Annotated in this window: 101 protein-coding genes and 1 tRNA gene (2 of these 102 running past the window's edge); 63 read left to right on the top strand and 39 right to left on the bottom strand. The window is 55.6% G+C overall.

Going from position 1 to position 115,343, the window contains the following annotated elements:
• Positions 1-1,531, top strand: partial view of a protein translocase subunit SecD gene (secD, locus tag BLV81_RS05695; protein WP_092353293.1) — the 3' portion only. 335 nt of this gene lie to the left of the window's left edge; 1,531 of the gene's 1,866 nt are visible here — the last part of the coding sequence; the start codon falls outside the window, past its left edge; it ends in the stop codon at positions 1,529-1,531.
• Between the two features lie 123 nt (positions 1,532-1,654).
• Positions 1,655-2,599 carry a protein translocase subunit SecF gene (gene secF / locus BLV81_RS05690; RefSeq protein WP_092353291.1) on the top strand — a complete coding sequence of 315 codons (945 nt, stop codon included), beginning with the start codon at positions 1,655-1,657 and terminating at the stop codon, positions 2,597-2,599.
• A gap of 77 nt (positions 2,600-2,676) precedes the next feature.
• Here secF and purB read toward each other — a convergent pair whose 3' ends face one another.
• Positions 2,677-4,044 carry an adenylosuccinate lyase gene (gene purB / locus BLV81_RS05685; RefSeq protein ID WP_092353289.1) on the bottom strand — a complete coding sequence of 456 codons (1,368 nt, stop codon included), beginning with the start codon at positions 4,042-4,044 and terminating at the stop codon, positions 2,677-2,679.
• Between the two features lie 275 nt (positions 4,045-4,319).
• On the opposite strand from purB, the gene BLV81_RS05680 reads away from it, so the two are divergent.
• Entirely contained in the window at positions 4,320-4,928 is a 609-nt protein-coding gene (locus BLV81_RS05680; protein WP_092353288.1) for a glutathione S-transferase C-terminal domain-containing protein, read from the top strand.
• Between the two features lie 22 nt (positions 4,929-4,950).
• Here BLV81_RS05680 and BLV81_RS05675 read toward each other — a convergent pair whose 3' ends face one another.
• Complete coding sequence (locus tag BLV81_RS05675; RefSeq protein ID WP_092353286.1) at positions 4,951-5,766, bottom strand: AraC family transcriptional regulator; 816 nt, start codon at positions 5,764-5,766, stop codon at positions 4,951-4,953.
• Positions 5,767-5,943: 177 nt separating this feature from the next.
• Here BLV81_RS05675 and BLV81_RS05670 point away from each other — a divergent pair, with 177 nt between their 5' ends.
• Entirely contained in the window at positions 5,944-7,179 is a 1,236-nt protein-coding gene (locus tag BLV81_RS05670; RefSeq protein WP_092353284.1) for an MFS transporter, read from the top strand.
• A gap of 71 nt (positions 7,180-7,250) precedes the next feature.
• Here the strand turns inward: BLV81_RS05670 and BLV81_RS05665 are convergent, their stop codons facing one another.
• The 10 genes from BLV81_RS05665 to BLV81_RS05620 form a co-directional block, all read right to left on the bottom strand.
• Positions 7,251-7,790, bottom strand: a complete 540-nt coding sequence (locus BLV81_RS05665) for a peroxiredoxin (protein WP_092353282.1) — start codon at positions 7,788-7,790, stop codon at positions 7,251-7,253.
• A 90-nt stretch (positions 7,791-7,880) separates the two neighbouring features.
• On the bottom strand, positions 7,881-8,132 hold the full coding sequence (locus BLV81_RS05660; RefSeq protein WP_143036287.1) for a hypothetical protein: 252 nt from the start codon (positions 8,130-8,132) through the stop codon (positions 7,881-7,883).
• Positions 8,133-8,336: 204 nt separating this feature from the next.
• Positions 8,337-9,269 carry a carbohydrate kinase family protein gene (locus BLV81_RS05655; protein WP_092353278.1) on the bottom strand — a complete coding sequence of 311 codons (933 nt, stop codon included), beginning with the start codon at positions 9,267-9,269 and terminating at the stop codon, positions 8,337-8,339.
• Between the two features lie 111 nt (positions 9,270-9,380).
• The gene (locus tag BLV81_RS05650) at positions 9,381-10,820 is read right to left on the bottom strand and encodes a DUF3426 domain-containing protein (protein WP_092353276.1); all 1,440 of its coding nucleotides are present in this window, start codon (positions 10,818-10,820) and stop codon (positions 9,381-9,383) included.
• A gap of 10 nt (positions 10,821-10,830) precedes the next feature.
• Positions 10,831-11,739: a 50S ribosomal protein L11 methyltransferase gene (gene prmA, locus BLV81_RS05645; RefSeq protein WP_092353274.1), complete on the bottom strand. Its 909-nt coding sequence runs from the start codon at positions 11,737-11,739 to the stop codon at positions 10,831-10,833.
• 42 nt (positions 11,740-11,781) lie between these two features.
• Positions 11,782-13,170 (bottom strand): acetyl-CoA carboxylase biotin carboxylase subunit, encoded by a 1,389-nt coding sequence (gene accC, locus BLV81_RS05640; protein WP_092353272.1) that lies wholly within the window; start codon positions 13,168-13,170, stop codon positions 11,782-11,784.
• A gap of 171 nt (positions 13,171-13,341) precedes the next feature.
• On the bottom strand, positions 13,342-13,797 hold the full coding sequence (gene accB, locus BLV81_RS05635) for an acetyl-CoA carboxylase biotin carboxyl carrier protein (RefSeq protein WP_092353270.1): 456 nt from the start codon (positions 13,795-13,797) through the stop codon (positions 13,342-13,344).
• A 109-nt stretch (positions 13,798-13,906) separates the two neighbouring features.
• A complete protein-coding gene (aroQ, locus tag BLV81_RS05630) occupies positions 13,907-14,344 on the bottom strand; it encodes a type II 3-dehydroquinate dehydratase (protein WP_092353268.1) in 438 nt (145 codons plus the stop codon).
• Between the two features lie 141 nt (positions 14,345-14,485).
• Complete coding sequence (locus tag BLV81_RS05625) at positions 14,486-15,007, bottom strand: TlpA family protein disulfide reductase (protein ID WP_092353266.1); 522 nt, start codon at positions 15,005-15,007, stop codon at positions 14,486-14,488.
• Positions 15,007-15,660 (bottom strand): hypothetical protein, encoded by a 654-nt coding sequence (locus BLV81_RS05620; protein WP_092353264.1) that lies wholly within the window; start codon positions 15,658-15,660, stop codon positions 15,007-15,009. The genes BLV81_RS05625 and BLV81_RS05620 overlap by 1 nt, the downstream gene beginning before the upstream one ends.
• 123 nt (positions 15,661-15,783) lie before the next feature.
• Here BLV81_RS05620 and mpl point away from each other — a divergent pair, with 123 nt between their 5' ends.
• From mpl to mtgA, 7 genes are all read left to right on the top strand, one after another.
• Complete coding sequence (mpl, locus tag BLV81_RS05615; RefSeq protein WP_092353262.1) at positions 15,784-17,202, top strand: UDP-N-acetylmuramate:L-alanyl-gamma-D-glutamyl-meso-diaminopimelate ligase; 1,419 nt, start codon at positions 15,784-15,786, stop codon at positions 17,200-17,202.
• On the top strand, positions 17,199-17,795 hold the full coding sequence (locus BLV81_RS05610; RefSeq protein WP_092353260.1) for a YqiA/YcfP family alpha/beta fold hydrolase: 597 nt from the start codon (positions 17,199-17,201) through the stop codon (positions 17,793-17,795). The genes mpl and BLV81_RS05610 overlap by 4 nt, the downstream gene beginning before the upstream one ends.
• Positions 17,795-18,457 carry a chorismate--pyruvate lyase family protein gene (locus BLV81_RS05605; protein WP_092353420.1) on the top strand — a complete coding sequence of 221 codons (663 nt, stop codon included), beginning with the start codon at positions 17,795-17,797 and terminating at the stop codon, positions 18,455-18,457. Before BLV81_RS05610 ends, BLV81_RS05605 begins: the two co-directional genes overlap by 1 nt.
• Positions 18,458-18,508: 51 nt before the next feature.
• Positions 18,509-20,602, top strand: a complete 2,094-nt coding sequence (locus tag BLV81_RS05600) for a ribonuclease catalytic domain-containing protein (protein ID WP_255364982.1) — start codon at positions 18,509-18,511, stop codon at positions 20,600-20,602.
• A gap of 108 nt (positions 20,603-20,710) precedes the next feature.
• Positions 20,711-21,610, top strand: coding sequence for a TonB C-terminal domain-containing protein (locus BLV81_RS05595; protein WP_092353259.1), 900 nt, complete (start codon positions 20,711-20,713; stop codon positions 21,608-21,610).
• Positions 21,607-22,470, top strand: coding sequence for a shikimate dehydrogenase (gene aroE, locus BLV81_RS05590; RefSeq protein WP_255364981.1), 864 nt, complete (start codon positions 21,607-21,609; stop codon positions 22,468-22,470). Before BLV81_RS05595 ends, aroE begins: the two co-directional genes overlap by 4 nt.
• Before the next feature lie 35 nt (positions 22,471-22,505).
• On the top strand, positions 22,506-23,201 hold the full coding sequence (gene mtgA / locus BLV81_RS05585) for a monofunctional biosynthetic peptidoglycan transglycosylase (RefSeq protein ID WP_092353258.1): 696 nt from the start codon (positions 22,506-22,508) through the stop codon (positions 23,199-23,201).
• 83 nt (positions 23,202-23,284) lie between these two features.
• Here the strand turns inward: mtgA and hemL are convergent, their stop codons facing one another.
• Positions 23,285-24,568: a glutamate-1-semialdehyde 2,1-aminomutase gene (gene hemL / locus BLV81_RS05580; protein WP_092353256.1), complete on the bottom strand. Its 1,284-nt coding sequence runs from the start codon at positions 24,566-24,568 to the stop codon at positions 23,285-23,287.
• A 58-nt stretch (positions 24,569-24,626) separates the two neighbouring features.
• Positions 24,627-25,478: a bifunctional hydroxymethylpyrimidine kinase/phosphomethylpyrimidine kinase gene (locus BLV81_RS05575; RefSeq protein ID WP_092353254.1), complete on the bottom strand. Its 852-nt coding sequence runs from the start codon at positions 25,476-25,478 to the stop codon at positions 24,627-24,629.
• A gap of 98 nt (positions 25,479-25,576) precedes the next feature.
• Between BLV81_RS05575 and BLV81_RS05570 the strand changes: the two genes are divergently transcribed.
• The 12 genes from BLV81_RS05570 to BLV81_RS05515 all read left to right on the top strand — a co-directional run bounded on the left by BLV81_RS05570 (position 25,577) and on the right by BLV81_RS05515 (position 40,931).
• Positions 25,577-25,729 carry a rubredoxin gene (locus BLV81_RS05570; protein WP_038495022.1) on the top strand — a complete coding sequence of 51 codons (153 nt, stop codon included), beginning with the start codon at positions 25,577-25,579 and terminating at the stop codon, positions 25,727-25,729.
• 162 nt (positions 25,730-25,891) lie between these two features.
• Entirely contained in the window at positions 25,892-26,308 is a 417-nt protein-coding gene (locus BLV81_RS05565; protein ID WP_092353252.1) for a response regulator, read from the top strand.
• Between the two features lie 70 nt (positions 26,309-26,378).
• On the top strand, positions 26,379-26,744 hold the full coding sequence (locus BLV81_RS05560; protein ID WP_092353250.1) for a response regulator: 366 nt from the start codon (positions 26,379-26,381) through the stop codon (positions 26,742-26,744).
• Between the two features lie 112 nt (positions 26,745-26,856).
• Positions 26,857-27,447, top strand: coding sequence for a chemotaxis protein CheW (locus BLV81_RS05555; RefSeq protein ID WP_092353248.1), 591 nt, complete (start codon positions 26,857-26,859; stop codon positions 27,445-27,447).
• 79 nt (positions 27,448-27,526) lie between these two features.
• Entirely contained in the window at positions 27,527-29,932 is a 2,406-nt protein-coding gene (locus BLV81_RS05550; RefSeq protein WP_255364980.1) for a methyl-accepting chemotaxis protein, read from the top strand.
• A 143-nt stretch (positions 29,933-30,075) separates the two neighbouring features.
• A complete protein-coding gene (locus BLV81_RS05545; protein ID WP_092353245.1) occupies positions 30,076-36,054 on the top strand; it encodes a hybrid sensor histidine kinase/response regulator in 5,979 nt (1,992 codons plus the stop codon).
• Positions 36,055-36,166: 112 nt separating this feature from the next.
• Positions 36,167-36,829, top strand: a complete 663-nt coding sequence (locus tag BLV81_RS05540; protein WP_369823808.1) for a YqgE/AlgH family protein — start codon at positions 36,167-36,169, stop codon at positions 36,827-36,829.
• A gap of 57 nt (positions 36,830-36,886) precedes the next feature.
• Positions 36,887-37,285 (top strand): Holliday junction resolvase RuvX, encoded by a 399-nt coding sequence (ruvX, locus tag BLV81_RS05535; RefSeq protein WP_092353241.1) that lies wholly within the window; start codon positions 36,887-36,889, stop codon positions 37,283-37,285.
• Between the two features lie 62 nt (positions 37,286-37,347).
• Entirely contained in the window at positions 37,348-37,869 is a 522-nt protein-coding gene (gene pyrR / locus BLV81_RS05530) for a bifunctional pyr operon transcriptional regulator/uracil phosphoribosyltransferase PyrR (RefSeq protein WP_092353239.1), read from the top strand.
• Positions 37,862-38,821 carry an aspartate carbamoyltransferase catalytic subunit gene (locus BLV81_RS05525; protein WP_092353237.1) on the top strand — a complete coding sequence of 320 codons (960 nt, stop codon included), beginning with the start codon at positions 37,862-37,864 and terminating at the stop codon, positions 38,819-38,821. Before pyrR ends, BLV81_RS05525 begins: the two co-directional genes overlap by 8 nt.
• A gap of 74 nt (positions 38,822-38,895) precedes the next feature.
• Entirely contained in the window at positions 38,896-40,185 is a 1,290-nt protein-coding gene (locus BLV81_RS05520; protein WP_092353235.1) for a dihydroorotase, read from the top strand.
• Positions 40,182-40,931, top strand: coding sequence for a lysophospholipid acyltransferase family protein (locus BLV81_RS05515; protein ID WP_092353233.1), 750 nt, complete (start codon positions 40,182-40,184; stop codon positions 40,929-40,931). Before BLV81_RS05520 ends, BLV81_RS05515 begins: the two co-directional genes overlap by 4 nt.
• A 21-nt stretch (positions 40,932-40,952) precedes the next feature.
• On the opposite strand, the gene BLV81_RS05510 is transcribed toward BLV81_RS05515, so the two are convergent.
• A complete protein-coding gene (locus BLV81_RS05510; RefSeq protein WP_092353231.1) occupies positions 40,953-41,786 on the bottom strand; it encodes a symmetrical bis(5'-nucleosyl)-tetraphosphatase in 834 nt (277 codons plus the stop codon).
• Between the two features lie 391 nt (positions 41,787-42,177).
• Here BLV81_RS05510 and rfbB point away from each other — a divergent pair, with 391 nt between their 5' ends.
• From rfbB to waaC, 15 genes are all read left to right on the top strand, one after another.
• Positions 42,178-43,257, top strand: coding sequence for a dTDP-glucose 4,6-dehydratase (rfbB, locus tag BLV81_RS05505; RefSeq protein ID WP_092353229.1), 1,080 nt, complete (start codon positions 42,178-42,180; stop codon positions 43,255-43,257).
• Entirely contained in the window at positions 43,257-44,159 is a 903-nt protein-coding gene (gene rfbA, locus BLV81_RS05500; protein ID WP_092353227.1) for a glucose-1-phosphate thymidylyltransferase RfbA, read from the top strand. The genes rfbB and rfbA overlap by 1 nt, the downstream gene beginning before the upstream one ends.
• 2 nt (positions 44,160-44,161) lie before the next feature.
• Complete coding sequence (gene rfbC / locus BLV81_RS05495; RefSeq protein ID WP_092353225.1) at positions 44,162-44,707, top strand: dTDP-4-dehydrorhamnose 3,5-epimerase; 546 nt, start codon at positions 44,162-44,164, stop codon at positions 44,705-44,707.
• Positions 44,704-45,573 (top strand): dTDP-4-dehydrorhamnose reductase, encoded by an 870-nt coding sequence (rfbD, locus tag BLV81_RS05490; RefSeq protein WP_092353223.1) that lies wholly within the window; start codon positions 44,704-44,706, stop codon positions 45,571-45,573. The genes rfbC and rfbD overlap by 4 nt, the downstream gene beginning before the upstream one ends.
• Before the next feature lie 108 nt (positions 45,574-45,681).
• Positions 45,682-47,022, top strand: a complete 1,341-nt coding sequence (locus tag BLV81_RS05485; RefSeq protein ID WP_092353221.1) for a flippase — start codon at positions 45,682-45,684, stop codon at positions 47,020-47,022.
• A 134-nt stretch (positions 47,023-47,156) separates the two neighbouring features.
• Positions 47,157-48,344, top strand: coding sequence for an O-antigen polymerase (locus tag BLV81_RS05480; RefSeq protein ID WP_092353219.1), 1,188 nt, complete (start codon positions 47,157-47,159; stop codon positions 48,342-48,344).
• A gap of 142 nt (positions 48,345-48,486) precedes the next feature.
• Positions 48,487-49,410 (top strand): glycosyltransferase family 2 protein, encoded by a 924-nt coding sequence (locus BLV81_RS05475; RefSeq protein ID WP_092353217.1) that lies wholly within the window; start codon positions 48,487-48,489, stop codon positions 49,408-49,410.
• Between the two features lie 5 nt (positions 49,411-49,415).
• Entirely contained in the window at positions 49,416-50,537 is a 1,122-nt protein-coding gene (locus tag BLV81_RS05470) for an NAD-dependent epimerase/dehydratase family protein (RefSeq protein WP_255364978.1), read from the top strand.
• The gene (locus tag BLV81_RS05465) at positions 50,534-51,076 is read left to right on the top strand and encodes a serine O-acetyltransferase (RefSeq protein WP_092353213.1); all 543 of its coding nucleotides are present in this window, start codon (positions 50,534-50,536) and stop codon (positions 51,074-51,076) included. The genes BLV81_RS05470 and BLV81_RS05465 overlap by 4 nt, the downstream gene beginning before the upstream one ends.
• Positions 51,077-51,081: 5 nt before the next feature.
• A complete protein-coding gene (locus tag BLV81_RS05460) occupies positions 51,082-52,089 on the top strand; it encodes a WaaS/CpsH family glycosyltransferase (RefSeq protein ID WP_143036286.1) in 1,008 nt (335 codons plus the stop codon).
• Positions 52,090-52,104: 15 nt separating this feature from the next.
• Positions 52,105-52,665, top strand: a complete 561-nt coding sequence (locus BLV81_RS05455; protein ID WP_092353209.1) for a sugar transferase — start codon at positions 52,105-52,107, stop codon at positions 52,663-52,665.
• 75 nt (positions 52,666-52,740) lie between these two features.
• Positions 52,741-54,675 (top strand): polysaccharide biosynthesis protein, encoded by a 1,935-nt coding sequence (locus BLV81_RS05450; RefSeq protein ID WP_092353207.1) that lies wholly within the window; start codon positions 52,741-52,743, stop codon positions 54,673-54,675.
• Between the two features lie 44 nt (positions 54,676-54,719).
• The gene (locus BLV81_RS05445; protein ID WP_092353205.1) at positions 54,720-55,040 is read left to right on the top strand and encodes an H-NS histone family protein; all 321 of its coding nucleotides are present in this window, start codon (positions 54,720-54,722) and stop codon (positions 55,038-55,040) included.
• A gap of 197 nt (positions 55,041-55,237) precedes the next feature.
• The gene (locus tag BLV81_RS05440; RefSeq protein WP_092353203.1) at positions 55,238-56,626 is read left to right on the top strand and encodes a phosphomannomutase/phosphoglucomutase; all 1,389 of its coding nucleotides are present in this window, start codon (positions 55,238-55,240) and stop codon (positions 56,624-56,626) included.
• A 24-nt stretch (positions 56,627-56,650) separates the two neighbouring features.
• Positions 56,651-57,637, top strand: coding sequence for a lipopolysaccharide heptosyltransferase I (gene waaC / locus BLV81_RS05435; protein WP_092353201.1), 987 nt, complete (start codon positions 56,651-56,653; stop codon positions 57,635-57,637).
• A gap of 6 nt (positions 57,638-57,643) precedes the next feature.
• Here waaC and BLV81_RS05430 read toward each other — a convergent pair.
• The 14 genes from BLV81_RS05430 to BLV81_RS05360 all read right to left on the bottom strand — a co-directional run bounded on the left by BLV81_RS05430 (position 57,644) and on the right by BLV81_RS05360 (position 74,161).
• Positions 57,644-57,739, bottom strand: a tRNA-Sec gene (locus BLV81_RS05430).
• Between the two features lie 40 nt (positions 57,740-57,779).
• Positions 57,780-59,720 carry a selenocysteine-specific translation elongation factor gene (gene selB / locus BLV81_RS05425; RefSeq protein WP_092353199.1) on the bottom strand — a complete coding sequence of 647 codons (1,941 nt, stop codon included), beginning with the start codon at positions 59,718-59,720 and terminating at the stop codon, positions 57,780-57,782.
• The gene (gene selA / locus BLV81_RS05420) at positions 59,717-61,165 is read right to left on the bottom strand and encodes an L-seryl-tRNA(Sec) selenium transferase (RefSeq protein ID WP_092353197.1); all 1,449 of its coding nucleotides are present in this window, start codon (positions 61,163-61,165) and stop codon (positions 59,717-59,719) included. Before selA ends, selB begins: the two co-directional genes overlap by 4 nt.
• Positions 61,166-62,101, bottom strand: a complete 936-nt coding sequence (gene fdhE / locus BLV81_RS05415; RefSeq protein ID WP_092353195.1) for a formate dehydrogenase accessory protein FdhE — start codon at positions 62,099-62,101, stop codon at positions 61,166-61,168.
• A gap of 10 nt (positions 62,102-62,111) precedes the next feature.
• Entirely contained in the window at positions 62,112-62,753 is a 642-nt protein-coding gene (locus BLV81_RS05410; RefSeq protein WP_092353193.1) for a formate dehydrogenase subunit gamma, read from the bottom strand.
• On the bottom strand, positions 62,750-63,733 hold the full coding sequence (gene fdxH, locus BLV81_RS05405) for a formate dehydrogenase subunit beta (RefSeq protein WP_092353191.1): 984 nt from the start codon (positions 63,731-63,733) through the stop codon (positions 62,750-62,752). Before fdxH ends, BLV81_RS05410 begins: the two co-directional genes overlap by 4 nt.
• 8 nt (positions 63,734-63,741) lie before the next feature.
• The gene (gene fdnG / locus BLV81_RS05400; protein ID WP_143036285.1) at positions 63,742-66,810 is read right to left on the bottom strand and encodes a formate dehydrogenase-N subunit alpha; all 3,069 of its coding nucleotides are present in this window, start codon (positions 66,808-66,810) and stop codon (positions 63,742-63,744) included.
• Positions 66,811-67,099: 289 nt separating this feature from the next.
• Entirely contained in the window at positions 67,100-67,873 is a 774-nt protein-coding gene (locus BLV81_RS05390) for a class I SAM-dependent methyltransferase (protein WP_092353185.1), read from the bottom strand.
• Between the two features lie 48 nt (positions 67,874-67,921).
• Positions 67,922-68,872 carry a lysylphosphatidylglycerol synthase domain-containing protein gene (locus BLV81_RS05385; RefSeq protein WP_092353183.1) on the bottom strand — a complete coding sequence of 317 codons (951 nt, stop codon included), beginning with the start codon at positions 68,870-68,872 and terminating at the stop codon, positions 67,922-67,924.
• A complete protein-coding gene (locus BLV81_RS05380) occupies positions 68,866-69,666 on the bottom strand; it encodes a class I SAM-dependent methyltransferase (RefSeq protein WP_092353181.1) in 801 nt (266 codons plus the stop codon). Before BLV81_RS05380 ends, BLV81_RS05385 begins: the two co-directional genes overlap by 7 nt.
• Positions 69,656-70,801, bottom strand: a complete 1,146-nt coding sequence (locus BLV81_RS05375) for a glycosyltransferase (RefSeq protein WP_092353179.1) — start codon at positions 70,799-70,801, stop codon at positions 69,656-69,658. The genes BLV81_RS05380 and BLV81_RS05375 overlap by 11 nt, the downstream gene beginning before the upstream one ends.
• 9 nt (positions 70,802-70,810) lie before the next feature.
• Entirely contained in the window at positions 70,811-71,818 is a 1,008-nt protein-coding gene (locus tag BLV81_RS05370; RefSeq protein ID WP_092353177.1) for a glycosyltransferase family 2 protein, read from the bottom strand.
• Positions 71,819-71,876: 58 nt separating this feature from the next.
• Positions 71,877-72,533: a hypothetical protein gene (locus BLV81_RS05365; protein ID WP_092353175.1), complete on the bottom strand. Its 657-nt coding sequence runs from the start codon at positions 72,531-72,533 to the stop codon at positions 71,877-71,879.
• On the bottom strand, positions 72,530-74,161 hold the full coding sequence (locus BLV81_RS05360) for a glycosyltransferase family 39 protein (protein ID WP_092353173.1): 1,632 nt from the start codon (positions 74,159-74,161) through the stop codon (positions 72,530-72,532). Before BLV81_RS05360 ends, BLV81_RS05365 begins: the two co-directional genes overlap by 4 nt.
• A 407-nt stretch (positions 74,162-74,568) precedes the next feature.
• On the opposite strand from BLV81_RS05360, the gene BLV81_RS05355 reads away from it, so the two are divergent.
• The 5 genes from BLV81_RS05355 to BLV81_RS05335 all read left to right on the top strand — a co-directional run bounded on the left by BLV81_RS05355 (position 74,569) and on the right by BLV81_RS05335 (position 80,172).
• Positions 74,569-75,450 (top strand): Kdo hydroxylase family protein, encoded by an 882-nt coding sequence (locus BLV81_RS05355; protein WP_092353171.1) that lies wholly within the window; start codon positions 74,569-74,571, stop codon positions 75,448-75,450.
• On the top strand, positions 75,447-76,784 hold the full coding sequence (waaA, locus tag BLV81_RS05350) for a lipid IV(A) 3-deoxy-D-manno-octulosonic acid transferase (protein WP_255364975.1): 1,338 nt from the start codon (positions 75,447-75,449) through the stop codon (positions 76,782-76,784). Before BLV81_RS05355 ends, waaA begins: the two co-directional genes overlap by 4 nt.
• A 10-nt stretch (positions 76,785-76,794) precedes the next feature.
• Entirely contained in the window at positions 76,795-77,529 is a 735-nt protein-coding gene (locus tag BLV81_RS05345) for a YdcF family protein (protein WP_092353169.1), read from the top strand.
• A gap of 277 nt (positions 77,530-77,806) precedes the next feature.
• Positions 77,807-78,811 carry a glycosyltransferase family 8 protein gene (locus tag BLV81_RS05340; protein ID WP_255364973.1) on the top strand — a complete coding sequence of 335 codons (1,005 nt, stop codon included), beginning with the start codon at positions 77,807-77,809 and terminating at the stop codon, positions 78,809-78,811.
• Positions 78,812-78,927: 116 nt separating this feature from the next.
• Entirely contained in the window at positions 78,928-80,172 is a 1,245-nt protein-coding gene (locus BLV81_RS05335) for an O-antigen ligase family protein (RefSeq protein WP_255364991.1), read from the top strand.
• A gap of 53 nt (positions 80,173-80,225) precedes the next feature.
• Here the strand turns inward: BLV81_RS05335 and galE are convergent, their stop codons facing one another.
• From galE to BLV81_RS05315, 4 genes are all read right to left on the bottom strand, one after another.
• Positions 80,226-81,248, bottom strand: coding sequence for a UDP-glucose 4-epimerase GalE (gene galE, locus BLV81_RS05330; protein ID WP_092353166.1), 1,023 nt, complete (start codon positions 81,246-81,248; stop codon positions 80,226-80,228).
• 145 nt (positions 81,249-81,393) lie between these two features.
• A complete protein-coding gene (locus BLV81_RS05325) occupies positions 81,394-82,833 on the bottom strand; it encodes an efflux transporter outer membrane subunit (protein ID WP_092353164.1) in 1,440 nt (479 codons plus the stop codon).
• Positions 82,826-85,978, bottom strand: coding sequence for an efflux RND transporter permease subunit (locus tag BLV81_RS05320; protein WP_092353162.1), 3,153 nt, complete (start codon positions 85,976-85,978; stop codon positions 82,826-82,828). Before BLV81_RS05320 ends, BLV81_RS05325 begins: the two co-directional genes overlap by 8 nt.
• Before the next feature lie 11 nt (positions 85,979-85,989).
• Entirely contained in the window at positions 85,990-87,186 is a 1,197-nt protein-coding gene (locus BLV81_RS05315; protein WP_092353160.1) for an efflux RND transporter periplasmic adaptor subunit, read from the bottom strand.
• 275 nt (positions 87,187-87,461) lie between these two features.
• Between BLV81_RS05315 and BLV81_RS05310 the strand changes: the two genes are divergently transcribed.
• Positions 87,462-88,097, top strand: coding sequence for a TetR family transcriptional regulator (locus tag BLV81_RS05310; protein WP_092353158.1), 636 nt, complete (start codon positions 87,462-87,464; stop codon positions 88,095-88,097).
• Between the two features lie 54 nt (positions 88,098-88,151).
• Here the strand turns inward: BLV81_RS05310 and BLV81_RS05305 are convergent, their stop codons facing one another.
• The 4 genes from BLV81_RS05305 to BLV81_RS05290 form a co-directional block, all read right to left on the bottom strand.
• Positions 88,152-89,453: a TolC family outer membrane protein gene (locus BLV81_RS05305; protein WP_092353156.1), complete on the bottom strand. Its 1,302-nt coding sequence runs from the start codon at positions 89,451-89,453 to the stop codon at positions 88,152-88,154.
• A 61-nt stretch (positions 89,454-89,514) separates the two neighbouring features.
• Positions 89,515-89,838 carry a rhodanese-like domain-containing protein gene (locus BLV81_RS05300; RefSeq protein WP_092353154.1) on the bottom strand — a complete coding sequence of 108 codons (324 nt, stop codon included), beginning with the start codon at positions 89,836-89,838 and terminating at the stop codon, positions 89,515-89,517.
• Positions 89,839-89,846: 8 nt separating this feature from the next.
• Entirely contained in the window at positions 89,847-90,506 is a 660-nt protein-coding gene (locus tag BLV81_RS05295) for a protein-L-isoaspartate O-methyltransferase family protein (RefSeq protein WP_092353152.1), read from the bottom strand.
• 136 nt (positions 90,507-90,642) lie between these two features.
• Positions 90,643-91,302 (bottom strand): TetR/AcrR family transcriptional regulator, encoded by a 660-nt coding sequence (locus BLV81_RS05290; protein WP_092353150.1) that lies wholly within the window; start codon positions 91,300-91,302, stop codon positions 90,643-90,645.
• A gap of 238 nt (positions 91,303-91,540) precedes the next feature.
• Here BLV81_RS05290 and BLV81_RS05285 point away from each other — a divergent pair, with 238 nt between their 5' ends.
• From BLV81_RS05285 to recQ, 4 genes are all read left to right on the top strand, one after another.
• Complete coding sequence (locus tag BLV81_RS05285; RefSeq protein WP_092353412.1) at positions 91,541-91,795, top strand: YkgJ family cysteine cluster protein; 255 nt, start codon at positions 91,541-91,543, stop codon at positions 91,793-91,795.
• Positions 91,796-91,840: 45 nt separating this feature from the next.
• Positions 91,841-92,419: a DUF1439 domain-containing protein gene (locus BLV81_RS05280; protein WP_092353148.1), complete on the top strand. Its 579-nt coding sequence runs from the start codon at positions 91,841-91,843 to the stop codon at positions 92,417-92,419.
• A 451-nt stretch (positions 92,420-92,870) separates the two neighbouring features.
• Complete coding sequence (locus tag BLV81_RS05275; protein ID WP_092353410.1) at positions 92,871-93,743, top strand: undecaprenyl-diphosphate phosphatase; 873 nt, start codon at positions 92,871-92,873, stop codon at positions 93,741-93,743.
• 168 nt (positions 93,744-93,911) lie between these two features.
• Positions 93,912-95,759 carry a DNA helicase RecQ gene (gene recQ, locus BLV81_RS05270; RefSeq protein WP_092353146.1) on the top strand — a complete coding sequence of 616 codons (1,848 nt, stop codon included), beginning with the start codon at positions 93,912-93,914 and terminating at the stop codon, positions 95,757-95,759.
• A gap of 50 nt (positions 95,760-95,809) precedes the next feature.
• Here the strand turns inward: recQ and BLV81_RS05265 are convergent, their stop codons facing one another.
• Positions 95,810-96,988: an FAD-dependent oxidoreductase gene (locus BLV81_RS05265; protein WP_092353144.1), complete on the bottom strand. Its 1,179-nt coding sequence runs from the start codon at positions 96,986-96,988 to the stop codon at positions 95,810-95,812.
• A 15-nt stretch (positions 96,989-97,003) separates the two neighbouring features.
• Between BLV81_RS05265 and BLV81_RS05260 the strand changes: the two genes are divergently transcribed.
• The 3 genes from BLV81_RS05260 (at position 97,004) to BLV81_RS05250 (ending at position 101,511) form a co-directional block, all read left to right on the top strand.
• Positions 97,004-97,204: a hypothetical protein gene (locus tag BLV81_RS05260; RefSeq protein ID WP_092353142.1), complete on the top strand. Its 201-nt coding sequence runs from the start codon at positions 97,004-97,006 to the stop codon at positions 97,202-97,204.
• A gap of 160 nt (positions 97,205-97,364) precedes the next feature.
• Positions 97,365-99,677 carry an NADP-dependent malic enzyme gene (locus tag BLV81_RS05255; protein ID WP_092353140.1) on the top strand — a complete coding sequence of 771 codons (2,313 nt, stop codon included), beginning with the start codon at positions 97,365-97,367 and terminating at the stop codon, positions 99,675-99,677.
• A 181-nt stretch (positions 99,678-99,858) separates the two neighbouring features.
• Positions 99,859-101,511, top strand: a complete 1,653-nt coding sequence (locus BLV81_RS05250; RefSeq protein WP_092353138.1) for a 3-(methylthio)propionyl-CoA ligase — start codon at positions 99,859-99,861, stop codon at positions 101,509-101,511.
• Positions 101,512-101,536: 25 nt separating this feature from the next.
• On the opposite strand, the gene BLV81_RS05245 is transcribed toward BLV81_RS05250, so the two are convergent.
• A complete protein-coding gene (locus BLV81_RS05245; protein ID WP_092353136.1) occupies positions 101,537-102,451 on the bottom strand; it encodes a 5'-nucleotidase in 915 nt (304 codons plus the stop codon).
• Between the two features lie 368 nt (positions 102,452-102,819).
• Between BLV81_RS05245 and BLV81_RS05240 the strand changes: the two genes are divergently transcribed.
• From BLV81_RS05240 to BLV81_RS05185, 12 genes are all read left to right on the top strand, one after another.
• A complete protein-coding gene (locus BLV81_RS05240; protein ID WP_092353134.1) occupies positions 102,820-104,118 on the top strand; it encodes a collagen-like triple helix repeat-containing protein in 1,299 nt (432 codons plus the stop codon).
• 161 nt (positions 104,119-104,279) lie between these two features.
• Positions 104,280-105,998 (top strand): ShlB/FhaC/HecB family hemolysin secretion/activation protein, encoded by a 1,719-nt coding sequence (locus BLV81_RS05235; protein ID WP_255364972.1) that lies wholly within the window; start codon positions 104,280-104,282, stop codon positions 105,996-105,998.
• Positions 105,999-106,472: 474 nt separating this feature from the next.
• Positions 106,473-106,670, top strand: coding sequence for a Flp family type IVb pilin (locus BLV81_RS05230; RefSeq protein WP_092353409.1), 198 nt, complete (start codon positions 106,473-106,475; stop codon positions 106,668-106,670).
• A gap of 90 nt (positions 106,671-106,760) precedes the next feature.
• Entirely contained in the window at positions 106,761-107,303 is a 543-nt protein-coding gene (locus tag BLV81_RS05225) for an A24 family peptidase (RefSeq protein WP_092353130.1), read from the top strand.
• 115 nt (positions 107,304-107,418) lie between these two features.
• Entirely contained in the window at positions 107,419-107,844 is a 426-nt protein-coding gene (locus BLV81_RS05220) for a TadE/TadG family type IV pilus assembly protein (RefSeq protein WP_092353407.1), read from the top strand.
• A gap of 162 nt (positions 107,845-108,006) precedes the next feature.
• Complete coding sequence (gene cpaB, locus BLV81_RS05215) at positions 108,007-109,023, top strand: Flp pilus assembly protein CpaB (protein ID WP_092353129.1); 1,017 nt, start codon at positions 108,007-108,009, stop codon at positions 109,021-109,023.
• A 56-nt stretch (positions 109,024-109,079) separates the two neighbouring features.
• The gene (locus tag BLV81_RS05210; RefSeq protein WP_092353127.1) at positions 109,080-110,396 is read left to right on the top strand and encodes a type II and III secretion system protein family protein; all 1,317 of its coding nucleotides are present in this window, start codon (positions 109,080-109,082) and stop codon (positions 110,394-110,396) included.
• 20 nt (positions 110,397-110,416) lie between these two features.
• Positions 110,417-111,721 carry an AAA family ATPase gene (locus BLV81_RS05205; RefSeq protein ID WP_176992757.1) on the top strand — a complete coding sequence of 435 codons (1,305 nt, stop codon included), beginning with the start codon at positions 110,417-110,419 and terminating at the stop codon, positions 111,719-111,721.
• A gap of 117 nt (positions 111,722-111,838) precedes the next feature.
• Complete coding sequence (locus BLV81_RS05200) at positions 111,839-113,194, top strand: CpaF family protein (protein WP_092353405.1); 1,356 nt, start codon at positions 111,839-111,841, stop codon at positions 113,192-113,194.
• A 2-nt stretch (positions 113,195-113,196) separates the two neighbouring features.
• Positions 113,197-114,126, top strand: a complete 930-nt coding sequence (locus tag BLV81_RS05195) for a type II secretion system F family protein (RefSeq protein WP_092353123.1) — start codon at positions 113,197-113,199, stop codon at positions 114,124-114,126.
• Positions 114,127-114,167: 41 nt separating this feature from the next.
• Positions 114,168-115,124 (top strand): type II secretion system F family protein, encoded by a 957-nt coding sequence (locus tag BLV81_RS05190; RefSeq protein WP_092353121.1) that lies wholly within the window; start codon positions 114,168-114,170, stop codon positions 115,122-115,124.
• On the top strand, positions 115,121-115,343 hold the 5' portion of the coding sequence (locus tag BLV81_RS05185; protein WP_176992756.1) for a tetratricopeptide repeat protein. Its footprint extends 680 nt past the window's final position; the window shows 223 of its 903 coding nt (coding positions 1-223); its start codon is at positions 115,121-115,123; its stop codon lies beyond the right edge, outside the window. Before BLV81_RS05190 ends, BLV81_RS05185 begins: the two co-directional genes overlap by 4 nt.

The raw sequence follows: 115,343 nt of genomic DNA, 5'->3' as shown, positions 1-115,343 counted from the left end.
CAACCTGGTGCCGAATACGCCGCACTGGCTGCAAGCCATCCACGCGTTCCCGATGTATCTGGGCCTCGATTTGCGCGGCGGCGTGCACTTCCTGATGCAGGTCGATACCAAGGCGGTCATCAACAAGCGCTTGCAAGGTTTGCAAGCCAGCGCCCGCAGCGAATTGCGCGACAAGGATATCCGCTACAGCGGCATCAACCGCAATGGCGATGCGATCGAAATCAGCTTCCGCGACCAGGATACGCTGGAAAAGGCGCGCAACATACTGGCGCCGCAACTGTCTGAAATGCTGATCCAGGTGGCGCCGGCGGTTGCCGGTTCCGACCCGATGCTGACGGCGTCGCTGAAGCCTGAAGCGCTCAAGCAGATCGTCGATAACGGCGTCACGCAAAACATCACGACCTTGTCGAAACGGGTCAATGAACTGGGCGTCAGCGAGCCGATCATCCAGCGCCAGGGTGCTGACCGCATCGTGGTGCAAATGCCCGGCGTGCAAGACGTCTCGCGCGCCAAGGACATCATCGGCCGCACAGCCACGCTGGAAGTGCGCATGGTGGACGAGTCGGTCACCCGCGGCACGGAAGCCACCGCTGCCGTACCTTTCGGTTCCGAGCTGTTCAAGGTCGGCAAGAATGCGCCGGTGGTGCTGTACAAGGATCCGGTGCTGACTGGCGACTATATCTCCAGCGCGGCAGTCAGCTTCGACCAGAACCAGCAACCGGCAGTCAGCATTGACCTCAACGGCGACGGCGGCCGCAAGATGCGCGACGCTACCCGCGGCAAGGTCGGCAAGGCGATGGCGATCGTGCTGTTTGAAAAAGGCAAGGGCGAAGTCCTGACGGTGGCGACGATTCAAAGCGAATTGGGTTCGCGCTTCCAGATCACCGGCATGGGTTCGCCGGAAGCGGCGGCCGACCTGGCGCTGCTGCTGCGCGCCGGCTCGCTGGCGGCGCCGATGACGATCATCGAAGAACGCACCATCGGCCCGCAACTGGGCGCCGAGAATATCAAGAAGGGTTTCGACTCGACCATGTACGGTTTCGCCGTCATCGCGGTGTTCATGATCATCTACTACATGTTGTTCGGCCTGTTCAGCGTACTGGCCCTGTCGGTCAACCTGTTGCTGCTGATCGCGGTGCTGTCGACTTTGCAGGCAACCCTGACCTTGCCGGGTATCGCCGCGATTGCGCTGACCCTCGGTATTGCGATCGACGCCAACGTGCTGGTGAACGAACGTATCCGCGAAGAACTGCGCAACGGCAATTCACCGCAGGCAGCGATTGCCATCGGTTTCGACCGCGCCTGGGCCACCATTCTCGACTCGAACGTGACGACATTGATTGCCGGCCTGGCATTGCTGATTTTCGGTTCGGGTGCGATTCGCGGTTTTGCAGTGGTGCATTGCCTCGGTATCCTGACTTCGATTTTCTCAGCGGTCTTCGTGTCGCGTGGTTTCGCCAATCTCTGGTACGGCCGCAAGAAGAAACTGACGAGCTTGTCGATAGGCCAGATCTGGAAGCCGAACGCTTGAGTTGCAACTAAGCTGCTGCAACCAAGCCGTAAGCCGATATTGAATAACGTTGTGGCCGCATTGGCATCCGGGGATGCGCGGCCACACAGGTAAGAACCAGTGGTGTGAACCAAAAGGAATGTGATGGAACTTTTCCGTATCAAAAAAGATATTCCGTTCATGCGCCATGCATTGATATTCAATGCGATCTCGGCGCTGACGTTTGTATTCGCCGTATTCTTCCTGTTCTCGAAAGGCCTGCATCTGTCGATCGAGTTTACCGGCGGTACGGTAATCGAAGTCGCCTATAGCAAGCCGGCCAATATCGAGGGCATACGCAAGACCGTTGAGGGCCTTGGTTACACCGATAACCAGGTCACCAATTTCGGCACTGCGCAAGACGTGATGATTCGCCTGCCGGCAAAAAAGGGTGAAAATTCCAATGCGCAGAGCGCGACCGTACTGAAAGCCTTGCAGCAGCAGGACGCCGATGTCCAGTTGAAACGCACAGAGTTTGTCGGGCCGCAGGTGGGTGACGAACTGGCGCATGACGGCTTGATGGCGCTGCTGTTTGTGGTGATCGGCATCATGATTTACCTGGCCATCCGCTTCGAATGGAAATATGCGGTGGCAGCGATTATCGCCAACTTGCATGACGTGGTGATCATTCTCGGCTTCTTCGCATTCTTCCAATGGGAATTCTCGCTGACGGTATTGGCGGCGATCCTGGCGGTATTGGGTTATTCGGTGAATGAATCGGTGGTGGTGTTCGACCGGGTGCGCGAAACTTTCCGCGATCGCCGCTTCGGCAAAATGGCGGTTGCGGATGTCATGAACCATGCGATCACCAGCACGATTTCCCGTACCATCATCACGCACGGCAGTACTGAAATCATGGTGTTGTCGATGTTCGTGTTCGGCGGCCCTGCATTGCATTACTTCGCGCTGGCGCTGACTATCGGTATTCTGTTCGGTATCTACTCTTCGGTGTTCGTGGCGGCGGCGGTGGCGATGTGGCTGGGCGTCAAACGTGAAGACATGATCAAGCCGATCAAGGAAAAAGACGAGACTGACGGCGCCGTGGTGTAAGGCGTTGCGGTTATAAAAAAACCAGCCTTCGGGCTGGTTTTTTTTGGTCTGACGGAATCAATGTCGGGCGCCGTGCTTTAGATTTTCTTCGCCAGCAATGCCGCATGTCCAATGTAGTTGGACGGCGTCATGGCCAGCAGATGGTCTTTGGCTTCCTGCGGAATTTCCAGCTTGAGGATGAACTCGCGCAGGGCTTCTTTGGAGATGCCTTTGCCGCGCGTCAGCTCCTTCAGCTGCTCGTACGGGTTCTCGATGCCGTAGCGGCGCATCACGGTTTGCACCGGCTCGGCCAGCACTTCCCAGGTTGCGTCCAGATCGTCCGCCAGGCGGCCCGGATTGACTTCCAGCTTGTTCAAGCCGCGCAGGCAGCTATCGTAAGCCAGTATCGCGTAACCGAGGCCGACGCCGATGTTGCGCAATACGGTGGAATCGGTCAGGTCGCGCTGCCAGCGCGACAGCGGCAGCTTTTCCGACATGTGCTTGAGCACGGCGTTGGCCATGCCCAGGTTGCCTTCGGAGTTCTCGAAATCGATAGGGTTGACCTTGTGCGGCATGGTCGACGAACCGATTTCGCCGGCCTTGGTGCGTTGCTTGAAAAAGCCGAGCGAAATGTAACCCCAGATATCGCGATTCAAATCGAGCAGAATGGTGTTGCTGCGGCTGATTGCATCGAACAGTTCAGCCATGTAGTCATGCGGCTCGATCTGGATCGTATAGGGATTGAACACCAGGCCCAGGCGCTGCTCGATCACGTTCTTCGAGAAATTTTCCCAATCGAAGTCGGGGTAGGCTGACAGGTGGGCATTGTAGTTGCCGACTGCGCCGTTCATCTTGCCCAGGATTTCCACGGCAGCGATGCGTTGCACCGCACGTTGCAGGCGCGCCACGACGTTGGCCATTTCCTTGCCGAGCGTAGTCGGGCTGGCCGGCTGGCCGTGGGTGCGCGACATCATCGGCAAATCAGCATTGGTGTGCGCCAGCTCAGTGAGTTTGGCGATCACTTGTTGCAAGGCTGGCAGCAGCACGGTATCGCGCGCCGCTTTCAGCATCATGCCGTGGGAAGTGTTGTTGATGTCTTCCGAGGTGCAGGCGAAGTGGATGAATTCAGATGCCGCGACCAGTTCCGGCACATCCTTGACTTGTTCCTTGAGCCAGTATTCGACCGCCTTGACGTCGTGGTTGGTGACGGCTTCGATGGCCTTGATGCGTTCGGCATCAGCTTCAGTGAAATCGCTTGCCAGTTTGTCGAGCAGTGCGTTGGCGCTGGCGGAGAACGGTTTGATCTCGGCAAAACCGGCACTCGACAGCGCTTGCAGCCAGGCGATTTCAACCTTGACCCGGTGGTGCATGAAACCGGCCTCAGACAGAATCGGGCGCAGCTTATCGGTTTTGGCGGCGTAGCGGCCATCCAGCGGGGACAGGGCGGAAAGCGTGGTAAGAGACATGATAGTGATGACTATAGAGGTGAATGAAGATAGGGCTGGCGCGCCAGTTGTTTCTGTTTTGCAACTGCACAGCGTCGCTGTAGGTGCGTAAGAAACCAAACTGAAATTTTAGCAACAACGTCTGGCGACAACGCAAGGCAAAAACAAGATAAACCGAATTTTACCATCGGCACCGTGGTAAATATGCCGCTTTGCACACAGGCGGGGTTGGTGAAGAACAAAGTGGCCGGGGGCGAATGCTATAATCAGCCAACATTTTTTACAATAAGTGACATATGAAGCTAATCGGTTCCCTGGGTAGTCCTTTTGTTCGCAAAGTTCGTGTTGTCATGGCGGAAAAGAAGCTTGATTACGCATTTGTGCTGGACGATGTCTGGGCTGCTGACACCAAGATCCAGGTTTCCAATCCGCTGGGCAAGGTACCTTGCCTGGTGATGGAAGACGGCGGCGCCATGTTCGATTCGCACGTGATCGTCGAATATCTTGATACCTTGACACCGGTTGGCAAATTAATCCCGATTAACAGCCGCGAGCGCTCCGAAGTGAAATGCTGGGAAGCGCTGGCCGATGGCGTGCTGGATGCGGGCGTGCTGATCCGCCTGGAAAACAAGCTGCGCCCTGAAGAACAGCGCAGCCAGGCCTGGATCGACCGCCAGCAACGCAAGATCGACGCCGGCCTGAAAGCGATGGCGGCAGGCTTGGCGGAAAAGCCATTCTGCTCCGGCACGCATTATTCGCTGGCCGATGTTGCGGTGGGTTGCGCGCTGGGCTGGCTCAGCTTCCGCTTCCCGGAAATTACCTGGCGCGAAGACTATCCGACTTTGGCCAAGCTGTTCGAGAAATTGTCTGAACGCCAGTCGTTCAAAGATACCGTTCCCCAGTAAGCCGCCATCCCAGCGGCCATTACTAATTCTGCTGATTGGCCGCCGGGTTAATTTTTTTCGGTGCGAAGAAAGTCGACGGCGACTGCCCGAAGGTTTTCCGGAACATGGCGGAAAAAGCCGATTGGCTGGCGTAGCCCAGTTCGGCCGCCACCCGCGACAGCGGCATGCCGCGCGCGATCATCGGCGCCGCATGCGCCAGCCTGATCTGCTGCCGCCATTGACCGAAAGTCATGCCCAGGTCGCGTTCGAACAGGCGCGCCAGGGTTCTCTCCGAGGCGCCAACCTGCTCTGACCAATCCGCCAGCGTCCTGCTTGAGTCGGGCGCTTCCAGCAGCGCCTGGCAGATCGCTTGCAGACGTTTTTCGGTCGGCAGCGCAATGCGTATGCCGGGCGTTCTTGCCTCGGCCAGTTCATCCAGTATCAATTGGCTCAGCAGCGACTCGCGCAGGCTGTCGTCGTCGGCTTGCGACAGCGCGACGATCAGTTCACGCAACAAGCTCGACACTTCCAGCACGATGCATTCCTGGCCGTGGAACGGCGCCGCATCGGGATGGACGTACAAGGCACGCAACTGCGATTTTTCGATGGTCGCCATTTCATGCTCCGCGTACGGCGGAATCCAGATGGCCCGCAGCGGCGGCACGATCCAGGTGCTGTTGCCCACGCTCACCCGTAATACGCCTTCCGGCGCATAGGTGACCTGGCCCCAGGGATGAGAGTGGGCGCTCAGCAATTCGGCGGCGGCAAGGTCGCGGGCGCGCAGGCGCACCGGGTGCTGAGCATCCGGCACGACATCCAGCAAGCCTATCCTGGTATGGGTAAGTATTTGTACGGGCATAGTGACGCGATGACAGAATGGCAGAAATACGACAAATTATGTCTTTCTATCTTAAAACAGTCTCGATTTTTTTGCTTACACTGATGTCTTGCAAATGAGGAAGAGTCATTGCAAGGCCTGACCAGGCTGTTTTTCATCTCATTTGCGCCCTATTCCAACTAGCCATCCTCCCTTACCATGCAAACCGCTGCCAAGCAGATTTCCCCCGCGCTGGGGTCGCACGACGCCGAAAAAACCGGTTTCCGCGTATTGGGCGCCATCAGTTTTGCCCATTTCCTGAATGACATGATCCAGTCGCTGATCTTGTCGATCTATCCGCTGCTGAAAGGGAATTTCAATCTCAGCTTTGCGCAGATCGGCCTGATTACCCTGACTTATCAAATTACCGCATCGATCTTGCAGCCGCTGGTGGGGCTGTACACCGATAAACATCCTAAGCCGTATTCGCTGGCATTGGGCATGGGCTTTACCTTGGTGGGTTTGCTGATCTTGTCGGTTGCGCCCAGCTACGGCATCTTGCTGTTTGCCGCGGCCCTGGTCGGCACCGGATCATCCATCTTCCATCCCGAGTCGTCGCGCGTGGCGCGCATGGCTTCCGGCGGCCGGCACGGTCTGGCGCAATCGATATTCCAGGTCGGCGGCAATGCCGGCAGTTCCATGGGGCCGTTGCTGGCGGCATGGATTGTGATCCCGCACGGACAGACCAGCATCGCCTGGTTTTCGGCGGCGGCGTTGCTGGCAATTGTGGTGCTGTGGCAGATCGGCAACTGGTACAAGCGCAAGCGCCTGGAGGCCAAAGGCAAGCCGGCCAAGGCAAAGCAGCATTATGTGGCGCTGCCGCCCAGGAAGGTCATGTTCTCGATAGCTATCTTGCTGATGCTGGTTTTCTCGAAATATTTTTACATGGCCAGCCTGAGCAGCTACTTCACGTTTTATCTGATCGATAAATTCCAGTTGTCGGTGCAGTCGGCACAGCTGCATTTGTTTGTATTCCTGTTCGCGGTGGCTGCCGGTACCGTGCTGGGTGGCCCGATCGGCGACAAGGTTGGCCGCAAGCTGGTGATATGGGTATCGATTCTGGGCGTTGCGCCGTTTACCCTCATGCTGCCGTATGCCAATCTGTTCTGGACCGGCGTGCTGACGGTGGTGATCGGCGTGATACTGGCTTCTGCATTCTCGGCAATTCTGGTATTCGCGCAAGAGCTGGTGCCTGGTAAAGTCGGCACCGTGTCAGGATTGTTTTTCGGTTTTGCTTTCGGGATGGGCGGTATCGGTGCTGCGGCCCTGGGTCAGCTGGCTGACATGACGAGCATCCGTTTTGTCTATCAGGTCTGCTCTTTCCTGCCCTTGATCGGCTTGCTGGCGGCGTTCCTGCCGAATCTTGAAGCGCATCGGCGAAAAGCCGCCGGCTGATTGAAAATTGCCGTAAAAAAAAGCGCGCTGTCATCAGCGCGCTTTTTCCTATCTGCCCCAGCATTGCGGCATTACTTCTTTTGTTTGGCCAGCCACTGTTCCAGCGCTTGCAGCGTGTTGCCGACATGCTTGTCCGGATCCATGCTGCTGTATTCGTAGATGATGCTGCCGTTGGGGGCGATGACATACGATACCCGGTCGGCGTAGTTGGTTTTGTAGAGCAGCACGGAATCGTAGGATTTCATGATGCTCTGGTCCTGATCGGCGGCAACCGGGAATTTGCTGCGGCATTCGCTGACGGAAAATTTATTGAGAGTATCGATGTTGTCGGCGGAAACCCCGATCACGGTAGCGCCGAGCGCCTTGTACTTGTCGACTGCGTCGGCAAACATGTGGGCCTCAATGGTGCAACCCTTGGTGAAGGCGGCGGGATAAAAGTACAGCACCACCGGGCCTTTTTTGAGCTCGTCGGCCAGCGAGTAGCTGAATACCTTGCCACCGATAGAGGCTTGCGTGGTAAACGCAGGCGCTTGCTGACCGGCCTTGAGAGCGGCAAAGGCCGGTGCTGCGACAGAACTGCAAACCAATACAGCGGCAATCAATCGTTTCATGAAGACTCCTGGTTAAAGATAGGTAGCATCATGCGTCGAGATCGCAGCGTTGTCCAATCACGTGTTCAGCCTGTGCGGGTGACAAGCTGCTTAGTGACCGCCATGCCAGCCGCCGCCACCGCCCCAGCCTCTGCCGCCCCAGCCACGCGAGTAGCTAAAGCCGATACCAACGCTAGGTGCTACGTAGACTGGTGCGGGAGCATAATAGCCATAGCCACCGCCGTAGTAACCGCCGCCATAGTATGGATCACCAGCGTATGCGCCGTATGGATAGGCCACACAGCCGCCCAGCAACAAGGTTGCGCCAACTAATGCCATGCCGGTTAAAAGTCGTTTTTTCATGATGCCCTCCGTCCATCGCTCTAATGCCAGTTGGATATGAGCCTAGCAGATAAGTTCAGCTTGGGAAGGGGGGTATGTATCACGCCAGAATCGGAAATTGTGGGGGTATGTCGAAATCGCTCATGGAAACACGGGAGAGATTGGCGGTTTTTTTCTATACCCCGCCCAGTATCAGTGCGGAGCATAGGAATTGACTTACTACTTTTACAATCGGTAACCAAATTCACGATGAAATCGATTATCGATTTCGGCGCGGCTAGGTGTGTGATTCTGCGGGCCTTGATGGGCAATCTTGATGCTGCCCATCAAACTGGAGAGACGGCCGGTGGTAGCCCAGTCCATGCCGTTGTTCAGGCCGTACAGCATGCCGGCGCGGAAGGCGTCGCCGCAGCCGGTAGGATCCAGAACCTGCTCCGCCTTGACGCAAGGAATGTCGATTTTTCCGCCGCCGGTAAATATCTCCGCGCCGAGTTCGCCGCGGGTGACTATCAGCGCCGATACCCGCTCGGCGATTTGCGGCAGCGACAAGCCGGTGCGTGAAGCCAGCATCTCGGCTTCGTAATCATTCATGGCGATGTAGGTTGCGAGTTCGATGAACTGCTTCAGTTCGTCGCCGTTGAACATCGGCATGCCCTGGCCCGGATCGAAGATCAGCGGGATGCCTTGCGCCACGCAGTCGGCGGCATGTTGCAGCATGCCGTCGCGGCCGTCCGGAGCCACGATCGCCAGTTTGACCGGACCGGCATCGGCCACTTTATTTTCGTGCGAGTGGGTCATCGCGCCTGGATGGAAGGCGGTGATCTGGTTATTGTCGGAGTCGGTGGTGATGAAACATTGCGCAGTGTAGATCGACTCGATGATGCGTACGGTTTTGCGCGAAATGCCTTGGCTATCCAGTCTCTCAAGGTAGTCGCCGCCATCGTGGCCGATGGTGGCCATGATCTGCGGATCGCCACCCAGCAGCTTCAGGTTGTAGGCGATATTGCCGGCACAGCCGCCAAAGTCGCGGCGCATGGTCGGCACCAGGAACGAGACGCTGATCTTGTGCAGCTGATCCGCCAGCAGCGAATCCGAGAAACGTCCCGGAAATTGCATGATGACGTCGAAAGCCAATGAACCGCAGATGAGAGAGGACATAATATATTTTTTGGGACAAAGTTTACATCGCAGTCGCGCGTAGGCACTGCGTGCCCACCCTACGATAAAACGGTTAAATTGCGAAGAAGAATAACGATACGGAGTTTAGCATTACGGATAATACAGATATACCCGGTAACCCGATGCCTTCAGCTGCAATAACTCAAACCCCAGCTTCACAGGCTGTTCCTGGTCGCTGCCGAAGCCCTGGGCCGGACTGAGCGATGCGTTCAAATAATCGTGAGGCGCAAATACGCGCCGCACTATCGCCTTCTCGTTCGCATCGTTCAAGGTCAGTTCGATGTTGGGCCAGGCTTGCACGGTGTCGCTGCGATTGCGCAGCAACAGGTTGAGTGAATACAGATTGCGCGCAGGATCCAGCGCTTGCAGTTCATTGGACTCGATCGAAATACTGTCGATTTTCATAGGCAGGCCAACCGTACAGCCGATTTTCGCGCAGGCGCTGATCAGCGTCGGCTTGAGCTGCGGCATGCGTGCCGCCAGCTGGTCGCGGAAAAAATAGGTCGACTGCGCAAGCAGTCCGATCAACAATAGTGCGCCTATGCCCCACATGGCTCCGCGCAGCGGGCCGCCGAGGCGCTGTCTGCGGCGTGCGCTCAGGACGAAGTCGGGTTCATCGCTGGCATCCAGCTCGGGTTCGGCAGTTTTCTCGCGGCTTTTCCTTTTGCTGCCGTTTTCGCTGCCGTCGGCCGCGCTCAAGGAAGCTGCCGCTGCGGTGTTCTTTTCGCCGCGCCATGGCTTGCGTTGAAGCTCGTCGATGATGCGGTCGAGCTCGTCATCGTCGGCGTGTGCGGCGCCATCTTTCGCGTCGGTTTTTGCCGTCAGCGGGTAATCGTCTTGCCCGGCGACGTGCATCAAGGTCATGCGCGCCATCTGATTGTCTTCGTCATCGCTATCGTCTACATGACGATGCCAGACATTCGGCGCCGGCGAACTGCTCGTCGGCTGGTCCGGATCGATGGGGGCGGACGGCTTGATCAAGCCGAATGGCGTGTGATGCACATCGGCTGGCGCCGATTGGCTGGTTTCTTCAGCGATGCGTAAATCTTCTTCGAGACCATCAATCGCAGCTTCTACCCGATCCGAAGCCGAGGTTTTCGTTTCGGCGGCGTTGATGATGACGGCTGCGCTGATGCTTGTCGCCGGTAGCGGGCGATCGGTAGCCACCATGGCTGCCGCTTCGGCGGCCGGCAACCGAGGCGGCAACTGCTCCGGCTGCTGTTCAGAAAACGGTTGCGGTGCGATGTGCACCGCGTGTGCGGCAGCGGGCTGTGATTCGCCATGCTGCGGTTCCGTCCGGGCTGCCTTATCGGCGGCGACAGCATGAGTTTGGGCGCTGCTGATTTCTTGCTCTGGCACCGCTGCAGGTGTCGCCACCGGCGCTGCCACGTCAGGCCGCACCAGGTGTTCGATACCGTTGAAGACTTCGCGGCAGCTGCCGCAGCGGACCAGGCCGCCGCGCAGCTTCAGCTGGTCATTGGCGACCCGGAAGGTGGTCTGACAATGCGGACATTGGGTCGCGAGCGCCATGATGTGCTGCTTACTTCAGGCTTCCGGACAGCGCTACCCAGCCGTCCTGCTCTGCCCAGACGGTCAATGGAATCCATTGGGCGTAGGCGGCAATGACATCATCCGCCTGCTCTGCCAGCACGCCGGACAGGGTCAGGCTGCCGCCGGCCGCGATGCGGCTGCACAGCATCGGCGCCATCAGCTTGAGCGGGCCGGACAGGATGTTGGCCACCACGATATCGAATACCTGCAGCGGGCTCTGGGTGCTGAAATCTTCCGGCAGATAATAGGCGACGTCGCAATGATTGCGTTCGCTGTTGTAACGCGCCGCATTAATCGCATGCGGGTCGATATCGACGCCGATGACCGTGCTGCTGCCGAGTTTCTTGGCGACCATGGCCAGGATGCCCGAGCCGCAACCGTAATCGAGCACCGATTGCGGTTTTTGCAGCGGGACTTGGATTTCCAGCCATTCCATGCAGAGGCGGGTGGTGGGATGGCTGCCGGTGCCGAAAGCCAGGCCCGGATCGAGTTCCAGGATCAGGCCGTTGGCGTCGGGTGCATCGTGCCAGCTAGGCACTACCCAGATATTCTTGCCGATATGGATAGGTTCAAATTGAGATTGCGTCAGGCGCACCCAGTCCTGTGCCGCGACCGGGCGCAAAGAGTAGGGCGGGACCGCTACGCCGCAAGCTTTGGCGGCGTTGCTGACTATAGCTTCATGATCGGCATCGACCTCGGCCAGAGCCACCACCCGGCTACGTTGCCAGGCAGCTTCCTTGGGCTCCATGCCGGGTTCGCCGAACAAGGGTTGTTCGGCGGCGGTTCCCAGGTCAGCATCTTCTACCGAAACCGACAAGGCGCCAGCATCCATCAACGCATCAGACAGCGCCTCGGCGTCGCTCAATGCAACTTCAATAACAATCTCGGTCCAGCTCATCAGATGCCTTACTGTGTGTTGTGGATCATCACCCGAAGGTGCTTATCCTTGTTTCTTTACCGCTTTATCTGTCTCTTTCGCCACCACCGGCCGTTCGGCCAGCTTGTGCTCCAGATAGTGGATGTTGGTGCCGCCTTCGATGAAACGGGCGTCAATCATCAGCTCGCGATGCAGCTGGATGTTGGTTTGTATGCCTTCCACTACCATTTCCGACAGAGCAATCTGCATCCGCTTGATAGCTTGCTCGCGGGTGGCGCCGTAAGAAATCACCTTGCCCACCATCGAATCGTAATGCGGCGGCACGAAATAGCCTGCATATGCATGCGAATCAACCCGGATGCCAGGGCCGCCAGGCGCATGCCATGACAGGATTTTGCCAGGAGATGGCGTGAATTTGAACGGGTCTTCGGCGTTGATGCGGCACTCGATCGCATGGCCGGACAGCTGGATATCGCGTTGGCGGAAACGCAGCTTTTCGCCGGCCGCAATACGAATCTGTTCCTGCACGATATCGATGCCGGTGATCATTTCGGTGATCGGATGCTCAACCTGAACCCGGGTATTCATTTCGATGAAGTAGAACTCGCCGTTTTCATACAGGAATTCAAAAGTGCCGGCGCCGCGGTAATCCATCTTGCGGCAAGCTTCGGCGCAACGATCGCCGATTTTTTCGATGACCTTGCGCGGGATGCCTGGCGCCGGCGCTTCTTCGATGACCTTCTGGTGGCGGCGTTGCATCGAGCAATCGCGTTCGCCCAGCCAGACGGCGTTCTTGAACTGGTCGGCCAGGATCTGGATTTCCACGTGACGCGGATTTTCCAGATACTTCTCCATATACACTTCCGGATTGCCGAACGCGGCGCCGGCTTCAGTCTTGGTCATGGTTACCGCGTTGGCCAGCGCCGCTTCAGTGTGCACCACGCGCATGCCGCGTCCGCCGCCGCCGCCGGCCGCCTTGATGATGACCGGGTAGCCGATCTTGCGGGCAATCTTGACGACTTCCTTCGTATCGTCCGGCAACGCGCCTTCAGAGCCCGGAACACAGGGCACGCCGGCACGGATCATGGCTTGTTTGGCGGATACTTTATCGCCCATCAGGCGGATATTCGCCGGCCGCGGGCCGATGAAGACAAAGCCTGATTGCTCGACGCGTTCAGCGAAATCGGCATTTTCGGACAAGAAGCCGTAGCCAGGGTGAATCGCCTCGGCATCGGTGACTTCTGCGGCGCTGATGATGGCCGGCATGTTGAGATAGCTCAGGCTGGACGGCGCAGGGCCGATACAGACCGATTCATCCGCCAGTTTCACATACTTGGCGTCACGATCAGCCTCGGAATGGACCATCACGGTTTTGATGCCCATCTCACGGCAGGCGCGTTGGATGCGCAAGGCGATTTCGCCGCGGTTGGCGATAAGGATTTTTTCAAACATAGTAATTGGTATATGCGTCGCTAAAAGTTAAGCGTTATCAAGCATTGGATTGGCAACACAGGCCCCGCATGAAGCCGGAAAAAGGCGCTGCATCAACAACCAGAACGGCGAGATCCGTATGACGCGGATGCCGCCGTGCAGACTACTGGGTGGAGCCGTATCAGCCAACAATCAGCCGATAATAAACAATGGCTGGCCGAATTCGACCGGCTGGCCGTTTTCCACCAGGATCTTCTTCACTACGCCAGAAGCGTCGGCTTCGATTTCATTCAGCAATTTCATGGCTTCGATGATGCACAGGGTGGCGCCTTCCTTGACTTCCGAACCGACTTCGACAAACGCTGGCGAGCCGGGAGCCGAAGAACGGTAGAAGGTGCCGACCATTGGCGATTTGACAATGTGGCCTTCCGATACCGGTTCTACCGGTGCTGCGACAGCCACTGGGGCCGGCGCCGCTACCTGGTATTGGGCCGGGTGTTGTTGCGGTTGCATCATGACAACCTGGTTTTGCTGGGATGCAGACGACTTGACGATACGGACCTTGCTTTCGCCTTCGGTCACTTCAAGTTCTTCGATGTCTGACTCCGCGACCAGGTCGATCAGCGTTTTGAGTTTTCTCAAATCCATATGCAATCCTTCAGAATATATTAATGAAAAGCTATTTTCGTTTTTTTGGCAGACAGCTCAGCGCAGTTGCAAGGAATCAGCAAAGACTCCGTAGCGACAGGGCTATCAACTAGAGTTTCTTAATGACAAAATCAACTGCTGCGCGATAACCGTCCACGCCCAAACCGCAAATGACGCCCACCGCGACATCCGATAAATAGGAATGATGTCGAAATGCTTCTCGCTGGTGGATGTTCGAGATGTGGACTTCGACAAAACGGATTGCCACTCCCGTCAATGCGTCGCGTAAGGCGACGCTGGTATGCGTAAGCCCACCGGGGTTGATCACAATGGCGTCGACGCCTTCTGTTTTGGCCGCGTGGATGCGGTCTATCAGTGCGCCTTCGTGATTGCTTTGGAAGTGCTCAAGCCGAGCCCCGGCGGCGGCTGCCTGGACCCGTGCTGCTTGCTCGACGTCGCTCAGCGTAGTCGAACCGTAGACTTCTGGCTCTCTTGTACCCAGTAAATTCAGGTTGGGTCCGTTGAGTAGAAGTATATTTTTTGCCATGGAGATGGTGCTCCGTTTGACGATGATGGCCGCATTTTGCCGTCAAATGACGTTGACTGGCAAGGGAAAATTTGTTTCTGTTAAATTTCAGCGGAGCAATGCTAATTATTTTCCCGGGGGCTAGGGCGTGTTGACCTAAGGCTACAGCAATCCCAGATCTTGCCGTAACTCGTCGAATTTAAGGCTACCCAGGTACATTTTTTTCACCTGGCCATCGCGGCCTATCAAGACGGTGAAGGGCAGGCCGCCGCTCTGGTTGCCGAACTGCCGCAGCAGCGCAGTGGCGCCAGCGCCAGCTACATACAAGGGATAAGAGATTTTGTATTTTTCTGCAAATTTAGCGATGTTATCGGCGGAATCGATGCCGATGCCGACGATTTGTATATTCTTGGCCGCTATCTCAGCTTGCAGGGCATTCAGTTCCGGCATCTCTGCCACGCAGGGCGCACACCAGGTTGCCCAGAAGTTGACGACCAGGGGTTTGCCCTTCCATTGCGCCAATGCACTGGCCTTGCCGCTGGCGTCAGGCATTTCCTGGGCTAGCAGACTGGCTGTCGCCATGCTTTCCGGAGATGCGGGCGTATGGCGTTGGACGCCAAAATAAACGCCGATCACGCAAAATAGAATGGCAATCGGCGCAAATATGAATATATTTCTTTTCATTAATCTTCTTTTTGCTTGTCTTCTTGATGGATCAGCGCAAGTACCGCATTGAGATCGGCCCGCTCGGCCCGTTTACCGGATGCGGCCCTGATACTACCGCGCAAATCGTCAGTTTCATATAGGGTGAGATGCAGCCCTTCTTTTTTATACATGAAACTCACAGTTTCCACCGGGTCGTTATTACCACTAGTTTTAAGGGGAGGGCTGGTAGACAGCTCAAACTGTACATTTTTATTAAAAAGGAAAATTTCGACGTCTTTGGGGCTGTCGACAAACAAGTGTAAATGGATGTCCGAGTGTGCTCCGGCAGTGCCATTGAGGACAGCACCTGTAAGATAAGGCCTAAATTGCCTTAGCTCACCCATGATTTCGGCGGCGATCCGGCGCAAATGCAAGAGCCGCGCCGGTTGCGTATCGGCAAAGAATAGTTCGTTATATATGCGCACTTCTTCTTCGATCTGGGCGTTATCAGGCAAGTACTCGCCGCGAATTTTGCCGCCGCCTCGTTTACTGCCGACGCACAGTTCGACCGCTTTGCGCTTCGCAGTGCCGTAATCGGCGCCGTCCTCGGCAATCATGCGGGCCGCCGCCGCCGCAATTTCCGCGCGCAGCTGCTCCAGTTCAGGTGAGAGATTGGATGTCATGACAGGCATGATAAATCGATTTGACGGCAGCCGTCCCGCTGCATTTCACTTTTTCCAAGCCCTGTTAGCGGGTGCGGCGGCCGCTCAGGTAAAATCACGGTATTCCTCTTTTCAGCATAGTGAAACTCAAGAATGCATATTCATATCCTTGGTATCTGCGGCACCTTTATGGGTGGTTTGGCGGTGCTGGCCAAACAGGCCGGGCATAAAGTCACCGGCTGCGATGCCAATGTGTACCCGCCGATGAGCACCCAGCTCGAAGAGCAGGGAATTACCTTGATTCAGGGCTTCGGCGTTGAACAAACTGCCTTGCAGCCCGATTTGTACGTCATCGGCAATGTTGTGGTGCGGGGCAATCCGCTGATGGAAGAAATCCTGAATCGCGGCTTGCCTTATATCTCGGGCCCGCAATGGATAGGCGAGCATATTCTGCGCGACAAGTGGGTACTGGCGGTGGCCGGCACCCACGGCAAGACCACGACTTCGGCGATGCTGGCCTGGATTCTGGAAGACGCCGGCTACGATCCGGGTTTTCTGATCGGCGGCGTGCCGATGAATTTCGGCATATCGGCGCGTCTGTCGGGTAAGGCTCAGGCAGGCGCAAACGCAGCGCCATCGTCGTTCTTTGTCATCGAAGCCGATGAATACGATACGGCATTTTTCGATAAGCGCAGTAAATTCGTCCATTACCACGCCAAGACCGCGATTCTGAATAACCTCGAATACGATCATGCCGACATCTTTCCCGATCTGGCGGCGATCGAAACCCAATTCCATCACCTGGTCCGCACCATCCCCGGCGTCGGCCGGCTGATCGTCAATCGCCGCGAACCGGCATTGCAGCGTGTGCTGGACCGCGGTTGCTGGAGCGAAAAGGAATTTTTCGGCGGCGATCACGACCAGCCGGGCTGGTCGCTGCGCACGCAAGACAATGGCCACTTTGAAGTAGGCTTCAATGGCGAACCGCAGGGCACGGTGCAGTGGGAATTGAGCGGCGAGCATAACCGCATGAACGCCCTGGCCGCGATTGCCGCCGCCCGCCATGTCGGCGTGCCGCCGGCGCAGGCCATCGGCGCCTTGTCCCGCTTTGAGAATGTTAAACGGCGCATGGAATTGCGCGGCAGCGTCCGCCAGATCGCGGTGTATGACGATTTTGCCCACCATCCAACCGCAATCGCCACCACGGTCGCCGGTTTGCGCAAAAAAGTAGGCGCGGCACGGATCCTGGCGGTGCTGGAACCACGCTCGAACACGATGAAGCTGGGCGCCATGAAAGAAGCGCTGCCGGGCAGCCTGAGCGAGGCCGACCTGGTGTTCGGCTATGGCGCCAAGGGCGCCGGCAAGGATGCGCTGGACTGGAACCTGGCCGTAGCGCTGCAGCCGCTTGGCGGCAAAGCGAGTACTTACGACCAGCTCGACCAGCTGGTGGCGGCGATCGTCAAGGCGGCCCAACCGGGGGACCAGGTACTGGTGATGAGCAACGGCGGTTTCGGCGGCGTCCATCAAAAGATTCTGGCGGCACTTTCCTTACCTTTGCCTGGATTGCAATGATCTTGTATCTGCACGGTTTTCGCTCTTCGCCGCAATCGTTCAAGGCGCGTCTGCTGGCCGAGCGCATGCAGCGGCTGGGGCGAGCTGCCGAATACCTCTGCCCACAGCTGCCAGCCTCACCCGCTGCCGCGATAGCTGTGGCGCGCGCCTGTATCCAGGCTTGCGATCCAGCCGGCCTGACCCTGATCGGTTCCTCGCTGGGCGGCTATTACGCCACCTGGCTGGCCGAGCAGCTCGGCTGCCGTGCGGTGCTGCTGAATCCGGCAGTCAAGCCGCCGCGCGACCTGGAAAAATATATCGGCGTCAGCACGCAATATCACTCTGACGAACCATTTGAGTTCAAGCGCGAGTACATCGAGCAATTGCAGGCCTTGCAGATCGGACCGATCACCCGGCCGGAGCGTTATTTCCTGATTGCCGCCACCGGCGACGAAGTGCTCGACTGGCAAGAAATGGTAGGCCATTACCGGCAAGCGAGGCAGCAGGTGATACAAGGCAGCGATCATGGCATCAGCGAATTTGCCGAATATGCCGACGCGGTGCTGGCATTTTGCGGGATTGCATGCGGCCCCGCAGCGACGGCGGGGGCTTGATGTCGCGTTCCCATACCTGCGCTCAATGGCATGATCATGCCAACGGCGTCGATCCTTCCGCTAATTTGCGCGATTGGCTGACCGATCGGGTCTCGCTGACCTATAAGCTGATGGCGCATTGCCAACAGTTTCGTGTCCAGCGCCTGCGCCAGCAGCGCGCCATGTGCCTGGCTGAGGAATGGCAGGCGATCGGCTTGCCGCGCCGCCTTCAGGTGCAGGAGCGGGATGTCTTGCTGCGTTGCGACGACCGTCCCATGGTGCTGGGGCACACGGTGCTGGCGCTGGACGCGACGACCGCCGAATGGCCTTTTTTCGGCTCCCTCGGTGAGCGTTCACTCGGCACCACGCTGTTCGGCGATCCGCTGGTGCGGCGCGGGCAGCTGCAATTTGCCCGCCTGTACGGCGATCATCCGTTGGTGCGGCGCATGTGCGCTGCCAGCGGCAAGGACAGTTTTCCTTACCCTTTGTGGGCCAGGCGTTCGGCCTTCCGCCGCAAAACCGGCGTCATGCTGGTGACGGAAGTATTTTTTCCCGAGATCGAGGAGTTGCGGCGCGCGCGTCCAGACATCAAAGTGCTGTCCCCCGATTTTTCCGTTTCCTCTGATCTGTCCCGGCATATTCATCCGGCCCATCAATTATTATCATTTGGCGCTGCAAGATAAGCACAAGGTGCTGGCAGCGGTATCATCAGAAATCCACACGTAAAGCATGCAATGAATCTATTTTTTGAAGAGTCCGGCGACTTTAAAGCAGGTGTCGTACTGTCGCAGCAAGGCGAGGCCTATCAGGTCGAACTGCAGTCGGGCAAACGCAGCAAGGTCAAATCCAAGGACGTGCTGTTGCAATTCACCACGCCGACACCGCAGCAATTATTGGAAGACGCGCAACACATAGCACAACAGATCGAGCTCGATTTCCTGTGGGAAGTCGCGGGCCAGGAAGAGTTCGGATTCGCCGAACTGGGCGCAGAGTATTTCGGCCATGCGCCGCTGCCGGCGGAAGCAGCGGGTTTGCTGTTAAGCCTGCATACGGCGCCGATCTATTTTTACAAGAAGGGCAAGGGCCGTTACAAGGCCGCGCCGGAAGCCTCGCTGAAAGCAGCCCAGGCCGGCATCGAAAAGAAAAAGCAACAAGCTTTGGTCCAGGCCGGATACGTCGAACAGCTGAAGGCGGGGCAATTGCCGGATGTGATGAAGCCGCTGGCGCTGCAGCTCTTGTTCAAGCCTGACAAGAACAGCCTCGAATACAAGGCGCTGGAAGCCGCTTGCAATGAATTGCAAACTTCACCGCAGCGTCTGATGCTGACGGTCGGCGGCGTCGCCTCGCCGAAGCAGTTGCATCTCTCCAAATTCTTGCTGGAATTTTTCCCGAAAGGTTCGGGATTTCCGAAAATTGTGATTCCGGCGGTGGCGGATCTGCCGCTGGCGCCGGTGCAGGCATTTTCTATCGATGACGTGACCACAACGGAAATCGACGATGCCTTGTCGGTGCAGACGCTGGCGGACGGCAAGGTGCGGATCGGAATTCATATCGCCGCCCCGGGTCTGGGCATCAAGCGCGGCGACGCGCTGGACGCGATTGCACGCCAGCGCATGTCGACCGTGTATATGCCAGGCGACAAGATCACCATGCTGCCGGACGAGCTGGTAGAAGCTTTCACCCTGGCCGAAGGAAAAAACTGCCCGGCGCTGTCGCTGTACGCTACTCTCGATCCTGCCGACTGGAGCGTGGTCAGCACGGAAACCAAGGCTGAACTGGTGCCGATTTCAGCCAACCTGCGTCACAACACGCTCGACGAATTGGTGACAGAAGAAAATCTCGCCAGCGACGCCGGCGACTATCCGCACAAGGCCGACATTGCGGTGTTGTGGAAATGGATACAAGTGTTGGAGCAAGGCCGCATGGCCAAGCGCGAAAGTTTCGGCTTGCGGCCGGAGCAAAACAACCGGGTCGATTTCAACTTCTATGTGGAAGACGAGGTGGTCACCATCGCGCGCCGCAAGCGCGGTGCGCCGCTGGACAAGATCGTCGCCGAACTGATGATCTTTGCCAACAGCAGCTGGGGCAAGCTGATGGCCGATCACGGCGTGCCTGGCATCTACCGTGCACAGGGCGGCGGCAGCGGCGGCTGGGCTGCCAAGATGCAGGTGCGCATGGTCACCCATGCCGCCCCGCATCAAGGACTGGGGGTCGATCAGTACGCCTGGAGCACCTCGCCCTTGCGTCGTTATACCGATCTGGTCAACCAGTGGCAGATCCTGGCCTGCGTCGAAGGCGGCGTCGCTGCGCCGCTGGTAGCGCCATTCAAACCGCGCGATGCCGATCTGTTTGCGATCGTCTCCGGCTTCGACGCCGCGTATGCAGGTTATGGCGATTTCCAGTCGACTATGGAACGCTATTGGTGCCTGCGTTGGCTGCAGCAGGAGCAAGCGCGCCAGGTTGAAGCGGCTGTGCTGAAAGATGAAATCCTGCGCCTGGCCGAGATTCCCTTGATTATCAAATTGCCAGGCATGCAACAGCTGGCGCGCGGCACCCAGGTCAAGCTGGACATCATCCGCTGGGACGAGGTCGATTTGACGGTCGAGGCGCGCTTGCTGGAAGTCTGCGCAGCGCCAGGCGCCGATGCCTTGCAGCAGGAACCGGATGAGGATGAAATTTCGGAAGAGCTGGATGCCGCCATGGACATGCCGCATGAAGTGGTTGAGACAGCGGCCGAGGTAGCGCCGGCGGATCAGGCCGATCGCGAAGGCGCTCCGCTCGTCGAACTTGAGGGCGCCATCCAGGACACCAAGCCACTGGCAGAATGAACTCTCACTGCAATCGCACGACGGGCGCAGAAAGCAACGGTAAATTTCCCGTAGGCATCTCGCTTTGTCGTAGAATCCCTCTCTTTTATAGCGACATTTAGCTCACGCGTGAAATCCTTTTTCCAAAATCGAATCCTGGTCGGCGCCATCGCAGCGTCGGTACTGGCGCATGCGGCGTTGCTGGCGGTGCGGTTTGCGGCGCCGGAAGCGTTCAAGCTGAAGCCCACCGATCCTGCGCTGGAAGTGATCCTGGTGAACGCCAAGCACAATACCAAGCCGGTCAAGCCGGAGGCGCTGGCGCAAGCCAATCTGGATGGCGGCGGCAATGCCGATGCCGGCCGCGCCAAGTCGCCGCTGCCCGATATGCGCAAGTCGGAAGATGGCGACAATGTGCAGGCCACCAAGCGCCGGATCGAGCAGCTGGAACAGCAGCAGCAGCAAATGCTGGCGCAAATGCGCAAGGAAACGCCGTTGAAGATGCCGGCCATGGATCTGCACGACAAGGCCAGCGAGAATACGCCGCAGCCTACCGGCAGCGATCTGGTTGAGAGCGCCAAGGCGATCGCCCGCAAGGAAGCGGAAATCGCCAAGAATATCGACGATTACAATAAACGGCCGAAAAAGACGCAGATCACCCCGAGCACACGCGCAGTTGGCTACGCCGCCTATTACAAGTCGTTCCAGGACAAGGTCGAAAAACTGGGCACCTTGAACTTCCCGAAAAAGAACGGCAGGAATTTGTACGGCAGACTGGTGGTGTACATTCCTATTTACCAGGACGGCTCGCTGTACACGAGAGAGGGCGGTCCAAGAATCGAGCGCGGTTCCGGCAATCCGGACCTGGATCGCGCAACCCTGAAAATTATTGAGCGCTCGGCGCCGTTCGGGCGCTTCCCGGAGAATATGCGCAGCAGCGGCAAGGACGATGTGTGGGAAGTGATTTCCACTTTCGAATTTACCCGTGAGGGCCTGCTCGAAGCGCAGCTGATGGGCGGGATCAATCAATGACCGCTGCAGCGACCGATATAATGGCCGATGTACCTCCGTTCGCCGCCTACGTTGTGATCGGCAATCCGATTGCGCATAGCAAGTCGCCCGACATCCATGCGCGCTTTGCTGCCGATACCGGTCAAGACATGAGGTATGCGCGCTTGCTGGCGCCGCTCGACGGCTTTGCCGCGGCGGTGCGGGAATTCGTCGCGCAGGGCGGCCGCGGCGCCAATGTCACTGTGCCGTTCAAGCTGGAAGCGTATGCGCTTGCCGGCAGGCTGACGGCCCGGGCCAAGGCCGCCGGCGCGGTGAATACCTTGAAATTCGATGGCGGCGAAATATTGGGCGATAACACCGATGGCGTCGGCCTGGTCAACGATATCGTGCGGAATGCCGGTTTCGACCTGGCGCATAAAAAAATCCTGTTGCTGGGCGCCGGCGGCGCCGCGCGCGGCGTCTTGCTGCCGCTGCTGGAATGCCGGCCGGCGCAGCTGACGATTGCCAATCGCACCGCCGCCAAGGCGCTCGAGCTGGTGCAGCAGTTCCAGCAATATAGTGGTGACGATTGCACATTGAGCGCCTGCGGTTTTGCCGAAGTGCAGCAGCAATACGATCTGGTGATCAATGCCACCTCCGCCAGTTTGCAGGCAAAGTTGCCGCCAATCGCAGCCGGCGCATTCGGCCCGGCGACGCTGGCCTACGACATGATGTACGGCGCGCAGCCAACCATATTCATGCAGTTTGCGGCAAGCCATGGCGCACAGGTGCGCGACGGTCTGGGCATGCTGGTGGAGCAGGCGGCAGAATCGTTTTTTGTCTGGCGTGGCGTGCGGCCGCATACCGACGCAGTATTTGCCGCCTTGCGCGCGCAGCTGTAATTGTTTGTTCCGTTAATTATTTGCAGGGAATCAAGATGAAGTCAGCCGGCAAGATTTTCCTGCGCTTATGCATGCTGCTGATCGCCGCAGTTCTGCTGCTGCAGGTTTATTTTTTCGTACAGATCTGGTGGTGGGTCGATCACAATCCCGGCTCTACCAGTTTCATGCGGCATCGCTTGTCGGAGTTGCAGGAAACCGTGCCTGATGCGCAGTTGCAATTCAAATGGGTGCCCTACGCACGCATCTCGACCAATCTGAAGCGGGCGATCATCGCCTCTGAAGATGCCAATTTCTCCGAACATGACGGCGTCGACTGGGATGCCCTGCAACTGGCCTACGAGAAAAATACCAAGAAGGGCAAGGTGGTGCGCGGCGGCTCCACCATCACCCAGCAACTGGCGAAAAACCTGTTCTTGTCCGGTGAACGCAGTTATCTGCGCAAGGGACAGGAACTGATCATCACCTACATGCTTGAGTTCTGGATGGACAAGGAACGCATATTCGAAATTTACCTGAACGTGGTGGAGTGGGGCAACGGCGTTTTCGGCGCCGAGGCGGCGGCCCAGCATTACTTTAAAACCTCTGCCAGCAATCTTGGCGCCAGCCAGGCAGCGCGACTCGCAGTGATGCTGCCGAAGCCGCGTTTTTACGATAAGAATCGCGGCTCGGCTTATTTGTCGCAACGTACCGGGCTGATTTTGCGGCGCATGGGATCGGCTGAATTGCCTTAGGACCTGCCGAAAAGTTGTTTAATCTGGATGTACTGAGTTCAGATGCAGGGCAGCGGATTGCCGCCGCCCTGCAAGGCTATGCTTTAAGCCAGTTGCGCAAACGCGCCGCGCGCCGCCTCGATGGTGGCGGCTATCACCGCATCGTCATGCTGCGCCGATACAAAGCCCGCCTCGAATGCCGACGGCGCCAGATACACGCCGGCGTCCAGCATCGCATGGAAGAATCTGTTGAACAAATCCTTGTTGGACGCCATCACCGCAGCGTAGCTGCCAGGCACCGTTGCCGCAAAATACAAGCCGAACATGCCGCCGATCGCATCGCCGCAGAAAGTCACGCCGGCTTCCTTGGCGGCCTGGCTCAGGCCGTTGACCAGTTTGCTGGTTTGCGCTGTCAGATTGGTATAAAAACCCGGCTCCTGGATCAGCTTGAGCGTGCTCATGCCAGCCGCTACCGCCACTGGATTGCCGGACAAGGTGCCGGCTTGATAGACCGGACCCAGCGGCGCCATATGGCCCATCAAATCGGCGCGTCCGCCGAACGCCGCCACCGGCAAACCGCCGCCTATCACCTTGCCCAGGGCGGTGATGTCGGGTTTGATGCCATACAGCGCTTGGGCGCCGCCCAGCGCCACCCGGAAGCCGCACATGACTTCATCGAAAATCAATACGGTGCCGTACTGTGTGCACAGGCGCCGCATGGTTTGCAGGAACTCCGGCGTGGCGCGCACCAGGTTCATGTTGCCGGCAACCGGCTCGACGATCACGCAGGCGATCTGGTCGCCCATGTCCTTGAACGCATCTTCCAGTTGCTGGGTATTGTTGTAATCGAGCACCAGCGTGTGCTTGACGAAATCTTCCGGCACGCCGGCCGAGGTCGGATTGCCGAAGGTCAGCAAGCCGCTGCCGGCCTTGACCAGCAGTGAATCGGCGTGGCCGTGGTAGCAGCCTTCGAACTTGACGATCTTGTCGCGGCCGGTGGCGCCGCGCGCCAGGCGCAGTGCGCTCATGGTGGCTTCGGTGCCGCTGGAAACCAGGCGCACTTGTTCTATCGACGGCACCAGCTTGCAGATCTCTTCGGCGATTTCAATTTCACCCTGGGTCGGCGCGCCAAAACTCAGGCCGCGTGCGGCTGCGTCCTGCACGGCCTTGACCACGGTCGGGTGGGCATGGCCGACGATTGCCGGGCCCCAGGAACCGATGTAATCGATGTAGCGGCGGTCGTCGGCATCCCAGAAATAGGGGCCTTCGGCGCGGGTGATGAAACGTGGCGTGCCGCCCACTGAACGGAAGGCGCGCACCGGCGAATTGACGCCGCCTGGTGTGGTTAGCTGGGCGCGGGCAAACAGGGTGTCGTTATTGGATGTCATGTATTTTATCGTCGAAAATAAATGTGAAAACTATTGCGCGCGGTGCGCAGGCAGAAAATCAGGAAGCGTCGCCGGCATCCTCGTCACGCCGTTCCAGGCCCTCTTCGCGAGCCCAGAAATACCGGTCCGGGATCAGTTTTCCCATCCCCAGCCGTTGCGCGGCAGTGACTGCCGCCAGGGTGAATTCCTGCGCTTCGGAAACCGCTTCGGGGACGTCCAGGCCGTTTGCCAGCATCGCCGCAATCGCCGCCGACAAAGTGGTGCCGGCGCCGCTGAACGAGCCGGAAACGCGCGGCCAGGAGTCTTGCCTGACCACGCCCGATTCATTGAACAGGGTGTTGCCGATTTCGGCGGCCGCGGTTGGCGTGCCGGTCACGAACAAGTATTCGCAGCCGAGTTCGATGATGCGCATCGCATCGACGCTCATCATGTCGTCGGACGAAGGTTCGCGCCAGGTTTCCGCCAGGCGCGACAACTCGACCGCCGATACCAGCATCACCGTGGTTTGCGGAATCAGCAGTTCGCGGATCGCAGTCAGCAAGTCTTCGCTGTCTTGCCCCTGATCCGGCATGGCTGACAAAAAAGGGTCTAGAATCAGCGGGATTTCAGGATAATCCGAGACAATCTCGGCGATCACCGATACGCTTTCGATGCTGCCGACGGCGCCTACCTTGAAGGCGGCGACCGGCATGTCCTCAAGCAGCACGCGCGCCTGGTCGGCTACCCAGTCGGCGTCGATTTGCTGGGTATCTTCGATGCGGGCGGTGTCGCCGATCAGGATAGACGTGATGACGGAAAGGCCGTGGCAGCCCATGGCGGAAAAAGTGGCCAGATCGGCCTGAATTCCGGCAGCGCCGACGGGGTCGGCAACGCCGAAGGTCAATATAAGAGGAGAAGTTTGGTTTTGCACGGCGGGTAGATTAAGATATCCGACTTTGCATTTTACTTGATTGAAGGGTCGCCGCTGTGAGCAATAACGAAACTACCAAAACTGAGTTCAAAACCTGGATGTGCCTGATTTGCGGCTGGGTCTATGATGAAGAAGCCGGTTTGCCGGAAGAAGGCATTGCGCCCGGCACGTTGTGGGACGATGTGCCGATGAATTGGACCTGTCCGGAATGCGGCGCGCGCAAAGAAGACTTTGAAATGGTTGCCATTTAAGCCAAATCCCCCGTTTTCATTGCAGAAATATCAAGTTATCGTCTCAAGTTACAAAATAAATTGAACTTTATCGGCTACCCGTGAGAAACATTGTTCTAAGGAATGTCTTTCTTTGTTACAGTGACGCCGTAGATTTATTTGGATTGAATGAGACAATTTTTCATGACAACATCACTTGGCAGCGTCAACCTGAAGGTAATGGTGATTGACGATAGCAGCACAATCCGGCGTTCTGCGGAGATTTTCCTGAGCCAGGCTGGTTATCAGGTCGTACTTGCCGAAGATGGTTTCGATGCTTTGGCGAAAGTGAACGATCACAAGCCTGCGCTGATTTTCTGCGATATCCTGATGCCGCGCCTGGACGGCTATCAAACCTGCGCCCTGATCAAGAAAAGCGCCAAATTCCATGCTACGCCGGTGATCATGCTGTCGTCCAAGGATGGCCTGTTTGATCGCGCGCGCGGCGCCATGGTCGGTTCTGACGAATATCTCACCAAACCGTTTACCAAAGACAGTCTGCTGAAGGCGGTGCGCCAGCATACCCAGACGGCGGACGGTGCTACCCCGGTTACTGCTTGAGCTACGTGATTGCTTAAGACCGGCTGACTGATTTACATAATTTGAAGTACGAAGCAAATAAAGGTTGAACATGGCCATACAGAAAATTCTCATCGTCGACGACTCGCCAACCGAGCGTTATTTCCTGACCGATATCCTGGCGAAGGCCGGCTATTCGGTGTCGACTTCCGAAAACGGCGAAGGCATCCTGGACAAGATCAAGGCGGACAAGCCGCAGCTGATCCTGATGGATGTGGTGATGCCCGGCCAGAACGGCTTTCAGGTGACGCGCTCGATTACGCGCGACGAAGACACCAAGGATATTCCTATCATCATCTGCAGCAGCAAGGGTTTGGAAACCGACCGTATCTGGGGCTTGCGCCAGGGCGCGCGCGATTACCTGGTGAAACCTATCGATCCCAAGGAGCTGCTGGCGAAAATCGCAGCGCTGGGTTGATAGAGCGCTGCAGCACGCTGCGAACGCCGAATTTAACGTTGCTGAATTTAATGTCGGCTGAATTTAAAGTCGAATTTAAGCTGAATTCACGCCAAATGAGCGCCCAATCAATATGACTCAATCAAGCTCGCATCTGACGGCAGAAACATCGCCTTCGTCGCTGCCCGTCAACAAGGTGGCGCTTGACGCCGACTCGCGCCGCAGCCGCCTGCGCGAATTCCAAACGCACTTGCTGGAGCGGATGCAAGCCGCGCGCAGCGGTACCGAGGCGCAGGAAAATCAGCTTGGTTTGTTGATCGGGCAGACGCGCTGGCTGTTGAATTTGCAAGAGGCGGGCGAAATCGTCGCCGTCGAGCAGATCTCGCGGGTGCCGTTGACCCACGACTGGTACCTGGGACTGAGCAATGTGCGCGGTACGCTGATCAGCGTGATCGATTTTGCGCGTTTTCAGGGCCATGGCGTGACGCAAATTGACAAGGAATGCCGGATTGTTGCTTTTGCACCGGCATTTTCGTTCAACAGCGGCTTGCTGGTGTCCCGTGTTTTGGGCCTGCGCAACGTCGCCCAAATGACCTTGCAGGCCGCGGATGCGCTGGATCAGGCAGGCGCCAGGCGCTATCTCGATAGCGACGCGCAGGTCTGGACCGAGCTGAGCATGGCCCAAATCTTGCACGACCCTCGTTTTTTACAAGTAGGTTTATGAGTCCCAGGTACTGTTGCAGCGGCGATTGCAACAGCAGCAGTATCCGGTGGCAGCGAATTTGCAATTAGGAGATTCTGTAATGGCATTCAAACTACCGTCTTTATCCAAGGCGGCCAAGGAAGAGCAGGGCGAAGCAGGCGATCGTTTCATGCAAGATGCATTGATGCATGATCCGGAACAGACTGTCATGGAAGAGCGTTTCATTCCTGAACCGTCGCCGGCGCCGATACTGACGCCGGTCGCTGCACCGCAGCCGACTCCCGCGCCGGCGCCGGCATTCACCGCCGCTCCTCAGGACGCTGTCAAAGAATCCGCTGCTACGGCAACTGCGGCTGCCGGGGTTGCCAAGGCTGCTTTTGCCGGCGCAGCTGCCAGCATCGCCAGCCCTGATTCCTCGCCGCTGCCGTTGATCGGCAAGTTGCCGCAACAAAAACAGATCCGTCTTCTGGTGACGGTGCTGGTCGGCGCTTTGCTGCTGACTATCTTGTTCCTGTGGCTGAGCGCCAAGAGTTCCACGATGAGCTCGACCCAGACCCAGATCGCCGGTGACGCGCTGATGCACTCGCAGCGTATCGGTAAGGCGACGCCGAATGCGATTCAGGGTAATCCTGAAGCGTTTAAGCAGTTGGCCGACAGCCGCAAGGAATTCAACCAGGATTTGGGCATCCTGTTGAAGGGCGGCGACTACAAGGGCCACAACATCGGCACGCCTAGCGCATCGATGAATTCCAAGCTGGCCGAAGTCAACAAGGTCTGGTCGAATACCGACAAGGCGGCGGACACTATCCTCAAGCTGCAAAAGGAATTGACCAGCTTCGGCGTGACGCTGCAAAAACTGAACGGCATCTCGCCGAACCTGCTCGATCTGTCGGAACAGATCGCGACACTGAAAACCCAAACCGGCGCCACTCCGCGCGAAATCGCTGCCTCGTCGCAGCTGGTCATGCTGACCCAGCGTCTCGGCCGCAGCGCCAATGAATTCCTGACCTCGGAAGGCGTGAACCCGGAAACGGCGTTCTTGCTGGGTAAAGACACCAATACTTTCCGCGACATCGTCAGCGGCTTCCTGAACGGCAGCGACGTACTGCGCCTGCCGGCCAGCAAGAACGAAGAAGAGCGCAGCAAGCTGACCGAACTGGAAAAGAGCTTTGCCGAGTATCAGGAATCGGTGGCATCGATTCTGGGCAACATGCAGAATTTCGTCTCTGCCAAACAATCGGAACAATTGGTCTTTACCGAGAACGAAAACCTCAAGCAACGCCTGGGCGCCTTGCAAGATACCTATCGCGATGCACAGGATACGCAAAGCATCTGGTTCTGGCTGATGTTGCTGGCCGCACTGACTACTCTGCTGGCCGCCGCAGGGATTGCCTGGGTCCAGGTGCAGGACGGACGTCACCGTACCCACGAAGCTGAGGTACGCCGGATGGAAGCGGAAGAACAGCGTCTGCAAGCGATCCGGCAGGAAGAGGATGCAAGTAACGCCAACGATCAGAACCAGGCCGCGATTTTGCGCCTGATGAATGAATTGCAGGAAGTGGCGGACGGTGACTTGACGGTGCAGGCGACGGTGTCGGAAGACATTACCGGCGCGATTGCCGACTCGGTCAACTACACGGTGGAAGAGTTGCGCGGACTGGTCGGCCGGGTTACCGCAACCGCACAGCAGGTGACGGTTGCGTCGGATCAGGCGCAAAGCATTTCGATCGAACTGCTGGCTGCGTCGCAACGGCAGTCGCGCGATATTCAAGAAACCACGCAAGCGGTTCTCGATATGGCGACCCAGATTACCGACGTTTCCAAATCGGCTAGCGAATCAGCCGAGGTGGCGCGGCAGTCGGTTAGTGCGGCGGAAGAAGGCTCCAAGGCGGTGGAAAACGCGATTTCCGGCATGAACGAAATTCGCGAACACATCCAGGAAACATCCAAGCGCATCAAGCGGCTGGGTGAGTCGTCACAGGAAATTGGTGAAATCACCGAACTGATTTCAGACATTACCGAACAGACCAACGTGCTGGCGCTGAACGCGGCGATCCAGGCCGCTTCGGCGGGCGAAGCCGGGCGCGGATTCTCGGTGGTTGCAGAAGAAGTTCAGCGCCTGGCGGAACGTTCCGGTGCGGCGACCAAGCAGATTGGCGCGCTGGTGCGTACCATTCAGACCGACACCCACGACGCGGTGGTGGCGATGGAGCGTTCGACGCAAGGGGTGGTCGAAGGAGCCAAGCTGTCAGATGCGGCCGGTGCGGCGCTGTCGGATATCCGGCGCGTTTCGAACCGCTTGGCGGAACTGATTCAAAGCATTTCTTCCACTACCGAGCAGCAGGCCAACTCCGCAAACGGCGTGGCTACCAACATTCAAAACATTCTCTCGGTGACTGAAAAGACGCGAGAAGGTACACGACAGACGGCCTTGTCGATTCGTGAACTGTCGAAGCTGGCAGAAGATTTGAAGAGCTCGGTATCGCGTTTCCGCGTGACCAATTAATGTGTAGCACCGTGCTTGCGGTCCGTCAATCGGACCGGCAAGCGCGGTATCCTTGCCCAGGCTTACGCGCGGTTGCGCTCCTGGGCAATGGATATGCATAGTGGTCGATCCGCTTGGCCACTCCCTGAACCCACGAGGCAGTCATGACCACCGATTTTTCCAGTACCGCTGACTCTGCGCGAACGCATCTTGATACCGGACCATTGTCATGGGTGATGAGCGAAATTCGCGAGGCGCTGAATCAGTCCGGTAACGCCTTGTCCCAAGCGACTGGCGCTGCCAGCGACGAGCGCTCCACAGCAATCCGCCATGCCAAAACCTATTTGCACCAGGCGCACGGCGCCCTGCAGATGGTTGACATCGACGGCGTCATCATCATCACCGAAACCGTTGAAGACATAATCGAGCGCGCCGAGTCGGGCCAAGCCGAACTGAACCAGCAGCATGTGCAGATCATCGGCAACGCCTATCAGGCATTGATCGAATACCTGGACGAAATATTGGCCGGCGGCAGCCATCAGCCGGTGCGTTTGTTTCCCTACTATCAGGCGCTGCTGGAAATCCGCGGCGCCGAGAGAATCCACCCGGCCGACCTGTTTTTTCCCGACCTGACCATCCGCCCGCATTTTCCCGTGGCGGAGCAGGTTGCGGCAGTCGAGGCCGAAGTTTATCTGCCATTGCGCAAGCGCTTCGAACGTGCGCTGCTGCCATTCCTGAAAAGCGCCGACAAGGCAGTGGAACTGGAAAACGCTGCAGCCATGCAAGTGGTGGTGACAGAAGTTGAGCAAATGCAGCGCAACCAGCAAGCGCGCGCATTCTGGTGGGTAATGCATGGCTTCTCGGAAGCGGTTGCCAACGCGCAGGTATCCAACGAACTCTACGTCAAACAATTATTTGCCCGTATTAACCTGCAGTTGCGGCGCTTGAGCCAAGGCTCGTCGAGTATCTCCGAACGGCTGTTGCGCGATGCCTTGTTTTTTATCGCCGGCATTGAGAAAACATCCAAGCTGGCAACCCAGATTCGCACCGCCTATCGTTTGAACGGCCTGGTGCCGGCCGACTACAATATCCGCCACTACGGTCAGATCAGCCTGGACGCATTGGGCAGCGCCAAAGATCGCCTGAATCAGGCCAAGAATATGTGGGACCGCCTCGCCAGCGGCGATGCCGGCCCGGCAGCTGCCTTCGAACAGGAAATGCAAGGTTTGAGCGAAGCCGGCAGCCAGCTCAACGCGCCTTCATTGTCGAAGCTGCTGCGCGAACTTAACGGCATAGCGCGTCACGCCGCACATTCGCGGCCAGGCGATGCGATCTGCATGGAAATCGCCACCAGCCTGTTGTTCATTGAAAATACGCTGAACCACATCAGCCGCCTGCCGGAGAATTTTTCCGAACGCGCCGATGCGATGACCGCGCGCTTGTTGTCAGTGGTGTCCGGCGAGAAGCTGGGCAAGCCGGCGCAATGGATTGACGACATCTACCGTGAAGCGCAGCAGCGCCAGACCGTCAAGATGCTGGCCTCTGAAATGTTGTCCAGCTTGCGCCAGGTCGAAAAAATGCTGGACGAATTTTTCAACGATCCGGAGCGGCGCGAGGTATTGGCCCAGATCGAACAGGTGCTGCATCAGATTCAAGGCGCACTGGCGATCCAGGAGCAGAGCGACGCCATGCGCGTGGTCGAACATACGCGCAGTACTCTGCAGCGTTTTGCGGCAGAAGGCAGCGATGTCGTGCCGGAACAAAAAGAGTTCGAACAGATTGCGCAAAACATCGGCGCGCTCAGCTTCTTTATCGAAACTTTGCAGCATCAGTCGGACACGCAAAACAATCATTTTACGTTTGATGAGGAAGCGGGCGTGTTCCGCATCAACCTGCTGGAACGGCGTGCCGTGGTCGCGGCTCCTTTGCCTGATCCGGTGGTGCCTTCATCTGCCGGCGACAGCCGTGCGATTGCGGCAGACACGGTGCTTGGCGACAGCTTGCCGTCCTTGCCCGAGTTGGCAACCGTGGAAGATGAGCTGCTGCAGCATCAGCAGCAATCTGCGGAACTGGCGCTGTCGTTGACCGCGCAGCCGCATGATCCGGAACTGCAGGAAAGATTGAAAGAATCGTTGGTGCAAATGCGGGTCGACGCTGCATTGAGCGACAATCCCGAAGCTACCGATCGGGCCCAGGCCGCCATCGATATCCTGGATCATCCGGATTTCTCCGGGTCGCAGCAATCGATGGCGGAAATTGTCACCACCATCGTGCCGCTGCACACGGCAGAAGCCGCAGCGCCGGTGGCCGCGATAGCAGTAAGCGACGAGGAGGCTGATGCCGAACTGCGTGAGATTTTTTTGTCCGAAGCGGACGAGGTCCTGACGAACGCCAGGATTACCTTGCCGCTGCTGCACGACGCGCCCCATAAGCAAGAGCCGTTAACCATACTGCGCCGTGCTTTTCATACCCTCAAGGGTAGTGGCCGCATGATCGGCCTGAACGCTTTCGGCGAAGCCGCCTGGAGCATCGAACAGGTATTGAATTTGTGGCTGTCCGAAGCGCGCGCAGTGAGCGACGATCTGAATGCCTTGCTGGACCACGCTGTGACCCAGCTGGATGGCTGGGTGAAAGAGATCCAGCAGCACGGGCAGTCGCAGCAGACGCCGGATGCATTGGCTGAAGCCGCTGCAAGAGTGCGCGAAGGCGGGCCGTTTGCGGAAACTGCATCGGCTCCGACTGTTGTCGCCGCGCCAGAGGAATTGTACGAGTTCGGTGAGTTACCGGAGCAGCCGCTTCAAGCCGAGGAAATCCAGCTGAGCGACGACGATCTGGCTTTTTTCAGCGACGCAAATGCCGCCAAGTCAGTTGACCCTGAGCAGGCGCAATCGCCGGAGAGTCTGTCTGAAGAGCATTTGGAAGCAATTGCAGATCCCGCGCTTATCGAGACGGCGCCGGAAAATCCGGTCGCGCCGGTCAGCGCCGAGGTGATCGCTTTTCCCGGCATGCAGGAAATTCGCCATGACGACAGCACCAAGCAAATTGGCGATTTGACTATCAGCCTGCCGCTCTACAATATTTATCTGGCCGAGACCGACCAGCTGGTACGTCACCTGTCTCACGATTTTGCCGAATGGCGGCATGAGCCGGAGCGGCCGGTGCTGACACAATCGGTGCATGCTGCGCATTCGCTGGGCGGCAGTTCCGCCACGGTGGGTTTCAAGCCTTTGCAGGAAGTGGCGCATGCGCTGGAGATGGCGCTGCAACGGATGGCGCTGCAACCAGGCAGCTTGCACGGATCAGACTACGACATCCTCCAGCTCAGCGTCGAGCGAGCCAAATGGATGTTGCAGCAGTTTACGCAAGGCGACATGCCGTATTGCGAACCGGCCCTGGTCAGCAGCCTGGACAGCCTGTGGCAAGGTCAGGAGTCGCGTGGCGTCGGCGCAGAGACAATCGCGAATCTCGATGTGGCGGAGGCGCCGCAAGTAACTGCTGCACCTGAGTTTGAACCCGCTGCTGAAACGCAAGCTGGCGCAGAACCGGTAGCCGACCACCAGTTCCAGTCGCGCGCGGCTATTGCGGAAAATACCGGCGTTCAGGCCGAGGCAGGCAATGGGCAACCGGTACACCCGATGGCGGTTGCGCCGGTGGCCTCTGTTGCGCCTGCTACGCCGCACCATCCTGCTGCGATAGTGCCCCATTTGTTCGATGCCGCGACGGAAGAGATTGATCCTGCGCTAGTGGTCCGAGATGAGCTCGATCCCGACTTGTTGCCGGTGTTCCTGGAAGAAGGCAGCGACATGCTGCCGCAAATCGGCAGCGCCTTGCGCAGCTGGCAGCAGAGTCCGTCCGACGTCAAGCCGTCGCAAGCAATCCTGCGCCATCTGCACACCATCAAGGGCAGCGCCCGCATGGCTGGCGCGATGGTGCTGGGCCAGCATATGCACGAGATGGAAAGCCATATCGAATTGATTCTGCAGTCGGGTGCATCTTCCAGCCAGACCATCGATGAATTGTTGAGTCATTATGACCGCGGCGCACAGATGTTCGAGAATCTGCGCAATCCGCAAGCGCAGCAGCCCGCCGCGCCCAATGCACCAGCGGCGCCAGCCGCCCCCGTTGCGCCTGCTGCGACGCCAGGCGCCCATGCGGCTGTCAATTTGCCGAGCGTGATGCCGGCGCTGGCCGCCGGCGTGGCGCCGGTGCCTGCAGTAACCAGCGCCACCGGGCTGGTGTCGCAGGTGCGTGTCAACGCCGAAGTGCTGGACCGGCTGGTGAATCAGGCCGGTGAAGTGTCGATTACACGTTCGCGGCTTGAATCCGGTATCGGTACCTTGCAGATGTCTTTGTCGGAACTGACGGAAAACGTCGATCGCTTGCGCAGCCAGTTGCGGGAAATCGAAATCCAGGCGGAAGCGCAGATCAGTTCGCGCATGACGCTGGCCGGCGAGCGCGAATTCGATCCGCTTGAATTCGATCGTTTTACCCGCTTGCAGGAATTGACCCGGATGATGGCGGAGAGCGTCAATGACGTCGCCTCGCTGCAAAAGAATCTGACCAGTACGGTAGATGGCGCCAACGCCGACTTGCTGACCCAGCGCCGCCTGACACGCGATCTGCAACAGGATCTGATGCATGTGCGTATGGTGCAGTTTGCGAGTGTGGCCGAGCGTTTGTATCGATTGACGCGCCAGGTCGCCAAAGAACTGGACAAGCGCGTCAACCTGGATATCCGTGGCAGCAACGTTGAAATCGATCGCAGCGTGCTGGAAAAAATGATCGGTCCGTTCGAGCATTTGCTGCGTAATGCGATCGTCCACGGGATTGAATCGCGTGAAGCGCGGCGCGCAGCCGGCAAGAACGAAACCGGTGAGTTGAAGCTGGAAATCCGTCAGGACGGCAATGAAATCCTGATTCAGTTATCGGATGACGGCCAGGGTTTGAATCTGTCGCGCATCCGCGACAAGGCGCGCACCATCGGCTTGCTGGAAAGCGATCAGCAGATAAGCGACCTGGAAACCACCGACCTGATTTTCCGCCCCGGGTTTTCGACCGCGGCGGATGTCACGGAACTGGCCGGCCGCGGTGTCGGCATGGATGTGGTGCGTTCGGAAGCGGCCTCCCTGGGCGGCCGCGTTGCCGTCAGCAGCGACGCCGGCCAGGGTACGCATTTCACGATTCATCTGCCATTGACGCTGGCGGTTACCCAGGTGGTTCTGTTGACCACCGGCGGCCATACCTATGCCGTGCCGTCTGCGCTGGTCGAACAGGTGCAGCAATTGAAATCGAAGGCGCTGGCCGCGGCTTACAACGATGGCTCGCTGGTTTGGCAGGGCCATAAAGTGCCGCTCCAGTATTTGTCGGCCTTGCTGGGCGATGCCGATATGGTGCCGGTGGCGCAGCAGTATTCACCCGTCATCATTTTGCGTAGCGGTAATGACCGGGTCGCGCTGCATGTGGATGAAATCGTCGGCAACCGAGAAGTCGTGGTCAAGAATATCGGCCCGCAGCTGTCGCGGATGATAGGGATAGCCGGCGCTACCGTGCTGGGCTCGGGCGACATCGTGCTGATCTTGAACCCGGTGCCGCTGGCGCAGCGGCAGTTGCAACATGCATCGCATGAACTGCGGGCGCCGCGGCAATCGGAACTGGCTACCCATGACGTGATGGGCGCCGTGGCCGAAATGAACGGCAGCGTCGAAGCCGGGCAGCTGCCGACAGCGCAGATAGCCCAGGCCGTGCAGGGTTTGCGCAGCCAGAGCGTGGTGATGGTCGTCGACGATTCTCTGACCGTGCGCCGGGTGACCCAGCGTCTGCTGTCACGCGAAGGTTACCAGGTGGTGCTGGCGAAGGATGGCGTCGACGCGCTGGAGCAACTGCAAGCGATTACGCCTGATGTGATGCTGGTGGATATTGAAATGCCGCGTATGGATGGTTTCGATCTGAGCCGCAATATCCGTAACGATGAACGCACCCGTCATATCCCTATCATCATGATTACTTCACGCACTGCCGCCAAGCATCGCAGCTATGCGATGGAACTGGGCGTCAACGAGTATCTGGGCAAACCGTATCAGGAAGATGAATTGATCAGCACCATCAAGTCATACATCAGCAAAGAAGCCAACACCCTGCAATAACTCTTTGTGCGCGTGTGTGGAGGACAGGTTTTCCACGCACGCGCATAATTCCTTGGGCGGGCACCAGCGCCCAGCCTGTCAAAGCGGCTTTAGCGCATTCAAAACTGATAAAATGCGTCCTATGGCTAAGCTCGATACAACTCCGGAAGATTCTCCCTCGCGCAAGAGCGGTGCGGAGGTGGATTCGCCGTCCCTGAATCTGACAAATCATTTCCTTATTGCAATGCCTTCCATGCTGGACCCCGTTTTTGGCGGGACCGTGGTCTATTTGTGTGAGCATAATGCCAATGGTGCGCTAGGCGTTGTGATCAACAAACCGACCGATATGACCATGCAGGTGTTATTCGACCGTATCGATCTGAAGCTTGAAATCAGTCCCGGACCGGGCGAACTGGAATTCGGCGATCCGATGGCAGAGCGGCCCGTGATGTTTGGCGGTCCGGTCCAGGTCGAGCGCGGTTTTGTGCTGCATACGCCGGTCAAACAGTATTCATCGACACTGAAAGTGACGGATCAGATCGCCATGACCACCTCCAAAGATGTGCTGGAGGAGGTCGCCCACGGCAACGGGCCGCAGCGGATCCTGGTCAGCCTGGGATGTTCCGGCTGGAGCGCCGGCCAGCTGGAAAGTGAGATTGTCCACAACGGCTGGCTGACCGTGGCTGCCGATCCCGCCATCATTTTTGAATTGCCGATTGCCGAGCGGTTTGCCGCAGCAGTCAATCTGCTGGGCATTTCACCCTATATGCTGACTGCGGAATCCGGACGTGCGTGAGTTGCCGGAGTGGCACGAGTTGCCGGAATGGCAAATTGACCTGCGCGGGAGCCTGGCATGACCAGTTTGACCGGCACTGTGCTGGGTTTCGATTTCGGCCTGAAGCGTATCGGCGTAGCCGTTGGCAATACCTTGCTGAAACAGGCGCAACCGTTGCAGGTGATCAGTGCCGCCACCAATGACGGCAAGTTTGCCGAAATCGCGGCGCTGATCAAGGAATGGCAGCCGGTCCTGTGCGTAGTAGGCTTGCCCCTGCATCCCGATGGCGCAACACATGAAATGAGTATCCGCTGCCAGCGCTTCGCCAATCAGTTGCATGGCCGCTATGCTGTCGCCACGGTGCTGGTAGATGAACGCTACTCGTCAGCCGTGATCAGGCAGCAGCGCGGTGAAGTGATTGACGACCAGGCCGCAGCGATTATTCTGCAGCAGTATTTTGATGATCTGTCAGAATGATTTGGTTCTGATTTGGTTCTGATTTGGTTCTGATTTTGTTCTGATTTTGCGATGAAGATGCAATGACTACAACCACTCCCCAATTCGATGCCGAAGCACTGTATCAGGTGCTTGAGGCGAAAGTAAAAGCAGCGTTGGCGCAGGTCGACAATGTCGCCATAGTCGGTATTTATTCAGGCGGCGCATGGATCGCCGAACGTCTGGTCGCGGCCCTGCAATTGCCTCCGGACGAACGCCTCGGCTTTATCGACGTATCGTTCTATCGCGACGACTATTCTGAAAAGGGCTTGCGTAGCGACGTCAAGCCGACCCAGATCCCGTTCGATGTCAACGGCGCCACCATCCTGCTGGTGGACGACGTGCTGTACACCGGGCGCACCACGCGCGCGGCGATCAACGAATTGTTCGACTACGGCCGCCCTGCAAAAATCATGCTGGCGGCAATGATCGATCGCGGCGAGCGGGATCTGCCGGTGGCAGCCGATTTTGTCGCCGATGCGGTCACGCTGCAGCCAGGCCAATCCCTACAACTTCAACGCGCCGACGACGGCAGCTTTTCCCTGATGGTGCACTCTAATGCTTAATCCCCAACTGAATAAAAACGGCGAACTGCAACATCTGTTGACCATAGAAGGATTGCCGACTTCGGTGGTGACCCATATCCTGGATACCGCATCTTCATTTGTCGGCGTCAGCGACCGCGATGTAAAAAAAGTACCGCTGATGCGCGGCAAAAGCGTATTCAATCTGTTTTTCGAAAACTCGACCCGCACCCGCACCACTTTCGAGATCGCCTCCAAGCGCTTGTCGGCCGACGTCATCAACCTGAATATTTCCGCCTCCAGCGCCAGCAAGGGCGAATCGCTGCTGGATACGATCGACAATCTGTCGGCGATGCACGCCGACATGTTCGTGGTGCGTCACGCCCAATCCGGCGCGCCTTACCTGATCGCCAAGCACCTCACCGATACCGGGCAGCACCATGTCCACGTGGTGAATGCAGGCGATGGCCGCCATGCGCATCCGACCCAGGGCTTGCTGGACATGTACACGATCCGGCATTACAAAAAGGATTTCAGCAATCTGACGGTAGCGATTGTCGGCGACATCCTGCATAGCCGGGTTGCGCGCTCGGACATCCACGGATTGACGACCTTGGGCGTGCCGGAAGTGCGCGCCATCGGACCGCGCACTTTGCTGCCGAGCGGCCTCGAGCAAATGGGCGTGCGCGTATTCACCGACATGAACGAAGGTTTGAAAGGCGTCGACGTGATCATCATGCTGCGCTTGCAGAATGAGCGCATGAGCGGCGCGCTGCTGCCGTCGGCGCAAGAATTTTTCAAGAGCTACGGCCTGACGCCCGAACGCCTGGCGCTGGCCAAGCCGGATGCCATTGTGATGCATCCGGGGCCGATGAACCGTGGCGTGGAAATCGATTCCGCCGTTGCCGACGGTGCGCAGGCGGTGATTTTGCCGCAGGTGACATTCGGCATCGCGGTGCGGATGGCGGTAATGAGCATTCTGGCCGGGAACTGAGTGGATGCCGAGCTGACACTGAGTTGCAGCCTTGATCCAGACAATTATTTATTGAATCGCCCTAACATTTACAGATGAAACTTCACATCAAAAACGGCCGTCTGATCGACCCCGCAAACAATATCGACGCGCAACAGGATCTGTTTATTGCCGCCGGCAAGATCGTCGGCGTTGGCGCCGCCCCCGCCGATTTTTCCGCCAACAAGACGATTGATGCCAGCGGCCTGGTTGTGACGCCGGGCCTGGTCGATCTGAGTGCGCGGCTGCGTGAGCCCGGTTACGAATACAAAGCTACGCTGGAATCGGAAATGCAGGCCGCCATGCAAGGCGGCGTCACCAGCCTGGTATGTCCGCCGGACACCGATCCGGTGCTGGATGAGCCGGGCCTGGTGGAAATGCTGAAGCACCGCGCCAAGAGCTTGAACCAGGCGCACGTCTACCCGCTCGGCGCCTTGACGGTCGGGCTCAAGGGCAAGGAGCTGACGGAAATGGCGGAACTGACCGATGCCGGCTGTATCGGTTTCGCCCAGGCCGAAGAGCCGATTCTGGACACCACCGTGCTGCTGCGCGCCTTGCAGTACGCGCGGACCTTTGACTACACTGTCTGGCTGCGTCCGCAAGATCCTCATCTGGGGCATGGCGGGATTGCCCATAGCGGCGCGGTTGCTTCGCGACTCGGGCTGTCGGGCGTGCCTACCATGGCCGAAACGATACGCCTGCATACCATTTTTGAACTGGTGCGCGCGACCGGCGCCCGCGTGCATTTATGCCGGATTTCTTCGGCTCCGGGTCTGGAGTTGATCAGGACCGCCAAGAAAGAAGGCTTGCCGATCAGCTGCGACGTCGGCGCCCACCACATCCACATGACGGATGTCGATATCGGTTTCTTCGACTCCAATGCAAGAATGACGCCGCCGTTCCGTTCGCAACGCGATCGCGACGCCATCCGGCAGGCGCTGCTGGATGGCACCATCGATGCGATCTGTTCCGACCATACGCCGGTCGACGACGACGAAAAATTGCTGCCGTTCGGCGAAGCGACGCCCGGCGCCACCGGACTCGAACTGCTGCTGTCGCTGGCCTTGAAATGGGCCGAGGAATGCGTGTCTCCGGCGCAGCAAGGACTCAGCCGGGCATTGGCGAAGATCACCAACGATGCGGCCCGCGTGGCTGGCTTGCCGGCCGGCCAGCTGGCGCTTGGCAGCATCGCCGATATCTGCATTTTCGATCCGGCCGTACGTTGGAAAGTGGAAGCCAAAGAGTTGGCCAGCCAGGGCAAGCACACGCCGTTTCTCGGGTATGAGCTGAGCGGAAGGGTCAAGACCACGATTGTGGCCGGTCATATAGCATTCGAGCGTGTATGAGCGGCTTGCGTTTGATACGGGTGCTGATGCATCTGGTGATAGGCTTGTGGACCTGCGCCGTCGTGTTCCCGCTGATCGATACGGCGGGGCGGCAGTTGCGCATACGGCGCTGGTCGATCGAGCTGCTGGCAATCTGCCGGGTCCAGGTCACGCTAAGCAACCCGCAAAACAGCGCAGCGGCAGCTCGCGCCCTGATCGTTGCCAATCACGTGTCGTGGCTCGATATCTTCGTCATCAACTCGATCCAGACTTGCCAGTTCGTAGGCAAATCGGATATCCGCGACTGGCCCTTGCTCGGCTGGCTGTGCGAAAAAGGCGGCACGATTTTTATCGCGCGCGGCAAGCAGCGCGATGTACGGCGCATATTCCAGGGCCTGGTGACCAGTATTGAAGCCGGCGCCAGAGTAGCCTTCTTCCCCGAAGGAACCACGGCGGCGCAGGGTTCGGTCCTGCCTTTCCACGCCAATCTGTTCGAGGCCGCGCTCGATGCGAAAGCACCGGTCCAGCCTTACGCCTTGCGCTATCTGGATCAGCACGGAGCGCTGCATCCAGCCGCGGACTTCATCGGCGACATGACCTTTGCCCAAAGCATGCTGGCGATTTTGCAAGCTCCCCCCATGAGAGCCGAGCTGATGCAACTGGCGCCCATCGATACGACAGGATTGCATCGCCGCGACCTGGCAGTCATCGCGCGCGCCGCGATTGCAGAGGCATTGGGGGTGACGGAAAAAGAAGAGGTCGCCTAGACGCAGTCGAGACCTGAAGTTTTATCCCGGCCGCTGCGCCTGCGGACAGCTGACCTGAAGCAGCATGCGATCGGCCAGCCGAACCGCAGTCAGTTTGCCGCCCCACACGCAGCCGGTATCCAGTCCGATCAGATTCGGCCTGAGCACCAGCCCCAAGGTTGACCAATGCCCGCACACCACCGTGACATCCTGGGTCTGCCGCTGCGGCAAGTCGAACCACGGCAGGTAGCCGGGCATGGATGTGCCGGTGCTTCCCTTGGCAGTCAATTCCATGGCGCCGTCTTCGGTGCAAAAACGCAGGCGTGTCAAGGCGTTGACGATGCAGCGCAAGCGCGCGTTGCCTTGCAGCGCATCGTCCCAGCGAGCTGGCTGGTCGCCATACATTTCACGCAAGAATTCAACCCAATGCGGACCGCGCAGCACGCTTTCAACTTCTTGCGCCAGCGATATTGTTTTAGCCACAGTCCATTGCGGCAGCGTGCCGGCATGTACAAATAAATGGCCATCTTCCAGCAACGCCAGCGGGCGCTGCCTTAACCAGTCGAGTAACTCGTCGCGATCGGGGGCGTTGAGAATTTCATCCAGTGTGTCGCTGCGATGGAGTTTGCGGATGCCATGTGCGGCGGCCAGCAAATGCAAGTCGTGATTGCCGAGCAGGGCTTGCGCGCGATCGCCGAGTGAGCGGACCAGCCTGAGCGTTGCCAGCGACTGCGGGCCGCGGTTGACCAGGTCGCCGACGAAGATCAGGCGCGCGCCGGGGCTGCTTGCGTCAATGCGTTTTAGCAGATCCAGCAAGCTTTGGTGGCAGCCTTGCAAGTCGCCGATGGCAAATAGGGTGGAACTGATCGATGTCATATTTCGTAGCGATTGCGGCAATTGAGGTTCGCTATTGTAGATTGCCGGTCGGGTTGTTGAGTAGCTGCTTATGTTTTCAGTAGGCGGGACAGGTACACAAATTACACGCGATGTTGAGCGGCAGCGGCTAGGGGCACTTCCTATATTTATTATTGTCTGAGGCTGACTGGTGCTCCCAAATATTGTCGAGTTGTTGTTTCGCAACAAAATGTTACATCGCTTACCAATATGTACCGGTTTAAAGATCGTTAAATGTTATTTAGGTAACTTATATTAGCCGCCAATAGTGGATAATTCAGGGTTACGCACGAATCTGGTGATTTCGAGGAAGCGCACGACATTGAGCGCTCATCGGGCATGGCCTTCAGAACCCTATTTTTAGGACATATACATGATTTTTATTACTGGCGGAGCCGGGTTTATTGGTTCCAATTTCGTACTCGACTGGTTGGCGCAAAATGACGAACCGGTGATTAATTTCGATAAGCTGACTTACGCCGGCAACATGAATAATCTGGCGAGCGTTCGCCAGGATCCACGCCATATCTTTGTACAGGGCGATATCGGCGATACCGCACAGGTTGCCGCTCTTCTGGCGCAATACAAGCCGCGCGCGATTGTCCACTTCGCAGCGGAAAGCCATGTCGATCGCTCCATCCACGGGCCTGCGGCTTTTGTGGAAACCAATGTCAATGGCACTTTCGGATTGCTCGAAGCTGCCCGCTCCTATTGGAGCGCTCTGCCAGATGTCGAAAAAGCAGCATTCCGCTTTCTGCACGTCTCGACCGACGAGGTCTATGGCACGCTGGGCCCAACTGACGCACCGTTCACCGAAAACACGCAGTACGCACCTAACAGCCCCTATTCGGCATCGAAAGCCGCCTCCGACCATCTGGTCCGCTCCTACCACCATACCTATGGCTTGCCGACGCTGACTACCAACTGCTCCAACAATTACGGTTCCTACCATTTCCCGGAAAAACTGATTCCGCTGATTATCACCAATGCCCGCGCCGGCAAGCCGTTGCCGATATATGGCGACGGACAGCAAGTGCGCGATTGGCTCTATGTGAGCGATCACTGCGCCGCGATTCGCCGCGTACTGGAAGCCGGCAAGCCTGGTGAGGTCTACAACATTGGCGGCTGGAATGAGAAGGCCAATCTGGAGGTGGTCCATACGCTATGCGATATTCTGGATGAACTCGATCCGAAGGCAGCGGGTAGCTATCGCGATCAAATTACTTACGTCACCGACCGCCCTGGCCATGACCGCCGCTACGCCATTGATGCGCGCAAGATCGAACGCGAACTGGGCTGGAAACCGGTGGAAACTTTCGATACCGGCATTCGTAAGACGGTGCAGTGGTACCTTGCGAATCAGGATTGGGTCAAAGATGTTCAGTCCGGTGACTATCTGAAATGGGTTGAGAAAAATTATGAGCAACGTCAAAGTTCGGCGGAGAGTGTGTAATGACAACACTGACGACATCCCAAAATCGTAAAGGAATTATTCTCGCCGGAGGCTCAGGCACTCGTCTGTATCCCGTTACCATGGCAGTCTCCAAGCAATTGCTGCCGGTGTACGACAAACCGATGATTTATTATCCGCTGACCACGCTGATGCTGGCTGGGATACGAGAAATTCTGATCATTTCGACACCTCAAGATACACCTCGCTTTAAGGAATTGCTGGGTGACGGCCGACAATGGGGGATTGAACTTAGCTACGCTGTGCAGCCGGCTCCGGACGGCCTGGCGCAGGCATTCATCATAGGCCGCGACTTTGTCGGCGATGCTCCCTCGGCTTTGATTTTGGGCGACAACATCTATTACGGTCATGACTTCGAAAGCCAGCTGCGGGCAGCTTCGGCACGAACGGAAGGCTCCACTGTATTTGCCTATCACGTGCATGACCCGGAACGTTATGGCGTGGTCGAATTCGATGAGCAGCGCCGCGCCGTCAGCATCGAAGAAAAACCCCTGAAACCAAAATCACACTATGCCGTAACCGGCCTGTATTTTTATGATCGCCAAGTTTGCGACATCGCTGCCGGCATCGAGCCATCTCCACGCGGGGAACTTGAGATTACCGACGTGAATCGGGTGTACCTGGAACGGCAGTGCCTGAATGTCGAGTTGATGGGGCGCGGAATGGCATGGCTTGACACTGGCACCCACGAATCCTTGCTGGAAGCAGGGCAATTCATTGCCACCATTGAGAATCGCCAAGGCCTGAAAGTCGCTTGTCCAGAAGAGATTGCCTATCGCATGGGCTATATCAACACTGAGCAGCTAGAGCAATTGGCGCAACCGCTGAAGAAAAACGGATATGGCCAATATTTGTTGGGCTTACTAAAAGATAAGGTATTTTAAGCATGCAAGTACAAACCACGAATATTCCTGAAGTATTGATTTTCGAGCCGAAAGTTTTCGGCGACGATCGCGGTTTCTTTTACGAGAGCTTCAACGAGCGCCGTTTCAATGAGCTAACAGGTCTAAACGCCAGCTTCGTTCAGGATAACCACTCCAAATCCGCTAAGAATGTCCTGCGGGGACTGCATTATCAGATTCGTCAGCCGCAAGGCAAGCTCGTGCGCGTGGTGGCCGGAGAGGTGTTCGATGTTGCGGTCGATGTGCGTAAAAGCTCGCCGACTTTCGGCCATTGGGTCGGCGTAACGCTGTCGGCTGAGAACAAGCGTCAATTGTGGATTCCAGAAGGGTTTGCGCACGGCTTTGTTGTTACCAGCGAATCGGCAGAGTTCCTGTACAAGACCACCGACTACTGGGCGCCTGAGTTCGAGCGCAGCATTCTCTGGAACGACCCGGCAATCGGGATTGACTGGCCGATCAAGGACGCGCCGCTGTTGTCCGGGAAGGACCAGGTCGGCAAGCTGCTGGCTGATGCAGAGGTATTTGCGTGAAGATTCTCGTTACCGGTAAAACCGGCCAGGTTGGTTACGAACTGGAGCGCAGCTTGCAAGGTCTGGGCGAGATTATCGCCTTGGATCGTAGTCAAATGGATCTGTCAGACCTGGCTCAAGTACGGGATGTCATTCGTGAAATCAAGCCCAATCTGATCGTCAATCCCGCAGCTTATACGGCGGTCGACAAGGCGGAAACTGAACCCGAACTTGCCATGCGTGTCAATGGCGAAGCACCTGGACTTATGGCTGAAGAGGCCAGGAAGCTCGGCGCAGCCATCATCCATTACTCCACCGATTACGTTTTTGACGGCGCCAAAGTTGGCCCATATATCGAAAATGACCCCACCTGCCCAATCAATGTCTATGGCGCCAGCAAGCTAGCGGGTGAGCTGGCGATCCAGGCTGCCGGCGTTTCGCATCTGATTTTGCGCACCAGTTGGGTGTACGGCATGCGCGGAAAGAATTTTCTGCTGACAGTATTGCGCCTGGCTCAGGATCGCAATGAATTGCGTATCGTTGGCGACCAACACGGTGCGCCGACCTGGTGCCGCACAATCGCTGACACGACTGCCCATATTGTTGCTCAAGCCAAAGGAGCGCAGTATTCGCAAGACTGGTGGCAAGAGAACAGCGGTTTATATCATTTGACTGCACAGGGGCAGACGACCTGGGCTGGGTTCACGGAAGCAATACTTGCCAACGCCGTTTTGCCTAAAAGGCCTGCTGTAACGGCTATAACAGCAGCGGAATACCCGCTGCCGGCGAAGCGACCCGGGAATTCAGTTATATCGTGCGAGAAATTGATCAGTAAGTTTTGTGGATTGCCAGCTTGGGAACAAGCTTTGAAGCTATGTCAAGATTGAAGCCACATTAATTGGATATATCCATTTCCATCTGTTGATTTGATGTCGCGTCATTGATTGCAGGAGATCGAAATCGATCCCCGCAGAGAAAAAGAGTAAGGTGAAAACTTGGATCTAACGAATTCCGAATCCAACAAGAAGTCGTATCGAACATTTATTCATAATATTGGATGGAATTTGGTAGGTCAGGTGGCTCCGTTAATTGCGGCAGTCGTATCCATTCCCTTATTGATCAAAGGTCTGGGCGTTGATCGTTTTGGTATATTGACCATCGCCTGGATGCTAATCGGCTATTTCAGCTTGTTTGATCTCGGGATAGGGCGCGCTTTAACACAAATTATCTCTGAGAAACTCGCTATAAATGATCAGGCTGCAATCCCTCCATTGATGTGGACTGGATTGACTGTTATGTTTGTACTCGGTCTGGTTGCTAGCCTGCTTATTGTTGGCCTTAGCGACTGGATTATTTATTCAGCCCTTAAAATACCTGTTTATTTGCAGGCGGAAACGAAGCGCAGTTTAGGCATGCTGGCGCCGTCCATTCCATTGGTGCTAATAGCTACAGGCCTGCGAGGAATATTGGAAGCCAAGCATGAGTTTAAATCGATAAATCTGGTGCGCGTCCCACTGGGAGTGCTGATGTTTGTTGCACCGCTCTGTGTATTGCCATTTTCCAATAGTCTCGTCGCGATTTTCTTTTCTTTACTGCTGGTGCGAGCCGCTACGGCAATCGCATTTTTGTATTTGTGTCATCGTTCGATGGATAATTTCACGAAAATTACCTTGTCAAAGGCGGTCATACCGGAATTGCTGAAATTTGGCGGATGGATGACAGTGAGCAATATTGTCAGTCCTATCATGGTGCAGATGGACCGTTTCGTGATTGGGATGATGTTGTCGATGGCGGCGGTAGCGTACTACGCCACTCCTTATGAAATGGTGACCAAACTTCTGGTGATTCCTGCAGCCATAGCTGGCGTATGTTTTCCACAATTTGCCAAATTAAACGCGCAGCGAAATATTAAAGATGCGATGGCTTTATATTGGAAAAGCTGTAAATACATATTTTATCTGATATTTCCAGCAGTAGTTTTCCTCATATTGTTTGCGGGATGGATACTTCATCTATGGCTTGGAGGGAAATTCTCTGAAGAGAGTACGCGAGTATTCCAGATATTGGCTATCGGGGTTCTGGTAAATGGTTTGGCGGCTGTCCCTTTTGCATTTTTGCAAGGAGCTGGACGTTCGGACGTTACTGCAAAAGTTCATGTTTGCGAATTACTTGCATATCTGCCTTTACTATATTTTTCCGTAAACAAATTTGGTATTATCGGTGCCGCTCTAGTATGGTCGTTACGGGTATTTTGTGACGGAATAATATTACACAAGATGGTAAATTTAATTGTATCAAAAAATAAAGATAGCGTTCAATCACCATCGACGCTGTAGTTTTAATGGAGGGAATTTGGCGTGCTATTGGATATCTCTGATGTAATTGTTGTTTTTTTATTGAATGTTTATTCTGTTCGTCAATCTGAAATATTGATTTTCATTGATATATAAACAATTTCAATGATCAGGTTATGCCTGCTTTGCTCCTTTATAAAATTATGCAAAAAAGAAAAACCTCTGATTGGTTGATAAATCCAATTTTTATATTTTCATTTCTCTGGGCTACCCAAATTTTTGGGCATATTATTTTCTCGGGTGATTTTTATCCATTTGTTGCGGATACCTGGATTATCATATTTGGAGGATTTTGTGCTTTTATTGTTGGCTGCATTACTACTAAGATTTTCCGGGAAAAAAATGCACATGTGAATTCCGAATATAAAGATTATGTTCCACGTTTCGTAAATCTATATATCAAAATATTATTGCCAATTTATATTCTATTTGTGGCGATGCCACAAATAGTAAATTATGCTTTGAATTCTGGGCAATTGCTTTCCGAAGTGCGATCGTCACTTGTGGATTCCGTTGTTGACAACGATCGAAGTGTGATACTTGTTCTATATTTACACTATCTTGTTGTAATTGCTTCATTGCTCGCACTATCGTATGCATCTAAATTTCGAAAAATAATTGTAATTTATATCGTTATCTCAGGAGTAGTTGCCGGCTTGTTGACATTTGGTAGAACTATTTTAATGCTCTATTTTATTTCATTGAGCATAATATTATATTTTCAAGCAAGAATAGGAAAAAAAACTGTTTTTATATTCGGATTTTCTTTTTTGATTATATTCTTTTTAATAGCCTATCTTTTAGGTAAGGGCGGAGCTGATAATACACTTTTCGAAAGTGTTGCGTGGAATTTTAAAGTTTATGCATTAAGTGCGGTGGCCGCATTTAATAATTATGTGGCAGTGGGTGACCCCAATATTCCTGGTTGGTTATTGGTTCCAAATTTTTTAAAAAGCATATTGGGATTTATTGGAATAAATAGTGATGTAACTCCTACGGTACTTCCATTTGTCGAAACTCCGTTACCAACCAATGTGTATACTGCATTTTTTCCTTGGTATCACGATGGCGGTATTTTAGGTGTTTTGTTTGGGTTTTTTGCCATTGGATTTATATCAATGTATTTATTTAGAATGAGATATAAGTCAAAATTAAATCTACTTAACTACGCTCTTTCCTTATATCCTCTGATAATGACCATATTTGAAGAGCAATATCTTCGCACTTATACATTATGGACTTTGGTTTTCTTACTTTATATTTTCTTTTTTGCTTTTGAAAATTTTAAATTTAAGAGAATATAGATTGAAATTGAAGTGACGCTGATGGAATTATCGTATTAACTTAATGTAAAAAATTTCTTTCACAAAAAGGTAAATTTAAAATGAATGAAAAATTAAAAAAAATAATAATAATTTTTGAAATTTCAAATAAGAAATTTATTAAATGAATGGCTCTAACAAAACCAATACTGCGGCCATAGTCGTCGGCTATTTTCCTGAGTATAAAATTGTAGTTAATCTCCTGAAATCTCTTTCTTCTCAGGTTGACCATTTGATATTGGTCGATAATGGCGGAACTCGCGAGGCTTACAATTTTTCACAAAGTGAAGGTTTGGCTGTCGAATATATCGAATTCGAAAAAAATAAGGGCCTTGGACATGCCTTGAATATGGGATTCGAACGGGCTGTCAGCCTAGGTGTGAAGTATGTTGCCACTTTCGATCAGGATAGCGCCCCCGTCGCTGGTTTGATTGCTAATCTCAGGGAGGTTCATCAGAAATTCGAAGAGCAGGGCGTTAACTGTGCTGCGGTTGGTCCGGTTTTCTTTGACAGGCGCGAGGCTGCCAAAATTTACTTTCCGTTCTATCTTGAGGAGAAGGGACGAATTATCTCCAGGATGCCGAATAACTGTACCGACAGTTATGTTGAAACCGATGCCCTGATCACTTCCGGCATGCTGGTGCGAGCCGACGTCTGGACCGGCGGCGTACATTACGACGACGGGCTGTTTGTGGATTACACCGATACCGAATGGTGCTTTCGTGCGAGAGCTAAAGGCTATAAACTATTCGGCTGCCTCAGAATAGAAATGGGGCATGCACCATCAGATGCGCCTCCTGCGCGTATTTTGGGTTTGAGCTTCTTTAGATATTCTCCCCTGCGACGCTATTATTATTTCCGAAACACTGTCAATTTTTGCCAGGCTAATTACGTTTCCTGGGCGTGGAAGCGGCGTTTGACATACGGTCTTACTCTCAGATTTTTTATTAATTTTCTAATTGATAAAAAAAAGCTGCGTAGTTTGAAAATGATGCTTGCTGGCATTTGCGATGGTTTTCGTCGCAAGTCAGGTGAATTTATTGGGTGAACCATATGATGAATATTTTGATTACCGGCGGTGCCGGCTTTATTGGTCAGAACTTGATATATTCCTTGCGAAAGCAGGGTTTCAGGATTCGCGTTTTGGACAATTTCAGTCCGCAGATCCACGTCACGCAGAGCCTGCCCGCTGATCTGGTTAACCAAGTTGAGCTGATTCTCGCCGATGTGCGTGATCGCGATGCGCTGGTGCAGGCGTTGGCTGGTATGGACGGCGTGGTCCATCTTGCGGCTGAAACCGGCACTGCGCAATCCATGTACCAAATTGCCCACTACAATAATGTGAATAGTCAAGCTACGGCCCAGCTACTGGATGTGCTGGCCAATGACACTCATTCGATTAAGAAAATTGTTCTTGCGTCATCCAGGTCGATCTATGGTGAAGGTGCCTATAACTGTGAGATTCACGGCCTTGTTTATCCTGGCGCTCGAAGCGCCGCGCAACTGAAAAGTCATCAATGGGATCCAGTCTGCCCGCAATGCGGTGCTTCTATAGTCGCTGTGCCAACGCCAGAAGCAGCGCGCCCAAGTCCCGCATCTATTTATGCCGCAACAAAGTATGCGCAAGAGGACCTGATACGCATCGCAGGAGATTCGCTTGGGATTGGAACAGCCATTCTGCGTTTTCAGAATGTGTATGGGGCGGGACAATCGCTGAACAATCCGTATACCGGGATTCTTTCGATTTTTTCTACGCGTATACGCCGTGGCATGTCTCTCCCGATCTTCGAAGATGGGCAAGAGAGCCGTGACTTCGTGCATGTCAGCGATGTCGTTCAGGCGATCGAATTGGCGCTCCAGACAGAGGCCGCAAATGGTGGCACTTTCAATGTTGGTGCGGGCGAACCAACTTCTGTATTGGAAATTGCCAATATGCTGGTGGATGCATTCGGTGGCAAGGTGAGGCCCGAAGTAACCGGGCAATATCGTCTGGGAGATATTCGTCACTGTTACGCTGACCTGACTCAAATCAGAGCCAAGCTGAAATTCGAACCAAAAATGTCATTGCAAAGCGGCATGGAGGAATTCGCCAGTTGGGTATTATCTCAGCCGCTGCCCGAGGATGGGTTGGACAAGGCAAACGAAGAATTGAAGAAGCGCAAGATGATGTCATGAGCTTGAAAGCAATTTTAATTGCCGATTTAAAGCGGCAGTATGTGGTTGCAGGTCAACTGCAGAGGCAGGCGACTCTTCTGGGCGTTCTGAAGAGTTCACTGTCGCCGCGCTTCATGCCGGTAGTTCTTTTTCGTCTCTCACACTGGTTTTTTCAGCTTGGATTATCACCACTCGCCAAGATATTTAGCTTCATGAATTTCGTTTTGTTTGGGCTTGAAATAGCGGCCAGGTGCGAGATTGGCCCGGGGCTATATTTCCCGCACACCCAGGGTACGGTTATTGGCGCCAATAAAATTGGCGAGAATGCAACGATTTATCACAACGTGACTTTTGGCGCGCGTGAGATCGATCTTGATTATTCAGCCTCTTCCCGCCCAAATATCGGCGACAACGTGATCGTTGGCGCCGGCGCAAAAATTCTCGGATCAGTGGTAATTGGTAATAATGCCAGAGTGGGAGCGAACGCTGTCGTTGTTGACGATGTGCCCGTCGGCGCCACCGTTGTCGGTATCCCGGCACGTATAGTCAAACAGGTTTAAGCAATATGATGCAAACAGGTCAGCGAGTTTTATTTATTGCGCCGCGGTTTTTTGGTTATGAAAAAGAGATTCAGAGTGAATTAAAGGCTGCGGGTTGCGTAGTCGATTGGCATGACGATAGACCCTCTTCAACCTCGCTAATGAAGGCGATGATTCGCTTTCGTCCTGAATTAGTGACGAAAATAATCAATGACTATTTTGACGGGATTATCAAGCAAGCGGCCGCTGTTGCCTATGATGTTGTATTTGTCATCAAGGGAGAAGCGCTTCCTGTCGGTAAAATTCAGGCGCTGAAACAAGTTTTACCGCAGGCGAGGTTTTTGTACTATACGTGGGATTCTTTGAGAAATTTCAAGAATAGTCACGAAAAATTACTATACTTCGATAAAGTTTACAGTTTCGATCGATTTGATTCCGTTGATAATGAGCATATCAGGCATCTTCCTTTATTCTATTCACGCGCCTATGAAACGTTGGGGCAGTTGAACCAATCCAAGGAAAAATTGGATATTGATCTTCTGTTTTTGGGATCGATACATTCTGATCGCTATTTGGTCGTGCAAAAAATATGGGTTGCTGCAAAAGCGCTTGTGCCTGAAATTCGACTTTTTACCCATTTTTTCTATCAAAGCAAATGGGTCTTTGCAATACGAAAAATCATGGATCGGCAATTCAGAGGAATTCCCTGGAGTGACGTGAAATGGAATTCATTAAATACGCAGAGCACACTGGAGCTGATTGGGCGGAGCAAGATATTGATTGACATACATCATCCGGGCCAAACAGGGCTGACTATGCGCACCATAGAGTGCCTTGGTGCCAAGAGAAAGTTAATCACCACAAATTCAGATGTGAAGATCTATGATTTTTATCATCCTGACAATATCCTTGTGGTTGACAGGATGAAGCCGATAATTCCGGATGGTTTCATGCGCGCCGCTTTTCATCCGATCGTTGAAAGTGTCTATGGAAAATATAGCTTGCGAGAATGGTTGGCCGAGATATTTTATTGAAAGCTTAGAAAGCGAATGAAAAGGTCTTTTGACTTACTGTTGGCATTGATTGCATCGATTATATTAATTGTTCCTATAGTTATTGTTTCTTTGCTGGTCAGGTTCACATCGATTGGTCCGATTATCTACTGGTCGGATCGTGTTGGACGCTGTAATAAAATATTCAGGATGCCAAAATTTCGTACCATGCGTATTGATACACCTGCGGTTGCGACTCATTTATTGCCGGATCCAAAAAAATTCTTGACCCCGGTAGGATCTTTTTTACGGAAATCGAGTCTCGATGAATTGCCGCAATTATGGAGCATAATTGTCGGGGACATGAGTTTTGTCGGTCCGCGGCCAGCGTTATTCAATCAGGATGACTTGGTAGCTCTGAGAACAGAGTACGGTGTTGATCAATTATTGCCGGGATTGACCGGATGGGCGCAAATCAATGGTCGGGACGAGTTACCCATACCTGAGAAAGTGAAACTGGATGTTGATTATCTTCATCAGCGATCATTTTTTCTCGACATAAAAATCATATTTCTCACTTTTTTAAAAGTTGTCCGCAGAGATGGTATTACGCATTAATTATCAGCCAAAGCCGGGAAATTATCTTGACGGCGATGTGGATTTTTTGGACTCTAAGCTTACTGAATTGTCGACATGAGTTCTTTTTTAAACCTATCACGCTTTCACAAGCAGATAATTGCTGCATCGGCAGATCTGATTCTGTTGCCGGTGACTTTTTGCCTGGCGATCTGGCTGCGCCATGACGGCCTTAGCAATTGGTTATTACATCAATATGGCCTGTTGATCGCGGCAGCGCCGCTGATATCGATCCCCATTTTCATCAGATTGGGTTTGTATCGGGCGGTTATCCGTTTTATCGACCATAAGATTGTGTATGTAGTGGTGTTTGGCGTGACACTTTCGGTGATTGCTTTGGGCGCACTGGGTACATTTACCCAAACTGCGGGTTATTCCCGCGCAGTTTTTGGCATATATTGGGTCAGCGCGATTTTGTACGTGGCAGCAAGTCGGTTTTTGGCGCGTGGTTATCTGCTACGGGCCAGCGGTACGATTGGCGCGGTGCCAGTGGCAATTTATGGCGCCGGGCAGGCTGGGTCGCAATTGGCGAGCGCGCTTCGGGCCGGCGATGAATATTTGCCAGTCGCATTTATCGACGATAAAAAAGAATTGCAAAAAGCGACTATAGCCGGCATTAAAGTCTTTCCAGCTAGCGACTTGTCTAATTTGATTGCACGTTACAACCTCAAAGAGGTATTGCTCGCTATGCCGTCCGTGAGCAAACTGCAACAGAAGCATATTCTTGACCAGCTTGAGCCGTTCAAAGTCAAAATCAAGGTTACCCCGCCCATCAAAAGCCTGATTAACGGTGAGCTACGCGTTCAGGATATCCGCGAGGTTGAAATCGAGGACTTACTTGGACGTGATCCTGTCGAGCCTAATCCTGAACTGATTTCAGCATGCATCGTTAATAAATCCGTATTGGTGACGGGCGCAGGCGGCTCCATTGGATCTGAGCTGTGCCGTCAAATTATCCGGCAACGACCTTCGCGGCTGATCCTGCTGGAAATGTCCGAGTTCGGCCTTTACGCAATTGAGCAGGAGTTGAGTGAATTACAACGGCGCCTTGGTCTCAATATCGAATTGTTGCCGTTTCTCGGATCCGTGCTGGAAACAGAGAAATGTACGCGCATTATGCGTACATTTTCAGTGGAAACTGTCTATCATGCCGCGGCTTATAAACATGTCCCATTGGTCGAGCATAATCCGATCGAAGGGATTCGGAATAACGTATTTGGCACATTGAGTGTAGCCAAGGCAGCGATGGCTGCCGGTGTTAAGTCATTCGTATTGATTTCTACCGACAAGGCAGTGCGTCCGACGAATGTGATGGGTTCAACCAAGCGTTTCGCCGAATTGATATTGCAGGGGTTTTCCCGCTCACAAGTCAAAGGTGCATCAAGGACTAGATTCTGTATGGTTCGCTTTGGTAACGTGCTTGGCTCGTCGGGTTCAGTGGTGCCGCTATTTCGCAAGCAGATCATGGCGGGTGGGCCGATCACCTTGACGCATCCCGAAATCACCCGTTATTTCATGACAATTCCCGAGGCGGCGCAGTTGGTGTTGCAGGCCGGAGCGATGGGGCAGGGCGGTGATGTGTTTGTGCTGGATATGGGCGACCCGGTAAAAATTATCGATCTGGCAAAGCGCATGGTGCATTTGAGCGGGCTCGAAGTGTTATCCGATTTAACGCCAGATGGCACCATAGAAATTAATCATGTCGGCTTGCGCCCAGGTGAAAAATTGTATGAAGAATTATTGATCGGTGAAAATGTCGAGGGCACCGAACATCCGCTGATCATGCGCGCGCAAGAGATAGAGATACCGTGGACAATCCTTGAAGGTCTTTTGGCCAAGCTGGAAGATGCGTGCGCCAGATTCGCCTATGAAGAAGTACGTACATTGTTGTTGCAGGCGGTCGCTGAATATTCCCCCCAATGTGGGATTGAAGATTTTATCTGGCGCGCCAAGAATCGCTTGGTAGATGCAGGTGACGTGTTGTTGCATTGAATGCGGAAGCAATATTTGATTGAATTTCACTTATCGGAGGTAGCATGGATTTATCCGGATTAACAGTAGCCGAGCTGCGTGCATTGCAGGATCAAGTCAAACAAGCCTTGAAAGACCGCGAGCATCAGGAACAAGCCAAGGCACGCGAACAAATTCTGGCTATTGCACAAAGCGCGGGAATCTCTCTGCAGGATTTGCTGGGCACCCAGTCGCGTAGCAAGAGCAGCGCGTCCAAGACAAAAGTAGCAGTTCGTTATCGCCATCCTTCGGATCCGCTGTTGCAATGGACCGGCCGTGGCCGTCAGCCTAAATGGGTTCAGGACTGGGTCGCTTCCGGTCAGTCGCTGGATGCCATACGCGTATAACCGTCACCGTTGTTTCTGTTTTCCGCAAAATAGCGCAGGCCTGATGACCGGCGCTTGAATCGAAGATGCGCGCCTGGAACCAGGCGCGCGTCTTTCGATTTGGCCAAACGCATCATCCGTGCCGGTAGTGGCATGCGAACCATAAATTCGCTGCAGTTTTCTTGCCACGGAACGTCGCATTCTCATTTGATAAGACCATGCTTCCACTCTCCAAATCGATATTCAAGGCCTATGACATTCGCGGTGTCGTGGGTACCACGCTAGATGCCGGCATTGCTCGCCAAATCGGCCAGGCATTCGGCGTTGCCGCGCGCGCTAAAGGCGAGCAAACCGTGATTATCGGCCGCGACGGCCGTTTGTCCGGGCCGGAACTGGCCGCTGCCCTGGCAACCGGTATGCAGGACGCTGGCGTGGATGTGATAGATCTCGGTGTCGTAGCGACGCCGATGGTGTATTTCGCGACGCATATACTCGGGGCGCAATCCGGGATCATGGTCACAGGCAGTCACAACCCACCCGATTACAACGGCTTCAAGATGGTGCTGGCCGGCGAGGCGATATACGGCGACACCATTCAGCAGCTGTATCAGGCGATTGCAAATGACAGCGTCAAGGCTGCCATGCCGGCGCCGGCCGGCAGCTATCGCCAGCATGACATCAAGGATGCCTACCTGCAGCGGATCGTCAGCGATACCAAGCTGGCGCGGCCGATGAAGATCGTGGTCGATTGCGGCAACGGCGTGGCCGGCGCGTTTGCCGGCGAGCTGTATCGCGCACTCGGGTGCGAGGTGCAGGAATTGTTCTGTGAAGTGGATGGTACTTTCCCTAACCACCATCCTGATCCGGCGCATCCGGAAAACCTGCAGGACGTGATTCGCGCCTTGCAAAACTCCGACGCCGAGTTGGGATTGGCATTCGATGGCGACGGCGATCGTCTCGGGGTCGTCACCAAGGACGGCCAGATTATCTACCCGGACCGGCAGCTGATGCTGTTTGCCGCAGATGTGCTGACGCGTCATTCAGGCCGTGAGATCTTGTACGACGTCAAATGCACCCGCCACCTGGCGCCATGGATTGCCAAGCACGGCGGCAAGCCTTTGATGTGGAAGACTGGCCACTCGCTGGTCAAGGCCAAGATGCGTGAAACCGGCGCGCCGCTGGGCGGCGAAATGAGCGGCCATGTTTTCTTCAAGGATCGCTGGTACGGTTTTGACGACGGCATGTATGCGGGCGCACGATTGCTTGAGCTGCTTAGCCGGGAAAGAGACCCTTCGGCAATCCTGAATGCCTTGCCGCAATCGGCCAGCACCCCGGAATTGCACCTGACGCTGGCCGAAGGTGAAAATTTCGCCTTGATGGAGAAATTGCAGCGCGAAGCGGATTTCCCCGGATCCGGCGAAATTATCAAGATCGACGGCTTGCGGGTTGAATATGCGGATGGCTTCGGCCTGGCTCGCTCATCCAACACGACGCCGGTTGTAGTGATGCGCTTTGAGGCCGAATCGGAGCAGGCGCTGGCTCGGATCCAGTCTGAATTCAAGCGCGTGATTCTGGCGGCCAAGCCCGATGCGTCGCTGCCTTTCTAATCAATCTGTCGAAATGGCTGCGATTTGAACATCCTGATCGTCCGCGTCTCCTCTTTGGGCGACGTGGTGCATAACATGCCAATGGTGTCGGACATCCGACGCCATTATCCCGATGCGAATATCGACTGGGTCGTGGAAGAGGGGTACACCGGCCTGGTGCGCATGAATCCAGACGTACGCCGCATCATCCCGATTGCCCTGCGCCGCTGGCGCAAGAGTCTGTTGTCTGCCGCCACCCGGGCGGAAATATCGACTTTCAGGCAGCAGCTCAGACAGGATGCCTACGATATCGTGTTCGATACGCAAGGCTTGCTGAAAACCAGTGTGGTCATGCGGATGGCGCGGCTTGCTCCCGATGGCCAACGGGTCGGATTGGCGAACGCGACCGAGGGCTCCGGTTATGAACCGCTGTCACGCATATTTCACACCGCGAGCGTCGAAGTGGGTTTGCATACGCACGCTGTATTGCGCGCCCGTGAAGTCGCGGCACAGGCGCTTGGCTACAGCGTCGACGGCGTTGCTGATTTCAATTTGCGCCCTCCCGCCCTGACGCCCGCAGAGCGGCCCGCCTGGCTGCCGGATGCGCCCTATGCAGTTTTTTTTCATGGCACGGCGCGCGCTGCCAAGCAGTGGCCGAATGCCAGTTGGGTGCGCATTGCCGCCTTGCTCGCTGAACGCGGCCTGCCGGTGTTGCTGCCCTGGGGGAGCGATGCTGAGAAAAACACTGCGGAGCAGTTGGCGAGCCAAATGCGCAATGCGCGGGTGCTCCCCAGGTTGCCATTGATGGAAGCGGTCTTGCTGGCCCAGCGTGCGGCATTGGTGATCGGCGTCGATACCGGCCTGACTCACATCGCCGCTGCATTCAACCGTCCGACCATTGAGCTATATTGCGATTCGCCGCGCTGGAAAACCGAAGGCAACTGGTCATCGCAAATTATCAACCTGGGTGAACTTGGCGCGGCGCCTAGCGTGGAACAGGTCGCGCTGGCGGTGAGCACACTGGCGCAATAAATCCGTTGGCGGAAGGCAGCAGGAGTCGAACCTACCCGGGAGTGACTGGCACCCCCCACCGGGTTTGAAGCCCGGCCGCATCACCGGATACGTGTGCCTTCCTTGGTGTGCTATCTTATCCTGATTCGCGATTCCCGCGCCATCAGAACCAGCTCAGGTCGCCGCCGCGCAATACGTGCGCATCGCGCAGGCGGCGGGTATAGCCTATACGATCAAAAAATTCCAGGATCTGGATGGCGCGCTTACGGCCCAGTCCCGTGGCATCGCGCCAGCGTGCGGCATTCACTCCTGCCGCAGCTGTAGAATCATGCTCTGGCCTTTGTTCTGCGGCCAGACGCGCCAGCAGCGCGGCTAGTTCGCGCACACGGTCATGGTGATAAAACAGGTCGCGCTCTATTTGATATACCAGCCCTTGCCGCAGTAATTTACGCAATAGCTGCCGCACCGCTTCCTCTGCAATCTTGTGCGCTTGCGCCAGTTCGCGCACCCAGGGCGGGTCATATCCCGCTGCGGCCAGCGTTGACAGCAGCTGTTGCGCCAGCGCCTGTTCCTCTTCTGACAGCGTTACCGTATGCTGCGGCAGATGCAGCCATGGTCCGCTGCGCTGAATCGTCGCATCGCCGATGAGGGAGTCGACGACTGCCAACCACAGCGCGCTATCCAGCGCCGGCAGCGTCATCCGCCGCAGACGTGCGGCGTCCACACCCTGTTCGTCAGGAAAGCGTGCATGAAACTCCGTGAGTGCAGTTAGCGCCAGCGTTCTTAACGACTGCCATTGGGCAGACAGCATGACAAAATTATCCTGCTCTTGCGCACCGGTCGCGATGGATTGCGCGTCTTCCGGCAACTGCAATGCGGCGGCTGGCATGCCGCTAAGCTGCATCAGCATGGAGAAGCGCAAGCCGCCAGGCGCAGCGGCTTGCAGCAACGCGCCGATGCCGGCGCCGTTCAGCATGTGTTCGATCGCATCGAGCCAGGCGTGGCGTTCCGGTGTGCGGCGCTTACGTGCAGGAGCAAGCGGGTCCAGTACATGACCGCCGCCGATGGTCATGTTTGCCTGCGCATTGCGGATGATAAAGCGGTCGCCCGGAATCGCGCAGACAGGCGTTTCAAATTGCAGCTGCACTCTGCTGCGGCTGCCGGGAGACAGCGTATTTCCTTCCAGTAGCGTGACCTGGGCAACTTGATGCAAGGTGCCCAGGTGTACATGCAGGGGTGAGCGGTTGCGCAGCAATACGCCGGCATGGGCCGACAGCTGGAGCTCCACATCAATCCGTGTCGACGGCGTCATTGCGCGTGGATCGGCCAGCCAGTCGCCGCGCCTGATGGCATCCTTGTCGATGCCGCTCAGGTTGAGTGCGCAACGCTGTCCGGCGCGGCCGCTGGGGGCCGCGCGGTTTTGCACATGCAGGCTGCGTACGCGCGCCATGTCGCCGGCTGGCATCAGCGCAACATGATCGCCGACGTGGACCTGGCCGGAGAAAACGGTTCCGGTCGCCACGGTGCCGTGTCCTGCAAGGGTAAACACCCGGTCAATCGCCAGCCTGAATAGTCCGTCATCGCGACGCGGCTGCATATGCTGCGCGACCTCGTGCAAATGGCGTAGCAGGGCGGCGGTTCCAACATCTTGCAAGTCATGTGCGGCGACGGGAAAGAGCGCTACGTCTGCCAGCATGGTGCTTGCCAACAGCTGTTGAATTTCGCTGGCGACTTCGGCAATGCGCGCTTGATCGACGCGGTCGATTTTGGTCAGGGCCACTGCGCCGCTATTGACTCCCAGCCATTGCAGGATTTCCAGATGCTCGCGTGTTTGCGGCATGACGCCATCGTCGGCGGCAATCACCAGCAATGCGAAGTCGATGCCGGAGGCGCCCGCCACCATCGTATGCACCAGATGCTCATGACCCGGCACGTCGATAAATCCCAATACTTCGCCATTCGGCAGCGGGGTGTAGGCATAACCAAGCTCAATCGAAATGCCTCGGACCTGCTCCTCCTTGAGGCGATCGGTACTGACGCCTGTCAGCGCCTTGATGAGCGTGGTCTTGCCGTGATCGATATGCCCGGCGGTGCCGACGATCATAGGGACAGATCCAGCAACTGTGCGTTGAAAACGGCTTCGTCACGTTCTTCCAGGCAGCGGCAATCCAGCCACAACGCATCGCTGGCGATCCGTCCGATGACAGGACGCGGCAACTGGCGCAGGGCTTTTTCCAGTTGGTCGAGCGCGCGGCCATGGCGTTTGGCGCCATTCCCGGCACGCACCACCAGGCCGTAACTCGGCAGCTGGTCGACTGGCAATGCGCCGCTGCCAATCTGGCTGAACATCGCTTCTGCGGTGACGGTATAGCGGGTTCCCAGCGCAGTCTGCAATACGCTTAACAGGCGTTCAGCCTGAACTCGTATCGCAAGCTGGTTACGGGTAAGCAGGCGTAAGGTTGTCAGGCGTTCTGCCAGAAATTCCGGGGCAAGATACAGTCTTAGCACCGGTTCCAGTGCGGCCAAGGTGAGCTTGCCGACGCGCAGCGCACGCTTCAGCGGATTTTTCTTGATGCGGGCTATCAGGTCTGCGCGGCCGACGATCAGCCCGGCCTGCGGCCCGCCCAACAGCTTGTCGCCGCTGAATGTGACCAGATCCGCGCCTTGCCGTATGGTTTCCCGTACCGTGGTCTCTCCCGGCAGGCCCCACTGCGTCAGGTCGACCAGCGTGCCGCTGCCGAGATCAACTGTAACAGGCAGTCCGTGCGGGCGCGCCAGTTCTGCCAGCGTCGAGACTTCGACACTGTGCGTGAAGCCGCTGATGGCGTAATTACTGCAATGAACCTTCATCAGCATCGCGCTACGCGGCGTGATGGCGTTGGCGTAATCCGCCGCATGGGTACGGTTGGTGCTGCCGACTTCCACCAGTTTTGCGCCTGCGCGCTGCATGATGTCGGGGATGCGGAATGCGCCGCCGATTTCGACCAGTTCGCCGCGCGAGACGATCACTTCTTTCCTTTGCGCCAGTGCATTGAGCATCAGCAGCACGGCGGCAGCGTTGTTGTTGACAACGGTGGCTGCTTCGGCGCCGGTGAGCTCACACAATACGTCTTCAACCAGGCTGTCGCGATCGCCGCGGCCGCCGGTTTCCAGATCGAATTCAAGATTGCCGGGAGCTGTCAGTGCACTGGTCACCGCCTGCACCGCTTCGTCCGGCAGCAGTGCGCGCCCCAGATTGGTATGCAGCACGGTGCCGGTAAGATTGAACAATGCCCGCAGATGCAGCCGGTTGGCAGCTGCCAGCTGCTTTGCGAGAATCTCGACCAGCTGCGATTCGTCCACATCTGCCTGCGCCAGTTTGCCGGCAAGGGCATCGGCCCTCAGCTGATCCAGATGCCTGCGCACCGCGGCGGTTACCCGAGTGCGTCCGTATTGCGCCAGCAAGGGCTGGGCTGCCGTCAGATTCAGAATACGGTCGACGGCGGGAATGTCACTGACAGAGGCGATCGAGATTGTGGCTGCCTCAGCTTGCGTGATTGCAGCAGCCATTCAGTTCTCCGTGGATTGCCAGAGCAGGGGATTGCCATGGCGGCGTGCATAAACAGTTTCGCCCATCAGCAGATCCAGGGCTACGCTGGCCAGGTCGTCGGCCAGCGGTTCGAGATAGGGATCTTTTTCCTGATAGAAGATTTTCAGCCAGCTGTGGCATTCATCGCAGGTCTCGGCCTTGATGGCCGGCGAACCATCTGCGATGGCCTGGTAGGCGATGCCTTTTGTGGAATCGCAATAGCTGCATTTGATGCGCACCATATGCCACTCGGCCGCGCACATGCTGCATTGCAGGTAGCGATGCCCCTGCGATTGCCCATCCATGCGCACAACGCTGGCCACCGGCAATGAGCCGCAGCATGGGCACAGCCCAGGCGTATCCAGCAGCGGCACATCGCGTACGCTAAAGCGGGTCACAAGATCGCAGCAGACCACTTGCAGGGCGGCAGCGTAAAACGGGGCGCTGGCCGGATCGACAATCTCATGATTGTTGCGCAGGATCGCTTCGGCCTGGCTGTCACGCTCGTTGGCGCCGGTTTGCTGAAGCCGCGCTACCAGTTGCGTTACGGCAGCCGGGATGTCGGCGGCTTCTGCGATGTGTTGGAGTAATTGATTGAAGACAGCTTGCCAGTGCGGGCTACGCACCTGATCTGTAGCCAGAATCAATGGCATCAGATGCGTGTGTGCCAGGTTGATGCGCGCCTGGTCCCGGGCATGGTCGTCTGGTTCGCCGGCTAATCTGTTCAATGCCTGCTGCTGCGCCTCCGCCAGTACCGCCATCAGGTTCAGGTAGCCGCCGATGGCATTTCCCGCTGCGAGTTGTTGCAGGCGTTGCGCGCGATTGCTGAATACGCTGGCGCGTTCCGGCAGGCGAATGCGTGGAATGGCATTTTGGTCAAGTGCTTCGATTTCGCCCGGTTCGAGGATACGTTGCAAGTCGGTTCCTTCATTCGTCTGTCATGTTCCGGTACCAGGCCGGATGATGCTTGCGCGCCCAGGCGCGGCTGACGGTGCCGCGCGTCATGGCGCCCACCGTTCCCTTGATCCAGATGGCCGCATAAATATGCACGACGATGCCCACGATCAGCAAGAAGCCGCACAGCGCATGCAGCACAACCGCAACCCGGATCACAAATAGCGGGAACAGCCAGGAAAACCAGGCGCGCCAGATGACGATACCGGACAGCAGCAGTCCTATCATACAGGCGATCATGATCCAGAACAGCAACTTCTGGCCACCATTGTAGCGGCCCACCGGCGGCAGGTTTTGTTCGCGATTGCCGACCACCTCGCGTATCCCTTTTAGCCAGGCAATGTCATTCTTTTCGATCAGATTGTAGCGCCAGAAACCAAGGGCCAGTATCGCAAAACAGACAAACATCACCAGCCCGATGAAAGGATGCAAGATGCGCGTCCAGGTGCCGCCGCCCAATACAAAGGTGAGCCAGAACATCGCTGGATGGAACAAGGCCAGTCCGGACAGCGCCAGCACTACAAACGTGATGGCGACGAGCCAGTGGTTGATGCGCTCCTTGGCGTTGTAACGTACGATGCTGTCTTTTTCTACATCTCGTTCGGCGTTGTTCATGGCGGCAGATCCTGCGAGTTGATGTTGGGATCGTTGGGATCATTCGTGTCGACAGTTGGCGTGGCAAGCAGCGCGGCACGCTTGGCGGAATCGGCTTCCTCCTTCTCCGCCGCCTTGTCATCCTCCGAGACCTCGCTCGGTCCGACCTTGATATAGTGGAAAAATCCCGCCAGCGCCGTCAACGCGATGCCTGCCAGCGCGAGCGGCTTGGCGGCGCCTTTCCACAAACCGACCAAGGGGCTGATATGCGGGTTGTCTGGCAGGCCGTGATAGAGCGAAGGCTTATCCGCATGATGCAAGACGTACATGACATGCGTGCCGCCGACGCCTGGCGGGTCGTACAGGCCAGCCTGTCCGAAGCCACGCTCCTTGAGATCGACTATGCGCTCTTCTGCGTGCGCCTTCATGTCCTCTTTGGTGCCGAATACGATCGCGCCGGTAGGGCAGGTCTTGACGCAGGCCGGTTCCTGGCCCACGGCGACCCGATCTGAACAGAGCGTGCATTTATAGGCTTTGTTGTCCTTCTTTGAAATGCGCGGCACGTCGAACGGGCAGCCGGTGACGCAATAGCCGCAGCCGATGCAGTTTTCTTCGTGAAAATCGACAATCCCGTTGTTGTACTGGACGATCGCGCCGGGCGCCGGACAAGCCTTGAGGCAGCCCGGATCTGCGCAGTGCATGCAGCCATCCTTGCGGATCAGCCATTCGAGATTGCCGTCCGGATTTTCGTATTCCGAAAAACGCATCACGGTCCACGAGTGTTCCGTCAAATCAGGCGGATTGTCCAGCACGCCGACGTTGACGCCGACCTCGTCGCGCAGATCGTTCCATTCCATGCATGCGGTCTGGCAGGCTTTGCAGCCTATGCATTTAGTGACATCGATCAGTTTGGCGACAGTGCCGGTCACCTGTTCACGTACGCCGGGCGGCGCCGTAGTGGTGGCGGAGACGCGTTTGACATCGAGTGATTGCAGGGCCATGGTTTCTCCTATGCCTTCTCGACCTTGACCAGGAACGACTTGAATTCCGGCGTCTGCGAATTGCCGTCGCCCACACCCGGCGTCAGCGTGTTGGCCAGGTAGCCCGGTTTGGTCAAACCTTTGAAACCCCAGTGTATCGGGATCCCTACGTGATGCACCGGCTTGCCTTCAATCGTCATTTTCTTGATGCGTTTGGTCACCACCGCCACGGCAACAATGTGACCGCGCTTGGAACTGACCTTGACCCGCTCGCCGGCGACCACGCCGACTTCCTTCGCCAGCTCTTCGCCAATCTCGACAAACTGCTCGGGTTGGAGAATGGCGTTGAGACGCGCATGCTTGGTCCAGTAGTGGAAATGTTCGGTGAGCCGGTAAGTGGTGGCTACATGCGGGAAGGCATCGGCCTTGCCGAACATGGCGCGGTCGTCGGCGAATACCCGCGCGCCCGGATTGCTGGTCGCCGCCGGATTTTTTGGAAACAGCGGGTTGTAGCCGACCGGCGTTTCGAACGGTTCGTAATGCACCGGGAACGGTCCCTCGGCCATGCCGGCCCTGGCAAAGAAACGCGCCACGCCTTCCGGGTTCATGATGAACGGTCCCATGCCGCCCGCCGGCGCTTCGTCCACCTTGAAATCGGGCACGTCGACGCCGCCCCATTTCTGGCCGTTCCAGCCGATCACCTTGCGTTTCGGATCGAACGGTTTGCCATTGAGGTCGCAGGATGCGCGGTTATACAGGATGCGCCGGTTGGCCGGCCATGCCCATGCCCAGTTCAGGGTTTGCCCGATGCCGGTCGGATCGGAGTTGTCGCGCCGCGCCATCTGGTTGCCGGCTTCGGTCCAGCAACCGGCGAAAATCCAGCAGCCGCAGGCCGTGCTGCCGTCATCGCGCAGCTCGGCAAAGCCGGCCACCTGCTCGTTTTTCTTGCGGACGATCTTGGTCGCATCCTTGGGATCAGCCAGGTCGCTGAGCGCGCGGCCGTTGTATTCCTTGGCCAGTTCTTCCGCGGTCGGGTTTTCCGGATTGGCGTAGGGCCATGACAGGTTGAGGATAGGATCAGGATATTTGCCGCCGTCCTTGGCGTACATCGTGCGAATCTTCAGGAACAGCTCCGACATGATTTCCAGATCGCTGCGCGCCTCGCCCGGAGGCGGTGCGCCTTTCCAATGCCATTGCAGCCAGCGGCCGGAATTCACCAGCGAGCCGTCCTCTTCGGCAAAGCAGGTGGTGGGCAGGCGGAATACCTCGGTCTGTATCTTGCTCGGATCGACGTCATTGAACACGCCATGGTTCTGCCAGAACTCGGAAGTCTCGGTGGCCAGCGGATCCATGATGACCAGGAACTTCAGATTAGCCAGGCTGGCGCCGATTTTCCCTTTGTCCGGCGCCGCCGCCAGCGGGTTGAAGCCCTGGGCGATATAGCCGTTGACCTTGCCTTGTTTCATCAGTTCAAACACCTGCAGCATGTCGTACGGCTTGTCCAGCTTGGGCAGATAGTCATAACCCCAGTTGTTGTCCGCCTTGGCGGCGTCGCCCCACCATGCTTTCATCAGGCTGACATGGAACTTGCCGTAGTTCTGCCAGTAACTCAGCTGATTCGGGCGCAACGGCTTGCTGGCGCGCGCGGCGATATATTTGCCGTAGTCTTGCTCGGATTCCGAGGGCAGGGTCATGTAACCCGGCAGCAGATTGGTCATCAGCCCCAGATCGGTCAGCCCCTGGATGTTCGAGTGGCCGCGCAAGGCATTCATGCCGCCGCCGGCAATGCCGATATTGCCGAGCAGCAGTTGCACCATCGCGCCGGTGCGGATGATTTGCGAACCGATCGAATGCTGGGTCCAGCCGAGCGCGTACAAGATGGTGCCGGCGCGTGTCGGCGATGCGGTGGACGCCAGCATTTCGCACACTTTCAGGAATTTCTCCTTGGGCGTGCCGCACACGCTCTCCACCATCTCCGGTGTGTAGCGATCGTAGTGCTGTTTCATCAGCTTGAATACGCAGCGCGGATGGGCCAGGGTCGGATCGGTCTTTACAAAACCGTCGTCGCCCAGTTCGTAATCCCAGGTGGTCTTGCTGTAATTGCGTTTTTCCGCGTTGTAGCCAGAGAAAATCCCGTCGTCGAAAGTGAAATCTTCCCGCACGATAAAAGTGAAGTCAGTGTAATTCTTGACGTACTCGTGCTGAATCTGATCCTTCTCCAGCAGGTAGCGGATCACGCCGCCGAGGAAGATGATATCCGTGCCGGTACGGATAGGCGCGTAGAAATCCGCCACCGAGGCCGAGCGCGTAAAGCGCGGATCAACCACGATCAGCTTAGCCTTGTTATGCGCCTTGGCTTCCGTCACCCATTTGAAACCGCAGGGATGCGCTTCGGCTGCATTGCCGCCCATGATGAGAATAACGTCCGCATTCTTGATGTCGACCCAATGATTCGTCATCGCTCCACGGCCAAACGTCGGGGCAAGACCTGCCACCGTCGGACCGTGTCAGACACGCGCCTGGTTATCGAACCCCAGAATGCCAAGACTGCGTATGGTTTTATGCGTCAGGTAGCCGACTTCATTGCTGCTGGCCGATGCGGCCAGCATGCCCGTGGTCAGCCAGCGGTTGACGGTCAAGCCCTCCGGGGTCTTTTCGACAAAATTGGCATCCCGGTCCTGCTTCATCAAGGTTGCAATGCGGCTTAGCGCATCGTCCCAAGACATGCGTTTCCATTCCTTGGCGCCTGGCGCTCGATATTCGGGGAACCGGAGACGGCTCGGGCTGTGCACGAAATCGAGCAAAGCCGCGCCTTTGGGGCAGAGCGTGCCGCGATTGACCGGGTGATCCGGATCACCTTCGATGTGAATGATGCTGGCTTGGGCATTCTTGGCGCCATCGCCGAGGCTGTACATCAGGACTCCGCAACTGACGGAGCAGTAGGGGCAGGTGTTGCGGGTTTCGACGGTGCGCGTCAGTTTATAGCTGCGGACCTCCGCCAGCGCGGGCGCCGGCGAAAATCCCATCAACGCCAGGCTTGAACCTGCCAGGGTAGCGCCAGTCGTTTTAAGAAACTGGCGCCGAGACATGTGAACCATGGGGGGACCTCTCTTTGTGCACTGGTGCCAAATAGCGTTCGGAGCATGCTGTTTTATTATAGGATGGATTATTGTTTGTCAATAGAAGGAAATATATTTGCCTCGCTACCATGGTCAATCATCCTGATTCCTGCTGGCAGGTTACCTTAAATGTTGATTAATTGTCAATTTTAAGATGAGCAAGTCGGTCGTATGATTAATGCATTATGGCGACGCGACACGATGCTCATGGAACGGCAAGGTTTCTGCAATTTAGTGAAAACATTCCAGAAGAAGCGTCTGAGAAACTCTATTTTCGAACTACCGCCACCAGATTCAGAGATGGCTGTGCATTTGGCGCAATTGTTATATGCGACTCGTCAAAATTGAATTGCCGTGACGAGCCAGACGATTCGCGTTTACTTTTCAATGTGTGAAGAACATTTAATAGTTTCACCCTCAGGAACCTTGGTACAAAAGGCAGTGTGAAGGGGAGTGTCAGCCATTTCACTTTCGCGCAGCGCTTAAGTTCTATTGCGATCACATCTTGGCGCCCGCTCATGTGCTGTATCCGGACGTCTGGAAAAACTCTATTCAATGTTCTTCTGAGAGAGTTCGTGCTGTATTCGCGAATGTGCCAGCGATTCCAGGGGGATTGGAAGGGCAGCAAACGGGTGCTGCGATCCGGGGTTACCAGTAGCAGATGTCCGCCAGGTACGAGGACGCGGCGAATTTCTGACAGGTAATGCGCAGTTTCTTCAATGTGCTCAAAAACCTGAAACGACAGTACGGTGTCAAACGACTGGTCCGGAAACGGCAGGCGACTGTCCGGCGCGCAGCAGTGGAAATCAAGGTTATCCGCTGCGTAGTGTTCGCGGGCGTATGCAATGGCATCATCCGCTACATCAACGGCATGCACATGAGCGGCATTTTTTGCGATTCGCGCAGCACCATAACCGCTGCCACAGCCATAATCGAGAACGCGCTGGTTCCTTGTGAACTGTTCAGCAAAATTGTAAGTGGCGATATGCATAACATAAATGACGTAATCTTCGAGCGAAGAGTGGTAATGCTCGATGATCATTCTTTCACCGGTAGGTTCGAGACTCATGGCGTGGGATGTAAGTAGGGATTAAGAAGAACATGCCGCACGCCGGGAAAAAATCAGCATGACATAGGCAGTTAGGAAGCACAGGCTATCACCCAGTATGGTCGCCAGCCTGAAACAGACAATGATAAGAAGGGCGTTTGATCCTGGGTAACTCGCGCTGAGCATGCCAAGCATGATCACTTCACGAACGCCTAAGCCGGCAGGGGCGCCTGGCGTAAAAAAACCAGCAACCCAGGCCAGAGAAAAGCTGGCGAGCAGCAGCATGAAATCATGCTTTACTTCTGGCAGCAATGCCGTCGCCATCAAAAAAATCCCGACGCCAATCATGACGTAGTTCAAGCAGTAGGCCGCCAAAGCTCGCAGCAGCGTCAACGAATGAGGCAGCAAGCCTGCCAGCGATGACTTGCCGTAGGCGGGGGCAAATCGTTTGAGCAGGCGCGGAACCATGGGACGATAGAGCAACAACGCGATGATTAACAGCCCGACCAGCATTGGAATGAAAATGGTCTGGTGCGCAGACGCAAAACTGGCGAGACCGGCTTGTGAAAAAAAAGCACCAGTCGTCCCAGTCACTAAAGCGGCCAACAAGGCAAGCAAAGTTTCTGAAAATACGGTTAACAAGAATGGCTGAATGGCGATACCGCGCGTCATTGACATCGCAGCACGACCAATATGTTGTCCGACATTCCCCGGTAGATATTTAGCCATCTGGGTGACGCCCATGATCATTGACAACTCGTACCATGAATGAGGGCAGCCGATATCGGCAAGCATGTTTTTCCAGGCCCAGGCGCTCACCGGGATGATGGTGGCGTAAAGTAGTGCTGCCACGATGATGCCACCTATCGCCGGAGCGGTGATGTAATGCGATATGTCCGCGATGGTTAACGTTTTGACCGTATATCCCATGAAAGCAATCACAGCCACCAGGCCAATCAGAAGGCCCAGAAAACGATAGATTTTCTTCAGCATTGGCGTCTGGCTCTGACGACATAGCCGCTGCCGAGATCTTTATTGATAAAGATGCCTTGTATCATGGCAAACAGACGTAACGCCCATTTACCCGGCACAGAACGCAGTAGGGGGTAGAGCCTCATGTGTGGCACGCGGTCGGTGCCACTTCGGTCATTATTCTGCTTGCGGTTTGTTTCATCGTTGTGGGAATTGTTGTATATGCGGCGAGCATAGATGGGGGCGCTGATCCATTCGGTCAGGTTCGTCAGTGGGAAACCATAGCATTCGAATATTTCCACTTCCAGTCCGGCATCCTGCAACAATGTTATTAGCGATTCGCGCTCATAGCGTCGAAAATGTCCGGCCCATTGGTCGCCCGCGCGCCATAGCTTCATGTGAGCTGGTACAGACAACAATAATTGCCCGCCCGGCTTGATCCAAGATACCCATTGCGCCAATGCCTGCTGGTCGTCCTCGATATGTTCCAACACGTCAAAAGCGCATAACACGTCAAAACAATTTTGCCATTGCGCCCCAGGCAGTGCATGAAGCGGAATGTCTCGGCCAAATCTATCAACTACCGATTGCGATAACGTGCGAGCTTCAACGGAGAGTTCCAGCGCTTCGCAGCGGAATCCATTCCGGGATAATTCAACCAGCAACGCTGCAGCGCCTGGGCCGATTTCCAGTAGTCGTCCGGGCTGCATCTTGCTCATCAATTGGCGGATTCGCGCACGTCGCATCAGGTAACGTGGCGCAGGAACCCAACCCAGTTCTGGTACGGCTGGTCCAAGTATCGGGTCAATTTTCATTATTGATTTTGAAATTTTCTTTTGTTAGCAGCCACTTGCGAAACTGAACCCCGATCGCTGCAGCATCAATCTTGTTTGCCAAGTCAGCGTGGCAACGAGTGGTGCGGTGATCCGCCAGCATATCCGCATGCGATTTCACCGCATTCGCCAATGCATGCGCATTACCGGCAGGGATTAAAGCGACACACGGAGGATTGTGCCGCAGGAGCTCCCGAATGGCTGGGGAGTCTCGGGTAATTAACGGCTTTTGCGCTGCAATAATCTGGTAGACCTTATTCGGGATAACATTGGCAGCTTTTTTCGAGGTGCCAAAAATGCCAAGACAGATATCCGCTTGTTGAATCCAGGTTATCAAATCGGGGTAATCAATCCATTCAAGCCAACGCAGGCGTGCCACAGGCGCGTTAGCAAGCATCTCTCGGACGCGTTGTGTTTCTTGTCCCTGTCCGATCAATATCCAATCGATCTTTTCATCACGTAGCAAGCCGGCAGCTTCTACAATATATTCAATCCCATGCAATGGAATAAACTGGCCGTAGAACAGCACCTGCAAAGGCCTTTCAGGTTGCGGAGCAGTTGCGGGGGCGACCGGGAATTTTTCTGTTTCCGCGCCTACCCACACCGCGCCGCATTCGCCGTCACGTAAACGAAAGAGTCCTTCCAACCGTCTGGCGTGTGCTTCGGTATCCATGAAGATGCCGTTGGCCGCTCTGACCGCGAGCCACTCCAGCCCCCACAACACACGAGCCGCCGGGTGGTGGATACTGAACAAACGCCGATCGTCGACCACCGTATCGTAGGCCGAGATAAAGACATCCCATGCTACCGGCGTGCGTCTTAACCAGGCGAAGCAGCGGATGACCAATACATCGAACAAGCCTGGGTAGCTGACCAGAACCAGATCATGGGCCGGCAATCGCAGATATCGCCAAATCAGTAATGGATAGCAGGAAAAGAGACGGAGCACCAAAGACAGCTTGCTGAAAACACTGCTGATCTGGCTTTTGTCTTCAATACCGCTCCAGATATCTGTGTGACACTCGATCAATTGGACGCTGCTTTTCCGGATACCCTCGCGCAACAGCCTCACCCGTGGTTTGCCCGTGTCATAAGTACCCCATAAGACGATTTTCATCGAATCTGCTTAAGCAGCCATGTCATCAAGCGGCGTCAACGATTGCATATCCCGATCAATCGAGCGATCCAATATTGCGTTTGCGTCTTTGCCAGCTCGTAATCGAAAGCGCACGTCTTCGGTCAATTTTCGGTTGGCTGCCAACATATCCGCCAAAAAAGCTACCAGCAAGGTCTGAAATCCCATTACCAATAAGACAGCTACCAGAATCAAGGACTGAATGTGCCCCGCCCCTTCGCCACCGATGTACTTCCACATGAACCGCAAACCAATCAAGAGGCCTGCGCTGAACAATATGGCGCCAATCGTTCCGAAAAAGCGAAAAGGACGATAGATGACGAAAATTCTTACAATGGTGACTATGCTGCGCCACACATACGATGAGATGCTTTTGACCAGGCGTGACGGCCGCAGGTCCGCGTTCACCCGGATGGGAACCGAGGTGATACTCATGTTTTTTTGCCCGGCCTGGATGATGGTTTCGAGTGTGTAGGTGTAGTTACTGAAAACTGTCAGGCTTTGGGCCGCAGTGCGGCTGATAGCGCGAAAGCCACTGGCGGCGTCGGGGATGTCAGTCTTGCTGGCGACACGTACCACCCAGCTGCCCAGTTTTTGCAGCATTTTTTTCCACGGCGAAAAATGTTCAATCGCTTCAATTGGGCGTGCACCCACTACGATATCGGCTTGCTTAGCGACAATAGGCGCAGTAAGTGCGGGGATATCATCCGCATTGTATTGATTATCGGCATCGGTGTTGACAATAACATCCGCTTTCAGGTGCAGGCATGCCTCCAGTCCGCTCATGAACGCGCGCGCCAAGCCCTGATTACGAGTATGGCGTACTACATGGTCGACACCGTTTTCTCGGGCTATCTTAATCGTGTCGTCACTACTACCGTCGTCAATGATTAACCATTCGACGCTATCAAATCCCAAGATTTTTCTGGGTAAGGCAGCAAGCGCAATGGCGAGGGTCCCGGCTTCGTTATAACAAGGGATCTGGATAATCAGCTTCACGTCGTTCCGTTTCTTTTATATTAGATGCTGCTATACGATACATTTCCACTATCTTGTATCAGTACAATTTGTTTTTTGAGGGCCAAAACAATATCGAAACGCTTAAGCCGCAGAGCAGGGTCAGGATGATGGCCTGCGTACGCCTCTTGTTCGACTCTGTAACCGCGTCAATGGAGAACATAAGACTCCAATCTAATTCCCGATTATCACGACGCGCTTTCCCCCTGGTTGTGTCTGATGTCATCCAGGCTGTAACGGCTTTGCCAGCCGGGCTATCTATCCCCTCAAGGACCAGCGCGGCGGGCTTATCTGCGATATTTTGCAGGGGCAATTCATCATAACAAAAACGCTGATAAGCGTTGTCGTGCACCTGACGGGTATTGAACAAGATTTTTTGTGAAAAATGTCCTGCTCGCAAGCTCACGGCAAAAGTACCTGTATTGTCTCGATTGTTGTAATTTGCTAACAAAATATCGATGCAAAGCGTGTCTGATCCGGGCCTTTTAAAATTGTTGATCAAGTTCCAATCGATGGGTTGCTCAAGACGAAAGCCAGCTGTCAGCTCACCAGCCGGTGTTTGCTGTAGAACTGGTGGCGGGGGGAGAACAGAATATTCATATTTTCTTGAATATGAACCGTCTGGAAAAATGAAAATAAAAATTAGAAAGCAGGTCACCCATAAAACGAGAATGAAAAATGAATTGAACGATTTCATTGGTAATATATTAAATAAAATGGAATGACTTGATTGATATAAACAGACAATTCTGCACAAGCCAGTAATGCAATTCCGGTATTGATAATAAATCCAGGGAGGCGTAATCGCATCAATACAATCGCCGCGGATAAAATTATCAATGGAGTAACTGGATAGAAATATCTTCCTTGCGCTGCGCGTAAAACACCTTCTTCCAGGTAGGCACCATAAATATGATATAAAAAAACGGAACCGAAAAATAACGTGATTGCAAATCCGTAAAGAGCTATTCTGTCAGTGCTATCTGTGACGTAAAAAACTAAAGGGATCGCTACAATTCCCAGAAATATTGATATGGGAATGGGCAAGAATAAAATAAACATAAAACTACTGAAACTTGTGATACTGATGAAGATTGCAGCATAGCATGCAAGGAAGATAATGGCAGCGAGCAGTATAATTTTATATTTACAATTTATCAGATGAAAGTTTGCTTGTGAAATTAAGGAATTGTTATTTGGGGATTTTGATTTTTCTTTGAAAGAGCACCATGCAAGCCTTGAAATATAAACCATGCAGATGCATGCCATAATGAATAAAAGAGCCAAAAATACATCATGTGGCAATCCATCTGCCGTAATTCCAATAAATTTTAAATGACGTGGAAATGCATCATATTCAAGAAATACATGGTCCATGCCGGCAGCCATATGGCCGAACATGCCATAAAACAAATTGACTATTGATTCGAACACAGGCTGTGAGTTTATATAATCTGAAAAATTCTGCTTTAATGCAATATCCAGTCCTGGTTTCCTATCGGTTCCAGATGTGTAAAAAAAAGACTTAAAATAAATGAAATTGCGTGCCGCCCACATAACTGGTATAGATATTGCAATTAAAAGTATTCCTATTGCATGTCTAACCCGGTTCGGTCCAGAAAGTTCCAGAATTAGAATAAATACCATGGGAGCAATCAGAACCAGTGGAGTCATCATTTTGGTTCCACCTGCGATAGCGAGCCATATTGCACATTGATATGCATCTTTGATTTCTCGAATGAGAATATATTTCGCAAAGAAATGAGTGGCGAGCGCGCAAAAGAGAAAAAGCGATATATCGTGATTGGTGCCTGAAGATAAATGCGATGTCATCGGAATGAAACCAATCGCTGCGGCGACTGCCGTAGAACGTGATGAATCTAATCCGACAACCCTGCAAGTTCGAAATAGAACTAGCAAAAGTAAGGCTCCTGACAATGCGGATACGATACGTGGTAACCGGTAAAGAATATCCGGGTCATTGATTATCAGGCTTCCTATTTTCAGTGGTATCGCTGCAATGGCGTAATACACAGGGGGGTGCTGCGCGATCCAGTTGTATGCAGGCTGGGAATTTGCAGTCTTTTCAACATGTCCCATAACGTCGGCACTTATCACCGACTTCCCGGATGATGGGGGGCTCAGTAGTGGAATGCCTTTTCCATATGCAATATCCTGGGTATATGCAAAATGCCCAATTTCATCTGGAACCGCCGCAAATGGCGTTACGTAGAAAGACAGATACAGTGCTTTGATTAAGAAAAGCAAAGATATTAATAATATTGAAAATGAGTAATTCTTGGAAATATTATTTATTTTCAGCATGTGCCGTCTTGGCCAATTAAAATTGCAGATCGAAAAATATTATTGATGATAATTTATCAATATGCAAGTTCGAAAAGAAATATATCATTCTCAAGGAAATTTAAAGGGGGAATATGGCGTATTGTGCTGTTTTGTATTTAATTGTATTAAATTGTATCGTATTGTGTATTGCCGGGATGAAAGGCATTCGGTTTGCTGTTCATAGGGACTAGCAGCGGCCGCGCTACATAGTCGGCTTGATAAGAGTTGCAAATTAGCATTGTTTCATAGCTGCATCGGCGGCAGCCATTTGATATTCCGTTACATTCAGCGAGCCCTTCTGGCAATGCCCCCCCAACATTGGATTATTCCGACCGTGACTTGTCTCAGCTGTTCCCGCCATCATCGCAACGCGGCATAATACGGCCATGGAACAACAAATTATCGAAATCGACATTGCCGACTGGCAGATCAGCACGCCGAATTCAGCGTGGATTTCCGCCCTTGAGGCGGGGAAAATCCTGTATTTCCCGCATCTCAGCTTTGCGTTTACGGCCGACGAACGGCGCTTCCTGACACCGGCGGTGCGCGATCCCAAGAGCCGCAATATCAGCCTGGACGCCAATGGCAAGCTGAAAGGCGCGCTGGGCGACGCGGCCGATCAGGCGGCGCTGGCCAACATGATCGGGCGCTTTCGAGCGCAAGCGCAGCAACTGATCCATTCCTTGCTGCCGGCTTATGCGGATACGCGCAGCGAGTTGCGCATGGCGCCGACCAGCTATCGGCCGATGCAGGTGGAAACCCGCTCTCAATCCTGGCGCGCCGATGACCGCCGCCTGCATGTCGATGCATTCCCGTCGCGGCCCAATTACGGTGAACGCATCTTGCGTGTATTCGCCAATGTGAATCCGGACGGCGTGCCGCGCGTATGGCGGGTTGGCGAACCGTTCGAAGATGTGGCGCAACGCTTCTTGCCTAGGGTGAAAGCGTATTCACGCTGGCAGGCGCTGGCATTGAACGCCTTGCATGTGACCAAGTCCTTGCGCAGCGAATACGATCATCTGATGCTGCAATTGCATGACGCCATGAAATCTGATCTGGCATATCAAAAAGATGGCCCGCAGCTGACGCAGCCATTTGCCGCTGGATCGGTCTGGGTCTGTTTTTCCGACCAGACGCCGCATGCCGTCATGTCGGGCCAGTACATGATGGAGCAAACCTTGCATCTGCCGGCAGCCAGGCAATACGATCCGGACGCCAGCCCGCTAGCAATTTTGCGTCGCTTGACCGGCCGTGCGCTGACCGAATGAACGCTGCATCGGGTTTTGATGCAGGGCGGGCCCGGCGCATCCGCTTGTTGTATTCCGCAGTATGGTGGCTGGCGCTGCCCTTTGTATTACTGCGCTTGTGGCGCCGCGGCGGCAAGGAACCTGGTTACCGCCAGCATGTGGCGGAGCGCATCGGCTTTTATCCGCCGCTGGCGCCGTCGCTGACAGCGCGCAAATTCTTGTGGGTGCATGCGGTCTCGGTCGGTGAAACGCGCGCTGCCGAGCCTTTGATTGCTGCCATGCTGGAGGCCTATCCAGAGCACGCAATTCTATTGACGCATATGACGGCGACCGGCCGCGCTACCGGACAGGCTTTGTTTGGCAAATCGCCACGGGTGCTGCAATGTTTTCTGCCCTACGATACCGGTTGGATGGCAGGGCGTTTCCTGCGCCATTTCTCGCCTCGCCTGTGCGTCCTGATGGAAACCGAAGTGTGGCCGAACCTGATCGCCCAGTGCGGACGCTACAAGGTGCCGGTGGCGCTGGTGAATGCGCGTCTGTCGGCGCGTTCCCTGCGTCGCGGCAAACGTTTTTCTAGCTTGATGACCGAGGCTGCCGGCGGCATGTCCTGCGTTGGCGCGCAAACCGAAGCAGACGCCGGACGTTTGCGGCAACTCGGCGGCAACAACGTGCAAGTGACCGGCAACCTCAAGTTCGACGTCACGCCTTCTCCTGCCTTGTTGGCCGTCGGCGCTGCGATGCGAGGACAGATCGGTGATCGTCCGGTGCTGCTGTGCGCCAGTACGCGCGATGGCGAAGAGGAGTTGATTCTCGATGCTTTGTCCAGGCGCGGCCAGGATCCAGCTTATGCCGATTTGTTGACCACGAATTTGCTGACCATCATCGTACCGCGTCACCCGCAGCGCTTCGATGAAGTGGCGGACATGGCGGCAGCAAAGGGATTGCCGCCGTTGCGCCGCACCCGGCTGGCTGACGAACCGGTGCCGCCGCAAGTGAAGGTACTGATCGGCGATTCGATGGGAGAAATGTTCGCTTATTACGCTATGTGCGATGTGGCATTCATCGGCGGCAGCCTGCTGCCGATGGGGGGGCAAAACCTGATCGAGGCGTTTGCGGTCGGCAAGCCGGTATTGATCGGACCTCATACTTTCAATTTTTCAGATATTACCGAACAGGCGATTGCTGCCGGCGCCGCGCAACGGGTGAGCGACGTTGACAATATGCTGGAGACTGCAAAACAATTATTGCAGGCGGACCAGCAGCGTCAGACGATGAGTGGGCAAGCCATTCGTTTTGCACAGCAGCATCGTGGCGCAACAGCGCGCACCATGGCCTTGCTGGCGCCGTTTATCTGATCGTTCTGCCATGCATGCAACTGTGATCGCCACCAAACTGCTGAGTACCTTGCTACTGCTGCCAACCAATCTGATCTTGTTGTGCATCGCCGGCTTGCTGCTGCGACGGACTCATCCACGCGTCGGCATGGCCGTAAGTCTGGCGTCGTTGCTGTTGCTGGCAGTATTCAGCAGCAAGGCCGGCGCTTTGTTGCTGGTGACGCCGCTGGAGCAACGTGCGCCACCGATGGCGGCGGGCGCGGCAGATGGCGCGCAGGCGATTGTCATACTGGGTGGGGGCAGGCTGGGAAATGCACCGGAATATGACGGTGACGATACGCCAAACTATTGGACCCTGGCGCGTTTGCGTTATGGCGCGAAGATACAGCGCCAGACCGGGCTGCCGATATTGGTGTCAGGCGGTAAGCCTGACGGCTCGACGGTAACGGAAGCGGCCGTGATGGCAAACAGTTTGCGCGACGATTTTGCGACGCCGGTAAGGTGGCTCGAAGGGGCGTCTGACGATACCAGGCAAAATGCAAAATTCTCCGCCGAGATGTTAAGACTGGCGAATGTGAAAGAAATCATCCTGGTGACGGATGCGGTGCATATGCAGCGCGCTCGGCTGCTGTTCGCTCAGACCGGGCTGAGGGTGGTCGCCGCCCCAACAGTGGAGCGCCTTACTCTGCTGAGTTTCCTGCCGTCTGGCGAGGGTATGCGGCGTAGCGGATATGCGTTGCACGAATGGCTGGGACTACTTTGGTAGCGGGGCGACGGGATTTTTGGCAGCTAACCGGAACTGCGTGAGTGCGAGCTAACTCCAATTTCGGCCAAGATCCGGACCCGCGCAGTTTTGTAAGTCATTGACGCATAACGCGTTTTAATGACATGGAGAACCCAAGTTTGCTATCCTTCGCTACCTGAAAAAAAAGCAGTCTCAATGGATTGCTTTCTAGTTCGTGTTTTTTTATAAATTTCGTGTGATTAAGTTTTTATCCTTGAAGTTTGAGGATTCAACCAATATAAGTCAGTAAGGATTGCAATTGGGTGCCATTTCGTCTTGTAACTCTGCTTCAGATATTATTCTCAATTCCGATGTTGTGCATGTGGCCTTCGGTGTTGACACTAATTATTTCCGCGGTATGGGCGTCAATATTACCTCTATTGTTAAAAATAATCCTGACATGGTTTTCATTTTTCATGTCTTCGCATTTTCCATTACAGATGATAGTCGGCGCCGCTTAGAGGAATTGGAAAGAAGTTGTAATACTTCCATAGTAATTCATCTCCTGCATACTGATATATTGTCTGAATTCTCTCAATTTCCTTGTTTCTCGCAGCACCCGCTTGGCACATTTGTCCGGATATTAATCCCCAATTTACTACATGGAATAACCGACAAAGTCCTGTATCTTGATGCCGATATCTTGTGCATGGGTAAAATTCAGGATTTATTGTCTGTTGAAATGAAGAATTGCATTGCCGCAGTTGTTCATGATGAACTTGAAACCACCGTAAAGACGCAGGTTGCGGCATTGCATCTGCAGCATCATGAATATTTTAATGCGGGAGTGATGTACATTGATGTGAATAATTGGGTAGCGAACGATATCCAAAATAAGGCGCTCATTATTCTTTCAACCCAAGAATTGCGCTTCGCAGATCAGGATGCATTAAATGTCGTACTTAATGGGCATACAAAATTCATTGATGAAAAATGGAATTACCGTTACCACCTGGTGGATTTTCTCAGTAAAGGCGGTACACGTCTGAATGTTACGGAGCCATTTGTATTCATGCATTTCACAGGCCCGGTAAAGCCTTGGCAAGCCTGGTGCCTGCACGAAGCAAAATCCATATTTATCGAATACCAGTTAATGTCTTCTTGGGCTGATATGCCCTTGGATCAGCCGAAAAGTACAAGAGAATTGAAATTGTTTTCAAAATTCCTGATTAAACAACACAGAGTCGCCGAAGGAGTCGGGTGGCATATGAAATATTTATGGATGAAATTTATTCATGATGTAAAGAAATATACGAAATCATGAATATTTTTTTATATCTAATGTGAAGTTGAGTCGAAGTAGCAGTCGTTAAAAGCGATAAAATTATTTGTTCATGTTTGTACTGGAATGTTCGTAAATCGGAGAAGCACTTGCGTTACATGAAATATTTGATTATTGCCATAATCATAGCTTTTTATATATTGGCATTAGTTGTAGATCGCGCGGCCGGGCTACTCTTTGCCTTAATGCTGGTATTGAGCCTGATCTTGCTTGTCATTAAAAAACGTCCGGACGGCAAATCATTTGGTCAACTGATGAAAGATTATTGGCCGCTTAATCTGGCAATGTGCGCTCCCTTGGTTGCCGTATTTGCGAATCAGGTTGCATCTGGTAATTTTATGGGCAGAACATACGATCCGCTCCTTCGGCTTGCGATGTTTGGGCTGATTTTTTGGATTGTCTCGTTTTTACCGATCAGATATATGAAGCAGGTGCAATGGGCCTTGGTCATCGGCGCAATTCTGTCCGCTGTCAAAATCCATATCCTGACCGGCGGTGGAGCCTTACGTTATGGAACAGATTTCATTCCCATTATAATTTTTTCCGAAATGGCATTGTTGCTGGGTGTTTTCTCGGCATTGTCGATCTCGTGGAATAATCCCGGCAACAAAATAACTATATTCTTCAAAATTGTAGCGCTATGCGCCGGCTTGTATGCGGCGTACTTATCGCAATCACGTGGCGTCTGGCTTACGATCCCGGTTTTTATTGTGATTGCCGGCCTGGTGACAAAAAACATCCCTAGCAGTTACAAACTATCAGTCATAGTTTTTTTTGTAATATTAATTACTGCCGTTTCCCACTACGGTCAAATTGTAAAAGAGCGGATGTCCGTTGCTGAAAGTGATATGACTCAATATTCCGGGGGTGAAAATGTTGACACCTCCCTTGGCATTCGCCTTCAACTATGGCGAGGATCCTGGGTACTGTTCACTGAACATCCGCTTACCGGGGTTGGTGTAGAGGGTTTTCCAAAAGCTTTAGAGGAGTTGTCCAAGCGAAATATTATTACGCCATTCGCGGCAACTTTTCCACATTCGCATAACGAAGTATTATTCATGATGTCGAAGCTGGGCATATTCGGATTGTTCGCATTATTGGCATTATATTTCACCCCGGCATATTATTTTTTACGTGATATACGCAATGATGACCATGAGGTTCGATATACAGCTGGCATGGGAATAGCACTCTGTCTTGGCTTTATCGTCCTGGGCTTGGTTGACGTTGTATTTTTGTGGTGGGAGATTTATCCATACTATGTTTTGAGTATTGCTTTTTTCTTGACATACATAATAAAACGCAAAAAATCCCTTGAAGGGGAGCAGCCGCTTCGTTCTTGATTCTTGAACATTTGTTAATGCTTACAGGAAACTAACAGGAAAGCCTCCTGGAGTCACATCCCGTTTGGATTCATGGTTTGCCAGCGCCATGAGTCGCTGCATATGGTGTCTATCCCCCGAGTGGCGTGCCAATCAAGGATGTCCGCAGCTAAAGACGGATCCGCATAGTAGGCGGCGACGTCGCCTGGGCGCCTTGTTACAATCTCATAGGGAATCGGGCGCCCGCATGCTTTTTCATAAGCGTGTATCACCTCAAGAACGCTGATGCCGCGTCCAGCGCCAAGATTGACTGTGAACGATGCATTGCCGGATCGGTCGTCAAGCAAATGTGACAATGCCGACACATGCCCTTCTGCTAAATCCATCACATGTATGTAGTCGCGTACTCCAGTCCCATCCGGGGTAGGATAATCGCCGCCGTATATGCGTAATTTGTCCAGTTTTCCAACGGCAACTTGTGCCACATAAGGCATCAGATTGTTGGGCACGCCGCGTGGATTTTCGCCGATCAGCCCGCTCTCATGAGCGCCAACCGGATTGAAATAGCGCAAATAGCCGATGTTCCATTCATGGTCTGAACATTCCAGGTCGCGCAAAATCTGCTCGCTCATCAATTTGGTTTGGCCATACGGACTGGCCGTCTTTAAAGAGGCAGTCTCTTTAATCGGTACGGATTCGGGATCGCCGTAGACCGTGGCAGATGAACTGAATACCAGGGTTTTCACCTCATGCTGCGCCATAGCCATGCACAAGCTTAACAGGCCGTTCAAATTCGTATCGTAATAAGCGAGCGGAAGTGCTACTGATTCTCCCACCGATTTCAGCGCGGCAAAATGAATGGCTGCATCAATTCTGTTTTGTGAAAAAATTGCATTGAGAAGAGATTTATCCCGTACATCGCCTTCGGCAAAATTCAATTTTGTCTGAGTAATCGTAGAAATCCGTTGAATAACTTCAATACTGCTGTTGCACAAATTATCCAAACCGATAACGTCATATCCGGCCTCAATCAGGGTACACCAGGTATGGGAGCCGATATATCCGGTAGCGCCGGTTAAGAGAATAGTTTTCTTCATAGGGAATTTATTTCAGTTTGACTTGCAAATTCGAAAATTGCTCACTGGCTCTATTGGGTACATGGGCAAACTGTAGTGGTAAAAAAAGCGCCGCACAAGTGCGGCGCCTTTATATTTGGATCAATACTGAAATCCCGCCAAATTACTACTTGGCCGCCAGGGTATTTTCATTTAACCCGCCACCCAGCGAACGATACAGGTCAATCGCGTTGTTCAAACGCAACTGCCGCGTCTGGATCAGCGCCTGTTGTGCCGAGAACAGATCACGCTCCGCGTTGAGGCGATCGGTGGAACTGGCGATGCCATTCTTGTAACGCAGATCGGTTAATTTCACCCGTTGTTCCTGCGCTTTGACGAACGCATCCTGAGCCGCCAGCTGATCTTCCAGCGTACCACGGGCAACCAGCGCATCGGCCACTTCCCTGAATGCACTCTGTATGGTTTTCTCGTAGTTGGCAATCGCCAGATTCTTGCGGATCTCGCTCAGCGACAGGTTGGCGCGATTACGTCCACCCTCAAAAATCGGCAAGGTCAACTGCGGCACAAAAGACCAGGTACGGCTGCCTGCCGAGAACAGGCTGCCGAGCGATGTGCTGGAATTGCCGATCCCGGCCGTCAGCGAAATGGTGGGGAAGAAGGCGGCACGGGCGGCGCCGATGTTGGCATTGGCGGAGCGCAATTGCTGTTCCGCCTCACGGATATCAGGACGGCGTGTCAGCAGATCGGAAGGCAGGCCGGCCGGAATATCGGTGACGATCTGTTCATCCGACAACGATTGCGGCGCCGGCAACTCACCCAGCGGCTTGCCGACCAGAAGCTCCAATGCGTTGGTGGCCTGGCCGCGCTGGCGCGCCAGCGTAGTCAGCGACACGCGGGCTGCTTGCACCAAAGTCTCGGAATTGCGCAGATCAAGCTCGGATGATGCGCCGACATCAAAGCGCAACTTGTCCCGCTGGTAGTCGTCTAGCCGGCTATCCAGGGTTTGCTGCGCCAACCGTTGCTGTTCGGCGAACGACTGCTCGGCCAGGTAAGCTTGCGCAACCTGCGAAATCAGGCTGATTTGCGCGGACTGACGTGCTTCCTCGGTCGCCAGGTAGCTGGCCAGTGCGGCATCTTTCAAGCTGCGGACACGGCCAAAGAAGTCCAGTTCGAAAGAGGTCATGTTCAAGCCGACCGAATAGGCAGTGCCGACCGCGGCTTGGCCCGGAACCAGTTGATCGGCCGCTGTACGGCCGCGAGTGCGGCTGAAGTTGCCGTTCAAATGTGGCAGCGCATCGGATGCGGTGATGTCGTACTGGGCGCGCGCCTGCTCGATATTCAAGGCTGCGGTGCGCAGGTCGCGGTTGTTTTCAAGCGCCGATGCGATCAGCGCCTGCAGACGCTGGTCAGGGAAAAACTGGCGCCAGCCGAGCGCCACCGCTTCCAGTTGCGCCTGGCCGTCGGCAGCAGCCGGATAGCTGCCGGCCACCGGCGCTTCCGGCCGTACGTAGGTTGGCGCCATGGTGCAACCCGAGAGGACCCCTGCCAGCAGCAGGGCGCCGGTCAGCTGCTTGGGTAAGTACGCCGTCATTGCCATATTAAACATGCTGATTCTCCACATCTATTTTCTTGTTGGCCGCATACATCTTCCGTTGGCGTTCGCTGCCTTTGAAGAACTTGCGCACCACCACGAAGAACACCGGCACCAGGAACACCGCCAAGGCTGTCGCTGTGATCATGCCGCCCATCACGCCGGTACCGATTGCGCGCTGGCTGCCTGAGCCGGCGCCGGTCTTGATCGCCAGCGGCAACACGCCCAGGATGAACGCGAACGAGGTCATCAGAATCGGCCGGAACCGCAGATGCACCGCTTCCAGCGTCGCTTCGATCAGACCCTTGCCTTGCGCCTGCAGGTCTTTCGCGAATTCGATAATCAGAATCGCGTTCTTCGCCGACAAACCGACCACGGTAATCATCCCGACCTTGAAGTAGACATCGTTAGGCATGCCGCGCAAGGTCACGCCCAGCAGTGCGCCGAGAATCCCCAGCGGCACCACCAGCATCACTGACAGCGGGATGGAAGTACTTTCGTACAAGGCCGCCAACACCAGGAACACCGCCAGCAGCGACAATGCGTAGAGCATCGGCGCTTGCGAGCCGGAAGTCTTTTCTTCCAGCGACTGGCCGGTCCATTCAAAGCCGAAGCCAGGAGGCAGTTTGGCAGTCAATGCTTCCATCTCATCCATGGCTTCGCCGGTGCTATGGCCAGGTGCAGCGCCGCCGGAGATTTTCATCGCCGGATAGCCGTTGTAGCGTGTCAGTTGTACCGGACCATTGGTCCAGTGCGAGCTGGTGAACGACGAGAACGGCACCATGGTTCCTTGAGTGTTCTTGACATACAGCCTGGCCAGGTCTTCCGGTTGCAGCCGTTGCGGTGAATCGGCTTGCACGATTACCCGTTGCTGACGTCCCTGGTTAGGGAAGTCATTGACGTAGGAAGATCCAAGCGCAGTCGACAGCACGCTGTTGATGGCGTTGAACGAGACGCCCAGGGCATTGGCCTTGTCGCGGTCAATATCGAGTTGCAACTGGGGTGCATCTTCCAGGCCTTCGGGACGAACGCCAGCCAGGATTTTGCTTTGCGACGCCATGCCCAGCATTTGGTTACGCGCCGCGGTCAGCGCAGCATGCCCCTGTCCCGAACGGTCTTGCAGACGGAAGGTAAAGCCGGTGGCGTTACCCAGTTCCGGAATCGGCGGCGGATTCAGCGGGTAGACGATGGCGTCCTTGATTTGCGAGAACACGCCAAATGCCTTGCCCGCAATCGCGTCGGCCGACTGATCCGGCCCACGTTCGCTCCAGTCCTTGAGCGGCGTGAATACCAGGCCGGCATTCTGGCCGTTACCGGAGAAACTGAAACCGGTAATGGCCACCACATGGGCGACGCCAGGCAATTTCGCGTAATAGTCCTCAATCGTCTTGATGACTTCCAGGGTGCGGTTGCTGCTGGCGCCGGAAGGCAATTGCACGTTGGTGACGATGTAGCCCTGATCTTCGGCCGGCAGGAACGATGCCGGCAAGCGTGCATACAGCAAGCCGACGCATATCAGGATCGCGCCATATATCAGCAGGTAACGGCCGGTCTTCGTCAGCATCTTGGCGACTACGCCTTGATAGCCGTTGGTGGCAGCGCTGAACCTGCGGTTGAACCAGCCGAAGAAGCCCGTTTTCTCATGGTGATGTCCGGCTTCCACCGGTTTCAGGATGGTGGCGCACAGCGCTGGCGTCAGCGTAAATGCCATCAATACCGAGAACACCATCGAAGCTACCATCGACAGCGAGAACTGGCGATAGATGGCGCCGACCGCACCGCTAAAGAACGCCATCGGGATGAACACCGCGATCAGCACCAGGGTGATACCGATCAGTGCGCCGGTAATCTGGCCCATCGCCTTGCGGGTTGCATCGCGCGGCGACAAACCTTCTTCGCTCATGATGCGTTCGACGTTTTCCACCACCACGATCGCATCGTCGATCAGGATACCGATCGCCAGCACCATGCCGAACATGGTCAGCACGTTGATCGAGAAGCCGAACAGCAGCAAGGTGGCGAAAGTACCCATCAGCGCGACCGGTACGACCAGCGTCGGAATCAAGGTGTAGCGGATGTTTTGCAGGAACAGATACATCACCAGGAACACCAGGATGATCGCCTCTACCAAGGTCTTGACCACTTCTTCGATCGAAATCTTGACGAATTTCGAGGTGTCGTAAGGAATGGTATATGTGACGCCGGCAGGGAAGTACTTCGACAGTTCTGCCATCTTGGCATGGACTGCGGTAGCGGTGCCAAGCGCGTTGGCGGTTGGCGACAATTGCACGCCGACGAAGGAAGTCGGCTTGCCGTCGAGCCGGCCGGCAGTCGCATAAGACTGGCCACCGATTTCAATACGGGCAACGTCGCGCAGGCGCACCACCGAGCCATCCGCATTGGCGCGCAATTGGATATTGCCGAACTGTTCAACGGTATTCAGCTGGCCGGTGACAACCACGGTAGCGGAGATCTGCTGGGTACCGGGGCTAGGCAAATCGCCGATAGTGCCGCCTGCGACCAAAGCATTTTGTGCCGTGATCGCAGCCGTCACATCGGCTGGCGTCAGATTGAGGCCGACCAGTTTGGCCGGATCAATCCAGATCCGCATGGCGCGTTCGGTACCGAACAACTGAGCTTGGCCAACGCCCGGCACACGTTTGATTTCGTTCAGCACGTTACGCGACAGGTAATCGCCGAGCGCAATCGGATCGAGCTTGCCGTCACTCGATGACAGACCGATAAACATCAGGAAGTTACTGCGCGACTTGGTGACTTGCACACCTTGCTGCGTGACCGCCGCCGGCAGGCGAGCTTCCACTCGCTTCAAGCGGTTTTGTACGTCCACTGCTGCCAGGTCGGCATTGGTTTCAGGCGAGAACGTCACGGTGATAGCTACCGTGCCGTTAGCCTGGCTTTGCGACTCGATATATTGCAAACCATCGGCGCCGTTCATTTCCTGTTCAATCAGGCTGGTAACGCTATCGTCGAGAGTTTGCGCAGTTGCGCCAGGATAGGTGGCGTTAACGACAATCGTCGGCGGTGCAATCGAGGGATACTGGGCCACCGGTAATTGCGTGATGGCCAATGCACCCCCGAGCAGGATGAATATCGCCAGCACCCACGCAAATACGGGGCGATCGATGAAAAACTTGCCCATTAATAGGCTCCTTATTTAGCAGTTGAGGCAGCTGGAGCTGCGGCCGCGGCGGTAGCGGCAGCAGTCGGGTTCCATGGCGTTGGTTTCACCACCGCGCCCGGCTTGACCTTTTGCATGCCTTCGACGATCACCTTGTCGCCGGCTTTCAAGCCGTCGCTGACGATCCATTTATCGCCTTGCGCAACATCGGCCGTAACCGGACGTACCGCCACCTTGTTGTCGGAGCCGACAACAAATACCGAAGAACCGTTGAGGTCACGCTGCACGGCTTGTTGCGGCACTGTCAAGGCAGAAGCGTTAACTGCCTGTTCCAGCTTGGCGCGCACGTACATGCCCGGCAACAGGCTGTGATCAGGGTTCGGGAATTCTGCGCGCAAGGTGACTGCGCCAGTGTTGGCGTCAACCGTCAAATCGGAAAACAGCAATTTGCCCGATTGCGGATAAGGGCGGCCATCTTCGGTCACCAGCGTCACCTTAGCCTGCCCTTGACCGGCGCTTTGCAACTGGCCGCTCTTCATTGCTTGCTGCAGTTTGAGAATGTCGGTGCTGGACTGGGTCAGGTTGACGTAGATCGGATCGATTTGCTGCACGACTGCCAGTTGAGTCACTTCACCTTGACCTACCAGCGCGCCCTCGGTAACCAATGCCTTGCCGATGCGGCCGGAAATTGGCGAGGTCACAGTCGCGTAACCGAGATTGAGGCTGGCGGTCTGGCGGGCGGCCTTGGCCGATGCAACATCTGCCGCAGCTTGCTTCTGCGCCGCAACGGTGTCGTCATACTCCTGCTTGCTGACGGCGTTGACTTCCACCAGTGGCTTATAGCGTTGCGCTTTCAACGTTGCAGTAGTCAGATTTGCTTCGGCTCTAGCCAATGATGCTTGCGCACTGTCGTAAGCGGCCCGCAATGGCGCCGGATCAATCTGATACAAGGTTTGACCGGCTTTCACATCGCTGCCTTCGCGGAAGTCGCGCTTGAGCACGATGCCGGCTGCGCGTGCGCCGATTTGAGCGATACGGGTAGATTCCAGCCGACCCGGCAATTCAGTCGTGAGGGCCAGGCGTTCTGGCGCGATGGTGATGAAGGAAACACCGGCTGGCGGCGGCGCGCCCTGGGCGTCAGGTTTTTTGCCACAGGCGGCGACAGCGGACAATACCGCGATAGCCAGGGTGATACGCGTGAGACGATTGATGGAGCTAACTGAATTCATAAAATTCTCGCACGGTAATTGAAGAAAGACTGAGGAAAGACTGCAAATCTGACAGGTAACTCTGCTTCTGGAAATGACATAGGATATATAAGTAATTGCTTTGATGCACCGGATGCATTGCCTGAAAGCGGGTGGGACAGCCGGAATCCTGCTATTATACATACATACATGAATGTATGTGTTTTGCATATGTTGCGGTTTGTTGCCGTTTAATTATTTGCTGCAGATGCACAAAAACATGCAAAGTATCCTAACAGTTTGGAGGTCGGCTCAAAATGGCTAGAAGTACCAAAGAAGAAGCACTGGAGACGCGCAGCCGCATTTTGGATGCTGCTGTCGACGTGTTTCATACCCGCGGCGTGTCACAAACATCGCTGGCTGATGTAGCCAGCGCCGCAGGGGTAACACGCGGTGCGATTTATTGGCATTTCAAGAACAAGAGCGATTTATTCGACGCCATGTGCGAGCAGTTTCGCTTGCCGATGGAAGCCCTGATCACCAACAGCGCCGACGAGAGTGCTGTAGATCCGCTGGGTCAGTTCCGTAGCTGGTGTCTGTTTGCACTGGAAGAAGCGGTGCACAATCCGCAGACGCGCAAGATTTTCGACATCATTTTAAATAAATGCGAATTTGTCGATCCTGAAGATCCTATTTATATGCGTCAGCAGGAATGCTTTATAAAGGGCCGGATGAATATCCAGCGCATTCTGCGCTACGCTGTCGCCAAGGGCCAGTTGCCGCGTAATCTGGACACCGAATTGGGTGCTGTATCGGTGCAGGCACTGCTGTCAGGATTCCTGGATAACTGGTTGTTTAAACCGGACAGCTTTGATCTGGGAGCGCATACCGAAAGACTGGTAGATTTATGTATCTATATGCTGGAAACCGCACCGCCATTACGGAAAATATAGCCGGCCGGCGCCGGTCAAGTCATTGCTTGGCGGCATCGGTATCAATTATCTTTCTTAATACACCGCAGGCGCCAGCAAGGCATTAATCTGCTGCAGATCTTCTTCTTTCAAAGTGCCCACCGCTGACTTGAGTTTCAGGCTGTTCATCAGCGTATCGTAACGCGCCTTTGCCAAATCCCTGCGAGTGGAAAACAATTGCTGTTGCGCGTTCAGTACATCGATATTGATGCGCACGCCAACCTGGTAACCCAGCCGATTCGAATCCAGCGATGACTGGCTGGAAATCTCCGCGGCCTCCAACGCCTTGATCTGCGCCAAACCGCTGCTGACGCCGAGAAAGGCCTGGCGCGCATTTAGCGCCGCGGTTCTGCGCGCATTTTCAAGATCGGAACGCGCCTTGTCTTCCAGCGCCACCGCCTGCCGCACGCTGCTGTTGACAGCGCCGCCGGCATACAAGGGAATGGTCCATTGCACGCCGATCGAGTTGGACATTTGCGAGATATTGTAAAAAGGAATAGGGCTGCCGCTGACATCCGAATGCGTGCGGCTAGCCACCAGATCGACCGTAGGCAGATGGCCGGCACGGCTTTTCTTGATCTCATGCTGCGCCGTATCCAGCGCAATTTCCTGGCCGATCACACCGAAATTCTGTTGCTCGGCGCTGCTGACCCAGTTTTCAATCGCCGCCGGTTGCGGCGCGCTCAGCTGGACACCGGGGCGCAAGGTCGCCAGCGGCGCCGGCGGCTTGCCGATAATCTGTTGCAGCACGTTGCGGCCGACTTCCAGATTGTTTTTGGCCGCGATTTCCTGCGCGATCACCAGATCGTAGCTGGCTTGCGCCTCGTTGGTATCGGTAATGGTAGCGGTGCCGACGTCGAAATTGCGTTTGGCGGAAGCCAGCTGCTCGGCAATCGCACTTTCCTGGGCTTGCAGAGATGCCAAAACGTCTTGCGCCGTCAAGATGTCAAAATAAGCCTGGCTGACGCGCAATATCAAATCCTGCTGAGCCTGGGCAAATCGGACTTCGCCGGCGGCCACCGATAATTTGCCTTCCTGGTATTGCTGCCAATAGGCCGGACGAAACAGCGGCTGGGTCAGCTGCAAGCTGTAATTGTTGGTGACGGTCTTCCAGGATTCCCCGGCACGGCTGTAATTGCCGCCGAAGCCGACCGTCGGCAACAGGCCGGCGCGGCCCTGTACACCAGCTTCGTTGTTGGCGCTCAGCGCATAGCGCGCGCTGGTATACGAGGGATCGTTGGCCAACGCTTGCTGATACGTCTGTACCAGATCGACTGCTTGCGCATTCACGGCCAGCAATGCGCTAGCGACCAACGAAGCCATCAGGGTATTGCGCATTACACTCTCCGGAACAGTGCGGCAGGTCGATCCATATATCTATATGTCGGTGTGCCTATGTCTAGTAGGTCGGCATCCCTGGGTCCACCTGCTGCGCCCATGCATGGATGCCACCGGTCAGGTTGCTGACGGCAGAAAATCCGTGACGCTCGAGAAAAGCCGCGACCTGCATGCTGCGCGCGCCGTGATGGCAGATGCAGACGATCGCCTGATCCTCTTCCAGGTCATGCAGATGCGCGGGCACCGTTTGCATCGGCATCAGCCGCACTGCATCTATGTGGCAAGTCTCGTATTCCCACGGTTCGCGCACATCCAGCAACAATGGCGTCGGACGTTGCGGATCGGCGATCCAGGCGGCCAGTTCTGAGGCTGTGAGATGTTGCATGCGCTGGCTTAAAACTTGAAGTGGGAATGAACGGCGGCTTCACGCAACGGCTTGACATCGGTTTCAAACAGATGGCGCGCGCTGTAGTTGCTTTCAGAAGTGCGGGTAATGATTTGTGCCGTCATCACCGGCGCTTCGCCGAGGATTGCCACAATCCGGCCGCCGACATTGAGCTGCTTGAGGAAAGCGTCCGGCAGGGCGGCGAGCGAACCGGAGATCACGATCGCGTCGTAGCTCTTGGTTTCGCTCTGGTCCCAGCCTTGGGCGCCGTTGCCCAGTGCAACCTCGACATTGGTGATGCCGTAGGCAGCCAGGTTGTTTGCCGCCAATGCTTTCAGCTCGGGATCGATTTCAACCGTCGTAACATGCCGGGCCTTGTAGCACAGCAACGCGGCCATGTAACCGGAGCCGGCGCCGATTTCCAGCACTTGCTCATGTTTCTTTACGGCAGCTTCTTGCAGCAGACGTGCTTCAATCTTAGGCGCCAGCATGTTTTCGCCGCCTGGCAGGGGGATTTCAGTGTCGGAAAACGCCAGGCTCTTGTACGCGGCTGGAACGAATTCTTCACGCCGTACTACCGTGAGCAGCTCCAGAACGTCCAGGTCCAGCACATTCCAAGGGCGAATTTGCTGTTCGATCATGTTGAAGCGGGCTTGTTCGATATTCATGGTTAAGGCTCGGTAGTGAAAATAAAGGGCTCATTCTATCAAAGGCCACCCTCAAAAACCTATTGCGCGGTACGGTAAATACAGCGATCCCAGGCTGCGCAGCCTGGGATCGCATGCAAGAAGGGTCTGCGCTTACTCATAGTTCGGCTGGAGCAGGCATGGGCCGGCTAAGCAAGCCATGCAGGCAGAGGTCGATAAAACTGTTCAGATAAGTTTCCGGGTTGACGGCTTCGACGTGGCAGGGATTGAGAGGTTGCTGCCACATCATCAGCATGATGACCGGCGCGACCAGTACATTGGCGGTCTGGTGGACATCGATCGCACGAAATTCGCCGCGCTCGATGCCACGCTGCAGCAGGCGCACCAGCATGGCGTTGCCGCGCATGCTGACTTCTTCGCGATGGAAGGTCGCCAGTTCGGGAAAATTGCCCGATTCGGCCATCATCAGTTTGGTGATCCCGGCCAGTTTGGTGGCGCCGATACGCTCCCACCAGACCAGGATGATGTCACGGAACAGATCGGCGCTGGAGCCGTGGTAGCCGCCAATGATGTCGTCAGCTTCATCCAGCAGCGGCAGCATGTTTTCGCGCACCACTGCCTTGAACAATTCTTCCTTGTTCTCAAAGTACAGATACAGCGTTCCTTTGGAGACGCCAGCCCGGGTTGCGACATCGCCCAGCCGGGTGGCGGCAAAGCCGCGTTCGACAAACAAATCCAGCGCGGCCGCCAGCAATTCCTGTGGACGTGCTTCTTTGCGTCTGGCCCAGCGGGGTTTGGAGCTGAAAGGGCAGTTCATGAATGCCTTGGCAATATACTTAGCTTATTTATTAACTGACTTTTGAGTCAGTAATGTAAGCGGCAACCGCCGGAGTGTCAAGAAAACCAGGCGAATGTTAACAGGCCCTAGAACTTGGGGGTAGGGAGGGGGATTGCAAGTAGAATCTGGCCTTCGGTTCAATCCGCAATGCTATAGAGCGTCAAATGTTTTTAAAATATACATTACTTGTCGAAAGTATGGCTTGAGTACGCCAGGCATCACTTGCCGTCCCGATTGCGGCGCATGCTGTACCGCACCGTCGATCTCGTCGCCTATCCCTGGCATGCCCGACGGCAAGCCGGCGGGCGTTCGCTGTATTCAGCTGGATCCCGCCAATCTCTGCCGGATTTTCGGCAGTCCGGATCGTCCTGCCGTTTGCGCCAGCCTGCAGCCGGCATTGGATATGTGCGGCAGTTCCCGCGAGCATGCGATGCATTACCTGGCAATGCTGGAACGTTTGACCGCTGCCTAGAGTCAGTCTAATGATCGGCAGGAAAAAGAAAGAGGAAAAATTCGTATGCAATCTAGAAACTTTACTTCCGGCAAGGTTATGCCGGCGGTGTTGGCGCTATGCATTACACTGCTCTTATCGTCCTGCGCCGCCCTTATCGGACCGCGCGATGTGGAATTTCCGTTGGCTAAACTGCAGCAATCCGTTGACAAGCGTTTGCCGTTTTCGCAGCGTTATCTGGGCCTGTTCGAGATTACCGCCAGCCAGGCCCTGCTAAGCTTGCCGCCGGAGCAGAATCGCCTGTCGATGGCAACCGATGTGACAGTCGCCATGCCCCTGCTAGGTAAATCATGGAGCGGCAAGATGGCGATCTCAGGTGTACTGACCCTGGATAATCCACACAATGCCGTGACATTGCTGGAACCCAAACTGGACAGTCTGATGCTGAACGGCCTCGACGATACCTACGCCGCGCAAGTGACGCAGATAGGTAATTTGCTGGCGCGTCAATTGCTGGCCGGGGTGCCGTTGTATACCTTCAAGCCGGAAGATTTACGTTATGCCGGCGTAGCTTTCATGCCGACAAGAATCGGCACCAAGCCCGAAAACCTGGTGGTTACATTCGAACCTAGGCCCGGCAGTTGACCGCTCACTGACACTTGGAATGTTGTATGAACATTGATTTTGCTTCGTTTCATAAGGTTCGTCTCTTAGCAGAAAGCGCTACGGGCGCGATTGCACATTTTTCCGGCCCGCTGGCGTCGTTGCTCCTCCTAGCGGAGTACAGTCCGCGTCGTCGTCGCGCCTAGCCAGAGGGCCGGAAAAATGCACACTCGCACCCGTTCAACTACCGGCCCTAGGTTGAACCGGTAAAATAGTCAGCTGTTTTTAAGAAATATCCCGCAGCTTTACGACGGCCGGAGCGGTATCATTCGCCCCGGAACTTGATTTTCTTTCTATTTTTACTCCCCCGCCGCATGGATATTGTTCTCGCGTTACAAGTGCTCATCATGGGGCTGGTCTAGCGTGGCAGGCGGAAGAAAAGCCATTGGTATTTTAAAAATTGTAATCATTGAATCCTGAACAGGAGATTGTTGTGGCAAGTGTATGTTCCGCTGGTACCGATATCGGGTTTGCATCGCTAGACTATTTACAGGTTGCGATTCTTGGCGTGATTCAGGGGATCTCTGAGCTATTGCCGATTTCTTCCACCGCGCATATGCGCATCGTTCCGGCCATACTCGGCTGGCATGATCCCGGCTCCGCTTTTTCAGCAGCGATGCAGCTGGCGGCGCTGGCGGCCGTGGTCAGCTACTTCTGGCATGATGTGCGCGAAGTGACTGTCGGCAGCATCGCGGCGGTGCGTGAACGCAATTTCAGCAGCCCGTCATTCCGGCTGGGGATGGCGATCATCCTGGCGACGATCCCGATCGGGATTGCCGGACTGTCCCTGTCGCATGTGCTGAATGCCTGCGGCTCGCCGTTGCGCAGCCTGAGCGTGATCGGCTATGCCTGTATCGCCATGGGCGTACTGCTGGCGCTTGCCGAAGTCAGTTGCCGTCATCGCCGCACCGTCGGCGAGATGCGTATGCGTGACGCAGTGATCGTCGGCCTGGCACAGGTCGGTGCGCTGATTCCGGGCGTGTCGCGTTCCGGTTCGACCTTGACTGCTGCTTTGTTCCTTAATTTCAAGCGCGAAGAAGCGGCGCGCTTCTCCTTCCTGCTCGGTTTGCCGGCGATTGCGCTGGCCGGGTTGAAAGAGTTGCTGGTGCTGTTCCATTTGCATATGCCGCTGGAGACCTGGATGTTGCTAATCTTCGGTCTGGTGGTGGCCAGCATTTCGGCTTTTGGCGCGATCTGGGGTCTGATGAAATTCCTGGAGAAATTCTCAACCTGGCCGTTCATCGTCTATCGCATCGCTTTGGGAGTATTTCTCCTGGTCGGTGTCCATAACGGCTTCCTTAGCTGAGGAAGCCCTGACTAAGCTACTGCGCGATTCAATTTCAGGGCTGCGATGCTCATCGTACTTTCGTACGACTGCGCTTCTCCCCCTGAACTTGAACCGCTCGCTACGCTTACTCAGAGCTTCCTCTAATTAATCAGAGATTCTCTGAAATAAAAGATCCTCAAGTAACTAATGCCACACTCGCCTGATTCAGCAGAAGCATCCGCCAGTTCCGACCCGCAGGCACTTCATATACTGCAAACGGTATTCGGTTACCCATCTTTTCGTGGCCAGCAGGCTGAGATTGTCAGTCATGTAGCCAATGGCGGCGATGCGCTGGTGCTGATGCCGACCGGCGGCGGCAAGTCGCTGTGTTACCAGATTCCGGCATTGTTGCGGGATGGGGTCGGGGTGGTGGTGTCGCCGCTGATCGCGTTGATGCAAGACCAGGTCGATGCGCTGGCGGAAGTCGGCGTGCGCGCCGCCTTCCTGAATTCTACCCAAACCTACGAAGAAGCATCGCAGATCGAACGCCGCGTGCGCAGCGGCGATCTCGATCTGGTGTACGTGGCGCCGGAACGCTTGCTGACGCCGCGTTGCCTGGATTTGCTGGAGTCTTCCAAGATTGCCTTGTTTGCGATTGATGAAGCGCATTGCGTATCGCAATGGGGGCATGATTTCCGGCCCGAGTACATCAAGCTGTCGATCCTGCACGAACGTTTTCCGAACGTGCCGCGGATTGCACTGACCGCCACTGCCGACCAGCAGACCCGCGAGGAAATTGCGCTGCGCCTGCAACTTGAGCAGGGCGCGCGTTTCGTTTCTTCCTTCGATCGCCCCAACATCCGTTATCAGATTGTTGAAAAAGCCAACGGCCGCAAACAGCTGCTCGACTTCATTCAAAGCGAGCATGGCGGCGACGCCGGCATTGTGTATTGCCTGTCGCGCAAGAAGGTTGAGGAAACCGCTGAATTTCTGGGACAGCAGGGGATCCAGGCTTTGCCCTATCACGCCGGCATGGACTACGCGCAACGGACCAGGAACCAAGGGCGCTTCCTGCGTGAAGACGGCATCGTGATGGTGGCCACCATTGCGTTCGGCATGGGGATAGACAAGCCGGATGTGCGCTTTGTAGCGCATCTGGATCTACCCAAGAGTATCGAGGGCTATTATCAGGAAACCGGCCGCGCCGGCCGCGACGGCGGACCCGCCAATGCCTGGATGGCGTATGGCTTGCAAGACGTGGTGCAGCAACGGCGCATGATCGATGAGTCGGAAGCCGGCGAGGTCTTCAAGCGGGTGCTGGGCGTGAAACTGGATGCCATGCTGGGGCTATGCGAAACCCTGCATTGCCGCCGCGTGCGCTTGCTGGACTATTTCGGCCAGGGTTCGGAGCGTTGCGGCAATTGCGATACCTGCATGAGCCCGCCGGTGTCATTCGATGCGACGGTGGTGGTGCAGAAGTTGCTGTCGACGATATACCGGGTCGACCAGCGCTTCGGCGCGATGCATGTGATGGATGTCTTGCGCGGCATAGACTCCGACAAGATCAAGCAATGGCGTCACGACCAGCTGTCGACGTTTGGCATCGGCAGCGATCGCAGCGAAGCCGAGTGGCGGGCTATCTTGCGGCAGTCGATTGCGCTTGGCCTGATCACGGTCGACCACGAAGCATACAGCGCGCTCAAACTGACCGATGCGGCGCGGCCGGTGCTGCGCGGCGAGCAAGCGGTGCAGTTGCGGGAATACCAGAAACCGGTCAAGCAGAAACGTAGCGGCAGCAAGCCGAAGGGTTATGTCGAAACGGATCTGTCGACCTTGGAACAGGCGATTTTCGAGAAATTGCGCTGGTGGCGGGTCGAGACTGCGCGCAAACACAACGTGCCCGCTTACGTCATCTTCCACGATGCCACCATGCGTGAAATCGCCAAGGCGCAACCAGCTTCTCTGGATGATTTACGCGGCGTCAGCGGCGTTGGCGAGAAGAAGCTGGAAACTTATGGCGCGGAAATTGTGGAGCTGATTGCCGAATTCGCGTAATGTTTTAGATGCAGCTTTGGCGGCGCTCGACAGCAGCGCCGCCAAACCGTTTAAGCTGCCGTACCCAGAGCCGCCATCAAGGCTTGCCTGATTTTCGCTTCTTGCGGAGCAACCCCGAAACCTACCATCACACCTTGCGCATCAAAGAAGCGGCAGATGGTGGTGGCGCCATCCAGTTCGGTTTCCCAGCGGCCGGTGGCCACCGTGTGCGGCGGCGGCGCCATCAGCGCCAGCGGATAGCTCGGTGTCTTGACGATCACCGGCGCATGTTTCAGATCGATTTCGGTATCTTCGCCAGTCAATGACTTGGCAATCGCACGCGCAGCGGTAAGAATCGGTGCGATGTACGGCAAGGGACTGGTGCGGCCTTCACGGTCGACGCGGTATTCGGCGCAATCGCCGAGCGCATACACGTCGGCAGCGCTGGTGCGGCCATGGCTGTCGACCATGATGCCGCGGCCAGTGGCCAATTGCGCTGCTTGCGCCAGAGCCAGGTCGGGGCGCAGGCCGACTGCAGACAAGACGACATCGGCCACCACCGCTGCGCCATTCGCCAAGGTGATGTTGATTGCATTGCCGGCATGGTCGATGCGCGCGGCAGTGGTGCCAAGCTGCAGGCTGATGCCGCGCCCTGTCAGCGCTGTCTGCAAGCCTTGGCATAAAGCCGGCGCCGCCAGTGCCGCCAACGGCGACGGGTTGGGATCGATCAACGTGACGACATGGCCATGCGCAGCAAGATCGTCGGCAAATTCGCAGCCGATCAAACCGGCGCCCAGGATCGCGACTCGGGCCGATGCCTGCAGATCGGGCAGCAACTTGGCGCGGAAGGTAGCGTAGTCGTCGATATGGTTGACGGACAGCACGCGGTCGCTGGCGTCGCCGGCGAGGTCCAGCCGGATCGGCTGGGCGCCGACGGCAAGCACCAGCTGCCGGTATTCGAAAGCGCCGCTGCTGGTGTTAACCACCTTGCGCGCGGTGTCGATGCCGTCGACCCGGGTTCTGGTCTTGATATCGGCGCCTATCTGTTCCGCCATTTGCAGCGCGCTTTGCGAGATCAGCTGCGCCGCCAGTTTCTTTTGGGCGAAGGCGTTCGAGAGCATCGGCTTGGAATAGAAACCGCCATCGTCCGCCGTGATGATCAGAAGCGCGGCGGTTTTGTCCAGCTTGCGCACTTCGCGCGCCAGCGTATAGGCAGCCATGCCGGCGCCGATGATGATGATGGGTTTCATGGAATGTCCTGAGGGGTGATCGGCTGGGTTGACGGTGATGAAAAAGCGGTCTTAGCTCTTGTTTGCATTGAGCGGCAAGTCGCCGCAATGCTTGCGGCGGCCAATTTTACAACATCGGTAACAGCGGGCTGGATCTTGATCATTTTCTTGATCATTTCAACATTCGCCCTGGCGACGCTGCAATTGGGGCATTTCCAGCCGGTCGGCGCATACTAAACGGAATGTAAAATTAATCGATTTTAATAAATTAATAGCTATTAGTAATAATTGTGTGAAATCCCTGTTCATAATGCGAAATTTGCATGGTTGGCGGCGAGCAGTCTGATAAAATCAAAGACTTTCACTTTTCACTCGTTAGACTTGGGGACAGAGGCATATGGATTCGATGATCGATAAAAAAGAAGAGCTCCGCCAACAATTGCGTCAAGCCGCGCTTGAGTATCACGAGTTTCCAACCCCCGGGAAAATAAGCGTAACCCCGACTAAACTGCTGACTAACCAGCGCGATCTGGCGCTGGCTTACTCGCCCGGCGTTGCTGCCGCTTGCGAAGAAATCGTGGCCGACCCGGCCAATGCCTTCCGCTACACGGCACGCGGCAACCTGGTCGCCGTCATCACCAACGGCACCGCCGTTCTCGGCCTCGGCAATATCGGGCCGCTGGCGTCGAAGCCGGTGATGGAAGGCAAGGGCGTGCTGTTCAAGAAATTTGCCGGCATCGATGTCTTCGATATCGAAATCAACGAACACGATCCGGAAAAGCTGTGCGACATCATTGCCTCGCTGGAGCCGACTTTCGGCGGTATCAACCTGGAAGACATCAAGGCGCCAGAGTGTTTCGAGATTGAGCGCAAATTGCGCGACCGCATGAAGATCCCGGTCTTTCATGATGACCAGCACGGTACCGCTATCATCGTCGGCGCGGCGATTCTGAACGGCTTGAAGGTGGTAGGCAAAGACATCAAGAGCTGCAAGCTAGTGGTCTCCGGCGCAGGCGCCGCAGCGCTGGCGTGCCTGGACCTGATCGTCGACCTCGGCTTCCCGATTGAAAATATTTTCGTCACCGACCTGGCCGGCGTGGTCTATAAAGGCCGGGTTGAACTGATGGATCCGGACAAGCTGCGTTTCGCGCGCGAGACTGATGCGCGTACCCTGGCCGAGCTGATCCCGGGCGCCGACATTTTCCTCGGCCTGTCGGCCGGCGGCGTGCTCAAGCAAGATATGGTGAAGGCGATGGCGCCACGGCCGCTGGTGCTGGCGCTGGCTAATCCGACTCCTGAAATCCTGCCGGAAGAGGTCAAGGCGGTGCGTGACGATGCCGTCATGGCGACTGGCCGTTCGGACTACCCGAACCAGGTTAACAACGTTCTGTGCTTCCCTTACATTTTCCGCGGCGCCCTCGATTGCGGCGCCACCACTATCACGCGTGAGATGGAAATCGCGGTGGTGCATGCGATCGCCGAGCTGGCGCAAGCCGAGCAATCGGACATCGTCGCCACTACCTACGGCATCGCCAATCTGGCGTTCGGACCTGAATACATCATTCCCAAGCCGTTCGATCCGCGTCTGATGATGAAGATTGCACCAGCAGTCGCCAAGGCCGCTGAAGCGTCCGGCGTCGCCAGCCGTCCGATCAAGGACATGGAAGCCTATATCGACAAGCTGCAGCAGTTCGTCTATCGCAGCGGCACCTTCATGCGGCCCTTGTTCCAGGTCGCCAAGAAGACGCCGAACGAGAAAAAGCGGATTGTCTACGCTGAAGGCGAAGAAGAACGCGTCCTGCGTGCAGTGCAGGTGGTGGTCGATGAAAATCTGGCGCGGCCGATCCTGGTTGGCCGTCCGGCGGTGCTGCAACAGCGCATCGAGCGTTTCGGCCTGCGTTTGAAGGCGGGTGTCGATTTTGAAGTCATCAATCCCGAGTTCGACGCACGCTATCGCGATTACTGGCAAACCTTCCTGGCGATGACCAAGCGCCAGGGCGTGACGGAACAATACGCCAAGCTGGAAATGCGCCGCCGTCATACCCTGATCGGTTCGATGGCAATCCACAAAGGCGATGCCGACGGCATGATCTGCGGTACTTACGGCACCACCAGCCTGCATCTGAACTACATCGACAAGGTGCTGGGCCGTCGCGAGGGAGTCAATGTGTACGCCGCGATGAATGCCTTGATCCTGACCGACCGCCAGCTGGTATTGGTCGATACCCATGTCAACGAAGATCCGACTGCCGAGCAACTGGCGGAAATCACGATCCTGGCGGCGGAAGAAATGCTGCGCTTCGGCATCAAACCGCGCGCAGCCTTGCTGTCGCATTCGAATTTCGGTTCCAGCAACAGCGCTTCCGCGCTGAAAATGCGGAAAGCCCTGGCCATCATCAAGGAACTGGCGCCGGAGCTGGAAGTCGACGGTGAAATGCATGGCGACACGGCGCTGAACGCCGAGCTGCTGAGAAAAACGATGCCGGATTCGTCGTTGAAAGGCGATGCCAACCTGCTGGTAATGCCGAACATCGATGCTGCCAATATCGCCTACAACCTGCTCAAGAACACCTGCGGCAATGGCGTGGCGGTTGGTCCTATCCTGTTAGGTTGCGCCAAGCCGGTCCACATCCTGACGCCATCGGCAACGGTGCGCCGTATCGTCAACATGACCGCCTTGTGCGTGGTGGACGCGATTTCGGCACGGTAAGATATAAGTATCGCTAGTACGTAAGCATAGAAAGTAGGAATCGAAAGGCCCAGCTTTACTGCCAAATGACAGGCGGTGAAACTGGGTCTTTTTTGTTTTTGACATATATGTCATCCCTGGACTATTGTAAGTACGCTGTTTCATTAAAAAAGACGTATTCATTACAACATCAGGAGATGCGATGTCACAGTATCCCAAGAGTCCGTTGATGGGGCAGATGATGAGCCAGCCGCTGCTCATTTCCGGCATTCTCCAGCATGCAGACCGCTATTTCGGCAGCAACGAAATAGTCTCGCGGCGGGTGGAAGGTGATCTCCATCGCTACACCTATAGCGAATGCCATCGCCGCACACGCCGGCTTGCCAATGCCTTGAGCGCGCTCGGCGTGAAGATGGGCGAGCGGGTTGCCACGCTGGCATGGAACGGTTATCGGCATATGGAGGCGTATTACGCGGTATCCGGTTCGGGGGCGGTGCTGCACACAATCAATCCGCGCCTGCATCCGGACCTGATCGGCTACATTGCCAACCACGCCGAAGATCAATACCTGCTGTTCGATGTCTGCTTCCTGCCGCTGGTGGAGGCGGTGGCGCCGCTGGCCAAGACCATCAAAGGCTACATCGCCATGTGCGGGCCAGGGCATTTGCCGCAAGGCAGCAAGCTGCCCAATCTGATGTGCTATGAAGCCTTGCTGGAAGCCGGCACGGATGATTACAGCTGGCCGTTGTTCGATGAGAATTCCGCTTCCAGCCTGTGTTATACCTCGGGCACCACCGGCAATCCCAAAGGCGCCTTGTACTCGCACCGCTCGACTGTATTGCATTCCCTGGCATCGACCATGCCGGACACCATGAACATATCGGGGCGCGACGTCGTGCTGCCGGTAGTGCCGATGTTTCATGTCAACGCCTGGGGTTTGCCGTACGCGGTACCGATTACGGGCGCGAAAATGGTGTTTCCGGGGCCCGCGCTGGATGGGAAATCCCTGTACGAATTGTTCGAGCAAGAGCAAGTCACCTTTTCCGCCGGCGTGCCGACGGTCTGGCTCGGCTTGCTGAACTATATGGATCAAAACCAGCTGAAATTCTCCAGCTTCAAGCGCACCATCATCGGCGGCTCCGCCTGTCCGCCAGCGATGATGAAGGCTTTGCGCCATCGCTATGGCGTCGACGTGGTGCACGCCTGGGGCATGACCGAGATGTCGCCGCTGGGCACCACCGGCAGCCTGCAGACCAGGCATTTGTCCCTGCCTGTTGAAGAACAGGAATTGCTGCTGCAAAAGCAGGGCCACGCGATCTACGGCGTCGACATGAAAATTGTCGACGACGCCGGCCAGGAGCTGCCGTGGGATGGCGTCACTTACGGCAATCTGCTGGTCAAGGGGCCGTGGATTATCGATACCTATTTCAAGAACGAGGGCGGGGCGGTGCTGCAGGACGGCTGGTTCCCTACCGGCGACGTGGCGACCATCGATGCCGACGGCTACATGCAGATAACCGATCGCAGCAAGGACGTGATCAAATCAGGCGGCGAGTGGATCAGCAGCATAGACCTGGAAAATATCGTGATGGCGCATCCGGCGGTGCAAATGGCTGCCTGCATCGGGATATTTCATCCTAAGTGGGATGAGCGGCCATTGCTGGTGGTGGTCAGGAAACCGGGCATGGAGGTGAGTAGCGAGCAGCTGCTCGAATTTTTTGAAGGCAAGATCGCCAAATGGTGGACGCCGGACGATGTGGTGTTTGTCGACGCCTTGCCGATTGGCGCTACCGGCAAGCTATTGAAAAACAAATTGCGGGAGCAGTTCAAGGAATACGTCCTGCCGACCGCTTGAAGCCTGGTTGCAGTAAGCGGCAGGTTTACTCCAGCTCTCCTGCCTGTTTCCACGGCACGCGTCCGGTTTGCACCGTGCCGGCGGCGCGCTCGCAATGCGCCGGCTGGTCGTCAAAAAACATATGCGGCTTGAAGGCGGCCAGCACATCCGATTTGACGAGACCGCCCATGAAGAACGTTTCATCGATCGCCACATCCCAGGCGCGCAAAGTGCGAATCACGCGTTCATGGGCCGGCGACGAGCGCGCCGTCACCAGCGCGGTACGGATAGGCGCCGCATGCCCATCCGGATTCTTGAAGTTATTCTGGATGTAGGACAGCGCCAGCAGCAGCCGCGCAAACGGACCTTGCGGCAAGGGCAGCATGGCGTTCTCGCGCTCGTGTTTCTCAAATGCTTCTATCCCTTCGGTTTGATAAATCTTTTCCGATTCATCTGAGAAAATAACGGCATCGCCGTCAAACGCGATACGGATCTGCTCCAGCTCTTCCAGCGCATTCTCCGGTTTTTGATACAGCAGCGCCGCCGCCGTGCCGGAATTCACGGCGGCCTGGACATCGTCCTCATGCAGTGACAAGAACAGACTGACATTGAAGGCTTGCAAATACGGCGCCAGCGAAGCGCCGCCGGACAGCACAGCACGCGTGATGTCGAGGCCGTAATGCTTGATCGAATTGAAGATGCGCATCGAGGTTTCACTGGAATTGCGCGACATCACGACTACCTCGACGAAGCGCTGACCGGTCAGGCGATTCAGTTTCAACAGCGCTTTTACCAAGGCGAACCCGGCCCCGGGCTTGAGGACCTGGTTTTCATTGAGCAGCTGGTGACGACGATATTCTTTCAGGCCTTGCTGCCGAAAGATAGCCTCTTCGGTTTCCAGATCGAATAGCGCGCGGGATGAAATTCCGACTACCAGCAAATTATCTAAGGACTGCGGCATGGCGTGTGATCTTAAGGTCGGTTAGCGGGAGCGCTCATTATAGCCTTCAAGGCAACTATTGACGGAGTACCAGGGAGATGCTTGCCTGATGCTGTTTTTGTAACTTATCCGTCGTATTGAGCCAGCTTTGTTCCCGCGCGTTACGTTACATGTTACGTGTCAAAGGCCGCGGCGGCCGGCACGGCAATGTTACCGTTTCAGGCGTAAATATTTCTCTTAGTTATTGATTTATAAGTTCTTTTTCTCATTTTTATGAAAGTGGATGCGCTGCAACTGTTGCTGTTTCGAAGGCGTTTCTGGCTGGCACGCTCTTTGCGAAAAGACAGTAGGCATAGCTTTATCCGATTCATCAAAAAGGGAGATAGATCATGAAAGCATCGAAAAAAAACGGATTGCTGGCGGTATCCATGTTACTGACAGCATTGCTCGCCGGATGCGGCAGCGGCGGCAGCTTAGTTGCCGATGGCGCCGGCGGCAGGACAGTGGGTGCCGGTCCTGGCGGCGGTACGCCGACTACGCCAGTCACGCCGCCGACGCCGCCGACTGCTACAGCGAGCAATCTGGTCACGAATGCAGGCACCACCGTATCGAGCGTAGGTACGGCGGTTGACGGCGCCGGCAACACGATAGTCAGTCAGTTGCCGCTCACTCCAGCTACCAAGACAGCATTGACTGGCGTGATCGACAATGCCAGCGGCATCGTCACCGTGCTCGGCGGCGGCTTGACTAACGGCCTGGGGCAAATTGGCACTGCGCAGGATCCGGTGGGCATCACCGCCGGCAGTACCGGCGGCGTGGTAGCGCAGGTTGGCGCCACGGTGAATAGCGCAGGGCAGGTAGTCACCAGCCTGGGCAGCAGCGGTCCGCTTAGCGCTCTGGCGCCGGTAACCGCACCGGTCGGCGGTTTGGTCAGCACCGTCGGCAACACCATCTCCGGCACTGTGGCGCCGACACTCACTACGGCATTGACGACCGGTCCGGTACAACAAGTCACACAAGCGGCGAGTACTGCGATCGTGCCTTTGACCAACACCGCAGCAACCTTGCTCCAGACCGTCGGTAATACCACAGCGCTGAACCAGCCGGCTAATCTTTTACTGGGCGTGGTTGGCGGCACTGTCGCCAGCGTCGGCGGCGGCCTGACTAATTCCGGCGTGCCTGTCGTCAGCAATCTCGGCCCGGTAGTGAGCAACACAGGCAACCTGGTTGGCGGCCTTGCCGTCAACGGCGCGACCGTCAGCGGCCAGCCATTATTAGGAAATCAAACCGGCGGCATTTTGCAACCGGCTGACAATGCGCTGCTTGGCGCCCTTGTCGGACCGCTGGCCCCCGTGGTGAGTACTGTGAATGGCCTGACCGGCAGCCTCAGCGGTGCGGCAGCCGGCGCCGGTAGCGGTCCTCTAGCTCCGGTCACCGGCCTGTTAGGGACCTTGGGCGGCGCCGCAGGCGGTACCAGCGGTAGCAGTCCTCTGGCTCCGGTCACCGGCCTGTTAGGGACCTTGGGCGGTGCCGCAGGCGGTACCAGCGGTAGCAGTCCTCTGGCTCCGGTAACTAATTTGGTAGCCGGGTTGACCTCATCGGTTTCCGCAGGGACTGGCAGTGCTACAGGCAGCGGACAAGCGACGGGCTTGTTGGGCGGCTTGTTGGGTGGCATAGCTAAAAAATAGGCAGTAGCAGTGGTTTGTAAAAGGTCTTGGTTTCCACCAAGGCCTTTTTGTTTGAACGAAATTGTTGCACCACATGAATTATTGCCGTAATTTAATAGTGACTTGACATCCCGATTATCAGGCAGGTTTTGCCGTCTATAACGAACGAGAGCCGCAGCAGCATGCAACTATTCAAATCGAGATGTTACCGCCGTGCTGCGGTGATCATGGTCGGTGGCGCCCACTGGCTGATGGCGTCGTATTCTTTGCCGGCACATGCGGATGGGCGCAGTCCGCTGCAAGGCAATCCGGCCGACACCTTACCCAAAGCCGAGGCGCCGCCTAGCGCGCCGGTGACTATCAATATCCAGACCCAGGCGGTTGATCCCGCGCTGCAAAAATTGCTGGCAAGTCATCTGACGCCGTCGCGTTTCCAGATTGCCGGCGTGAAAACCCTGCCGTTCGATCAGGTGGCCGCAGTGTTTACGCCGTTGGCTAATCGCGATACGACAGTCGCCGAATTGCTGACCGCCGCCAACAAGGTCACGCAGATGTATCAAGACCAGGGCTATCCACTCTCTTTTGCTTTCGTCCCGGCCCAGAGTTTCGAGAATAACGTGGTGGCAGTCACGATAGTCGAGGGCTATGTCCAGAACGTCAAGATCGAAGGCAATCCCGGCGGCAACGAAGAGCGACTGAAGCAGATTGCTGAACAATTGCGACAAGATCGGCCGTTACGCCGCGCCACTTTTGAACGGGTGGCCGGCATTCTTAGCCTGCAGCCAGGGGTAAAGATTGTCGCCAACGTAGCGCCGCCGACCACCACCGACGGCGCCGCCGATATGGTGTTGACGGTGAAGCGACGACCGGTCACGGTCGGGGTCGGCGCGGATTACCGGCAACCCGGAATACGCGGCTTGTTGACCGCCAGCGCCAATGGCTTGACACCGCTGGGTGAGCAGGTGACCGTCAGTACGCTGCAGCCCAGCGGACCGCAGGACGAGAAATATTATGCGATCAATTATGTCCAGCCAATCGGCAATGACGGCCTGTTGGCCAAATTGAACTGGTCCGACTATCGCGCCCAGCCGGAAAATTCGGCTTTGGAAGGCGTGCAATACCAAGCGCGCTATCAAACCAAAACCATACGTGCCGGCGGCTCCCTCAGTTATCCGGTGATCCTCGATAACACCCATAGCGTGACCGTTACCGGCGGCGCGTATAGCGCCGAAAATGGCCAGGAGTTCACGCGTTCGGTGCCGGCTACGCCAATGACGCTCGAGCTTAGTTCCCAAGTGCGGGTATTGAGCGCCGAAGCCGCATGGGTCGACGTCAAAACAGGGCCGGACAAACTGCAACAGACGCGTCAGCTGAGTGTCGGCGTATATAAAGCTGTGAACGGGCTGGGCAGCAAAAGCGAGAAGAGCAATGTCGACCTGGGCTTTACCAGAGTCACCGTGCAAGCGGCGCAATCGAATCAGCTGCCGGGCGGCTTCGGCGTCGCGGTGGCTACCAGCATGCAATACAGCAGCAATATTTTGCCGACTTCGGAACAGATCGGTTTCGGCGGCAAACTGTTCGGTCTCGCCTATCCGGTTGGTGAATTGGCCGGCGACAAAGGCTGGGGCATTTCGGCCGAAATCAATCATCTGTTCCCGATGAGTTACACCTATCTGAAGAGGGTGCAGCCTTATTTCCTGGTGGATCATTCTCGCGTGTATTCGAATTCCGGCCCATTGACCCACGACACCCTGGGTTCTGTCGCGCTGGGGGTACGCTTTTCGGATGAGCGTTACTACACGCTTGACCTGTCGCTGGCAAAACCGGTGGCAGACGTCCCGGTCAATTCCAGTTCGAGATCGCCGCGCGTGAATGCATCCTACTCATATCAGCTGGATTGAATTTCGCGTCATGTGGGGCGCTTAGGGTTCGATGCGATCTGACGTAAATATATGCCGGAAGATAGCCATTGCTGCGTATTTACCTATGCGCTCAACCATGGGTCGAATCGTCAAAATGGCGCTATTTTTATAATGAAAAAAAGCCATGAAAATTCTATGTGGCAGTTGAATTTTAGTATTGCCTGTAGCCAAGTAATAATTGCCTTTGCATAACTTTTTATTTCATAATGTGAAAAATAATTTCAGCGTAATTCGCATTTCTCCTATGACAGCAATTAGAATAATTTCTCTATTTTTGTGTTTCTAAAAAGGAAAATTTATCTTGAGGTAATGTTTATTCAGGGCTATGCTGATACCGCGTAGTTCGAGATCAGAAGGCGTTATTCGCGGTTGAATGTGGAGTCGTTTTGCCGTGGATTACAACACCCAGGGTAGCTGCATTTACGAGGTATGTGCTTTTTCAGGGGGATCACAATGAATGCCAAATTAATGAAATTTCTTCGGGATGAAGATGGCGTTACTGCTATCGAGTATGGGTTGATTGCCGGTCTGATTGCCGTGGCGATCATTGCCGGGGCTACGACCATGGGAACCCAGCTGGGCTCTATATTCGGCTCCCTCGGCAGCATATTAACAAATGCAGCAAATGCAGCAACCGCAGCTGCGAAATGACAGGAAAAGGCGTTCCAGCTAGTGACCGACCATTAACTGTGTGGCATGCACATCCCACCTATTTATGAGTTCTAGCTAGATGGAATGAAAATGCTGGATACAAATCCTTTTCCGTCGATACTTTTTCTAGTCTTCTGCAGCGCGATATTTTTGTACGACTGCATGTTTCGCCGCGTGCCGAACAGCATTTTGTTGATTGCCGCAGCTTCGCAACTGACATGTTTCCTGTTGTTCGGCAAAGGACTAAATGAGATAGGCTGCTTGAGCGCTTTCTCCGGTTTCGCCATTGGGCTGGCATTTTTCTTGCCGTTGTATGCGCTGCGAGCGATGGCAGCAGGCGACGTCAAGTTTTTTGCGGTCCTTGGCTTATTACTTGGGCCCGGCATGCTATTGCCAGTGTTCTTGATAGCGTCGCTGATCGCCGTCGTTCACGTCATATTGCTTTACGTCTCCCGGTCGGGGATAGGGGCGCGTTTGCAACTGGCCATGATGTGGGTGATGCACCGGCCTATGTATCAGCGGATGCTGGAGAAGCGCGGTAACCGTGTAGGAATTCCTTATGCAGCGTACATGGCTTTGGCTGGAGCCTGGATGGGAATGCACAGTGCCGGGGTAGTGTCAGGATTTAATTGACTTGTTTTCATCATGTATGTCGGCGTAACACGTGTCGGTCATGCATTGATCGTATCGGCGGTAGAGATCGGGAGCAGGGATGTATAACAAATATAAATATGCTGCTCATCCCGGCATGGGAGCGAGAGCCAGGGCCATAGTTCAGCGCGGTGTTGCAGCGATAGAATTTGCATTGATCTTTCCTGTATTTTTCCTGATGCTGTACGGAATAATTAACTACGCCATGATTTTCATGGCCCAGCAGTCGCTGACACTGGCGGCCGAAGAGGGCGCGCGTGCCGCGCTGCGATACACCCTCGTTGATGTCGATCGCGGCACGGCGGCCTGTGCTACCGTCACCCCGCTTGTCAGCTGGCTAGTGCATGCCGACCAGTGCCAACCGCCTACACCTGCTCCATGCGCAGCCCTCAGCAGCGCACGATGCATCACGGTCAAAGTCACTTATCCATATAGCACTTACCCACTGGTGCCGCCATTGCCGGGAATGAGTGCTGCGCTACCCGCCACACTGGGAAGCGCGGCCACTGTGCAGATTGATTGAATATTGTCTTGGCATTCGACGGGAAATTATTTATCTGTTGGAGACATTTTTTTATCGCTCTCGAATCGGTGAGCCGATGACTTAGCGTCTTTGCAGATTTGAATTTTGCATGGAAATCACTTTGAACAATCCTTTCGTTCGGATAGGTATCGGGCACACGCTATGAATAACCTGACAAAAATTGTGGCAGCGATACTGGTAGCAGCGGCGCTCGGCTTGGCATTTGTCGCCTGGTGGCTGGGCAGTCGCCCGCCACCGCCGATTGCAGCGGTACCGGCGGCGGTAATCGCCAGCACTTCCAAACAATATGAGGTTGTAGTGGCGGCGCGCGCGCTGGTGGCGGGCAAGGCGATTGCCACCGACGACATCAGCCTGGTGACCTTGCCGATCAATCCCGCCGGCGCGTATAGCCAGGCCAGTTCGGTAGTTGGCAAAACTCCCTTGATTGACATCGGCGCCGGTACTCCGATTACAGAAAGCGGCCTGGCTAGCGGCCTGGCCGTGAAATTGGCGGACGGCGAACGCGCGGTGGCGATTCCTGTCGATGAAATTGTGGGCGCCGGCAATCATGTCCAGGCGGGCGATTACGTGGATGTGTTTTTCACTCTCAAGCAAGGCCAGGAGAGCGAAAAATCGCAGTCGCGTTTGCTCATGTCGCGCCTGCAAGTTCTGTCTTATGGTGCGGCAGTGATCGGCACCGCAACCGGTAGCGGCAGCGCAGGAGCGATACCGAAGCAACAGACGGCGCAATCCAGCCAACAAGCGCAATCGCCGCAGCAAGCCCAGCAAGTCGCTCGTACTGCAGTGCTGGCGACGCCGGTTGCAGATGTCAATCGACTGCTGCTGGCGACCCAGAACGGCAAGTTGATGCTGGCATTGCGCAATCCTGGCGATGCAACGACGCCTGATCCAGCATTGTTCCCGGTGCCGACGGCCGTACTGACAGGGAAAAAGGACCTGACCCGGGATCAACAACAAGCCATGAAACAGCCTGATAACCAAGCGTTTGCCGGCATGGAGATGAGCGGATTGGCTGGTGACTCCAAATCCGCATCCAGCCGCAAGCCTTATGCCAATAGCGTCGCTGTGCAAACGGGTGCGGCGCAGATCCGCGGCGCCAATAACTCCGGAACAGTTGAGGTGATCCGCGGTACGCAACGGGAGTCAGTGGCCTTTTGAGGCGAAGATGTTTTTCAATGGCAGGCCTATATCAATAACAGGATTGACCGCAACTCATGAAAATTCACGACCTAGTTCTGCCATTGCTATTGAGTACAAGCGCAATTCCGACATTTTCTTTCGCCGCTAGCGCGGATATCACCCTTGGCATGCGCGAGCAGCAGAGCCTGCCGGTTGCAGGTACGCTGGAACGCATTGCCATAGCGGATCCGGAAGTGGCGGACGTGCTGATGGTACGCGGTTCCGGCGGCAAGAGCGGCAGTGTGATTCTGGTTGGAAAAAAAGCCGGCACCACCACCGTGACGGCATGGGCCAAAGGGATGCCGGCCAATACCTGGAGAGTGACGGTACAGGGTGACTTGCAGGCTGCTCTGGCGGGGCAGGGAGGCGCTGAAGTGAAAGTTCGCGGCGCCGCGAGCGTGATCAGTGGCCAGGCGGCGTCGTTACTGGATCATACAAAAAGTAGCGCCGCTGCCGCCGACGCGGCAGGTAAAGGGAAGGTACTCGATATCTCGACCATAGATAGCGGCAACGTGGTGCAGATTGATGTCAAGATTGTCGAGTTCAGCAAAACGGTATTGAAAGAAATCGGTTTTGATTTCTCCGCCGGCCTGAATCGCGGCAACTTCAGTTTTAATCTGGGCAGCAATCTTGCTTCCAACGGCGGATTATCGACGGTATCGTCTGCATTCGGTCTGCTGACCAAGTTTAGCCGGGGCAGTTACAGCTTGAGCAGCAACTTGCGCCTGATTGAAGGTAATGGCATGGCGCGCGTATTGGCAGAACCATCTTTGACCGCGCTTTCGGGGCAAAGCGCAAGTTTTCTGGCGGGGGGCGAACTACCCATTCCTCAGTCAGGAGGTCTCGGCACCACGACGATTGTCTATAAGCCTTTCGGCATAGGCTTGACCGTGTCGCCGACCATTCTGGCCAAGGGCCGGATTGCCTTGAAAGTTGCACCTGAAGCCAGTGATATCGATTATGCCAACGCCATCAATATCGGTGGTCCCGGCAGCCCATCGATCCCGGCGATTACCACGCGGCGTGCAGATACCACGGTTGAGCTGGGCGATGGAGAAAGTTTCATTATTGGCGGACTGGTCTCGCGCTCCACAAAATCCAGTGTTAATAAAATTCCCTTACTTGGGGATTTGCCTATTATCGGCAGCTTTTTTCGTAACCTGAGCTATACCCAGAACGACAAGGAACTGGTGATTATCGTCACACCGCATGTGGTCCAGCCCATCGCCAAGAATGTACCGCTGCCACTGCCGGGCGAGGAACAGGAGCGCCGTAATACTGCCGGCACCGCATGGGGAAGTTATCTGCTCGGAGGAGCCAGCCGGGACGAGTTGCCGGGATTTTCGAAATAAGCGATAACTATTTGGGCCATATGATGAACGCTCGCAACAAGGCTTTGAATGAACTGACGGCGCTGAGCCGTTTCGTATTCTGCTCACGTAACAGCACGCAAGCCGTGTGGCTAGGCGCCGCACTCGGAAAATGGGGCACCTTGCTGCAGGAGAAGGCCGACGTGGCGGAATTATTGTCGCGCATAGTCAAACTCAATCCCTTGCTGGTATTGCTTGATTTTTCCGGCGTCGAGTCAATTAGCGACCATGCCGGGGTCCTGTCCGTCGACTCTCTCGGCACCACCGCGCATGCGATTGAATTGGCGCGTGCATTGAGTAAAAACCTACCGGAGCTACCCTTGGTGGCAGTCGGTTCCATGGCCTTTCCCGAAGGGACGATTGCCGCATTGCGGGCTGGTGTCAGCGATTTTATCGATGTCAGCGCCTCCGAAGATGAAGCGCGCGATGTAGTGCAGCGGGTGCTGGCCAAGGCCGCGGCGCGAAATCCGGCGCCGGTCAAACGCGGCCAGCTGGTGACTTTGCTCGGCGTGCGTTCCGGCATCGGCACCAGCACGCTGGCGGCGCATCTGGCGGACCTGATCCAGCAACGCAATACCAGTCACGACGGCAAGCGAAATACGGCCGACAGTCGTGTGGCCCTGCTCGATCTCGGCCTGCCCGCTGGAGACGGCAAGTTATATCTGAGCGCCAACGGCAATTTCGATTTTGCCGAAGCTGTGCGTAATCTGCGCCGCCTGGACGAAACGCTGGTGCACACCGCGCTGCCGCGCAGCCCGGGCGGCGTAACCGTGATTTCCCTGCCTCACAGCCTGAGTGAGATGCGCACCGTTTCGCACCACGATGCGCTGGCTTTGCTGGATCGCCTACGCTTGTATTTCGATGTACTGATCGCCGATCTTGGCGGTTTCACCAACCATGAATTCATTGCCAACCTGACCGGAGCGGCCGACCAGGTGTGGCTGGTGACCGATCAAAGCGTGGGCGCGCTGGTGTCGCTGGCGGGTACCTTGCAAGAATTGAACGGCCGCCATCCGGATGACGGCAAGCGGCGCCTGGTAGTGAATCGTTATGACGATCGTTTCGGCATGGCCGCCAGCCAGATTGCCGAGCGCTTCAAATTGCCCTTGCTTGCGGCCTTACCGGAACGCACATTGAAACTAACTGCCAGCGCCAATCGCGGCAAGCTGCTGCACGAAGTAGCTCCGCATGATTCCTACGTAAAGGCGGTCGATGGTTTGATCGATGGCTTACTTAATCATGACGAGACGGTATCGCACAAGCTCGGAGTGGGACGCTGGCTACCGAAAATTTTATTGCGAAAATAGGCCAGCCGATTCAGGCATAACGTAAGCGTGATGCGCACCGCGATCTCGGCATCTGTTCCAATAATTGGAAATAAACAGGCGAGAAGCGGCTCCAGATGAAAGATGGGAGATACCAACGTGAGTAACCAGATTGAATTTGCTGATGATGACCAAACGTTTTCGCATACCCAGGAATTCCAGGATATCAAGACGGCGGCCTACGATCATCTGCTGACGCGGATTGAAGAGCTGGGCGCAGAATTCGGCCGCTGGTCGCGCAGCGCGATCCAGCAGTTCGTCAATCTGGACGTTGACGGTTTTGTCCGCCTGCAGCGCATCCCCTTGAATGAAGCCGAGGTGCGGCAGATTGCCGATGCCTTGACCAAAGAGCTCGCTGGTCTGGGACCGCTGGAAGATCTGCTGGCTGACGTGACCGTCGAAGATATTCTGATCAACGGCTATAACGATGTGTTCGTTTCGCGCCACGGCATATTGCAGCGCGAAACGCTGCGCTTTACCGATAACGCCCATCTGCTGCGTATCGTCCGGCGCATCCTGGCTCCGCTCGGGCGCCGGCTGGACGAATCGAATCCGATGGTTGATGCGCGCTTGCCGGATGGCGGCCGGCTGAACGTGGTGATTGAACCGTTGTCGGTGGACGGACCTATGGTGTCGATTCGCAAGTTCCGCAAGGAGCCGTTGAAGCCTACCGATCTGCTCAATCTCGGCACCATGAATGACGAAATCTATGCGCTGTTGGATAACGCCGTGAAAGCCCGCTGCAATATCCTGGTCTCAGGCGGCACCAGTTCCGGCAAAACATCTCTGCTGAACGCCCTGGCGTTTTTCATCCCGGAAGCTGAACGCGTGGTGACCGTGGAGGATACCGCCGAACTGTCGCTCAACCACCCGCATGTGGTGCGTCTGGAATCGCGTTTGGGCGGCTTTGAAGGTGCGGGTGCAGTCAGTATCCGCGACCTGATCCGCAACAGCCTGCGGATGCGTCCGGACCGGATTATCGTCGGTGAAGTGCGCGGCGCCGAGGTACTGGAGATGCTGCAGGCCATGAATACCGGTCACGACGGATCGATGGGCACGATTCACGCCAACACCCCGCGCGAATGCTTGTACCGGATCGAAATGCTGGCCGGCTTTGCCGGCTTCCAGGGCAGTGAAAGCAGCCTCAGGCGACAGATTGCCGGCGCTCTCGATTTCATCGTGCAGATTGGCCGGCTTTCCAATGGCCGCCGCCGTATCGTTTCGATTACCGAAGTCACCGGCATGGGCGACAACATCATCACCCTGCAGGAACTGTATAAACATGAGAGCTATATCGGCGCGGATGGCGAAGAAGCGGACCGCTGGGTGTCGCTGGGCATCTTCCCGCACGCGCCAAAACTGCAGCGGCAGCGCCAGCTTGGCCAGCAAAGTACCGGCAGTCCGAACACCGGCGGCTTTGGTCAAAGCACCAGCACGCAGCCTGGAAGACGCTAGTCATGCATATCGCTCTATGGTTACTGGCGGCGGCTTTGCTATTGGCAGGCACTGCGCTATGGCTGTGGCAGCGCGCGCAACAACGTTCGCGGCAAGATGTCAGCGCTGCGTTCGTGGACAGGCAGATTCAGGGAATGCATCCGGTACAGCAGCAGTACCAGAGCGAGGGCGAAACGGCGCCGCAACTGCAGTTGCAAATAGAAGCTTTACGTCATTTCTTTTTGCGCGCAGGAATTCAACAACCTGACGGCAGCTTGTATTTTAAGTTGCTGGTGCCTGGCGCCGGCCTGACCTTGCTGGCTTTGTTATTCGGCGGATGGCTGTCGGCGCTGGGAACCTTGTTCCTATACATAATGCTGATGATTTTTTATTTTTGGTTAAGAAGCTCGAAATTGCAGCGCACCATGGTACGGCAATTGCCAGGATTCCTGGACACTTTGGTGCGCCTGGTCACCATTGGCAACAGCATAGGCGCAGCCTTTCAAACCGGCATTGCTGGTACCGAGGGGCCGTTGCGGGTAGTGCTGGATCGTGCCAACCGGCAGGTGCAAGCGGGAGTTGACCTGGAACACGCTTTGCGCCAGCAGGCAGCGATTTTTCGATTCAAGGAACTCGATCTGGTGGCTGCCGTGATCGGCGTTTCTTCGCGCTTTGGCGGACGTTCCGATTTGGTCCTGGAACGCATGGCTGCATTCATGCGTGATCTGGAACACGCGCAAAATGAAATGGTTGCCTTATCGGCGGAAATCCGGTTGTCGGCCTGGATCATGGGTCTCTTGCCGATCGCCATCGGCATGTTCCTGATTATTTTTAATAACAATATGTTCCTGAATATGTGGCATGACCCCGTCGGGAAAAAAATGCTGATCGGTGCAGCAGTGCTGGAAGTGTTGGGTGGTTATGGCTTGTTTCGGCTGGCGAAGACGGTCTGACTGCAAGTTTGATGCTGAGTGCTACATGAGGTGGAATTACGGTGAATACAACGCAGCGTACGCTGATTATCCTGGCGATCTTGTTGATGGCAGCGGCCCTGCTGTTGGTGGGTGGGGCGCTGATGGCAAGGGCGTGGCGGCTCAAGCGCAATCTGGCCACGATTGATCAAAAGATTGCCGCGCGCGCCAGGCCTGCAGCGATGCCCGATGCGCATACTGAACCGCCAGGCTGGCGCGAGCGCCTGATTGCGCTCAGTGCGAATTGGCTGGATACCCCGGTGGGGCGCCAGCTGGTGGCGGAAGACGACCGCCATCTGTTGGATCAGTGCGGCGTCAACGATACGCGTGGGAAATCCCAGTTCTTTTTGGCGCGGGTAGTGCTGGCGATCGGTTTGCCGTTGCTGGGCCTGTTGCTGTTTGATCGCGGAGGGTGGTTATCACTGCTGTTGATTAGTTTTTTTGGCGTCGCTTTGGGATACATGTTGCCGAAGTGGGTAATGCAGCGGGTCGCGCGCAAGCGTCAGCGCCTGGCCGCCGATGAACTGCCGTTGTTGATTGACCTGCTGCGCTTGTTGCAGGGTGTAGGTTTGTCGGTGGACCAGAGCTTGCATGTCATTGAAAACGAATTCAGTAATGTATTGAAGGTGCTGGGCGAGGAACTGGCGATCGCCGGCCGCCAATACAGCACAGGACGCAGCCGGGAACAATCTATGCGGCGCTTTTCCACCGTGTTCGACAACGAGGATCTGCACGCGGTATCGCGTCTGTTGGTGCAGGTGGAGCATCACGGTGGCGCGGTGCAGGAACCGCTCAAGCTGTTCAGTGAACGGATTCGCGAACAACGCAAACTGGATATGAAGGAAAAAATCGGGAAGCTGACGGTGAAGATGACCGGAGTCATGGTGCTGACGCTGCTGCCTGGATTGCTGGTGATTACCGGCGGCATGGGTTTTTTAGCGGTAATCCGGGCACTCTCGAAAATGGGTGGAAATATATGAAGTCTTTTCTGACGCAGGAAAACACGGCCCGCCGGGTGCCGCAACATGTTCTATCGACCTGCGCTTTGCCATTTTTCATCATGCTGATGGCAACGCTGCAGGCTGGTTGCGCCACCAGTTCTGCAAAGATGTATGCGCAACAGAACGAAGCGGCGCAACTCCGTCAGGAGGCGGAGGAAAAGGCCCCGACGCCTGACAACAAGGGCATGTATCTGGGAT

The organism is Collimonas sp. OK242 (genome assembly GCF_900107095.1).
GTDB lineage: Bacteria > Pseudomonadota > Gammaproteobacteria > Burkholderiales > Burkholderiaceae_D > Collimonas.
The sequence above is the reverse complement of the archived record's forward strand: the minus strand, read 5'-3'. Positions and strand labels throughout refer to the sequence as shown.

What these genes read in the sequence shown, in the direction of transcription:
- BLV81_RS05230 (WP_092353409.1), top strand. Translation starts at nt 106,473, where the DNA reads ATGAATGCCAAATTAATGAAATTTCTTCGGGATGAAGATGGCGTTACT.
- BLV81_RS05195 (WP_092353123.1), top strand. Translation starts at nt 113,197, where the DNA reads ATGCATATCGCTCTATGGTTACTGGCGGCGGCTTTGCTATTGGCAGGC.
- BLV81_RS05365 (WP_092353175.1), bottom strand. Translation starts at nt 72,533, where the DNA reads ATGAAATCGTTCAATTCATTTTTCATTCTCGTTTTATGGGTGACCTGC.
- BLV81_RS05560 (WP_092353250.1), top strand. Translation starts at nt 26,379, where the DNA reads ATGGCCATACAGAAAATTCTCATCGTCGACGACTCGCCAACCGAGCGT.
- BLV81_RS05610 (WP_092353260.1), top strand. Translation starts at nt 17,199, where the DNA reads ATGATCTTGTATCTGCACGGTTTTCGCTCTTCGCCGCAATCGTTCAAG.
- BLV81_RS05385 (WP_092353183.1), bottom strand. Translation starts at nt 68,872, where the DNA reads ATGCTGAAGAAAATCTATCGTTTTCTGGGCCTTCTGATTGGCCTGGTG.
- BLV81_RS05335 (WP_255364991.1), top strand. Translation starts at nt 78,928, where the DNA reads ATGAAATATTTGATTATTGCCATAATCATAGCTTTTTATATATTGGCA.
- BLV81_RS05550 (WP_255364980.1), top strand. Translation starts at nt 27,527, where the DNA reads ATGGCATTCAAACTACCGTCTTTATCCAAGGCGGCCAAGGAAGAGCAG.
- BLV81_RS05375 (WP_092353179.1), bottom strand. Translation starts at nt 70,801, where the DNA reads ATGAAAATCGTCTTATGGGGTACTTATGACACGGGCAAACCACGGGTG.
- BLV81_RS05295 (WP_092353152.1), bottom strand. Translation starts at nt 90,506, where the DNA reads ATGAATATCGAACAAGCCCGCTTCAACATGATCGAACAGCAAATTCGC.
- BLV81_RS05545 (WP_092353245.1), top strand. Translation starts at nt 30,076, where the DNA reads ATGACCACCGATTTTTCCAGTACCGCTGACTCTGCGCGAACGCATCTT.
- selB (WP_092353199.1), bottom strand. Translation starts at nt 59,720, where the DNA reads ATGATCGTCGGCACCGCCGGGCATATCGATCACGGCAAGACCACGCTC.
- BLV81_RS05465 (WP_092353213.1), top strand. Translation starts at nt 50,534, where the DNA reads ATGAGCTTGAAAGCAATTTTAATTGCCGATTTAAAGCGGCAGTATGTG.
- aroE (WP_255364981.1), top strand. Translation starts at nt 21,607, where the DNA reads ATGACCGCTGCAGCGACCGATATAATGGCCGATGTACCTCCGTTCGCC.
- BLV81_RS05320 (WP_092353162.1), bottom strand. Translation starts at nt 85,978, where the DNA reads ATGGGCAAGTTTTTCATCGATCGCCCCGTATTTGCGTGGGTGCTGGCG.
- selA (WP_092353197.1), bottom strand. Translation starts at nt 61,165, where the DNA reads ATGGCTGCTGCAATCACGCAAGCTGAGGCAGCCACAATCTCGATCGCC.
- mtgA (WP_092353258.1), top strand. Translation starts at nt 22,506, where the DNA reads ATGAAGTCAGCCGGCAAGATTTTCCTGCGCTTATGCATGCTGCTGATC.
- BLV81_RS05210 (WP_092353127.1), top strand. Translation starts at nt 109,080, where the DNA reads ATGAAAATTCACGACCTAGTTCTGCCATTGCTATTGAGTACAAGCGCA.
- BLV81_RS05250 (WP_092353138.1), top strand. Translation starts at nt 99,859, where the DNA reads ATGTCACAGTATCCCAAGAGTCCGTTGATGGGGCAGATGATGAGCCAG.
- BLV81_RS05480 (WP_092353219.1), top strand. Translation starts at nt 47,157, where the DNA reads ATGCCTGCTTTGCTCCTTTATAAAATTATGCAAAAAAGAAAAACCTCT.
- recQ (WP_092353146.1), top strand. Translation starts at nt 93,912, where the DNA reads ATGCCACACTCGCCTGATTCAGCAGAAGCATCCGCCAGTTCCGACCCG.
- BLV81_RS05525 (WP_092353237.1), top strand. Translation starts at nt 37,862, where the DNA reads ATGCTTAATCCCCAACTGAATAAAAACGGCGAACTGCAACATCTGTTG.
- rfbA (WP_092353227.1), top strand. Translation starts at nt 43,257, where the DNA reads ATGACAACACTGACGACATCCCAAAATCGTAAAGGAATTATTCTCGCC.
- BLV81_RS05625 (WP_092353266.1), bottom strand. Translation starts at nt 15,007, where the DNA reads ATGAAAAGAAATATATTCATATTTGCGCCGATTGCCATTCTATTTTGC.
- BLV81_RS05290 (WP_092353150.1), bottom strand. Translation starts at nt 91,302, where the DNA reads ATGAACTGCCCTTTCAGCTCCAAACCCCGCTGGGCCAGACGCAAAGAA.
- BLV81_RS05355 (WP_092353171.1), top strand. Translation starts at nt 74,569, where the DNA reads ATGGAACAACAAATTATCGAAATCGACATTGCCGACTGGCAGATCAGC.
- BLV81_RS05410 (WP_092353193.1), bottom strand. Translation starts at nt 62,753, where the DNA reads ATGAACAACGCCGAACGAGATGTAGAAAAAGACAGCATCGTACGTTAC.
- BLV81_RS05345 (WP_092353169.1), top strand. Translation starts at nt 76,795, where the DNA reads ATGCATGCAACTGTGATCGCCACCAAACTGCTGAGTACCTTGCTACTG.
- BLV81_RS05540 (WP_369823808.1), top strand. Translation starts at nt 36,167, where the DNA reads ATGCGTCCTATGGCTAAGCTCGATACAACTCCGGAAGATTCTCCCTCG.
- BLV81_RS05515 (WP_092353233.1), top strand. Translation starts at nt 40,182, where the DNA reads ATGAGCGGCTTGCGTTTGATACGGGTGCTGATGCATCTGGTGATAGGC.
- BLV81_RS05380 (WP_092353181.1), bottom strand. Translation starts at nt 69,666, where the DNA reads ATGAAAATTGACCCGATACTTGGACCAGCCGTACCAGAACTGGGTTGG.
- BLV81_RS05460 (WP_143036286.1), top strand. Translation starts at nt 51,082, where the DNA reads ATGATGCAAACAGGTCAGCGAGTTTTATTTATTGCGCCGCGGTTTTTT.
- BLV81_RS05305 (WP_092353156.1), bottom strand. Translation starts at nt 89,453, where the DNA reads ATGCGCAATACCCTGATGGCTTCGTTGGTCGCTAGCGCATTGCTGGCC.
- rfbB (WP_092353229.1), top strand. Translation starts at nt 42,178, where the DNA reads ATGATTTTTATTACTGGCGGAGCCGGGTTTATTGGTTCCAATTTCGTA.
- BLV81_RS05310 (WP_092353158.1), top strand. Translation starts at nt 87,462, where the DNA reads ATGGCTAGAAGTACCAAAGAAGAAGCACTGGAGACGCGCAGCCGCATT.
- BLV81_RS05475 (WP_092353217.1), top strand. Translation starts at nt 48,487, where the DNA reads ATGAATGGCTCTAACAAAACCAATACTGCGGCCATAGTCGTCGGCTAT.
- BLV81_RS05660 (WP_143036287.1), bottom strand. Translation starts at nt 8,132, where the DNA reads ATGAAAAAACGACTTTTAACCGGCATGGCATTAGTTGGCGCAACCTTG.
- purB (WP_092353289.1), bottom strand. Translation starts at nt 4,044, where the DNA reads ATGTCTCTTACCACGCTTTCCGCCCTGTCCCCGCTGGATGGCCGCTAC.
- BLV81_RS05315 (WP_092353160.1), bottom strand. Translation starts at nt 87,186, where the DNA reads ATGAATTCAGTTAGCTCCATCAATCGTCTCACGCGTATCACCCTGGCT.
- BLV81_RS05605 (WP_092353420.1), top strand. Translation starts at nt 17,795, where the DNA reads ATGTCGCGTTCCCATACCTGCGCTCAATGGCATGATCATGCCAACGGC.
- BLV81_RS05390 (WP_092353185.1), bottom strand. Translation starts at nt 67,873, where the DNA reads ATGATCATCGAGCATTACCACTCTTCGCTCGAAGATTACGTCATTTAT.
- hemL (WP_092353256.1), bottom strand. Translation starts at nt 24,568, where the DNA reads ATGACATCCAATAACGACACCCTGTTTGCCCGCGCCCAGCTAACCACA.
- BLV81_RS05325 (WP_092353164.1), bottom strand. Translation starts at nt 82,833, where the DNA reads ATGTTTAATATGGCAATGACGGCGTACTTACCCAAGCAGCTGACCGGC.
- mpl (WP_092353262.1), top strand. Translation starts at nt 15,784, where the DNA reads ATGCATATTCATATCCTTGGTATCTGCGGCACCTTTATGGGTGGTTTG.
- BLV81_RS05600 (WP_255364982.1), top strand. Translation starts at nt 18,509, where the DNA reads ATGAATCTATTTTTTGAAGAGTCCGGCGACTTTAAAGCAGGTGTCGTA.
- cpaB (WP_092353129.1), top strand. Translation starts at nt 108,007, where the DNA reads ATGAATAACCTGACAAAAATTGTGGCAGCGATACTGGTAGCAGCGGCG.
- secF (WP_092353291.1), top strand. Translation starts at nt 1,655, where the DNA reads ATGGAACTTTTCCGTATCAAAAAAGATATTCCGTTCATGCGCCATGCA.
- BLV81_RS05360 (WP_092353173.1), bottom strand. Translation starts at nt 74,161, where the DNA reads ATGCTGAAAATAAATAATATTTCCAAGAATTACTCATTTTCAATATTA.
- accB (WP_092353270.1), bottom strand. Translation starts at nt 13,797, where the DNA reads ATGGATTTGAGAAAACTCAAAACGCTGATCGACCTGGTCGCGGAGTCA.
- BLV81_RS05300 (WP_092353154.1), bottom strand. Translation starts at nt 89,838, where the DNA reads ATGCAACATCTCACAGCCTCAGAACTGGCCGCCTGGATCGCCGATCCG.
- BLV81_RS05440 (WP_092353203.1), top strand. Translation starts at nt 55,238, where the DNA reads ATGCTTCCACTCTCCAAATCGATATTCAAGGCCTATGACATTCGCGGT.
- BLV81_RS05620 (WP_092353264.1), bottom strand. Translation starts at nt 15,660, where the DNA reads ATGCCTGTCATGACATCCAATCTCTCACCTGAACTGGAGCAGCTGCGC.
- pyrR (WP_092353239.1), top strand. Translation starts at nt 37,348, where the DNA reads ATGACTACAACCACTCCCCAATTCGATGCCGAAGCACTGTATCAGGTG.
- BLV81_RS05265 (WP_092353144.1), bottom strand. Translation starts at nt 96,988, where the DNA reads ATGAAACCCATCATCATCATCGGCGCCGGCATGGCTGCCTATACGCTG.
- accC (WP_092353272.1), bottom strand. Translation starts at nt 13,170, where the DNA reads ATGTTTGAAAAAATCCTTATCGCCAACCGCGGCGAAATCGCCTTGCGC.
- BLV81_RS05245 (WP_092353136.1), bottom strand. Translation starts at nt 102,451, where the DNA reads ATGCCGCAGTCCTTAGATAATTTGCTGGTAGTCGGAATTTCATCCCGC.
- BLV81_RS05670 (WP_092353284.1), top strand. Translation starts at nt 5,944, where the DNA reads ATGCAAACCGCTGCCAAGCAGATTTCCCCCGCGCTGGGGTCGCACGAC.
- BLV81_RS05235 (WP_255364972.1), top strand. Translation starts at nt 104,280, where the DNA reads ATGCAACTATTCAAATCGAGATGTTACCGCCGTGCTGCGGTGATCATG.
- BLV81_RS05650 (WP_092353276.1), bottom strand. Translation starts at nt 10,820, where the DNA reads ATGGCGCTCGCGACCCAATGTCCGCATTGTCAGACCACCTTCCGGGTC.
- BLV81_RS05565 (WP_092353252.1), top strand. Translation starts at nt 25,892, where the DNA reads ATGACAACATCACTTGGCAGCGTCAACCTGAAGGTAATGGTGATTGAC.
- rfbC (WP_092353225.1), top strand. Translation starts at nt 44,162, where the DNA reads ATGCAAGTACAAACCACGAATATTCCTGAAGTATTGATTTTCGAGCCG.
- BLV81_RS05445 (WP_092353205.1), top strand. Translation starts at nt 54,720, where the DNA reads ATGGATTTATCCGGATTAACAGTAGCCGAGCTGCGTGCATTGCAGGAT.
- BLV81_RS05510 (WP_092353231.1), bottom strand. Translation starts at nt 41,786, where the DNA reads ATGACATCGATCAGTTCCACCCTATTTGCCATCGGCGACTTGCAAGGC.
- BLV81_RS05280 (WP_092353148.1), top strand. Translation starts at nt 91,841, where the DNA reads ATGCAATCTAGAAACTTTACTTCCGGCAAGGTTATGCCGGCGGTGTTG.
- aroQ (WP_092353268.1), bottom strand. Translation starts at nt 14,344, where the DNA reads ATGGCAAAAAATATACTTCTACTCAACGGACCCAACCTGAATTTACTG.
- ruvX (WP_092353241.1), top strand. Translation starts at nt 36,887, where the DNA reads ATGACCAGTTTGACCGGCACTGTGCTGGGTTTCGATTTCGGCCTGAAG.
- prmA (WP_092353274.1), bottom strand. Translation starts at nt 11,739, where the DNA reads ATGAGCTGGACCGAGATTGTTATTGAAGTTGCATTGAGCGACGCCGAG.
- BLV81_RS05555 (WP_092353248.1), top strand. Translation starts at nt 26,857, where the DNA reads ATGACTCAATCAAGCTCGCATCTGACGGCAGAAACATCGCCTTCGTCG.
- BLV81_RS05470 (WP_255364978.1), top strand. Translation starts at nt 49,416, where the DNA reads ATGATGAATATTTTGATTACCGGCGGTGCCGGCTTTATTGGTCAGAAC.
- BLV81_RS05675 (WP_092353286.1), bottom strand. Translation starts at nt 5,766, where the DNA reads ATGCCCGTACAAATACTTACCCATACCAGGATAGGCTTGCTGGATGTC.
- BLV81_RS05205 (WP_176992757.1), top strand. Translation starts at nt 110,417, where the DNA reads ATGATGAACGCTCGCAACAAGGCTTTGAATGAACTGACGGCGCTGAGC.
- BLV81_RS05665 (WP_092353282.1), bottom strand. Translation starts at nt 7,790, where the DNA reads ATGAAACGATTGATTGCCGCTGTATTGGTTTGCAGTTCTGTCGCAGCA.
- BLV81_RS05680 (WP_092353288.1), top strand. Translation starts at nt 4,320, where the DNA reads ATGAAGCTAATCGGTTCCCTGGGTAGTCCTTTTGTTCGCAAAGTTCGT.
- BLV81_RS05655 (WP_092353278.1), bottom strand. Translation starts at nt 9,269, where the DNA reads ATGTCCTCTCTCATCTGCGGTTCATTGGCTTTCGACGTCATCATGCAA.
- BLV81_RS05240 (WP_092353134.1), top strand. Translation starts at nt 102,820, where the DNA reads ATGAAAGCATCGAAAAAAAACGGATTGCTGGCGGTATCCATGTTACTG.
- BLV81_RS05570 (WP_038495022.1), top strand. Translation starts at nt 25,577, where the DNA reads ATGTGCCTGATTTGCGGCTGGGTCTATGATGAAGAAGCCGGTTTGCCG.
- BLV81_RS05220 (WP_092353407.1), top strand. Translation starts at nt 107,419, where the DNA reads ATGGGAGCGAGAGCCAGGGCCATAGTTCAGCGCGGTGTTGCAGCGATA.
- BLV81_RS05450 (WP_092353207.1), top strand. Translation starts at nt 52,741, where the DNA reads ATGAGTTCTTTTTTAAACCTATCACGCTTTCACAAGCAGATAATTGCT.
- BLV81_RS05520 (WP_092353235.1), top strand. Translation starts at nt 38,896, where the DNA reads ATGAAACTTCACATCAAAAACGGCCGTCTGATCGACCCCGCAAACAAT.
- fdxH (WP_092353191.1), bottom strand. Translation starts at nt 63,733, where the DNA reads ATGGCCCTGCAATCACTCGATGTCAAACGCGTCTCCGCCACCACTACG.
- waaA (WP_255364975.1), top strand. Translation starts at nt 75,447, where the DNA reads ATGAACGCTGCATCGGGTTTTGATGCAGGGCGGGCCCGGCGCATCCGC.
- BLV81_RS05225 (WP_092353130.1), top strand. Translation starts at nt 106,761, where the DNA reads ATGCTGGATACAAATCCTTTTCCGTCGATACTTTTTCTAGTCTTCTGC.
- galE (WP_092353166.1), bottom strand. Translation starts at nt 81,248, where the DNA reads ATGAAGAAAACTATTCTCTTAACCGGCGCTACCGGATATATCGGCTCC.
- BLV81_RS05255 (WP_092353140.1), top strand. Translation starts at nt 97,365, where the DNA reads ATGGATTCGATGATCGATAAAAAAGAAGAGCTCCGCCAACAATTGCGT.
- BLV81_RS05455 (WP_092353209.1), top strand. Translation starts at nt 52,105, where the DNA reads ATGAAAAGGTCTTTTGACTTACTGTTGGCATTGATTGCATCGATTATA.